This is a genomic window from Micromonospora lupini str. Lupac 08 (genome assembly GCF_000297395.2).
Lineage (GTDB): Bacteria > Actinomycetota > Actinomycetes > Mycobacteriales > Micromonosporaceae > Micromonospora > Micromonospora lupini.
Genome location: NZ_HF570108.1, coordinates 4091164 through 4203791 on the forward strand (window position 1 = coordinate 4091164; position 112628 = coordinate 4203791).

The 112628-nt window shown below is 72.2% G+C and carries 104 protein-coding genes and 1 pseudogene (2 of these 105 only partly in view); 54 read left to right on the forward strand and 51 right to left on the reverse strand.

The window, feature by feature from the left end:
• Window positions 1-3268 carry the 5' portion of an FxSxx-COOH system tetratricopeptide repeat protein gene (gene fxsT, locus MILUP08_RS19910; protein WP_007460886.1) on the reverse strand. The gene continues 644 nt to the left of window position 1, outside the view, so the window shows 3268 of its 3912 coding nt (coding positions 1-3268); it begins with the start codon at window positions 3266-3268; the stop codon falls past the left edge of the window.
• A 12-nt stretch (window positions 3269-3280) separates the two neighbouring features.
• Window positions 3281-4522, reverse strand: a complete 1242-nt coding sequence (locus MILUP08_RS19915) for a TIR-like protein FxsC (RefSeq protein ID WP_007460888.1) — start codon at window positions 4520-4522, stop codon at window positions 3281-3283.
• Between the two features lie 133 nt (window positions 4523-4655).
• Between MILUP08_RS19915 and MILUP08_RS19920 the strand changes: the two genes are divergently transcribed.
• Window positions 4656-5978 carry a flavin monoamine oxidase family protein gene (locus MILUP08_RS19920; protein ID WP_007460890.1) on the forward strand — a complete coding sequence of 441 codons (1323 nt, stop codon included), beginning with the start codon at window positions 4656-4658 and terminating at the stop codon, window positions 5976-5978.
• 112 nt (window positions 5979-6090) lie between these two features.
• Here the strand turns inward: MILUP08_RS19920 and MILUP08_RS19925 are convergent, their stop codons facing one another.
• Window positions 6091-8727, reverse strand: a complete 2637-nt coding sequence (locus tag MILUP08_RS19925; RefSeq protein WP_007460892.1) for a discoidin domain-containing protein — start codon at window positions 8725-8727, stop codon at window positions 6091-6093.
• 228 nt (window positions 8728-8955) lie between these two features.
• Window positions 8956-10155, reverse strand: a complete 1200-nt coding sequence (locus MILUP08_RS19930) for an ROK family transcriptional regulator (protein ID WP_007460894.1) — start codon at window positions 10153-10155, stop codon at window positions 8956-8958.
• Window positions 10156-10389: 234 nt separating this feature from the next.
• Between MILUP08_RS19930 and MILUP08_RS19935 the strand changes: the two genes are divergently transcribed.
• The 10 genes from MILUP08_RS19935 (at window position 10390) to MILUP08_RS19980 (ending at window position 20317) form a co-directional block, all read left to right on the forward strand.
• Window positions 10390-11688 (forward strand): ABC transporter substrate-binding protein, encoded by a 1299-nt coding sequence (locus MILUP08_RS19935; protein WP_007460897.1) that lies wholly within the window; start codon window positions 10390-10392, stop codon window positions 11686-11688.
• A gap of 70 nt (window positions 11689-11758) precedes the next feature.
• Window positions 11759-12751: a carbohydrate ABC transporter permease gene (locus MILUP08_RS19940; protein ID WP_007460898.1), complete on the forward strand. Its 993-nt coding sequence runs from the start codon at window positions 11759-11761 to the stop codon at window positions 12749-12751.
• The gene (locus MILUP08_RS19945; protein WP_007460899.1) at window positions 12744-13583 is read left to right on the forward strand and encodes a carbohydrate ABC transporter permease; all 840 of its coding nucleotides are present in this window, start codon (window positions 12744-12746) and stop codon (window positions 13581-13583) included. The genes MILUP08_RS19940 and MILUP08_RS19945 overlap by 8 nt, the downstream gene beginning before the upstream one ends.
• A gap of 35 nt (window positions 13584-13618) precedes the next feature.
• Window positions 13619-14995, forward strand: a complete 1377-nt coding sequence (locus tag MILUP08_RS19950; RefSeq protein ID WP_007460900.1) for a GH1 family beta-glucosidase — start codon at window positions 13619-13621, stop codon at window positions 14993-14995.
• 167 nt (window positions 14996-15162) lie between these two features.
• On the forward strand, window positions 15163-15660 hold the full coding sequence (locus MILUP08_RS19955; RefSeq protein WP_039908413.1) for a 2Fe-2S iron-sulfur cluster-binding protein: 498 nt from the start codon (window positions 15163-15165) through the stop codon (window positions 15658-15660).
• Window positions 15657-16640, forward strand: a complete 984-nt coding sequence (locus MILUP08_RS19960; protein ID WP_007460902.1) for an FAD binding domain-containing protein — start codon at window positions 15657-15659, stop codon at window positions 16638-16640. The genes MILUP08_RS19955 and MILUP08_RS19960 overlap by 4 nt, the downstream gene beginning before the upstream one ends.
• Window positions 16637-18727 carry a xanthine dehydrogenase family protein molybdopterin-binding subunit gene (locus MILUP08_RS19965; RefSeq protein WP_007460904.1) on the forward strand — a complete coding sequence of 697 codons (2091 nt, stop codon included), beginning with the start codon at window positions 16637-16639 and terminating at the stop codon, window positions 18725-18727. The genes MILUP08_RS19960 and MILUP08_RS19965 overlap by 4 nt, the downstream gene beginning before the upstream one ends.
• A 28-nt stretch (window positions 18728-18755) precedes the next feature.
• Complete coding sequence (locus MILUP08_RS19970; RefSeq protein WP_007460905.1) at window positions 18756-19121, forward strand: ArsR/SmtB family transcription factor; 366 nt, start codon at window positions 18756-18758, stop codon at window positions 19119-19121.
• On the forward strand, window positions 19121-19762 hold the full coding sequence (locus MILUP08_RS19975) for an SRPBCC family protein (protein WP_007460906.1): 642 nt from the start codon (window positions 19121-19123) through the stop codon (window positions 19760-19762). The genes MILUP08_RS19970 and MILUP08_RS19975 overlap by 1 nt, the downstream gene beginning before the upstream one ends.
• 39 nt (window positions 19763-19801) lie before the next feature.
• On the forward strand, window positions 19802-20317 hold the full coding sequence (locus MILUP08_RS19980; RefSeq protein WP_007460907.1) for an NUDIX domain-containing protein: 516 nt from the start codon (window positions 19802-19804) through the stop codon (window positions 20315-20317).
• Between the two features lie 39 nt (window positions 20318-20356).
• On the opposite strand, the gene MILUP08_RS19985 is transcribed toward MILUP08_RS19980, so the two are convergent.
• From MILUP08_RS19985 to MILUP08_RS19995, 3 genes are all read right to left on the reverse strand, one after another.
• On the reverse strand, window positions 20357-22303 hold the full coding sequence (locus tag MILUP08_RS19985) for an ABC transporter ATP-binding protein (protein ID WP_039908414.1): 1947 nt from the start codon (window positions 22301-22303) through the stop codon (window positions 20357-20359).
• A gap of 106 nt (window positions 22304-22409) precedes the next feature.
• Window positions 22410-23849, reverse strand: coding sequence for an ATP-binding protein (locus MILUP08_RS19990; protein WP_007460909.1), 1440 nt, complete (start codon window positions 23847-23849; stop codon window positions 22410-22412).
• Window positions 23850-23963: 114 nt separating this feature from the next.
• The gene (locus tag MILUP08_RS19995; protein WP_007460911.1) at window positions 23964-25622 is read right to left on the reverse strand and encodes an NAD(P)/FAD-dependent oxidoreductase; all 1659 of its coding nucleotides are present in this window, start codon (window positions 25620-25622) and stop codon (window positions 23964-23966) included.
• Between the two features lie 149 nt (window positions 25623-25771).
• Here MILUP08_RS19995 and MILUP08_RS20000 point away from each other — a divergent pair, with 149 nt between their 5' ends.
• From MILUP08_RS20000 to MILUP08_RS20025, 6 genes are all read left to right on the forward strand, one after another.
• Window positions 25772-28027 carry a hypothetical protein gene (locus tag MILUP08_RS20000; protein ID WP_007460913.1) on the forward strand — a complete coding sequence of 752 codons (2256 nt, stop codon included), beginning with the start codon at window positions 25772-25774 and terminating at the stop codon, window positions 28025-28027.
• Between the two features lie 25 nt (window positions 28028-28052).
• Window positions 28053-28544, forward strand: coding sequence for an SsrA-binding protein SmpB (gene smpB, locus MILUP08_RS20005; protein WP_007460914.1), 492 nt, complete (start codon window positions 28053-28055; stop codon window positions 28542-28544).
• Between the two features lie 91 nt (window positions 28545-28635).
• A complete protein-coding gene (locus MILUP08_RS20010; protein WP_007460916.1) occupies window positions 28636-29061 on the forward strand; it encodes a TOBE domain-containing protein in 426 nt (141 codons plus the stop codon).
• The gene (modA, locus tag MILUP08_RS20015; RefSeq protein ID WP_007460918.1) at window positions 29058-29846 is read left to right on the forward strand and encodes a molybdate ABC transporter substrate-binding protein; all 789 of its coding nucleotides are present in this window, start codon (window positions 29058-29060) and stop codon (window positions 29844-29846) included. The genes MILUP08_RS20010 and modA overlap by 4 nt, the downstream gene beginning before the upstream one ends.
• Window positions 29843-30658, forward strand: a complete 816-nt coding sequence (locus tag MILUP08_RS20020; protein ID WP_007460919.1) for an ABC transporter permease — start codon at window positions 29843-29845, stop codon at window positions 30656-30658. The genes modA and MILUP08_RS20020 overlap by 4 nt, the downstream gene beginning before the upstream one ends.
• A 62-nt stretch (window positions 30659-30720) precedes the next feature.
• A complete protein-coding gene (locus tag MILUP08_RS20025) occupies window positions 30721-31776 on the forward strand; it encodes an ABC transporter ATP-binding protein (protein ID WP_039908415.1) in 1056 nt (351 codons plus the stop codon).
• A 52-nt stretch (window positions 31777-31828) separates the two neighbouring features.
• Here MILUP08_RS20025 and MILUP08_RS20030 read toward each other — a convergent pair whose 3' ends face one another.
• The 4 genes from MILUP08_RS20030 to MILUP08_RS20045 form a co-directional block, all read right to left on the reverse strand.
• Complete coding sequence (locus tag MILUP08_RS20030; protein ID WP_007460921.1) at window positions 31829-32242, reverse strand: hypothetical protein; 414 nt, start codon at window positions 32240-32242, stop codon at window positions 31829-31831.
• Between the two features lie 42 nt (window positions 32243-32284).
• Window positions 32285-32842, reverse strand: a complete 558-nt coding sequence (locus tag MILUP08_RS20035) for a GNAT family N-acetyltransferase (protein WP_007460922.1) — start codon at window positions 32840-32842, stop codon at window positions 32285-32287.
• A 78-nt stretch (window positions 32843-32920) separates the two neighbouring features.
• Window positions 32921-33361, reverse strand: coding sequence for an EVE domain-containing protein (locus MILUP08_RS20040; protein ID WP_007460923.1), 441 nt, complete (start codon window positions 33359-33361; stop codon window positions 32921-32923).
• A gap of 33 nt (window positions 33362-33394) precedes the next feature.
• A complete protein-coding gene (locus tag MILUP08_RS20045; protein ID WP_237747131.1) occupies window positions 33395-34624 on the reverse strand; it encodes a hypothetical protein in 1230 nt (409 codons plus the stop codon).
• Between the two features lie 205 nt (window positions 34625-34829).
• Between MILUP08_RS20045 and MILUP08_RS20050 the strand changes: the two genes are divergently transcribed.
• Window positions 34830-36386: an NAD(P)/FAD-dependent oxidoreductase gene (locus tag MILUP08_RS20050; RefSeq protein ID WP_007460925.1), complete on the forward strand. Its 1557-nt coding sequence runs from the start codon at window positions 34830-34832 to the stop codon at window positions 36384-36386.
• Window positions 36387-36454: 68 nt separating this feature from the next.
• Window positions 36455-36982: a GNAT family N-acetyltransferase gene (locus tag MILUP08_RS20055; protein ID WP_007460927.1), complete on the forward strand. Its 528-nt coding sequence runs from the start codon at window positions 36455-36457 to the stop codon at window positions 36980-36982.
• 25 nt (window positions 36983-37007) lie between these two features.
• On the opposite strand, the gene MILUP08_RS20060 is transcribed toward MILUP08_RS20055, so the two are convergent.
• Window positions 37008-37433: a hypothetical protein gene (locus MILUP08_RS20060; RefSeq protein WP_007460930.1), complete on the reverse strand. Its 426-nt coding sequence runs from the start codon at window positions 37431-37433 to the stop codon at window positions 37008-37010.
• A 168-nt stretch (window positions 37434-37601) separates the two neighbouring features.
• Here MILUP08_RS20060 and MILUP08_RS20065 point away from each other — a divergent pair, with 168 nt between their 5' ends.
• Window positions 37602-38555: a hypothetical protein gene (locus MILUP08_RS20065; protein ID WP_007460934.1), complete on the forward strand. Its 954-nt coding sequence runs from the start codon at window positions 37602-37604 to the stop codon at window positions 38553-38555.
• A 22-nt stretch (window positions 38556-38577) separates the two neighbouring features.
• Here the strand turns inward: MILUP08_RS20065 and MILUP08_RS20070 are convergent, their stop codons facing one another.
• Window positions 38578-38988, reverse strand: coding sequence for a hypothetical protein (locus tag MILUP08_RS20070; protein WP_007460936.1), 411 nt, complete (start codon window positions 38986-38988; stop codon window positions 38578-38580).
• A 137-nt stretch (window positions 38989-39125) separates the two neighbouring features.
• Between MILUP08_RS20070 and MILUP08_RS20075 the strand changes: the two genes are divergently transcribed.
• The 3 genes from MILUP08_RS20075 (at window position 39126) to MILUP08_RS20085 (ending at window position 40640) form a co-directional block, all read left to right on the forward strand.
• Complete coding sequence (locus tag MILUP08_RS20075) at window positions 39126-39806, forward strand: hypothetical protein (RefSeq protein ID WP_007460938.1); 681 nt, start codon at window positions 39126-39128, stop codon at window positions 39804-39806.
• 68 nt (window positions 39807-39874) lie between these two features.
• The gene (locus MILUP08_RS20080; protein ID WP_007460940.1) at window positions 39875-40162 is read left to right on the forward strand and encodes a hypothetical protein; all 288 of its coding nucleotides are present in this window, start codon (window positions 39875-39877) and stop codon (window positions 40160-40162) included.
• 43 nt (window positions 40163-40205) lie between these two features.
• Window positions 40206-40640 (forward strand): hypothetical protein, encoded by a 435-nt coding sequence (locus MILUP08_RS20085; protein ID WP_039906330.1) that lies wholly within the window; start codon window positions 40206-40208, stop codon window positions 40638-40640.
• On the opposite strand, the gene MILUP08_RS20090 is transcribed toward MILUP08_RS20085, so the two are convergent.
• Entirely contained in the window at window positions 40607-41209 is a 603-nt protein-coding gene (locus tag MILUP08_RS20090; protein ID WP_007460944.1) for a TetR/AcrR family transcriptional regulator, read from the reverse strand. The genes MILUP08_RS20085 and MILUP08_RS20090 overlap by 34 nt on opposite strands.
• Before the next feature lie 79 nt (window positions 41210-41288).
• Between MILUP08_RS20090 and MILUP08_RS20095 the strand changes: the two genes are divergently transcribed.
• Window positions 41289-42179 (forward strand): alpha/beta fold hydrolase, encoded by an 891-nt coding sequence (locus tag MILUP08_RS20095; RefSeq protein ID WP_007460946.1) that lies wholly within the window; start codon window positions 41289-41291, stop codon window positions 42177-42179.
• Between the two features lie 67 nt (window positions 42180-42246).
• On the opposite strand, the gene MILUP08_RS20100 is transcribed toward MILUP08_RS20095, so the two are convergent.
• Window positions 42247-43494 (reverse strand): MFS transporter, encoded by a 1248-nt coding sequence (locus MILUP08_RS20100; protein WP_007460948.1) that lies wholly within the window; start codon window positions 43492-43494, stop codon window positions 42247-42249.
• A gap of 123 nt (window positions 43495-43617) precedes the next feature.
• Between MILUP08_RS20100 and MILUP08_RS20105 the strand changes: the two genes are divergently transcribed.
• The 4 genes from MILUP08_RS20105 to MILUP08_RS20120 all read left to right on the forward strand — a co-directional run bounded on the left by MILUP08_RS20105 (window position 43618) and on the right by MILUP08_RS20120 (window position 47832).
• Window positions 43618-44550, forward strand: a complete 933-nt coding sequence (locus tag MILUP08_RS20105; protein ID WP_007460950.1) for a LysR family transcriptional regulator — start codon at window positions 43618-43620, stop codon at window positions 44548-44550.
• A 204-nt stretch (window positions 44551-44754) separates the two neighbouring features.
• The gene (locus tag MILUP08_RS20110; RefSeq protein WP_007460952.1) at window positions 44755-45129 is read left to right on the forward strand and encodes a YciI family protein; all 375 of its coding nucleotides are present in this window, start codon (window positions 44755-44757) and stop codon (window positions 45127-45129) included.
• Complete coding sequence (locus MILUP08_RS20115) at window positions 45129-46379, forward strand: RNA polymerase sigma factor (RefSeq protein ID WP_007460954.1); 1251 nt, start codon at window positions 45129-45131, stop codon at window positions 46377-46379. The genes MILUP08_RS20110 and MILUP08_RS20115 overlap by 1 nt, the downstream gene beginning before the upstream one ends.
• Before the next feature lie 202 nt (window positions 46380-46581).
• Entirely contained in the window at window positions 46582-47832 is a 1251-nt protein-coding gene (locus MILUP08_RS20120; RefSeq protein WP_007460956.1) for a cellulose binding domain-containing protein, read from the forward strand.
• A gap of 135 nt (window positions 47833-47967) precedes the next feature.
• Here the strand turns inward: MILUP08_RS20120 and MILUP08_RS20125 are convergent, their stop codons facing one another.
• Both MILUP08_RS20125 and MILUP08_RS20130 read right to left on the reverse strand, forming a co-directional pair.
• Window positions 47968-48450 (reverse strand): hypothetical protein, encoded by a 483-nt coding sequence (locus MILUP08_RS20125; RefSeq protein WP_007460958.1) that lies wholly within the window; start codon window positions 48448-48450, stop codon window positions 47968-47970.
• A gap of 53 nt (window positions 48451-48503) precedes the next feature.
• Window positions 48504-49280 carry a group II truncated hemoglobin gene (locus tag MILUP08_RS20130; RefSeq protein WP_007460960.1) on the reverse strand — a complete coding sequence of 259 codons (777 nt, stop codon included), beginning with the start codon at window positions 49278-49280 and terminating at the stop codon, window positions 48504-48506.
• An 85-nt stretch (window positions 49281-49365) separates the two neighbouring features.
• Between MILUP08_RS20130 and MILUP08_RS20135 the strand changes: the two genes are divergently transcribed.
• Both MILUP08_RS20135 and MILUP08_RS20140 read left to right on the forward strand, forming a co-directional pair.
• Complete coding sequence (locus MILUP08_RS20135) at window positions 49366-49704, forward strand: winged helix-turn-helix transcriptional regulator (RefSeq protein WP_007460962.1); 339 nt, start codon at window positions 49366-49368, stop codon at window positions 49702-49704.
• A gap of 94 nt (window positions 49705-49798) precedes the next feature.
• Window positions 49799-50674, forward strand: a complete 876-nt coding sequence (locus MILUP08_RS20140; protein WP_007460963.1) for a maleylpyruvate isomerase N-terminal domain-containing protein — start codon at window positions 49799-49801, stop codon at window positions 50672-50674.
• Between the two features lie 22 nt (window positions 50675-50696).
• Here the strand turns inward: MILUP08_RS20140 and MILUP08_RS20145 are convergent, their stop codons facing one another.
• Entirely contained in the window at window positions 50697-51044 is a 348-nt protein-coding gene (locus MILUP08_RS20145) for a hypothetical protein (RefSeq protein ID WP_007460965.1), read from the reverse strand.
• A 116-nt stretch (window positions 51045-51160) separates the two neighbouring features.
• Between MILUP08_RS20145 and MILUP08_RS20150 the strand changes: the two genes are divergently transcribed.
• Entirely contained in the window at window positions 51161-51802 is a 642-nt protein-coding gene (locus MILUP08_RS20150) for a DUF7003 family protein (RefSeq protein ID WP_007460967.1), read from the forward strand.
• Between the two features lie 190 nt (window positions 51803-51992).
• On the opposite strand, the gene MILUP08_RS20155 is transcribed toward MILUP08_RS20150, so the two are convergent.
• The gene (locus MILUP08_RS20155; protein ID WP_007460970.1) at window positions 51993-52340 is read right to left on the reverse strand and encodes a DUF6193 family natural product biosynthesis protein; all 348 of its coding nucleotides are present in this window, start codon (window positions 52338-52340) and stop codon (window positions 51993-51995) included.
• 98 nt (window positions 52341-52438) lie between these two features.
• Here MILUP08_RS20155 and MILUP08_RS20160 point away from each other — a divergent pair, with 98 nt between their 5' ends.
• Window positions 52439-52822 carry a hypothetical protein gene (locus MILUP08_RS20160; RefSeq protein ID WP_007460972.1) on the forward strand — a complete coding sequence of 128 codons (384 nt, stop codon included), beginning with the start codon at window positions 52439-52441 and terminating at the stop codon, window positions 52820-52822.
• Between the two features lie 43 nt (window positions 52823-52865).
• Here MILUP08_RS20160 and MILUP08_RS20165 read toward each other — a convergent pair whose 3' ends face one another.
• Genes MILUP08_RS20165 through MILUP08_RS20180 form a run of 4 tightly spaced genes read right to left on the reverse strand, consistent with a single transcriptional unit; the run spans window position 52866 to window position 56583 of the window.
• A complete protein-coding gene (locus MILUP08_RS20165) occupies window positions 52866-53468 on the reverse strand; it encodes a hypothetical protein (protein ID WP_007460974.1) in 603 nt (200 codons plus the stop codon).
• Window positions 53468-54700, reverse strand: a complete 1233-nt coding sequence (locus MILUP08_RS20170) for a hypothetical protein (RefSeq protein WP_007460976.1) — start codon at window positions 54698-54700, stop codon at window positions 53468-53470. The genes MILUP08_RS20165 and MILUP08_RS20170 overlap by 1 nt, the downstream gene beginning before the upstream one ends.
• Window positions 54701-54759: 59 nt before the next feature.
• Window positions 54760-55587 carry a protein phosphatase 2C domain-containing protein gene (locus tag MILUP08_RS20175; RefSeq protein ID WP_007460979.1) on the reverse strand — a complete coding sequence of 276 codons (828 nt, stop codon included), beginning with the start codon at window positions 55585-55587 and terminating at the stop codon, window positions 54760-54762.
• A 15-nt stretch (window positions 55588-55602) separates the two neighbouring features.
• Window positions 55603-56583, reverse strand: coding sequence for an NADPH:quinone oxidoreductase family protein (locus tag MILUP08_RS20180; RefSeq protein WP_202805226.1), 981 nt, complete (start codon window positions 56581-56583; stop codon window positions 55603-55605).
• 123 nt (window positions 56584-56706) lie between these two features.
• On the opposite strand from MILUP08_RS20180, the gene MILUP08_RS20185 reads away from it, so the two are divergent.
• The 6 genes from MILUP08_RS20185 to MILUP08_RS20205 all read left to right on the forward strand — a co-directional run bounded on the left by MILUP08_RS20185 (window position 56707) and on the right by MILUP08_RS20205 (window position 63054).
• Complete coding sequence (locus tag MILUP08_RS20185; protein WP_007460983.1) at window positions 56707-57321, forward strand: TetR/AcrR family transcriptional regulator; 615 nt, start codon at window positions 56707-56709, stop codon at window positions 57319-57321.
• A 190-nt stretch (window positions 57322-57511) separates the two neighbouring features.
• The gene (locus MILUP08_RS20190) at window positions 57512-60976 is read left to right on the forward strand and encodes a ThuA domain-containing protein (protein WP_007460985.1); all 3465 of its coding nucleotides are present in this window, start codon (window positions 57512-57514) and stop codon (window positions 60974-60976) included.
• 201 nt (window positions 60977-61177) lie between these two features.
• Window positions 61178-61714, forward strand: a complete 537-nt coding sequence (locus MILUP08_RS20195; protein WP_007460986.1) for a DUF6817 domain-containing protein — start codon at window positions 61178-61180, stop codon at window positions 61712-61714.
• Window positions 61707-62138, forward strand: coding sequence for a pantetheine-phosphate adenylyltransferase (gene coaD, locus MILUP08_RS34730; protein WP_237747138.1), 432 nt, complete (start codon window positions 61707-61709; stop codon window positions 62136-62138). The genes MILUP08_RS20195 and coaD overlap by 8 nt, the downstream gene beginning before the upstream one ends.
• Window positions 62132-62476 (forward strand): cupin domain-containing protein, encoded by a 345-nt coding sequence (locus MILUP08_RS20200; RefSeq protein WP_007460990.1) that lies wholly within the window; start codon window positions 62132-62134, stop codon window positions 62474-62476. The genes coaD and MILUP08_RS20200 overlap by 7 nt, the downstream gene beginning before the upstream one ends.
• A 71-nt stretch (window positions 62477-62547) precedes the next feature.
• Window positions 62548-63054 (forward strand): GNAT family N-acetyltransferase, encoded by a 507-nt coding sequence (locus MILUP08_RS20205; RefSeq protein ID WP_007460992.1) that lies wholly within the window; start codon window positions 62548-62550, stop codon window positions 63052-63054.
• 22 nt (window positions 63055-63076) lie between these two features.
• Here MILUP08_RS20205 and MILUP08_RS20210 read toward each other — a convergent pair whose 3' ends face one another.
• Entirely contained in the window at window positions 63077-64282 is a 1206-nt protein-coding gene (locus MILUP08_RS20210) for a pyridoxal phosphate-dependent aminotransferase (RefSeq protein WP_007460994.1), read from the reverse strand.
• 122 nt (window positions 64283-64404) lie between these two features.
• Between MILUP08_RS20210 and MILUP08_RS36790 the strand changes: the two are divergent.
• The 4 genes and pseudogenes from MILUP08_RS36790 to MILUP08_RS20225 all read left to right on the forward strand — a co-directional run.
• Window positions 64405-64614 (forward strand): annotated as a pseudogene (locus MILUP08_RS36790) (VOC family protein); the annotation flags it as partial.
• Between the two features lie 132 nt (window positions 64615-64746).
• The gene (locus tag MILUP08_RS36795) at window positions 64747-65028 is read left to right on the forward strand and encodes a VOC family protein (protein WP_237747270.1); all 282 of its coding nucleotides are present in this window, start codon (window positions 64747-64749) and stop codon (window positions 65026-65028) included.
• Between the two features lie 76 nt (window positions 65029-65104).
• The gene (locus MILUP08_RS20220) at window positions 65105-65458 is read left to right on the forward strand and encodes an MFS transporter (RefSeq protein WP_237747140.1); all 354 of its coding nucleotides are present in this window, start codon (window positions 65105-65107) and stop codon (window positions 65456-65458) included.
• 39 nt (window positions 65459-65497) lie between these two features.
• Complete coding sequence (locus MILUP08_RS20225) at window positions 65498-66250, forward strand: hypothetical protein (protein ID WP_051065761.1); 753 nt, start codon at window positions 65498-65500, stop codon at window positions 66248-66250.
• Window positions 66251-66297: 47 nt separating this feature from the next.
• Here MILUP08_RS20225 and MILUP08_RS37160 read toward each other — a convergent pair whose 3' ends face one another.
• The 10 genes from MILUP08_RS37160 to MILUP08_RS20275 form a co-directional block, all read right to left on the reverse strand.
• Window positions 66298-69300, reverse strand: a complete 3003-nt coding sequence (locus MILUP08_RS37160; RefSeq protein WP_193376578.1) for a S8 family serine peptidase — start codon at window positions 69298-69300, stop codon at window positions 66298-66300.
• Between the two features lie 421 nt (window positions 69301-69721).
• Window positions 69722-70666, reverse strand: coding sequence for an acyltransferase domain-containing protein (locus tag MILUP08_RS20235; protein ID WP_007461003.1), 945 nt, complete (start codon window positions 70664-70666; stop codon window positions 69722-69724).
• A 44-nt stretch (window positions 70667-70710) separates the two neighbouring features.
• A complete protein-coding gene (locus MILUP08_RS20240) occupies window positions 70711-71922 on the reverse strand; it encodes an amidohydrolase family protein (RefSeq protein ID WP_007461004.1) in 1212 nt (403 codons plus the stop codon).
• A gap of 133 nt (window positions 71923-72055) precedes the next feature.
• On the reverse strand, window positions 72056-72859 hold the full coding sequence (locus MILUP08_RS20245) for a sugar phosphate isomerase/epimerase family protein (RefSeq protein ID WP_007461006.1): 804 nt from the start codon (window positions 72857-72859) through the stop codon (window positions 72056-72058).
• The gene (locus MILUP08_RS20250) at window positions 72856-74010 is read right to left on the reverse strand and encodes a dihydrodipicolinate synthase family protein (RefSeq protein ID WP_007461008.1); all 1155 of its coding nucleotides are present in this window, start codon (window positions 74008-74010) and stop codon (window positions 72856-72858) included. Before MILUP08_RS20250 ends, MILUP08_RS20245 begins: the two co-directional genes overlap by 4 nt.
• 122 nt (window positions 74011-74132) lie before the next feature.
• Window positions 74133-75284, reverse strand: coding sequence for a Gfo/Idh/MocA family protein (locus tag MILUP08_RS20255; protein WP_007461009.1), 1152 nt, complete (start codon window positions 75282-75284; stop codon window positions 74133-74135).
• Window positions 75285-75322: 38 nt separating this feature from the next.
• The gene (locus tag MILUP08_RS20260) at window positions 75323-76078 is read right to left on the reverse strand and encodes an ABC transporter ATP-binding protein (RefSeq protein ID WP_051066006.1); all 756 of its coding nucleotides are present in this window, start codon (window positions 76076-76078) and stop codon (window positions 75323-75325) included.
• Window positions 76079-76121: 43 nt separating this feature from the next.
• The gene (locus MILUP08_RS20265) at window positions 76122-77126 is read right to left on the reverse strand and encodes an ABC transporter substrate-binding protein (protein ID WP_007461011.1); all 1005 of its coding nucleotides are present in this window, start codon (window positions 77124-77126) and stop codon (window positions 76122-76124) included.
• A gap of 23 nt (window positions 77127-77149) precedes the next feature.
• Window positions 77150-78118, reverse strand: a complete 969-nt coding sequence (locus tag MILUP08_RS20270) for an ABC transporter permease (protein WP_007461012.1) — start codon at window positions 78116-78118, stop codon at window positions 77150-77152.
• Window positions 78119-78281: 163 nt separating this feature from the next.
• Window positions 78282-78998, reverse strand: a complete 717-nt coding sequence (locus MILUP08_RS20275) for a cupin domain-containing protein (RefSeq protein WP_007461013.1) — start codon at window positions 78996-78998, stop codon at window positions 78282-78284.
• Between the two features lie 93 nt (window positions 78999-79091).
• Between MILUP08_RS20275 and MILUP08_RS20280 the strand changes: the two genes are divergently transcribed.
• Entirely contained in the window at window positions 79092-80165 is a 1074-nt protein-coding gene (locus tag MILUP08_RS20280) for a LacI family DNA-binding transcriptional regulator (RefSeq protein WP_007461014.1), read from the forward strand.
• A gap of 138 nt (window positions 80166-80303) precedes the next feature.
• Here MILUP08_RS20280 and MILUP08_RS20285 read toward each other — a convergent pair whose 3' ends face one another.
• On the reverse strand, window positions 80304-80966 hold the full coding sequence (locus MILUP08_RS20285; protein WP_007461015.1) for a fasciclin domain-containing protein: 663 nt from the start codon (window positions 80964-80966) through the stop codon (window positions 80304-80306).
• Window positions 80967-81117: 151 nt separating this feature from the next.
• Here MILUP08_RS20285 and MILUP08_RS20290 point away from each other — a divergent pair, with 151 nt between their 5' ends.
• Window positions 81118-81603, forward strand: coding sequence for a GNAT family N-acetyltransferase (locus MILUP08_RS20290; RefSeq protein ID WP_007461017.1), 486 nt, complete (start codon window positions 81118-81120; stop codon window positions 81601-81603).
• Window positions 81604-81955: 352 nt separating this feature from the next.
• Here the strand turns inward: MILUP08_RS20290 and MILUP08_RS20295 are convergent, their stop codons facing one another.
• Window positions 81956-83245 (reverse strand): MFS transporter, encoded by a 1290-nt coding sequence (locus MILUP08_RS20295; RefSeq protein ID WP_007461019.1) that lies wholly within the window; start codon window positions 83243-83245, stop codon window positions 81956-81958.
• Window positions 83246-83378: 133 nt separating this feature from the next.
• Between MILUP08_RS20295 and MILUP08_RS20300 the strand changes: the two genes are divergently transcribed.
• Both MILUP08_RS20300 and MILUP08_RS20305 read left to right on the forward strand, forming a co-directional pair.
• Window positions 83379-84569, forward strand: a complete 1191-nt coding sequence (locus MILUP08_RS20300; protein ID WP_007461020.1) for an NAD(P)/FAD-dependent oxidoreductase — start codon at window positions 83379-83381, stop codon at window positions 84567-84569.
• Window positions 84566-85486, forward strand: coding sequence for an RNA polymerase sigma-70 factor (locus MILUP08_RS20305; RefSeq protein ID WP_007461022.1), 921 nt, complete (start codon window positions 84566-84568; stop codon window positions 85484-85486). The genes MILUP08_RS20300 and MILUP08_RS20305 overlap by 4 nt, the downstream gene beginning before the upstream one ends.
• 51 nt (window positions 85487-85537) lie before the next feature.
• Here MILUP08_RS20305 and MILUP08_RS20310 read toward each other — a convergent pair whose 3' ends face one another.
• Complete coding sequence (locus MILUP08_RS20310) at window positions 85538-86098, reverse strand: NADPH-dependent FMN reductase (RefSeq protein ID WP_007461025.1); 561 nt, start codon at window positions 86096-86098, stop codon at window positions 85538-85540.
• Window positions 86099-86233: 135 nt separating this feature from the next.
• Here MILUP08_RS20310 and MILUP08_RS20315 point away from each other — a divergent pair, with 135 nt between their 5' ends.
• The gene (locus MILUP08_RS20315) at window positions 86234-86698 is read left to right on the forward strand and encodes a MarR family winged helix-turn-helix transcriptional regulator (protein WP_007461027.1); all 465 of its coding nucleotides are present in this window, start codon (window positions 86234-86236) and stop codon (window positions 86696-86698) included.
• A gap of 35 nt (window positions 86699-86733) precedes the next feature.
• On the opposite strand, the gene MILUP08_RS20320 is transcribed toward MILUP08_RS20315, so the two are convergent.
• From MILUP08_RS20320 to MILUP08_RS20355, 8 genes are all read right to left on the reverse strand, one after another.
• The gene (locus MILUP08_RS20320) at window positions 86734-89070 is read right to left on the reverse strand and encodes a beta-L-arabinofuranosidase domain-containing protein (RefSeq protein ID WP_007461029.1); all 2337 of its coding nucleotides are present in this window, start codon (window positions 89068-89070) and stop codon (window positions 86734-86736) included.
• A gap of 246 nt (window positions 89071-89316) precedes the next feature.
• Entirely contained in the window at window positions 89317-89817 is a 501-nt protein-coding gene (locus tag MILUP08_RS20325) for an anthrone oxygenase family protein (protein ID WP_144056976.1), read from the reverse strand.
• Window positions 89818-89984: 167 nt separating this feature from the next.
• Entirely contained in the window at window positions 89985-91724 is a 1740-nt protein-coding gene (locus tag MILUP08_RS20330) for an IucA/IucC family protein (protein WP_051066011.1), read from the reverse strand.
• Window positions 91725-91849: 125 nt separating this feature from the next.
• The gene (locus MILUP08_RS20335) at window positions 91850-92431 is read right to left on the reverse strand and encodes a GNAT family N-acetyltransferase (protein WP_007461033.1); all 582 of its coding nucleotides are present in this window, start codon (window positions 92429-92431) and stop codon (window positions 91850-91852) included.
• Window positions 92428-93717, reverse strand: coding sequence for a lysine N(6)-hydroxylase/L-ornithine N(5)-oxygenase family protein (locus MILUP08_RS20340; RefSeq protein WP_039908440.1), 1290 nt, complete (start codon window positions 93715-93717; stop codon window positions 92428-92430). The genes MILUP08_RS20335 and MILUP08_RS20340 overlap by 4 nt, the downstream gene beginning before the upstream one ends.
• A 35-nt stretch (window positions 93718-93752) precedes the next feature.
• Window positions 93753-95351, reverse strand: a complete 1599-nt coding sequence (locus MILUP08_RS20345) for a pyridoxal phosphate-dependent decarboxylase family protein (protein ID WP_007461035.1) — start codon at window positions 95349-95351, stop codon at window positions 93753-93755.
• 96 nt (window positions 95352-95447) lie between these two features.
• Window positions 95448-96305: a siderophore-interacting protein gene (locus MILUP08_RS20350; protein WP_007461036.1), complete on the reverse strand. Its 858-nt coding sequence runs from the start codon at window positions 96303-96305 to the stop codon at window positions 95448-95450.
• Window positions 96306-96309: 4 nt separating this feature from the next.
• Window positions 96310-97344, reverse strand: a complete 1035-nt coding sequence (locus tag MILUP08_RS20355; RefSeq protein WP_007461037.1) for an ABC transporter substrate-binding protein — start codon at window positions 97342-97344, stop codon at window positions 96310-96312.
• Window positions 97345-97485: 141 nt separating this feature from the next.
• On the opposite strand from MILUP08_RS20355, the gene MILUP08_RS20360 reads away from it, so the two are divergent.
• The 5 genes from MILUP08_RS20360 to MILUP08_RS20380 are packed head-to-tail and all read left to right on the forward strand — an operon-like array spanning window position 97486 to window position 103009.
• The gene (locus MILUP08_RS20360) at window positions 97486-98523 is read left to right on the forward strand and encodes an iron chelate uptake ABC transporter family permease subunit (protein ID WP_083915883.1); all 1038 of its coding nucleotides are present in this window, start codon (window positions 97486-97488) and stop codon (window positions 98521-98523) included.
• A gap of 26 nt (window positions 98524-98549) precedes the next feature.
• On the forward strand, window positions 98550-99578 hold the full coding sequence (locus tag MILUP08_RS20365) for a FecCD family ABC transporter permease (RefSeq protein WP_039908443.1): 1029 nt from the start codon (window positions 98550-98552) through the stop codon (window positions 99576-99578).
• 29 nt (window positions 99579-99607) lie between these two features.
• Window positions 99608-100411, forward strand: coding sequence for an ABC transporter ATP-binding protein (locus MILUP08_RS20370; protein WP_007461040.1), 804 nt, complete (start codon window positions 99608-99610; stop codon window positions 100409-100411).
• A complete protein-coding gene (locus MILUP08_RS20375) occupies window positions 100408-102462 on the forward strand; it encodes a penicillin acylase family protein (protein ID WP_007461041.1) in 2055 nt (684 codons plus the stop codon). The genes MILUP08_RS20370 and MILUP08_RS20375 overlap by 4 nt, the downstream gene beginning before the upstream one ends.
• Window positions 102452-103009 carry a GNAT family N-acetyltransferase gene (locus MILUP08_RS20380; RefSeq protein ID WP_007461042.1) on the forward strand — a complete coding sequence of 186 codons (558 nt, stop codon included), beginning with the start codon at window positions 102452-102454 and terminating at the stop codon, window positions 103007-103009. Before MILUP08_RS20375 ends, MILUP08_RS20380 begins: the two co-directional genes overlap by 11 nt.
• A gap of 69 nt (window positions 103010-103078) precedes the next feature.
• On the opposite strand, the gene MILUP08_RS20385 is transcribed toward MILUP08_RS20380, so the two are convergent.
• The 5 genes from MILUP08_RS20385 to MILUP08_RS20405 form a co-directional block, all read right to left on the reverse strand.
• Window positions 103079-106786: a S8 family serine peptidase gene (locus MILUP08_RS20385; RefSeq protein WP_007461043.1), complete on the reverse strand. Its 3708-nt coding sequence runs from the start codon at window positions 106784-106786 to the stop codon at window positions 103079-103081.
• A gap of 113 nt (window positions 106787-106899) precedes the next feature.
• Window positions 106900-107508 (reverse strand): bifunctional 4-hydroxy-2-oxoglutarate aldolase/2-dehydro-3-deoxy-phosphogluconate aldolase, encoded by a 609-nt coding sequence (locus MILUP08_RS20390; RefSeq protein ID WP_039906336.1) that lies wholly within the window; start codon window positions 107506-107508, stop codon window positions 106900-106902.
• Window positions 107505-108242: an IclR family transcriptional regulator gene (locus MILUP08_RS20395; RefSeq protein ID WP_007461046.1), complete on the reverse strand. Its 738-nt coding sequence runs from the start codon at window positions 108240-108242 to the stop codon at window positions 107505-107507. The genes MILUP08_RS20390 and MILUP08_RS20395 overlap by 4 nt, the downstream gene beginning before the upstream one ends.
• A 3-nt stretch (window positions 108243-108245) precedes the next feature.
• Window positions 108246-109262 carry a sugar kinase gene (locus tag MILUP08_RS20400; protein ID WP_007461049.1) on the reverse strand — a complete coding sequence of 339 codons (1017 nt, stop codon included), beginning with the start codon at window positions 109260-109262 and terminating at the stop codon, window positions 108246-108248.
• Between the two features lie 93 nt (window positions 109263-109355).
• A complete protein-coding gene (locus tag MILUP08_RS20405; protein ID WP_007461051.1) occupies window positions 109356-110207 on the reverse strand; it encodes a S1 family peptidase in 852 nt (283 codons plus the stop codon).
• A 172-nt stretch (window positions 110208-110379) separates the two neighbouring features.
• On the opposite strand from MILUP08_RS20405, the gene MILUP08_RS20410 reads away from it, so the two are divergent.
• Window positions 110380-111558 (forward strand): low temperature requirement protein A, encoded by a 1179-nt coding sequence (locus MILUP08_RS20410; RefSeq protein ID WP_007461053.1) that lies wholly within the window; start codon window positions 110380-110382, stop codon window positions 111556-111558.
• A 9-nt stretch (window positions 111559-111567) separates the two neighbouring features.
• On the opposite strand, the gene MILUP08_RS20415 is transcribed toward MILUP08_RS20410, so the two are convergent.
• Window positions 111568-112140 (reverse strand): nucleosidase, encoded by a 573-nt coding sequence (locus tag MILUP08_RS20415; RefSeq protein WP_007461055.1) that lies wholly within the window; start codon window positions 112138-112140, stop codon window positions 111568-111570.
• Between the two features lie 189 nt (window positions 112141-112329).
• Between MILUP08_RS20415 and MILUP08_RS20420 the strand changes: the two genes are divergently transcribed.
• Window positions 112330-112628 carry the 5' portion of a Rieske (2Fe-2S) protein gene (locus tag MILUP08_RS20420; protein WP_007461057.1) on the forward strand. 133 nt of this gene lie beyond the right edge of the window, so the window shows 299 of its 432 coding nt (coding positions 1-299); the start codon lies at window positions 112330-112332; its stop codon lies beyond the right edge, outside the window.

Below are 112628 nucleotides of genomic sequence, written 5' to 3' on the forward strand. Positions count from 1 at the left end.
GCCCGAGCTGACGCAGGGTCAGTGCCAGTTCCTTCGCCGTCCGCAGGGTCTCCGGATGGTCCGCGCCGATCACCTTCTGCTGCGTGGTGTACGTGCGTTGCAGCACGCTGTGCGAGCGCCACAGCTCGCCGGTGTCGCGCAGACCGCGTCCGTAGTTGCTGGCCGAGGCGAGGGTGGACGGGTCCTCCTCCCCGAAGCGGTCCCTCCGCCGCTCGTGGATGTGCTGGTCGAGCGCGGCGGCGCCGCGGAAGTCGCCGACCAGGCGCAGCGACACAGCGAGGTTGTTCTCCGCGGTCAGCGTACGGCCGCTGTCGTCGCCGAAGCTGCGCACGCTCAGCTCCAGGGTGCGCCGGTCCTGAGCCTCGGCGTCGTGGTAGAGGCCCTGGGCGCGCAGGTCCGCGCCGAGGCTGCGGGCCGTCATCAGGGTGTAGAGGTGCTCCTCGCCGAAGATCCGCCGCTGCCGGTCGTAGACGTCCCGGTCGATCTCGAACGCACCGTCGAAGTGGCTCTGCGCGCGCAGGACGTTCGCCAGGTGGAAGCGCATCCGCAGCTTGGTGGGGTCGTCCTGGTCGGTGTCGCGCCACGCGGCCAGCGACTCCTCCGCCAGGGCGCGGCTGGTGTCGTAGTCGCCCCGGCGGTAGAGGTAGCGCACGATGTCCACGACCAGTTGCCGCGCCTCGTCGACAGTGGACAGGTGCAGACCGCTGGGGCGCACGTGCGGCCACAGCTCGGCGTAGCGCGGCCAGTTGACCGGCTTGTCGGGGTCGCGTGGGCTGGCGGCGGCGAGCAGCAGCTGGGCCTCCCGGCGGGCCTCCTCGGGGTCGGCCAGCTGGTCCTGGATGACGAGCTGGACCAGCCGGTGGATCCGCACCGAGTTGTTCTCCGCGTCGACCTGGGCCAGGCCGTAGCGGCCCAGCTCGGCGGTGACCAGGCCCTGCAGGATCGGGTCGGTGAGGGTCGGGTCGATCGGGGCCATGAAGCTGGCGAAGCGGTCACCGGTGAGCATCGCGACCGGGATCGGCTCCGGCGCGTAGAACGAGCACAGCTCCAGCAGCCGGGCCGCCGCCGGTTTCTCCTCGCGCAACTGACCGAGGGTGAACAGCCAGGTGGCGGCGAGCGCCTTGGAGTAGCCGGCGGACTGCCGGCCGTCGAGGATGCGCAGCAGGCCGGGAGTGTCCAACGAGCTGAGGTACTTTTCCACCTGCATGGCGCTGGCCCGCAGGTACGCCGCGCCCTGCTCGACGGCGAGCGGCAGGTCGCCGAGCTTCTCGGCCACCTGGGCGGCCTCGTCCTCGGTGAGCCCGCGGACCCGGTCGCGCAGCAGTTGGACGCTCTCGGTGCGGTCGAAGACGGTCAGCTCGGTCGCGGTGGCGTACTCGCTCCAGCTCTGGTCCCGGGTCGTGAGCAGGACGTGGCCGGGGCCCTGCGGCAGCAGCGCCCGGGTGGCGCGGGTGGGTTTGTCGGCGTTGTCCAGGATGATCAGCCAGCGCCGGTCGGGGCCGGCGCGGCGTAGCGTGTCGAGCACCCGGCGGGCCGCCTCGGCGCCGCCGCCCGTGCCCAGCCCCATCGCCTGGCCGAGGTCGCCGAGACCGCCCCGGATGCGGTCCTCGCTGTCCGCCGGGATCCACCAGACCAGGTCGTAGTCGCGGCCGAAGCGCAGCGCGTACTCGGCGGCGAGCTGGGTCTTGCCGACACCGCCGAGGCCGTGCACGACCTGCGTGGCCGAGTCCGGCGAGGTGGTGAGCCGGTCGCGCAGCGCCTCGAGCTGGGCCGCGCGGCCGACGAACGGCGTCCCGTGCTGGCGGACGTTGGAGATCGTCGGGAACGGGCCGGGGAACCGGCCGACCGTGCGCCCGCCGACCGTGACCGTCGCCGTTCCGGCCGCCTCCAGCAGCCGGGTCCGCGCGGTGGACGCGTCGGCGTCGGTGAGGTCCACCGGGCTGTGATCGCTGTACGGGACGGTCAGCCGCGACTCGTCGACCCGCAACGGCACCAGCACTCCCCCGCCGCCGAGCTGGTCGCGGCCGGTGGCCGTCTTCCACACTTCACCCGCGAGCGGGGTGCTCGCGTAGTGGCGCGTGAGCACGGCCAGCACCCGGCTGGCGCCGCCGACGGCCCGGTCGAACTCGGCCCGCCCGCCCGCGTGCAGCGGCACGTCCAGGGCACGGCGATCCACGCGCAGCCCGGCGTCCTCCAACTGATCGGTGATCCACTCGGCCCAGAGCCGGTCGGCCGAGGCGTAGCTGAGCAGTACGGCCTGCTCGGCGGTGAGCCGGCTGCGTTCGAACTCGGCAAGGGAGCGGCGTCGGTCCGGCTCGCGCATCGGGTCGAGCTGGGTGATCCGCCCGTCGGTGATCACCGAGGCGAGCTGCTCGTACGCGGCCAGCAGCGTGCCGACCTGCTCGGGCCGGTCGCCGAACGCGGCGAGGATCTCCTCGTAGGCGTAGAACGTGCGGTATGGCACCTCGATGGTGTTCCAGTAGCGGGCGGCCGCCGCGTCGGAGAGGTGGTCGAGGAACGGGGCGAACTCGGCGCGGACCAGGTCGCGGCCGGTCTCCAGCTTGCGCAGTTCGGCGTCCTCCACGCGCATCGGCACCGGCAGCAGCAGCGGCGGGTCGTCGGGGCGCTGGCTGCGGATGGAGCGGGCCACCGCCGCCGCGCCACGGATGCTCTGGGTGGACATGGTGAAGCAGTTGACGACCAGGTCGGGCAGTTGCACGGTGCAGATGCCGGCGACGTCGCTGAGGCCGGTGCGGCTGTCGATCAGCACGACGTCGTACTCGGCGCGCATCTGCGCCCGGACGGCGTCGATGAACGACGCCCCGCCCTGCCGCTCGTAGAAGTTGGCCCAGTCGAAGGTGCTCACCAGCCGGGAGTACGCCGAGTCCTGCTGACCGGCGGCCACGAAGTCGATCACGCCGCCGTGGCTGAAGTCCCAGTTCAGCGAGACCGCACGGCGTTGGATCTTGGCGTGGCCGCTGAGGAGTTCCTGGGAGTCCTCGTCGCGGTTGCGCTGCATCGTCGCGATCGAGTAATCCCAGATCATCTCGATGACACCGGGGGTGGCCCGCAGCTCCTTGTCGCGCAGGAACGGATGGAAGTAGCGGTGCAGGCCCGGAGACTCCAGGTCCCAGTCGACGACCAGCACCTGCAGACCCTGGCTGGCCAGGATCCAGGCCACGTTGGCCAGCGCCATCGTGCGGCCGGTGCCGCCCTTGTACGAGTAGAAGGTCACGATCTGGCCGCGTGCCGTCTCGTTCACCGCCATGGCGTGCCTCCCCTAGGGACCTTCGAGGATCGGGCGAAGACCTGAGCCGTCGGTGGGCGGCTCCTGGTAGACCGTGCCCGTGCGGTAGATCCGGCCCTGCTCGACCACCAGCACGTCCTCCAGTTCCTCCTGGAAGCGTGCGGAGGTCGCGATCTGGGTGCGCCACACGTCGCGGGTGTTGTGCAGCACGTGATGCGGGAGCACCCGGGCCAGGGTGTCCCACATCTTGCGGTTGCCGCCGGCGGCCGCGTCGTCGGCGGCCGTCCACGGCACCAGCACCGGCGCCCGCGGCGAGTCCACGTCGCGGTCGTGGCGAATCAGGCTGACCTGGTAGCGCGGCAGGTCGGCGGACCAGACGTCGACCACCAGCACGACGATCTGATTGTGCGCCCGCGCCCACTCCCGGACCGCCGCCAGCTCCTCGGCGTCCTCCACCGTCCAGCCGTAGCTCTTGGTGGTGGCGATGGCCCCGGCCCAGCTGCCGATGGGTACCTCCAGCTCGGGCCGGTACGGCCGCCAGTCCCGCGAGACCGCGCCGTAGCGGTCCTCGGCGCCGGGCCGGCTGCCGGCCAGCTCGGCGGAGCTGCCGGCGACCAGCACGATGTGCACGTGCCGGGCACTGGTGGCCCGCTGCACCGCCGTCGACGCGCTCGGGCCGTGGTGCGCCTGCGGCCTCGCCGGCCGGTCGAAGGCACTTGTCACCTTGGACAGCACGGGACGCTGCGCCGGCCGGTGCAGGGTGTGGTCGCGGGCGGTCTGCACGATGTGCCGGGCGAGCGCGTCGACGAAGTCCTTGTAGTCGTCCTCGTGCCGTTTGCGCTGCTTGAGGGTGAGCAGCCCGTCCTGGGCGTAGGCGGTGCCGGTCTGGAAGTTGCGGTACTGGAAGCCGGCGACCGCCTTGGGCAGCCGGTCGCACGGGATCCACTGCACCGGCACGATCGCGGGCGGGCGGACGTTGAACTGCCGCTCGTGCTCGTCGATCCGGTCGGCGAAGACCTGGAACTCCCGACCGCAGTAGTCGCTGACGACGTACCGGGGTGAGGTGAGCGCGATGAGACAGGCGCTTGTGGACAACGCGTCGGACAGCGTGTCCGGCCAGGTGCTGCCGAGCAGGATGTGCCCGTCGATGAATCCCGCCTCGTCCCAGTGCAGGGCGGCCAGCCCGGCCACCGCCTCGCTGAGATCGACGAAGAACTCCTGTATCTGGCTGTTGCGGTTGTCCTCCTGGGCGTAACTCAGGAAAAAGAGTGGCACGCCCGCCTCCGCTCACGGGTTCCACGACCGGTAGGCACAGTATAGGACCGTCGATGCCAGCCCAGCCGAGTCGCGATCATCGCTGCGGGCCCGGGAAGAGTCATATGCCCGACGGTTTCGGGTAGACGGGGCCGTGTCCGACGGAATTCGGGTGGTCGTGATCGGCGCCGGGATGTCCGGTCTCGCCGCAGCGGCAGCGCTGTGTCGGGCCGGCGCGCGGGTGCGGGTGTTGGAGGCCCGCGGCCGCGTCGGGGGGCGGGCGCTGACCCGGTGGCTGCCCGACGGCACCCAGCTCGACCTGGGCGCCCAGTGGATCGGCCCGACCCAGGACCGGATGTACGCGCTGGTCGCCGAGCACGGGCTGGTCACCTTCGCCTCGGCGGCCTTCGGCGCGTCCACTCTGCTCTGGGGCGGCGCGCGGCGGCCCGACCCGCCGGCGCCTGTCGCGCGGGTGCTCGGCGTGCTCGACGAGTACGCCGCCGCGGTGGACCCGGCCGCGCCGTGGGAGGCGCACGAGGCGGCCCGGTGGGACGCGACGACGCTCGGCTGCTGGCTGCGCGCCACGGCCGGCGACACCGACACCGCCGACTACCTGGGACGACTGCTCGCCGGCGGGCTGCTGGCCACCGGCGCGGACGAGGTGTCCCTGCTGCACCTGCTGTTCTACCTTCGCGGCGCGGGCGGCACCGGACCGCTGCTCGGCATGGCCGGGGGCGCGCAGCAGGACCGGATCGTGGGCGGGCCGCCGGCGCTGGCCGAGCGGATGGCGGCCGGACTACCGCCGGGGACGCTACGACTGGGCGCCGCCGTGCACACCATCGCGCAGGACGCCCACGGCGTGACGGTGTGCACCGGCTCCGGACGCGTCGAGGGTGACGCGGTGGTGGTCGCGTTGGCGCCGGCGCTGGCCGGCCGGATCCGGTACGACCCGCCACTGCCGCCGCTGCGCGACGGCCTGACGCAGCGGATGCCGATGGGGTCGGCGTGGAAGGTGCACGCCGTCTACCCCGAGCCGTTCTGGCGAGCCGACGGGCGCTCCGGCGTTTCCACAAGCAGTTCCGGCCCGCTCACCGAGACGGTGGACAACTCCACGCCGACCTCGCCGCGCGGCGTACTGACCGGGTTCAGCTACGCCGGCGACGCCGCCGCGCTGCGGGAGATGTCCCCGGCGCGGCGGCGCGAGTGCGTGCGGGAAGCCTTCGCCGCCGTGGTCGGGCCGCGGGCGGCCGATCCGATCGCGCTCGTCGAGTACGACTGGTCGGCCGACGAGTGGACGCGGGGTTGTTTCGGTGGAGTGCTCACCCCCGGGGCGTGGCGTACGTACGGGCCGCGGCTGCGGACGCCGGTCGGGCGGGTGCACTGGGCGGGCACCGAGACGGCGACCCGCTGGGCCGGCTATCTGGAGGGGGCGGTGCGCGCCGGCGAGCGCGCGGCGGCCGAGGTGCTCGCCTCCTGAGGACGTGACCGTGGCCGGCCCGGTCTTCGGCGGGACCGGGCCGGCCACGGCCCTGGGTGCGACCCGCGCCGGCCGGTCCGATGAGTCGACCGGGCCGGCGCGGGCGCCCCGGTCAGGGGTAGGTGGTCAGGTACACCGTCTGGTTGGCCGCGTTCGCGGTGCCACCAGCGTTGTTGATCACCCGGTTGATGGTGCCGACGCCACCGAGCGAGACGGTGACCATGTTCGTGAAGCGGACGTTCGAGTTGACCGGCACCTCGAAGGACCGTTCCTCGACCACCGCAGGGTTGACGTTGAAGTAGCTGTAGCTGCCCAGCCCGTACGCCTGGTGACTGGTCACCGAGTCGGCGACCTTGTACGCGGCGTAGCCCCGGGTCGACCCGTTCATCCAGGCCGCCTGGTTCGGTACGTCGTAGGGCAGCTCGTTCTGGTAGAAGTACGTCCGGCCGCCGTTGCCGTTCCAGAGGGTCTGGTACTTCTGGTAGTGCTCGACGAAGAGGCCGTACATGGTGACGTTGTCGCCGTTGACGGTGAGCCCGGTGTCGGCGGTGTTCAGCGTCCACCCGGTGGGTACGCCCGAGGCGGCGTGGTCGGCCCGCCACAGCCACATGTGGTCACCGATCACGTTGTCGCTGTTGACGGTGAGCGTGTTGGTGGCCTTGCCGACGTGCGGTCCGCCGATGCGGAAGAACACGTCGTGCAGCGAGGTCGGGTTCGTGGCGTGGCTCGCGGACGAGCCGGACGGCCCGACCTCCATCAGCACCGGCGAGTTGGTCGTGCCGGCCTCGAACATCAGGCCGGCGACCTTGACGCCGTCCACGTCGGCGACCCGCATCCCCACGCTGCCGTTGTCGGCCTGGATGGTGGCCAGGCCGAGGCCGAGGACGACGGTGTCGGCCCGGTTGATCTGGATCGGCTCGGTGACGTGGTGCACGCCCGGCGTGAAGAGCAGGTGCTTCCCCTGGGCGACGGCGGCGTTGATGGTGGCCGCGCTGGTGCCGGGCTGGACGACGTAGAACTGCGACAGCGAGATCGACGAGCCGGCCGGAGTCTTGTTGTACCAGCTCGTGCCGGTCGAGTTGGTGCGCAGGCCGGGCACGAAGACCCGGTACTCACCGGTGCCGTCGACGTACAGGAACGGCTTCTCCCGCACCTGCGGGGTCTGCGCGATGACTGTGTGCGACGGGTTGGGGAAGCTCGGCGCGGGCGCGCCGACGACGCCCTGGAACACCATGTTCCAGACCGAGCCGGTCCAGCCGTTGCCGAACTCGCTGTTGCGGGAGTACCACTGCTGCTGCGAGCCGGAGACGACCAGGCCGTCGACGCGGGTGTCGGCCAGCAGGCCACCGCTGGACCAGCCGTCGCCGCCGTTCCAGAGCTGGATCTGGTTCTGCGCGCCGCGCAGGTGCATCCGCCGGTACGGCGCGGCCTGCGACACCGCCCAGCGCTCCACGGTCTGCCCGGCGGGCAGGGTCACCGAGAGGTTCTCCGCGGCCCGCCAGAAGTTCTGCGTGGCGTTGCCGCCCATCCAGAACGCCTCGGTGCGGACGTGACCGTTGAGGTTGACGTCGTCGGGGCTCAGGCCGAGGCCGGCCACCTGGGTGAAGAAGCCGAGGTTGACGTCGGCGGTGTAGGTGCCCGGCTTGAACAGCACGGCGTAGCGCTGCGGGCCGAACTGGTTGGTCTCCTGCTGGGTGAAGAGGGTGTTCAGTCGACTCTGGATGGTCGACGTGGGCGTGCTGGGGTCGAAGACGTACGTGTTCGGCCCGAGGTTGGGGTTGTACGGGTCGGTGGTGCCGACCGGGGGTTCGGTGGTGCCGCCGCCTGTCGTGTTCACCGCCAGCTCCCAGAGCGAGTAGCCGTAGGCGGTGCCCCGGGCGGTGCCGTACACCCGCAGGTAGCGTCCGCTGCCGGCGACGGTGAGGCTCTGCGTGCCGCCGGTGGCGGTGGTGGTGGAGTAGACGGTGGTCCAGGTGGTGCCGTCGGGCGAGGTCTGGAGCTGGAAGGCCCGGGCGTACGCGGCCTCCCAGGTGAGCGTCACGCGGCAGATCGTGCGGGTGCTGCCGAGGTCGGCGCGCAGCCACTGCGGGTCGCTGGCGGCGCTGGCCCAGCGGGTGCCGGTGTTGCCGTCGACGGCGGCCGACGCCGGGGTGCCGGCGTTCTCGGTGGACGAGGCGGTCACCGGGCTGCCCTGCGCGACGTTGGTGCTGCCGCAGGTGGACGTGCCGCCGCCGGTCTCGCCGTAGACCTGGAACTCCCAGAGCGAGTAGCCGTAGGCGGTGCCCCGGGCGGTGCCGTACATGCGCACGTACCGGCCGGCGCCGGTGACGGTGAGGTTCTGCGTGCCGCCGGTGCCGGTGGTGGTCGAGGAGATGGTCGTCCAGGTCGCTCCGTCGTCGGAGGTCTGGATCTGGAAGGCGCGACCGTAGGCGCCCTCCCAGAGCAGGTTGACCTGGCTGATGGTGGCCCGCGCGCCCAGGTCGACCTGGATCCACTGGGGGTCGCTGAAGGCGCTGGCCCAGCGGGTGCCGGTGTTGCCGTCGACGGCGGCCGACGCGGGGGTGCCGGCGTTCTCGGAGGAGGAGGCGGTCGCCGGACGACCCTGTGACAGCAGGGTGGGGGCGGCCTGCGCCGGGGCGGTGGCGACGGCCGGGGTCAGGGCCGCGACAAGTGTCACGGCGAGCCCGGCGAGGAGGTGCCGGACGGTCCGCCGGGGACGCGGGCGTACGGATGTAGCACGAGATGTCATGACATCGCCTGTCGATAGGGCGTTACGGACGCCACGCGGGTGGAGGATCGGATTTCGCCCGTGGTGCCATGGGTGGTGCCGCCGATGCGGCGCCGCGGGTCGGAGAGCGCTCTCGTAGGAGTGTTGCGGCGAGATTGCGGCGGCGTCAAGACATCGATCTATAACTTCGTTATTTATCCCGAGCTTCGGGTTTTGTGTAATTTGCCGAGGGCGGTGCCGTCGCCCCGCTCAGCGGCGGACGCCACCCTCGGTGAGGAAGCGGGCGATCGGGAGGGTCGCCGCTCCCAGGGCCACCGCGTCCACGCCGAGCCGGCACAGCTCGATCGACGCCTGCTCGTACGGCTGGCGCAGCGCCTGCCGACCGGCGGCCTCGCGCACGGCCGGCAGCAGGTCGCCCAGCACCATCGCCGCCCAGCCGCCGAGGACCACCCGCTCCGGGTTGAACAGGTTGATCAGGTTGGCCACCCCCGCGCCGAGGTAGCCCGCGGTGTCGTCCAGCACCCGGCGGGCGGTGGCCGAGGAGTCGGCGGCGGCGACGAGCGCGGAGAGCTGCGACTCCTCGTCCACGCCCGGCACCTGGCGACCCCGACGCGCCTCGCGGTAGCGGTCGATGATCGCCTCCGCCCCCACGTACGCCTCCAGGCAGCCGCGCGCGCCGCAGCGGCAGGCCCGGCCGCCGTACACCAGGGTGGTGTGCCCCCACTCCCCCGCGCTGCTGGACGCGCCCCGGTAGGTGACGCCGTTGGTGACCACTGCCGCGCCCACGCCGGAGCCGACAAGTGCGAAGACGGCGTGCCGGGCGCCGCGCCCGGCGCCGAACCACATCTCGGCCTGGCCGAGGGTCTTCGCGCCGTTGTCGATGTGCAGCGGCAGGTCGGTGCCCGCGCCGATGAGGCGTTCCAGCGGCACCCGGTCCCAGCCGAGGGCCTGGGCGTGCACGACCGCCTCGACGCCCTGCTCGACCACGCCGGAGACACCGATGCCGACGCCGAGGACGTCGGCGGTGGCCACCCGGGCCTGGCCGGTGACCGCCTCGATGCCGGCCAGCACGTGCCCGGCGACCACGGCGGGCTCGGTGCGCGCCGGGTCGAGCGGGTACTCGATGCTGGCGAGCAGGCTCATCGCGAAGTCGAACAGCTCGACGCGGACCCGGGTCTCGCCGACGTCCACGCCGATCACGAAGGCGTACCGGGGGGCGACCCGCAGCAGCATGCTGGGGCGGCCACCGTCGGACTCGGCGGCGCCGGCCTCGGCCACGACGCCCTCGTCGATCAGGTCGGCCACCACGTTGCTCACCGCCGGCTGACTCAGCCCGGTGCTGCGCACCAGATCCTGCCGGGTGAGCGGAGCGTCGAGGAAGAGCTTCGTCAGCAGGGCGGACCTGTTGCGCAGCCGGACGCTCCGGTTGGTGGCTCGTGCCAGCTCCACTCGTCACCTCGTTCCCGTCGGCCGTTGGTGGCGACTGTAACCGCACCGTGCTTGACGACCCACCGGCCAGCAACTTTAATGACGACATTCATTAAGCCGTGATGTAACTCCCGGGAAACGCCGACGGACCCCCGACGGCGCATCCGGAGAAACCCCGTCCGCAGCCGGCCACGTCGCCGCCCCTATCGACGACGACGGTCGGCGGACCCCCACCACGCACCGGAAGGGCTGACCGTGTCGAGACGACACCTCGGGATATTCACCGCCGCCGTACTGGCCGCCGCATCGCTCACCGCCTGCGGCGGCTCCGGCGACGACTCCGCCGCATCGCCCAAGACCCTCACCTACTGGGCCAGCAACCAGGGCGCCAGCCTGGAGGCCGACAAGACCACCCTCCAGCCGGAGCTGGACAAGTTCGAGAAGCAGACCGGCATCAAGGTCAACCTCGAGGTGGTCCCCTGGTCGGACCTGCTCAACCGGCTGCTCGCCGCCGCCGCCTCGGGCAAGGGCCCGGACGTGGTGAACATCGGCAACACCTGGTCGGCGTCGCTGCAGGCCACCGGCGCTCTCGTCGAGTTCGACGACGCCACCCTGCAGGCCGTCGGCGGCAAGGACCGCATCGTGCCCGCCGCGCTCGCCGCCGCCGGCGCCCCCGGCAAGCCGCCGGCCGCCGTGCCGCTCTACAGCATGGCGTACAGCCTGTACTACAACAAGAAGGCGTTCGCCGACGCCGGCATCACCGCGCCGCCGACCACCTGGGAGCAGCTCGCCGAGGACGGCAAGAAGCTCACCAAGGGCGGCAAGTGGGGCCTCGCGATCGAGGGCGCCAACCCGTCGGAGAACGCGCACCACGCCTTCACCTTCAGCCAGCAGTACGGCGGCGACTGGTTCGACTCGGCCGGCAAGCCGACCTTCGACACCCCGCAGAACGTCTCGGCCATCAAGCGCTACGTCGACTTCATGGCCGCCGACAAGATCACCAACCCGAGCAACGCCGAGTACGCGCAGAACCAGTCGGTCTCCGACTTCGCCAACGGCAAGGCCGCCATGCTGCTGTGGCAGTCCGCCGGCTCGAACCTGAAGACGCAGAACATGGCGGCCGACGCGTACGGGGTGGCCCCGGTGCCGTTCCTGGCCAGCCCTCCGGCCGGTGGCAAGAAGGTCAACAGCATGGTCGCCGGCATCAACATGGCGGTCTTCAAGCACACCAAGAACAAGGACGGCGCGCTGAGCTTCGTCAAGTTCATGACCAGCGACGAGGAGCAGACGCTCCTCAACAAGACGTACGGCTCGCTGCCGGCGGTCAAGACCGCGGGCGCCGACCCGGCGTTCAGCGCCCCGGAGCAGAAGAGCATCCAGGAGACGCTTGTCACCACCGCCGCCCCGCTGCCGCAGGTGCCCGACGAGAGCACCTTCGAGACCCTGGTCGGCACCGCGATGAAGGAGTTGTTCGCCGACGCGGCGAGCGGCAAGCCGGTCACCGAGCAGTCGGTGAAGGCGAAGCTGACCGACGCGCAGCAGAAGATGCGCTGACCCACGCAGCGCCGGTGGCCGTGGTCGGGCGACGAGCCCGGCCACGGCCACCGCCTCCGAGAGGACCCCGATGGCAACCAGCACCACCGCGCCGAACGCCGACCGGCGCGTACCCCGGGCCGGGTCACCCGCCCGGGGGGCCGCCCGCCGGCCGCGCGGCCCCCGCCGCTCGCTCCTGCCGTACCTGCTGCTCGCCCCGGCCATCGTGCTGGAACTCGCCATCCACGTGATCCCGATGGTGGTCGGGGTCTGGATGAGCCTGCTGGAGCTGACCCAGTTCCACATCCGGGACTGGTCCACCGCGCCCTTCGTCGGGCTGGAGAACTACCGCGCCACACTCGACCTGAACAGCGCCGCCGGCAAGGAGCTGCTGCACTCGTTCTGGGTGACGCTGATCTACAGCGTGCTCTCGGTCGGGTTCGCCTGGCTGCTCGGCATCGCGGCGGCCGTCGTGCTGCAGAAGCCGTTTCGCGGCCGGGCCATCCTGCGGGCGCTGTTCCTCACCCCGTACGCGCTGCCGGTCTACACCGCAGTGATCACCTGGAGCTTCCTGCTGCAACGCGACACCGGCCTGGTCAATCACGTGCTCGTGGACCAGCTCGGGCTGCTCAACGAGCGGCCGTTCTGGTTGATCGGCGACAACAGCTTCTGGTCACTGCTCGTGGTGTCGGTCTGGCGCAACTGGCCGTTCGCGTTCCTGTGCCTGATGGCCGGCCTGCAGAACGTGCCCGGCGAGCTGTACGAGGCCGCCGCGATCGACGGCGCCGGGTTCTGGCGCCGACTGCGCTCGGTCACCCTGCCCATGCTGCGGCCGGTGAACCTGGTGCTGCTGCTGGTGCTGTTCCTGTGGACCTTCAACGACTTCAACACCCCGTACGTGCTCTTCGGCGGCTCCGCGCCCGAACAGGCCGACCTCATCTCCATCCACATCTACCGCAGCTCCTTCAAGACCTGGGACTTCGGGTCGGGCTCGGCGATGTCGGTGGCGCTGCTGCTGTTCCTGCTCGTCGTCTCGGCCGCGTATCTGCTGATCACCAACCGCCGGAGGGACGACCATGCGTGAGACCGCAGGTGAGCGCTGGGGCCGGCGCATCGTGCTGACCCTGCTCACCCTCTTCGTCGTCATTCCGCTCTACGTGATGGTCACCTCGGCGGCGAAACCGTTGCGGGACGTGCAGAACGGGTTCACCTGGTGGCCCAGCCGGCCCACCCTGCAACCGTTCGTCGACATGTGGAGCACCGTGCCGCTGGCCCGCTACCTGGTCAACAGCCTGGTGGTGTCGAGCGTCGCGGCGGTCTGCTCGGTGGCCGTGGCGATCTTCGCGGCGTTCGCGGTCAGCCGGTACCGGTTCCGCGGCCGGGGCGTCTTCTCGGTGACGGTGCTGTCCACCCAGATGTTCCCCGGCATCCTGTTCCTGCTGCCGCTGTTCCTCATCTACGTCAACCTGGGCAACGCCACGGGCATCGAGCTGTACGCCAGCCGCACCGGCCTGATCATCACGTACCTGACCTTCTCGCTGCCGTTCTCGATCTGGATGCTCGTCGGCTACTTCGACTCGATCCCCCGCGGGCTGGACGAGGCGGCGCAGGTCGACGGGGCCGGCCCGCTGCGCATCCTGTTCCGGGTCATCCTGCCGGCCGCCGTGCCCGGCGTCGTCGCCGTGACCGTGTACGCGTTCATGACGGCCTGGGGTGAGGTGCTGTTCGCCTCCGTGATGACCGACGAGGGCAGCCGCACCCTGGCCGTCGGCCTGCAGGGCTACTCCACCCAGTTCAACGTCTACTGGAACCAGATCATGGCGGCCTCGCTGGTGGTCAGCATCCCCGTCGTGGCCGGGTTCCTGGCCCTGCAGCGCTACTTCGTCGCCGGCCTCACCGCCGGTGCCGTCAAGTGACTCACCCACACCCACACCCAGAGGAGAACCGACCCGTGCCCGACCTGTCCAAGCTGCCACCCGACTTCCTCTGGGGCGTCGCCACGGCGGCGTACCAGATCGAGGGGGCCGTCGACGTCGACGGCCGGTCGCCGTCCATCTGGGACACCTTCTCGGCGACCCCCGGCAAGGTCGACAACGGCGACACCGGCGCGGTGGCCTGCGACCACTACCACAGGTGGCCGGAGGACCTCGCGCTGCTGCGCCGGCTCGGCGTGGACGCGTACCGGTTCTCGGTGGCCTGGCCCCGGGTGATGCCCGACGGCGTCGGCCGGGTCAACCCCGCCGGGCTGGACTTCTACGACCGGCTCGTCGACACGCTGCTCACCGACGGGATCCGGCCGTTCGTCACGCTCTACCACTGGGATCTGCCGCAGGTGCTCCAGGACGCCGGCGGCTGGCCGGAGCGGGCCACGGCCGAGGCGTTCGCCGAGTACGCGGCGGTGGTCGCCGCCCGCCTCGGCGACCGGGTGGCCGACTGGAACACGGTCAACGAGCCGCTCTGCGTGTGCTGGATCGGGCACCTGGACGGCAACATGGCCCCCGGCGAGCGGGATCTGACCCGCGCCGTGCACGCCTCGCACCACGCGCTGCTCGGGCACGGCCTGGCCACCCAGGCGATCCGGGCCAACGCCGCCCGGGAGGCGTCGGTCGGTCTGGTGCTCAACCTCAGCCCGATCGAGCCGGCGACCGACCGACCCGAGGACGTCGCGGCGGCCCGGCGCGCCGACGGGCACGTCAACCGCTGGTGGCTGGACCCGATCCACGGACGCGGCTACCCGGCCGACATGATCGCCACGTACGGGGTGGAGCCGCCGGTGCGCGGTGACGACCTTGCGGTGATCGCCACGCCCACCGACTTCCTCGGGGTGAACTACTACTTCCGGCAACTGGTGGTCGACGACCCGACCGGCCCGGCGCCGTACGCCAAGCAGGTGCCGGTGCCCGGCTCGGTGGAGACCGCGATGGGCTGGGAGATGTACCCGGCGGGCCTGGAGCGGCTGCTCGTCGACGTGCACGAGGAGTACCGGCCGGGCCGGATCATCGTCACCGAGAGCGGCTCGGCGTGGCCGGACGAGGTCACCGCCGAGGGCACCGTCGAGGACAAGGAGCGCACCGACCACCTGGAGCAGCACCTGGCGGCGTGCGCGTCGGCGGTGGCTCGGGGCGTGCCGCTGGACGGCTACTTCGTGTGGTCGCTGCTGGACAACTTCGAGTGGGCGTACGGCTACGACAAGCGCTTCGGGCTGGTGCACGTCGACTACGCGACCCAGCGACGGACGGTGAAGGCGAGCGGCCTGCGCTACGCGGAGCTGATCCGCGCCCACCAACGCCTCGCCCGAACCACCGACGCGACAGCGCCGGTGGCCTGAGACGGGGGCCGGCGGGGATCCCCGGGCGCCGCATCCGGCGGCGCTCGGGGTACGTCCGGCAGGCTCTATGCGCAATTCGCCCACTTATGTGCCACTGCCGCTAGTCTGGGCCGGTGCGGGGCGGACCGGAGAACGAGACGACGACCGACGAGCGTCACTCGTCCCGGGTGGCGTTCGAGGTCAACGGTGACCGGCGGGAACTGACGCTTGACAACCGCACCACCCTGCTCGACGCGCTGCGCGAGCACCTGGGCCTGACCGGGGCGAAGAAGGGCTGCGACCACGGCCAGTGCGGCTCCTGCACGGTGCTGCTGGACGGCCGCCGGGCGAAGAGCTGCCTCGTCTTCACGGTCACGGTGGACGGCCGGTCGGTGCTTACCGTCGAGGGGCTCGCCGGCCCCGACGACCTGTCCCCGATGCAGGCCGCGTTCGTCGCGCACGACGCGTTCCAGTGCGGCTACTGCACCCCCGGGCAGCTCTGCTCCGCCCGGGGCATGCTCGACGAGGTCGCCCGGGGCTGGCCCAGCGCGGTCACCGAGGACCTCGACTCGCCGCCCGAGCTGACCGACGCCGAGATCCGGGAGCGGATGGCCGGCAACCTCTGCCGCTGCGCCGCGTACCCGCACATCGTCGCGGCCATCCGCGAGACGGCGACCGCGCCGTGAGGCCGTTCCGCTACCACCGGCCGGCCGACGTGGCCGACGCCGTCGCCGTGCTGGCCGGCGAGCCGCACGCGGCGTACCTGGGTGGCGGGACCAACCTGGTCGACCTGATGAAGCTCGGGGTGCAGCGGCCCGAGCTGCTGGTGGACGTCACCCGGCTGCCCCTGGACGCGGTCCAGGAGCTGCCCGACGGCGGGCTGCGGATCGGCGCGACGGTGCGCAACAGCGACCTCGCCGCCCGCCCGGCGGTCCGCCGCGACTACCCGGTGCTGGCCCGCGCGCTGCTCGCCGCCGCGTCCGGCCAGCTGCGCAACCTGGCCACCACCGGCGGCAACCTGTTGCAGCGCACCCGCTGCGTCTACTTCCAGGACACCGGCAAGGCCTGCAACAAGCGCGACCCGGGCAGCGGCTGCGCCGCCCTGCACGGGCAGAACCGCGACCTGGCCGTGCTGGACTGGTCCGAGCAGTGCGTCGCCACCCACCCGTCGGACCTGGCTGTCGCCCTCGCCGCGCTGGACGCCGTGGTGGAGGTGCACGACGCCGACGGCGCCCGGGACGTCCCGCTCGCCGCGCTGTACCGCTCCCCCGGCACGCATCCGGAGCGGGAGACCACCCTGGCGCGTGGCACGTTGATCACCGCCGTACGGCTGCCGGCGCTGCCGGCCGCGCGTCGCTCGGCGTACCTCAAGGTGCGCGACCGGGCCTCGTTCGCCTTCGCGGCCGGCTCGGTGGCCGCGGTCCTCGATCTCGACGGCGACGTGGTCCGCGACGTCCGTCTGGCGTACGGGGCGGTGGCGCACCGGCCGTGGCGGGCGTACCGGGCCGAGGAGGAGTTGCGGGGTCGCCCGTTCAGCCCGGAACTGGCGGCGCGGGCCGCCGACGCCGAGCTGGCCGAGGCGCGACCGTTGCGGCACAACGGCTTCAAGCTGCCGCTGACCCGGGCCATCACGGTGCGGGTGCTCACCGAACTGGCGTCGTCGTGAGCGCCGGCGCGGTGGGCCGGGCGTACCCCCGGCTGGAGGGTCGGGAGAAGGTCACCGGCACGGCCCGGTACGCGGTGGAGTACCCGACCGACGGCGTCACCTACGGCTGGGTGGTGCCGGCGGCAGTGGTCCGGGGCCGGATCACCCGCGTCGACACCGACGAGGCGCTCGCGTCGCCCGGTGTGCTGGCGGTGCTGCACCACGGCAACGCGCCCCGGATCGCGCCCGGCCCGCAGCCGGAGCTGTGGCTGTTGCAGGAGCCGGCGGTGCACTACCGGGGGCAGTTCGTGGCGGTGGTGGTGGCCACCAGCCTGGAGGCGGCCCGCGAGGGCGCCCGACTGGTACGGATCGACTACGACACCGGCTCGCACAGCACCGTGCTCACCGACGACCACCCCGGCCTGTACAAGCCGGAGCACGTCAACCCCAGCTACCCGACGGACACCGTCGAGGGCGACTTCGACGCCGGGTACGCGGCGGCGCCGGTGCGGGTGGACGCCACGTACCGGACGCCTGCCTACCACAACAACCCGATGGAGCCGCACGCGACGACGGCGCGGTGGCACGACGGGCGGCTGCTGGTGCACGACTCCACCCAGGGCGCCGCGCCGGTGCAGGCGACGCTTGCCGAGCTGTTCGAGCTGCCCCGCGAGTCGGTCCGGGTCATCGCCGAGCACGTCGGCGGCGGCTTCGGCAGCAAGGGGTACGCCAAGGCAGCGGTCGTGCTCGCCGCGCTCGCCGCCCGGCACGTGGACCGCCCGGTCAAGCTGGCGTTGACGCGTCAGCAACTGTTCGGGCCGATCGGCTACCGCACCCCCACCATCCAACGGGTCCGCCTCGCCGCCGACGCCGACGGGCGGCTCACCGCGGTCTGCCACGACGCGATCAGCCAGACGTCGACCATCCGGGAGTTCGCCGAGCAGACAGCCGTCTACACCCGCAGCATGTACGCGGCGCCGCACCGGCGCACGACCCACCGACTGGTCCGCCTCGACGTGCCCACGCCGTTCTGGATGCGCGCTCCCGGCGAGTGCCCCGGCGCGTACGCCCTGGAGTCGGCGATGGACGAGCTGGCGATCGCGGCCGGCGTCGACCCGGTGGAGCTGCGGATCCGCAACGACGCGGCGGTGGACCCCGACCAGGGGCAACCGTTCACCAGCCGCAACCTGGTGGCCTGCCTGCGCGAGGGGGCGCAGCGGTTCGGCTGGGCCGGCCGGGATCCGACTCCCCGGGCCCGGCGCGACGGACGGTGGCTCGTCGGCACCGGGGTGGCCGGGTCGAGCTACCCGGCCCGGGCGCGACCGTCCTCGGCGTCGGTGACCGCCCGGCCCGACGGCAGTTTCCTGGCCCGGATCGACGCCACCGACATCGGCACCGGTGCCCGCACGGCGCTCTGGCAGGTGGCCGCCGACGCGCTCGGGGTGCCGCCCGAGCGGGTCGAGATCCGCATCGGCGACACCGACCTGCCGGTGGCCCCGCTGGCCGGTGGCTCGATGGGCACCGCCTCGTGGAGCTGGGCCGTGGTCCGGGCCTGCGAGGCGCTGCGGGGCAAGCTTCGCGCGGGCGCACCGCCGGGCACCGAGGTCAGCGCCGAGGCGGACACCACGGACGAGGTGGGCGGGCAGCCCGAGCGGCCCCGGTACGCGTACGGGGCCCAGTTCGTCGAGGTGCGGGTGGACGCGGACACCGGCGAGGTGCGGGTGAACCGCACGCTCGGAGTGTTCGCGGCCGGCCGGGTGGTGAACCCGACGACGGCGCGCAGTCAGCTCATCGGCGGCATGACGATGGGGCTGTCGATGGCGCTGCACGAGGAGGGTCTGCTCGACGAGCGCTACGGCGACTGGGTGAACCACGACCTGGCGACCTACCACATCACCGGCTGCGCGGACGTCGAGTCCATCGAGGCGTACTGGCTGGACGAGCGGGACGACGAGCTGAACCCGGCCGGCGTGAAGGGGCTCGGCGAGATCGGCATCGTCGGCACCGCGGCCGCGGTCGCCAACGCGGTGCACCACGCCACCGGCGTACGCGTGCGGGACCTGCCGATCCGCCTGGACAAGCTGGTCGGCTTATCAGGCTTGGCTTAAATAAGCGAGCGGTGATATAACTGTCGCCGTGCACGCCTTCGACGTGCTGGGCGATCCGGTCCGGCGCCGCATCCTGGAGCTGCTCGCCGACGGCGAGCAGACCGCGGGCGCGGTCAGCGCGGTCATCCGCGACGAGTTCGGCATCTCCCAGCCCGCCGTGTCACAGCACCTCAAAGTGTTGCGGGACAACGGCTTCGCCACCGTGCGACCGGAGGGCGCCCGGCGGCTGTACGCGGTCGACCCGCGCCCGTTGCGCGAGGTCGACGGCTGGTTGGAGCACTTCCGCCGGTTCTGGGCGCCACCACTGGCGGCACTCGCCACCGAGCTGGCCCGGGGCCGACGCGAGCGTCGCCTACGCGGGCCCGCCGACCCACCCGACGAGAGGAACACCTGATGTTCGACGCGACCGAGCAGATCAACGCCGTTCAGCGGCAGGTCGGCAGCCGCACCCTGGAGGCCGGCGAGGCCCGGGTGACCACGATCAGCCAGACCTACCAGGCGACGGCCGAGGATCTGTGGGACGCCTGCACCAACGCCGAGCGCATCCCGCGCTGGTTCCTGCCGATCAGCGGCGACCTGCGGTTGGGCGGCACGTACCAGCTCCAGGGCAACGCCGGCGGCACCATCGAGAGCTGCGAGCCTCCGCACCGCTTCACCGCCACCTGGGAGATGGGCGGCGAGGTGAGCTGGATCGAGGTGCGGGTCACCCCGGTCGGCGACGAGCGGGCCCGCCTCGACCTGGACCACATCGCGCACGTCGACCAGGACCGGTGGGCGCAGTTCGGGCCGGGCGCCGTCGGCGTCGGCTGGGACCTGGGCCTGCTCGGTCTGGCCACGTACCTCTCCGGCGACGGCAGCGGTGTCCGGCCGGAGGACAGCGCCGAGTGGGTCGCCTCCGCCGAGGGTCGACGCGCCATGGAGCTGAGCAGCCAGCTCTGGTGCGAGGCGAGCATCGCCGCCGGCACCGACGCCGACGAGGCCAAGGCCGCCGCGGAGCGCACCACCGCCTTCTACACGGGCGTCCCGCAAGCCTGAGCAGCTCCGCCGACGGCGGTCCGGGTAACGTGCTGCGCCATGACCGGTACGCCGTACTCGCACTGCTCCTACTGCGGCGCCGCCTATCCGGCGGCGGCCGGGTGGCCGCGGGTCTGCGCGGTCTGCGGCGAGACCGTCTGGCGTAACCCGCTGCCCGTCGCGGTGGCGGTGCTCCCGGTCCACACCGCCGACGGGCTGGGTGTGGTGGTCGTCCGCCGGGACATCGAACCGGCCCGCGGGCTGCTCGCGCTGCCCGGCGGCTTCATCGAGTACGGCGAGGAGTGGTCCGACGCGCTCGTGCGTGAGCTGCGGGAGGAGACCGGACTGGTCGCGGCGGCCGAGGACGCCCGGCTCCTCGCCGTGCGCGGCGCCCCGGCGGGCGGCACCATGATGGTGTTCGGGGTGCTGCCCGAGCGGGCTGTCGAGGACCTGCCGCCGTCGGCGCCCACCGAGGAGGCGACCGAGTGGCTGGTGCTCACCGACCCGGTCGAGCTGGCCTTCTCCACCCACACCCGCGTCCTGGCGGATTTCCTCAACGGCGCCCATCCCGCCTGACGCAAGCCCGAACCCGACCGCCGTCGCAGGGCGTCCGTGTCAGTGGCTCGCGGCGTCGGTGGTGCCGGCCCGGTAGCCGCTGGCCTGCAACTCGAACAGCTCGCGGTAGAGGCCGCCGGCCGCCATCAACTCGTCGTGGTTGCCCTCCTGGACGAGGCGACCCCGGTCCATGACGAAGATCCGGTCGGCGTGCCGGACGTTTGCCAGACGGTGGGTGATCAGGACGACCGCCCGGTCGGGTCGACGGCGCAGGTGCTGGAACAGGGCGTGTTCGGCGCGGGCGTCCAGGGCGGCCGACGGCTCGTCGCAGATCAGCAGGGCGGCATCGCGGTAGAGGCCGCGGGCGGCTACCAGCCGCTGCCACTGCCCGCCGGACAGCTCATGACCGTTCTTGAACTCCCGGTCGAGCAGGGTGTCGTAGCCGTGCGGCAGACCGACGATCATGTCGTGGGCGGCGGCCGCCGCGGCGGCCTCCTGCACGTCGGGGCCGGGATGGTCGGGCGTACGGTCGTGCCGGCCGACGCGGATGTTCTGCCCGGCGGTGAACGGGAACTTCCAGTACTCCTGGGTCATCACGGCCACCTGCGCGCCGAGCGTGCGCGGATCCAGCTCGGCGGCGTCGACGTCGTCCCAGCGGATCGTCCCACCGGTCGGCTGGTAGAGCCCGGCGATCAACTTGGCCAGGGTGGTCTTGCCGGAGCCGTTCTCGCCGACCAGCGCGATCACCTCACCGCGCCGGATCGTCAGGCTGACCCGGTCCACCGCCGGCGCGTCGGTGTCGGGGTAGCGCAGGCTCACCTCGTCGAGGTCGATCGTCTCGACGCCGTCGACCGTCCGGTCACCGCCGACGGGCACCCGGCCCTGCGCCCGCGTCAGGAAGTCCCGGTAGTCCTGGTAGTAGAGGGCGTCCTCGTACAGCGAGTTGGTGGCGACGACCGCGACGCCCAGGCTGCTCCGGGCGGACTGCAGGGCGAGCAGGGCGGTGGCCGCGGCGGCGAGGGCGACCATGCCGGCCAGGAGCAGCCCGCCGAGCACGGCGTACACCCCGAAGGTGGCCAGGCCCGCCACGGTGGCGCCGGCCACGCGGGTGCCGGTCTGCGAACGGACCAGCCGCAGTTGGGCGCGGGTCTCGACGGCCATCACGGCCCGGTACTCGGCGAGCAGGAAGTCGCGCATCTGGTAGGCGCGCACCTCGGCGGCGGTGTGCCGGTTGGCCATCAGGTGGGCGAGCATCCACATCCGCCGCCGACGGGTGATCCGCGCCAGCATCGCCAGGTACTCCCGGCGGGCCATCCGCACCGCCGTGATCGCCTGGGGCACGGCAGCGAGCAGCAGGCACGGCAGCAGCAGAGGCTGGATGACTGTCACCGCCACGGCGGTGGCGAGCATCCCGACCACGCCGGTGACCAGGTTGACGGTGTGGTCGACGATCCACGCCGCCTCGCCCATCCCCCGGTCGCGGACCCGGTCCATCTCCTCGGCGAACCCGGCGTCGTCGAACGCGGCCAGGTCCACGGCGGTGGTGGCCTCGAACAACCGCAGCTCCACCTGGTAGTTGATCTGCGGGGTGAGCCGCGCCTGGGCCCAGCCGGCCGCGATCGTCAGACCGCCGCGCGCCGAGACCGCCGCGGCGGCCACGACAAGCGCCGGCAGGGCGGAGCGCACCCGGTCCGGGGTGGGCCCGGCGGCGAAGAGCTCGCGCAGCACGGTGGTCGTGGCGAGCAGGCCGAAGGTGGTCATCACCCCGGCGGCGACGTTCAGGCCGATGGAGGCGACGGTGTCCATGCGGTTGGTGGCCCAGGCCAGCGCCACCGCCTCACGCACGAGCCGGGGCAGCCGTCGGGCCACGGCCCAGAAGCTGGTGTGCGCGAACGTGGTCGCGTGGTGCATCCAGGCGGCGTCCTCCAGCTCCGGCAGCACGGAGGCGTCGTCGGGCGGGTCGATCGGCTGGTCGTCGTCGTGGGGCGCGGTGCGCGGGCGGGCCATCGAGTCCACGGACGCTCCTCGGGGGGCGGGAAGCACGAACGCCGCCCGAGACTACTGCCCGCAACTACTCGATGTCTCTAGGTAGTCGGCGCGTCGTACGGGTGTTTCACAGAGTGGGCGCCGCCTCCTCGGTGAGAGGCAGCAGCACCTGGAACGTGGTGTTCCCGGGCTCGGTCTCCACCCGGATGTCGCCGTGGTGCTTGTTGACCACGATCCGGTACGAGATGTCCAGCCCCAGACCCGTGCCCGCACCGACCGGCTTGGTGGTGAAGAACGGCTCGAAGATGCGCGGGCGCACCTCGGGCGGGATGCCGGGACCGGTATCGGTGATCTCCACCGACAGCAGGTCGCCGACCTGGCCGGTGCGGACGGTCAGCACGCCCTTCTCCCCCATCGCGCCCAGCGCGTTGTCGATCAGGTTCGTCCACACCTGGTTCAGCTCCGCCGCGTACGCCGGGATCGGCGGGAGCGACCGGTCGTACTCGCGGACGAGCTTGACCTCGGCGGGGATCTTGCCCTTGAACATGACAAGCGTGGCGTCGAGCAGGTCGTGCACGTCCACCACCAGGTGCGGGGCGCGGTCCAGCTGGGAGTACTGCTTGGCGGCGCCGACGAGGCCGGAGATCCGGGTGACCGAGTCGCCGATCTCGCGCATCAGCAGCTCGGTGTCGACGGTGTAGGTGAGCCACCGCACCGCGGCCTCCAGGTCCGCCGGCCCGACGGCCGCCTTCACCTGGCCGAGCCAGGCCGTGTCCAGACCGCCACCCACCAGGATCGGCGCCAGGTCCCAGGCGCCGCCCACCCCGTGCTCCTCCAGCCAGTCGGTGAGGGTGTCCTCGGCGTCGGCGGTGTCCATCGGGGTCAGCTTCGGCGCGGTGGCCACGCGGGCCACCGCCTCCTCCTGCAACGAGACAAGGCCGTGCAGGGCGGTACCGTCGAGCCGGCCGTCGGCGATCATGGCGAGCTTGTGCCGCATGCCGGCGACCCGGTCGCGCAGCACCGAGGTGGCCCGCACGGCCGCCGCGGCCGGGTTGTTCAGCTCGTGGGTCAGTCCCGCCGACAGCGAACCGAGCGCCAACAGCCGCTCCCGTTCGCCGACGATGGTCTGGCTGTTCCGCAGGCCGAGGAACAGCCCCTCCAACAGGTGCATGGGCATCGGGAACCAGGACCGCAGGGCGTACGCGAAGTCCTCCGCCGGCAGCACGAAGAAGTCCGAGTCGACAAGCGCCCGCATGCTGTTGCGGTAGATCTGGTCGACCTGGTCGCCCAGGTACGCCTGGACCGCGCCGCCGTACACCCCGCGCTGGTCGGTCCGACTGACCTCGATCTCGTCGCCGCGCACCTGCCGGCTCAGCGCCACCGCCCCACGCAGCAATACGAAGAAGCACGTGCCGGGCTCACCCTCGGCGTACACCAGGGTGCCACCCGCACGTTGCTCGACGCGCCCGCGTTCCGCCAGCCAGGCACGCTGGGAGTCGTCGAGGGACTCGAACAGGAACAGGTCACGCAGCTGCGCGGGCGTCAACCGCTCCGACGGGGTGGTCATGAGGACTCCTTTGTTCGCGACTGCGGGGCTCGCAAAACCGGCTCACTCCTCGCGCTCACTGCGCCACCTCTGTTCGCGACTGCGGGGCTCGCAAAACCGGCTCACTCCTCGCGCTCACTGGGCCTCCAGGTAGCGGTGCACGAGCGAGACGGCCATCGCGCCCTCGCCGACGGCCGAGGCGACCCGCTTGACCGACTCGGCGCGGACGTCCCCGGCGGCGAAGACCCCCGGCACGCTGGTCTCCAGGTGGTACGGGTCGCGCGACAGCGACCACCCGGCCGGACGCCGGCCACCTGTCAACAGGTCCGGGCCGGTGACGATGAAGCCGCGTCCGTCGCGGACGAGCACCCCGTCCAGCCAGTCCGTGCGGGGCTCGGCGCCGATGAAGATAAACAGCCAGGACGTGTCGACCGAGCGGGCCTGCCCGGTACGGGTGTCGCAGAGGGTGAGCTGTTGCAGGTGGTCCTGCCCGGTGCCGCCGACCACCGCCGTGTGCGGGTGCACGGTGATCCGGTCGATGCGTTCCAGCTGGTCGATCAGGTAACGCGACATCGACGCCGTGAGGTCCGCGCCGCGGATCAGCAGGTGGACGCGGGCGGCGTACCGGGAGAAGTGCACGGCGGCCTGGCCTGCCGAGTTGGCCCCGCCCACGATGTAGACGTCCTGGTCGACACAACTGGGCGCCTCGGTGGCGGCGGCGCCGTAGAACACCCCCCGGCCGGTGAAGTCGGCCAGCCCTGGCGCGTCGAGCACCCGGTAGGAGACCCCGGTGGCCAGCACCACTGTGTGCGCGGCGATCTCGCTGCCGTCGCCGAAGCGCAGCAGCCGGGCCCCACCGGCCTCGCTCAGGCCGACCACCTCCCGGGCGCTGAGCAGCTCGGCCCCGAACTTCACCGCCTGCCGTCGGGCCCGGTCGGTCAGCTGGGCGCCGGAGACGCCGTCGGGAAAGCCCAGGTAGTTCTCGATCCGGCTGCTCTGCCCGGCCTGCCCGCCGGTCGCCCGCCGCTCCACGAGGACGGTGCGCAGCCCCTCCGACGCGCCGTACACGGCCGAGCCCAGGCCCGCCGGACCGCCGCCGATCACCACGAGGTCGTAGAAGTCGGACGCCGGCACCACCGTCAACCCGGCCAGCGCCGCCAGCTCCGTCTCGTTGGGGGCCACCAGGGCCTTGCCCTCGGCGGTCACCACCAGGGGTACGTCCGCCTCGGTGGCCCCGGCCGCGTCGAGCAGCCGGGCGCCCTCCGGGTCGTCGGACAACAACCAGCGGTACGGCACGAGGTTGCGGGCCAGGAAGTCACGGACCTTGAACGACGGCGCCGACCAGCGGTGCCCCACGACCCGGATCTCGATGCTCGCCGCGTCCGGGGTGACCGACCACGCCTCCAGCAGGCCGTCGACCACCGGGTACAGCTTCTCCTCCGGCGGGTGCCAGGGCTTGAGCAGGTAGTGGTCCAGGTCGACCACGTTGATCGCCTCGATCGCCGCGTCGGTGTCGGCGTACGCGGTGAGCAGCACCCGGCGGGCGGCGGGGAAGATGTCCATGGCGGCCTCGAGGAACTCGACGCCTGTCATCTCCGGCATCCGATGGTCGGCCAGCAGCAACGCGACCTGCTCACCGCGCAGCTTGACCTCCCGCAGCGCGTCCAGCGCCTCCGGCCCCGAGGAGGCGCGCAGCACCCGGTAGCGGTCGCCGTAGCGGCGCCGGATGTCCCGGGCCACCGCCCGGGACACCGCGGGATCGTCGTCGACGGTCAGGATCACCGGGTTTGCCATGGCGCCAATAGAACCACCCTCCGGGGCACGGTCGCACCACCACCTGGGCGCCGCCGCATGGTTGACAGGGCCCGGGACGGGTAAGCCGCACCGCCGCGCGGGCGGCCAGCACCGCCGACCGGCCGGCGGTCGCACACCTCGGGGGGCCCATGGCGGACGCGTCGCCGACCGAACCCACGACGTCGGATCGGGTCGTGGAGCTGCGGGTGCACGGCGTCTCCGGGGCGAGCGCCGACCAGGTGCTCAACCGGCCGCACGTGCACCAGGTCGCCGGGGACCGCAGCGGCGGGTTCTTCCGCCCGCGTCCGGGCTACCCGGACTCGACAGGCACGGACGGGATCACGCTGGAGGCGTACCGCTGGAGCGATCTGCCGTCCGGCACGGCCGTGCGGACGCTGTCGCTGGTGTTCCTGCTGCCGTTCATGCTCTGCAACGTGGCGCTCTGGATGCGCCCGGCGAACCTCTCGGGAAAGCACCTCATCGTCGCGCTGTGCCGGGTCCTCGCGCTCACCCTCACGATGCTCTACGTGCTCTCCATCGTCGGGATGGCGGTGGACCTCATCGCCTGGCGCTGCATGGGCGCCCCGACGTGCACGGCCGGACGGAGCTGGCTCTCCTGGCTCGGCGGCCGCCCGCCCGGGATGCGGCTGGGCGTGGCGGCCCTGATTCCGGTAGCCGCCATCGGGATCGTGTGGTGGCTCGGCGCGCGGCCGAGCCACTCGTTCGACGCCTTTCGCACCGGGGCGATCCAGGAGACCTCCGTCCAGCAGTTGAGCGCGGTCGGTCAGTGGGACGGGACCCCGGTGGTGGGACGCCTGCGCTCGGTGCACGTCGCGGCCGCGTTCGCCACGCTGGACGGCAGCCTGCTGGCCGCCTGGGACAGCCAGAACGAGTCGGTGGTGCGGGCGGCGCTGGCGGTGGCGACCGGGGCCGTGCTGCTCGCCTGCGTGGTCCTGCTGACGAGGGTGCGGGGCATGGACCAGCCCAGCCCGGTTCCCCGGCTGGAGGCGGTCACGCGAGGGCTGCGCACGATCGCCTGCGGCCTGACGATCCTGGTGATCGCGTACACCCTGACCAGCCACGAGCCGTGGCCGCGAAGCAGGATGCTGCCCGGGTACAGCGCCACCGTGGCCTGGCTGTTCGTCAGCCAGACCGTACTGCTGGTGATCCTCGCGGCGGTGGTGATCTGGAAGCGCGGCAGCGGGCGACGCGCCGGCGGACAGCGGCTCCCCCGACTGCGCGCGATGGGCGCCCCGGTCTTCGTCACGATCGCCGCCGGGCTCGCGGTGGCGTTCTCCGCCGAGTTGGTCTACCGGGTGGCGGACGTGTTGGACCGCGACGGCGGGCACGCCGCGCAGGAGGCGTTCGGCCCGCCGCTGGCGTACAAGTGGGCGATCTTCGGGTTCTTTCTGGCGGTGCTGGCCGCGCTGCTGGTGGGCGCGCTGGTCACCGTCGCGACCCGCCGCAGCCGGTGGCGGGCCGCGCGGGCGATCGTGGCCGCCGACTTCCCGCACGCCCCGCCGAAGGCGTCGGCGCGGCTGCGCCGGGTCGAGCAGGCGGTGGCGCGGGCCCGGTTCACCGAACGGCTGGAACCCCTCACCGTGGTCTACGCCGCATCCGCCGCGCTCGGACTGGCCACCAGCCTGCTCGGCCTGCTCCAGCTCTATCCCGGGGACGTGTTCCAGCGGTACGTCGGCGTGCCCGAGAGCCTCGTCAACTTCATCATCGGGGCGGGCAGCTACGCGATCGGCGCGATCCTGGTCGGGCTCGTGATCGGCGGCATATTCGCGTACCGGACGGCCGGGTTCCGCCGGTACGTGGGCGTCCTGTGGGACCTGGGCACCTTCTGGCCCCGGGGGGCACATCCCTTCGCCCCGCCCTGCTACGCCGAACGGGCCGTGCCGGAGCTGGCCAAGCGGATCACCTACCTCGTGGACCAGGGCGCGGGGGTGCTGCTGGCGGGGCACAGCCACGGCTCGGTGCTGCTCGCGGCAACGCTGCTGCAACTGCCGGCCCGGGTCACCGACCGGGTCGCCCTGCTCACCTACGGGTCGCCGCTGAGCCGGCTGTACGCGCGGCTGTTCCCCGCCTACGTCGACGAGTCGTCGCTGCGGGAGATCGGCGAGCGGGTCGGCTGGCGCTGGGTGAACCTGTGGCGCGACACCGACCCCATCGGTGGGTGGATGTTCGCCGGACGCCGGCCCGGGGACCCCGAGACGCTGACCGGGCCGGAGGCGGCGGTGGACCGCCGGTTGACCGACCCGCAGGGCGTTCTGCCGCCGCCAAGCGACAGTGTGCCGCCACCGATCCTGGGCCACTGGCCGTGCGAGGGGCAGGACGAGTTCACGCAGGCGGTGCGGGACCTCACCGCGCGGCTGCGCGCCCAGCGCAGGACGACCGGCTGACGCCGCGGCCGGATATCGTCGCCGGGTGAGCCCGTCCAAACAGCCCGAGCGTCGACTGATCGCCTCGAACAAGAAGGCCCGGCACGAGTACACCGTGCTGCGCACGTACGAGGCGGGCATCGTGCTGGTCGGAACCGAGGTGAAGTCGCTGCGCGAGGGACGAGCGTCGCTGGTGGACGCGTTCGCCCACGAGCGCGACGGCGAGATCGTGCTGTACGGACTGCACATCGCCGAGTACAGCTACGGCACGTGGACCAACCACGCGCCACGCCGCAACCGCAAGCTGCTGCTGCACCGCTCCGAGATCGGCCGGATCCTGGAGAAGGTCCGCGAGGGCGGGGTGACGCTGGTGCCATTGTCGATGTACTTCGACAACGGCTGGGCCAAGGTCGAGCTGGCCCTGGCCAAGGGCAAGCGCGCGTACGACAAGCGCCAGACCCTCGCCGAGCGCGACGCCAACCGGGAGATCGCCCGGGAGCTGGGCCGACACCTCAAGGGCCACCCCCGCCGCCCCTGACCGCAGCTGCGGCCGCTTGACGGCTAAGGCGACGCAGAAGCTACCCCTGACACCCTTCCCTGCCCGCAGATGCGAGGGCTAGGGTGGCCCGGTGACGATGTTCCGCATCGGCGAGGCCGCCGACCTGCTCGGCGTCAGCGCCGACACCATCCGCCGCTGGGTGGACGCCGGGCGGTTGCCCGCCGGGCGCGACGAGCACGGCCACCGCGTCATCGACGGCGTCGACCTCGCCGCGTTCGCCCGCGCGCAGGCCGCCGACCCGGACGCGGGCGCGGAGTTCTCCTCCGCCCGCAACCGGCTGCGCGGCATCGTCGTCGACGTCCGTAAGGACACGGTGATGGCCCAGGTCGACATCCAGGCCGGCCCGTTCCGGGTGGTGTCGCTGATGAGCCGCGAGGCGGTGGACGACCTCGACCTGCGGGTCGGTTCGATGGCCGTCGCGGTGATCAAGTCGACGACCGTGGTGGTGGAGCGGGCCGCACCCACCGCGCCCACCCGGGCAAGGATCGGCGGATGAGCCGCCGGAGCAGGCGCGCGACCCTGGCCGCCGCCGTCGCGACCGTCATGCTGGCGCTGGCGGGCTGCGGCGGGGGCGACGACCCGGCGCCGGCCGCCGACGGCCGGGTCACCGGCACGGTGACCGTGTTCGCCGCCGCCTCACTCACCGAGTCGTTCACCCGGATCGCCAGGGACTTCGAGGCCGCCAACCCGGGCGTCACCGTCGCCCTCAACCTCGCCGGCAGCTCGGCCCTGGCCAACCAGATCAACCAGGGCGCGCCTGCGGACGTCTTCGCCTCGGCGGCGCCGAAGAACATGGCCACGGTGACCGAGTCCGGCAACGCCGAGGGCACGCCGAGCGTCTTCGCCCGCAACCAACTGGTGATCGCGGTGCCGCGCGGCAATCCGGCGGGCGTGCGAGGGCTGGCCGACCTGGCCCGGCCGGGGGTGCAGGTGGCGCTCTGCGCCGACCAGGTGCCCTGCGGAGCGGCGGCGCGTACCGCCCTGACCGCGGCCGGGGTCGCGTTGACCCCGGTCACCCTGGAGCAGGACGTCAAGGGCGCGCTCGCCAAGGTGAAGCTCGGCGAGGTCGACGCGGCCCTCGTCTATCGCACGGACGCCCGGGCGGCGAGCGCCGACGTGGCAGGTATCGAGTTTCCCGAGTCGGCGCGGGCGGTCAACGACTACCCGATCGTCGCGCTGAGGGACGCGCCGAACCCGGCCGGGGCGCGGGCCTTCGTCGCGTACGTCCACTCGGCGCCGGCACAGGCGGTCCTCGCCGGGGCCGGCTTCCAGTCGCCGTGAGCGGGGCCCTTCCCGCTGTCGCGCCGCGCCGACGGGGACGGGTGCCCGCGGCTCTGCTGATCCCGGCCGGGCTGGGCCTGCTGTTTCTCGTCCTGCCGCTGGCCGGGCTGGTGGTCCGGGCGCCGTGGACGACGCTGCCGCAGCGGCTCACCGCGCCGGGGGCGCTGACCGCGCTGCGGCTGTCCGTGCAGACCGCGACCCTGGCCACCCTGTTCTGCCTGCTGCTCGGCGTGCCGCTGGCCTGGCTGCTGGCCCGGGTCGAGTTTCCCGGCCGCCGGTTGGTCCGCGCCCTGGTCACCGTGCCGCTGGTGCTGCCACCGGTCGTCGGCGGCGTGGCGCTGCTGCTGGTCTTCGGCCGGCGCGGGCTGCTCGGCGGCTGGCTCGACGCCACGTTCGGCGTCACCCTGCCGTTCACGACCGCGGGCGTGGTGCTGGCCGAGGCGTTCGTCGCCATGCCGTTCCTCGTCATCGCCGTGGAGGGTGCGCTACGTGCCGCCGACCACCGCTACGAGGAGGCCGCCGCGACGCTCGGCGCCGGGCGCTGGACCACCTTCACCCACGTCACGCTGCCCCTGGTGGCACCGGGGCTGGCCGCCGGCGCGGTGCTGTGCTGGGCGCGGGCGCTTGGCGAGTTCGGCGCCACCATCACCTTCGCCGGCAACTATCCCGGGCGTACGCAGACGATGCCGCTGGCCGTCTACCTGGCGTTGGAGACCGACCTGGAGTCCGCGATCGTGCTCAGCCTGGTGCTGCTGATCGTCTCGGTGGGCATCCTGGCCGCGCTGCGGGACCGCTGGATGGCCGCCCCGTGACCCCGCCGCCTGACGACGAGTCCGGAAACGCGCCGCCGGACGGCGAGGCCGGAAACGCGCCGCTGCTCGACGCCCGACTCGTCGTCGACCGGGGCGCCTTCCGGTTGGACGTGCCGCTGCGGGTCGCGTCCGGCGAGGTCGTCGCGCTGCTCGGGCCGAACGGCGCCGGCAAGACCACCGCGTTGCGCGCGCTGGCCGGGCTGCACCCGCTCACCGCCGGACACGTCACCCTCGGCGGCGTCGACCTGGATCGGCCGGCGGGCCGGGGCTGGGTGCCCACCGAGCGCCGGCCGATCGGCGTGGTCTTCCAGGACTACCTGCTCTTTCCGCACCTCGACGCGCTGGACAACGTGGCCTTCGGGCCGCGCCGCCACGGCGTCGACAGGCGGGCGGCGCGGGCCACGGCCCGCGACTGGCTCGACCGGGTGGGCCTGGCCGGCCAGGCCCACCGACGGCCCCGACAGCTCTCCGGCGGGCAGGCGCAGCGGGTGGCGCTGGCCCGCGCGCTGGCGGTCGGGCCGTCGCTGCTGCTGCTCGACGAGCCACTCGCCGCCCTGGACGCCCGCACCCGCCTGGACACCCGCGCGGAGCTGCACCGCCACCTGGCCGCCCACCCGGGCGCCACGGTGCTTGTCACCCACGATCCGCTGGACGCGTTGGCGCTGGCCGACCGCCTGGTCATCGTCGAGGGTGGGAGGGTGGTGCAGGAGGGCGACGGTCCGAGTGTCACGGCCCGCCCGCGCACCGACTACGTGGCCCGGCTGGTCGGGTTGAACCTCTATCGGGGCCGGGCCGAGGGCCACGGGGTACGCGTCGCGCCGGAGCTGACCCTCAGCGTGGCCGACCGGCTCGACGGGGACGCGTTCGTCGCGTTCCGCCCGGCGGCGGTGGCCCTGCACCCGTCCCGGCCGGACGGCAGCCCGCGCAACACCTGGGCGGGCACCGTGGCCGGCGTGCAGCGCCACGGCGACAACGTGCGCGTGCAGGTGGACGGGCCGATCGGCGTGGCCGCCGACGTCACGCCGGCCGCTGCGGCGCACCTGCGGCTGATCCCCGGCCAGCGGGTCTGGGTGGCGGTCAAGGCGACCGAGACCCACGCCTACCCGGCCGCGACCTGACGCCTGCGCCGCGCGAATGCCCGGGCCGGCCACGGCAGTCGGCGGGCGGCGGTCAGTCGGTGAGCAGGTCGGCGTGTGCGGCGCGCAGCCGGGACAGCGCCGGGTCGCTGCCCGGGACGACGCGGCGGTCCAGCTCGGCCCACACCTCGGCCAGCGCCGCACGGACCGCGCCCAGCTCGGCGGCGTGCCGCTGGCTGCTGCGCCGGTGCTGCTCGTCGAGGCGGCGGGCCCAACCGGCGGTGACCGCGGAGAGCCGGTCGGCGTCGGCGCGGGCCTGCGCGCCACTGCGGGCGGCGGCGGCGGGAACGATCGCGGCGACCGGGCGGGGGTCGCCGTCGCGGGTGACGACTGTGACGGCGTCGGTCAGCTCGGCCAGCGCGACGAGCTGACTGAACCGCGTGCGCGCCTCACGCAGCGGCACGGAACGTGGCGGGTCGGAATGCGGGGTGAGCGCGGGGACGGCCATGAATGCATGGTGCCGCCCGGGTACGACAGAAATCCGCAGTCGTCAGTGGACGGAGGGCCGGGCCGGCCACTCGTCGGCCAGCACGGACCAGACCTCCAGGTCGATGCGCCCGCGCGGGCTCGGGTAGAGCTGACGCAGGGTGCCGTCGTGTTGCAGGCCGAGCCTGCGGGCCAGGGCGATGCTGCGGGTGTTTGCCGCGTTGGTGCGCCACTCGACGCGCTGGATGCCGCGTTCGCGGACCGCCCAGTCGACGATCCGGCGGATCGCGGGGGCGATCATGCCCCGACCCTGCGCCGCCGGTTCCAGCCAGCAGCCGACCTCGCAGACGCCGATCGTCACGTCGAACGAGACGAACATGACCCCGCCCACCAGGGTGCCGCGCCACCACAGCCCCCAGATGCCGCCGGAGTCGGTGGCCCAGCGGTCGGCGTAGCGCTGCAACACCGCCCGGGCCGACGGCAGGTCGGTGGCGACGAAGGACGGCGACACCCAGGGACGGATGTGCTCGCGGGCCCGGTCCAGGTGGGCGAGGAACTCCTCGGCCCGCCACGGGTCCAGCGGGCGCAGCTCGACGTCCTCGGTCAGCGGCAGGGCGAACACCGGGCCTCCCCCGACAGTTGGGTCCACGACGACGGGTAGCAGGCTCGCACAGGCCCGCCGGCTCGCACAGCCCGGGTCTCAGACCGGCAGGTGCGTCCGCAGGGCGGCGAACTGGGCCACGGTCAGGTACGACGGGTTCGCCGCCTGCGGCTGACGGAACACCTCCAGAGCGGCGAGCCGGTCGTCGGCGCGCAACGCCAGCCGGGGAACCCGCTCCGGCTCGGGGAGGATGGGCAGCTCCAGGGGCACCGACCAGGGCTGTCCCGGTGGCCCCGGCTCGGCCACCCCGGTGACCCGCCCGACGCCCCACACCCCGTACGGCAGGCGTGCGCGGCTGCCGCTGGCCCAGAAGACCACCGGCTGCCCGGCGCGCATCAACCGGGCCCGGTAGCCGGGGCGTACGCACCAGCTCGTCACCAGCGGCTCGCGGGCGAACCGGGCGGTGAGGTCGACCGTGTCCGCGTTGCCCTTGATCAGCCAGGCGCCGAGGTCGTCGAGGCGCACCCGTGGCTCGGTCATCGCCCCATCCTGCCCCGACCTGCGGCCGCCCAATCAGATGATCATGTGGGTCCAGTAGGTGAGCCAGAGCACGAACAGCGCTCCCTGCACCACGGCGAGCGCCGCCGTCAGCCACACGTCGACACCGGCGCGACGGGCCCAGCGGGCCAGTACCAGCGCCACCGGGAATGCGGCGAGCAGGTAGCGCAGCAGGCTCTTGTAGACCGCCGGGCCCATCGACAGCGGCACCACCACCATGAGCACGCCGTAGACCAGGTACGGCAGTTCCCGGCGACGGAACCCGGCGACCAGCACGGCCAGCACGGCCAGCGCGAAGAGGACCCGTCCGGCGTCGCGCGGCTCGCCGGCCAGAGCGTCCAGCACCACCGGCACCGGGTTCTGCACCTCGATCCCCCAGCCGACCTTCTGGGCGTGCTGGTAGGCGAACCAGTCCCCGCCCCGCCACCGGCAGAACGCCATGAAGGTGAACCATCCGGCGGGCAGCAGCAGCAACGGCCAGCCGATCCGCAGGTAGCCGAGCAGGGCGCGTGGGCCGAGCCGCCAGTCGTGCTGGCGCAGCAGCACCAGGGCCAGCGGCACCGCGACGAGCAGCCCGACCGACCGGCTCATCGCCAGGAAGTAGCCGAGCACGCCGACCAGCAGCCACCGACGCCGCTCGGCGTAGTAGAACGCGGCCAGCGCGAGGCAGACGAACAGCGACTCGGTAAGCGCGGCCTGGAACAGGAAGGCCGTCGGCAGCAGCACCAGGTAGCGGGTGAAGCGGCGGGCCGCGTCGGCGTCGCCGAGCAACAGCTCGGCCAGCCGGTAGCCGTACGCGAGGGCACCCAGGAACGCGACGTTGCTGATCACCAGCAGGGCGAGGGCGTTGTCGCCGCCGAGCAGCGCGCCGACCGGCCGGGCCAGGAACGGGTAGAGCAGTGGGAAGCCGAAGTCCCCCCACGGCCGCCCGGTCAGCGGCAGCTCGCTCAGCCGCAGGTAGAGCAGCGCGTCCCAGGCGAACCAGAAGGAGATCCACCGGTGGCCGGAGACCTCCCGCTGCTGCGCCCACATCATCGCCTCGTCCGGCGGCGGCGCACCCGGGATGCCGTCCCAGGCGTGCAGGACCAGCAGGCCGAGCAGGGTCAGCAACAGCTTCGCGCCGAGAAAGAGCCCGATGAGGTACGGCCAGGGCGCCGGCACGCGGCGGGCCAGCCGCGCGCCGGCGCCGGCCACCCCGGCGAGCCGGGCCGCCACCGCCACCCCGGCGAGCCGGGCAGCCGGCATCGCTGGGTGCCGCTGGCCGCTTCGCCACCGGTGCATCCGCCCCGCTCCCCCGGTCCGCCGACCCACCCGCCGCGTGAGGGTGCCGCCCCTCTCGTTGTACGCCCCGACGCGCCCCGTCGGAGCGAAACGACCACGACCAGCAGGTGACATCCCGGGCATAACGGGTACGCGCCGCGCCTCACCCATCGGCAGAAGGTACGGCGGCATGAGCGAGCAGCACGGCACGGTGGTCATCGGCGCGGGGCCGGCGGGCCTCACGGCGGCATACGAGCTGCTCCGGCATGGGCGGCCGGTCCGGGTCTTCGAGGCCGACGAGGTGGTCGGCGGCATCAGCCGGACCGTGGAGCGCGACGGGTGGCGCTTCGACATCGGCGGGCACCGGTTCTTCACCAAGGTGCCCCGGGTGGAGGCGTTCTGGCACGAGATCCTGCCGGACGAGGACTTCCTGACCCGACCCCGGATGAGCCGGATCTTCTACCGGGGCGCCCTGTTCAACTACCCGTTGAGCGCGACGAACGCGCTGCGCAACCTGGGACTGCCGGAGGCGGTGCGCTGCCTGGGCTCGTACGCCCGGGCCCGCCTGCGCCCGCCGAAGGACCAGTCGCACTTCGAGGGCTGGGTGTCGGCCCGCTTCGGCTGGCGGCTGTACTCGATCTTCTTCAAGACGTACACCGAGAAGGTCTGGGGCATGCCGGCGGACCGCCTGCAGGCCGACTGGGCCGCCCAGCGGATCAAGAACCTGTCGCTTGCCACGGCGATCCGCAACGCGGTGCTGCCCCGACGCCGTCGCACCGACGTGACAAGCCTGATCGAGGAGTTCCAGTACCCGAAGTACGGGCCGGGGATGATGTGGGAACGCTGCGCCGAGCAGGTGCGCCAGCGCGGCGGCGAGGTGTCGACAGGCACCTGGGTGACCGCCGTGCACCGCGACCCGAAGCGGCGGCGGGCGATAAGCGTGACGCTCAACGGCGCGGGCGGGCAGCGCACCGAGCCGGCCGACGACGTGATCTCCTCGATGCCGATCTCGGAGCTGGTCGCCGCGCTGCGCCCGCCGGCGCCTCCGGAGGTGCTGGCCTGCGCCGCCGACCTGCGCTACCGCGACTTCCTGACGGTGGCCCTGGTGGTGCCGGCCGAGTTCTCGTTCCCCGACAACTGGATCTACGTGCACGACCCGGCGGTGCGGGTGGGCCGGATCCAGAACTTCGGCTCCTGGTCGCCCTACCTCGTCAAGGACGGGCGCACCTGCCTGGGCCTGGAGTACTTCGTGTTCGAGGACGACGAGATGTGGCGTACCCCGGATGCCGGCCTCGTGGCCCTCGCCACCGCGGAGCTGGAGCGGTTGGGCCTGGTCCGCCCCGGCGTGGTGGAGGCCGGCCACGTCGTGCGCATGCCCAAGGCCTACCCGGTGTACGACGAGCGTTACCAGCACAACGTGGATGTGATCCGGGCCTGGCTGGCCGAGGCCGTGCCGAACGTGCACCCGGTGGGTCGCAACGGCATGCACCGCTACAACAACCAGGACCACTCGATGCTGACCGCGATGCTCACCGTCGAGAACATCGCCACCGGCAGTACGCACGACGTCTGGTCGGTGAACGTGGAGCAGGACTACCACGAGCAGTCGACCGGAGGCAGTCGACGGGGCACGGGCCGCGACGCGCCGGTCGTGCCCCGCCGGATCATCGCCGCACCGATCGCCGCTCCGGAGGGCACCCGCGCAGCCGGCGACGGCGGCCGATCCGCGCAGGCGCCGCTGGTCTGACGCCATGGCGTACCGCCAGAATCGCGGCCGACGAGCCTCCCGCCCTGCGGATCGGGCAGGATGACGGCGTGCTGAAGCCTGTCACCCTCCGGTCGATCCTGCCCGATGACCAGTCCCTCGTGGAGCGGCTGTGGCAGCTGTACCGGCACGACCTGTCCGAGTTCCGCGGCTCACTGCCGGACGACGCGGGCCTGTTCACCCCTGGGCGCCTGCCGACCTACCGCACCGACCCGAACAGCTCCGGCTACCTCATCTGCCAGGACGGGCGACCCGTGGGCTTCGCCTTCGTCTCCGGCGTGGAGATCCAGCCGCTGCGCGTCGCCGAGTTCTTCGTCGTGCGAGCCGTGCGCCGCTCGGGTGTGGGCCGTCTCGCCGCCCGGCAACTCCTCAGCAGGCACCCGGGCGCCTGGGAGATTCCCTTCCAGGAGGAGAACCCGGGCGCCGCCCGCTTCTGGCGCCGGCTCGCCGTCGAGGTCTGCCCGACGGGCCACCGCGAGGAACGGCGTGCCGTACCCGGCAAGCCGCACATCCCCGCGGACACGTGGCTCCTGCTGGACGACGTCGAGGTGCCTGATCAGGACGAGTCCGAGGCGTGACCGCCCACACGCCCGAGCGCAGGCGTCAGATCGGGCCGCTGGTGTAGATCTCCGTGCTGCTCTCGTTGCCGATGAACGGGTTGTTGACGGCCCACAACAGGCCCTCGTCGTACTCCGGCACGTCGAAGTTGCACAGGACCCAGCCGGCGTCCGCTCCGCTGGTGTTGATGCACTGCCGACTCCAGTCGGGTCCCTGGATCGTCCCGGCGGCGGACGCGCCGTTCGCCTTGGTGTCCTTCACCCAGACCCGGTCCCCGTACGCGGCGAAGCATGCCTTCGCGCCGGTCGTCGACACGCACCACACGTCGACGCCGTTGGCGGCCGGTGGCGCACCGCTCGGCGTGCCCGTGGCCGCCGACGCCGCCGAGGCGGTTCCGACCAGAACGAGAGCCACTGTCGTCGGCACCATGACCAGCGCACCGACCCTCCGTGCATCCGGCTTCCTACGCATCCGCGTCAGCTCCCCCAGCGTTCACGATGATCGTCATTCCGGTGCAGGACGGTAGCAGCCGGGTAACCGCCTCACGAAGCCGATGTGGACGTTGACTCATCATGGGCCTGCCACCAGCCGGCGTTGCATCGGCACGACGCCAGTCAGCGACACGGCTACCATCCCCTCGTGATCGAGGAGTTGGTCAGACGTGCTGGCGCCGAGGACGACGACGCGATCGAGGAGTTGTCCGCGATCGCCGACACCGATCCGGGAAGGCTGACTCCGCATCTGGGTCTCCTGCTCGACCTCGACGTGCTGTGTCCGGCAAAGTTGTACCGCGCGGCGGACGCCGACCTGGTCCGCCGGGTCGTCGAGCAGGTCGACGGCGGCCGGACGCCCGGTCTGTTGAACGACCTGTTCATGATCCTGGCGCACAGCGCCCACCCGTCCGCCGAGAGCGCCCTGCGTCGCTGGTCGACGCAACCTCCGGCGGGCTCGGACGAGCTGTACGTCAACGCGCTCGGCTACGCCCACGAGGGCGGCTGGGCGGTCGGCTCGGACGGCCGGCGACGCGACCTGTGCGGCGACACCGCGTACCGGTGGGTCATGCGCGAAACAGCGCCGGGCGCCGATCGGCCCGGCTGCCCGTGGTGCGCCTCGCCGCTCTGGGTCGCCGCGGACCTGGACACCACGGATGCCGACGTCGCTGCCGCGCTTGCCCATACGGGGTGGTCCGGGCGGTTGGTGATCGAGACCTGCCACTTCTGCGCCTGCTTCACGACGCTGTACAGCCAGGTCACGTCGACCGGTGGCACCACCTGGTGGGCCGGCAACACCCGCCCGGACTACCTGCCGGACGATGACGAACCGGAGGACCCCCCGACGCTGGCACCGGTCGTCGGGCAGGCCCTGGCGAGCCCCTATCAGGTCAGCGCCTGGAACCAGGGTGGATCGACGCTTGGCGGCTGGCCCGAGTGGATCCAGGACGCCGAGCACGCCGACTGCCCCGGTTGCGGCGAACCGATGGACTACGTGGGTCTGATCGCCGGCGCGGACCTGGACGACTACGGCGAGGGCGCCTACTACCTGCACCTGCACCAGCCGTGCGGGTTCGCCGCGGTGAACTACCAGCAGAGCTGATCCGCCGAGAAGGCCCTACGACTCAGAACCACGTCCAGGGGCGGATCGCGCTCCACACACGTCCGCGCATCCGCGCCCGCCGCGGGTGGAGGAAGAGCTCGATGTCCTCCAGCGCGTTGCCGGCGTTACCCCTGATGTGTGGCAGCGCCCGGGCTCGGCGCAGGGCGGCGACCACCCGGCGTTCGTCCAGTTGTCGGTAGACCCTCGCGAGATGCCCCAGGCACGTCGCGGCGAGCGCGCTGACCTGGCGATCGTCGTGTTCGAGCAACCGGAGGTGCAGTTCCTGCGACTCTCGCCAGTCCCCGTCTCCGTACAGGGCGGTGCCGACCATGGCGTTCAGCGCGGCCGGCAGATCGCCGCGGTCCAGCGCGGCGCGTACCTCGTCCGGTGTCGACGGCGGCGGGTTGTGGAAGACGTGATGCTCGTGACGCACCGGCGCATCCTTTCTCATCCCGCGCTGCGGCGTGTGGTCCGGGTCGTCGCCTCGGTCGGCAGCGAAGAACTTCGCCGGCGCCGGAGCAGTTGAAGGTAGGGAACGGCACCGGTGTTGGCTGGGCGTAGGTTCACCGAGTGACCGTGTACGACATCGCCGCCACACTGCCTTCCATCGAGGTGCTGCGGGACCGCTGCAAGGCACTCGCCGTGCTGGAGCGCATCGTCGACAGTGGCGAGCCCTACTACGCCTACACCCGGGCCTGGGGTGACGACGAGGCGGCGCTGATGGACAACGGCAGCGGCGATGAGTGGACCGTGGTGTTCACCGCCGCAGGCGCATTCATCCGCGCGTTCGACCACGAGTCGGCGATGAGTCCCTACCGCGATCCGGACCACGAGTTGTGGGCCGGACTGCTCGCCGGCCTGCCGGCGGTGTTCCGTCCGCTGATCGACGAGCCGGCGTTCGGCGACGAGGAGGGCCGGTTCGTCGCCACCGCCGTCCTGTGGCGGCTCTCCAGTGATGATCGCTGGCACGCCGGCGAGGGCATCACGTTCCCCCCGCTCCGCGGACCGCACGGCGACAACGCCCCGGACGGCTCCGACCTGCTTGAGATCATGCTCGACGACATCGCCGACCGGTACGTCGAGTTCGCCGAGGACTACTACGAGATCGAGGTGGATCGGGGGGTGGTCGAGCACGTCGTCGCGCACCGTCCGCTCACTGACGTCGTCGTGCAGGCTCTGAACCCGGAAGTGACAGTTGGCCGGCTGCGCAGGGACATCGCCGCGATTGGATATCCGATCGCGGCGACGTGACGTCAGGCCCGAAGGCGACGGGTTGGTTACCTTGACTCGGCAGCAGACCTGGTCCGAGGGAGCTATCCGTGGCACTTGGCAGCGAGCAACGTCGTCGAGAACGCAGGCCGCGCATCGAAGGGCTGTTCGCCGGTCGGCAGGTTGACGCCGCGCTCGACCTCCTGCACCTCATGGACATGGCATGGCACGACTGCTACGGCCCCCGGGAGCTGGAGGTGCCGGCTGCCGTGCTCGACGATGTCCTGCTGCTGGCGGAAGGTGACCTCGCCGCCCTGATCACCGTTGCTCGCGAGGCGGTCATCGACTTCCGTGATGTCCGGGTCGCCGCCGACGCACGACGTACGAGGAGCGAGTAGCGGTACGAGTGGATGCGCCGGCCACCCCGCTAACGTCGGTGTAGTGGCAGCAGTGGCAGCGGGAGCCTTTCGTCGGACGGCCATCGAGCGATCTGACCAGCGGGTCGCCTGGGAACGGGCGGACCAGGCCTTCTTCGCCGCCGGAGCGTGTCACATCCTCGCCTGGGTCTGTCGAGAGTCGTACCCGGAGCGGTCGATCGAGGTGGCGGCGGTGCGGGTGGCAGGCGACCGACAGATCTTCCACGTCTACGCCGTCTGGGACGGTTGGACGTTCGACCATTCGGGCTGGAACCGGGAGGTGGACCTGCTGACCGTCAACGCGGAGTTCGAGGGCCGCCCGCTGGAGCGGGTCGGAATCACTGTCGACCTCGCCGGGTTCTGTGCGGAGCACCACCACCGTTTGCCGGACCGGTACTGGGCTGACCCGCTCCCCCGTGCTCGCGGTTACGTGGACCGACACACCCCGCCCTGGGCCTGAGGGGAGGGGCCACGGGCGGCGGCTGCGGCGACGGTTGCCAGGTCTTCGCTCGAGAAGCCGGTGCGGCTCAGCACGGCCAGGGACTTGTTCGTTGCCAGCGTGCACAACGCCAGCTCTGCCGCCTCCTGCTCGCCGGCCCCCGCCGCCAGCAACGCCTGCCGCAGCATCGCCCGCAACCCGTCGATCATCGCGCGGACCATCGCCTGACCCTCCGCGTCGAGGGCGGGGAACTGCGTTGCCGACACCGTGAGCAGGCAGCCATCCGGGACCGTCGGGTCGGCGATGCGGTTCAGGGTGACCTGCAGGTAGGCGGCCACGACGGCGCTCGGGCTCGGGTGGGGGCCGGACAGGGCCTGCTCGTACAGCGGATGGTAGGTCTGCGCGTACCGCTCAAGACTTTTGCGGAAGAGGGTGCTCTTGTCGCCGAAGGTGCCGTAGAGCGAGCCCCGGCCCAGGCCCGTGCCCTCGGTCAGGCGGTCGATGGAGGCCTCCGAATAGCCCCAACGCCAGAAGACGTGCATCGCACGTCGTAGCGCCTCGTCCACGTCGAATTGCTTGCGGCCCGCCATGGTCCGTCAGTCTACACATCTTGTAACGATCGTTCCAACGGTCTTGTATCGATCGTTCCAAGATGCGTATGGTGCCGCCATGACAAACCTGAGTTCGCTACGGCTGCCCGACGGGTTCACCGACATCTTCACCAGCCGGATCGTGGAAGTGAACGGGCTGCGGCTGCACGCCGTCACCGGCGGGGACAGCCCGCCGCTGCTGCTTGTCGGCGGGTGGCCGCAGACCTGGTACGCCTGGCGGGAAGTGATGCCCGCGCTCGCCCGCGAGCACACAGTCGTCGCCGTCGACTCGCGCGGAGCCGGGCTCTCCGACAAGCCCGACGGCGGTTACGACGCCGGCACCCTCGCAGCCGACCTGGTCGCGCTGATGGCCGCGCTCGGGCACGACCGGTTCGACGTGGTCGGCCACGACATCGGCACGTGGACCGGATACGCGCTGGCTGCCGACCACCCCGATCGGGTGGGCCGACTCGCCGTCCTCGAAGCGATGATCCCCGGTCTCTCGCCGTCCCCGCCGGCCTTCAGCCCGGCGGCGGTCAATCAGAAACTCTGGCAGTTCGGCTTCAATCGGCTGACCGACCTCAACGAGGAGCTGGTCCGGGGGCGGGAGCGGCTCTTCTTCGGCTGGCAGTTCGCCACCAAGGCCGCCACCCCCACGGCGATCCCCGCGTACGCCGTCGACGTCTACGTCGACGCGATCGCCGCGGACCCTCGCGCGCTGCGGGCGAGCTTCGAGTACTACCGGGCGCTGGACGAGACGATCGCGCAGAACGAGCAACGCAGCAAGACCCGGCTGACGCTGCCGGTGCTCGCCGTCGGCGGCGCGCTGTGGAGCGGGGCGAGCGCCGAGAAGACGATGCGGCTGGCCGCCGACGACGTCACAGGGGTTGTTCTCGACGGCTGCGGCCATTACCCCGCCGAGGAGCAGCCGGCGCGGTTCACCGAGATCCTGGAGGACTTCCTGCGGTGATCGCGGCGTTTCTCCGCGCCGGTGCCGCCCTGGCCGGGTCACCCCCGACCAGGGCGCGGCGACCGTGTCATCCGACCCGAACGTCCCGGTCCGACGCGGCCGGCTCGGCGGCCGGCGACGGCGCCCGCCCGGGCAGCAGGAGCGGGGTGGCGAGCAGGAGAACGCCGGAGATGGCGATCGCCGCGAGAGGGCCGGTGACTGTCGCGAGGACGCCCCAGATCACCACCAGGGCGGCCTGGACGAGCCTGCTGACGGCACTCCACGTGCTGAGGACGCGGGCGGTGTGGCCCAGCGGGGTGCGGTGCAGTCGTTCGGTCGCGTAGATCGGGTTGAAGACACCCATGCAGGTGATCAGCAGGCCCTCGACGACGATCACGGTGACGAGCCCGGGGATGCCGGGCTGGACGAACGCGAGACCGACGGGGAAGAGCGAGCGCAGCCACCCGGAGACCAGCATGACCCGGCGCCGGCCGTGGCGGGCCACGAGGCGCGCGGACACGCGGGCGCCCACCAGGCCGCCGAGCGCGGGGACGCCGAAGGCGAGGCCGTACTGCCAGGCCGGGAAGTGGTACTGGCCCAGCAGCAGGACCGTCAGCAACGGCGCGGGGGCCATGATGAGGCCGCCGACCAGGATCGAGTTGAGGAACAGCCCGCGCAGGACACGGTCGTGGAGGATGAACCGCCAGCCGACCAGGAGATCCGCGGCGCGCAGCCGGCCGGCCCGGTCCCGGGGCGTCGCGACGTCGCCGCCGCGGATGCGCAGGACCGCGAGCGCCGACAGCAGGTAGCTGAGGGCGTCGGCAGCGACGGTGACGACCGGGCCGAGCAGCCCGACGAGCGCGCCGCCGAGGGGTGGGCCCACCGCCGTCGCCGTCCAGTTCGTGGCCTCGAACCGCCCGTTCGCCACCAGCAGATGGTCGCCGTGGACGAGATACTTGAGGTACGCGCCGGTCGCGGCGGTGAAGGCGATGCTCGCGGTCCCGGTGATGACGGAGACGACAAGCAACTGGCCGTAGGACAGCAGACCGAGGGCGTACGCGAGTGGGACACTCGCCATGGCCACGAACCGGATCAGGTCCATGGCGACCAGCACTGGCCGCTTCGCCCGGTGCTCGACCCAGGGCCCGAGGGAGAACGCCACGATCGCCGCGACGGCCGGCCCGACCGCCGCCAGGACCGACACGGCGAACGCCGGCGAGTGCAGCACGCGAACCGCGATAAGCGGGAACGCGCCGAAGGCGAACCACGTGCCGTACGTGCTGACGGCGTAGGCCGACCACAGCCAACCGAAGCTGGCCCCCAACCGCGCGCGCATCCGCCCCCCTCGTGGCACCCGACGTTCGGGTCCGGGCAGCACACCAGCGCCGGCGACGTCGGCGCAAACAACCGGCGCTCGGGCGTGTCACAACCATCGGTTGTACGGGTGGATGATGATCGGGTGGATACCGAGGCGCTGCGATCGTTCGTCCGGGCGGCCGAGTTCGGGCAGTTGCAGCACGCTGCCGAAGAGCTGGGCGTGACGCAGCAGGCGGTGTCGAAGCGGATCGCGGCTCTGGAGCGCGCGCTCGACGTGCGGTTGTTCACGCGTACTCCCCGAGGGGTCGAGCTGACGCTCGACGGCCAGGCGTTCCTCCCGCACGCCCGGGGCGTCGTGGCCAGGGTGGACCGCGCCCTCGCGGCGATCAGACCGGGCTCGCGGGCCCTGCGGATCGACGTCCTCGGCCTGCGGTCCGCGCAGGCCGTCGTCCTGCACGACTACTGGCGGTCACATCCGGAGACCACGCTCGACGTGGTGACCCTGCGGGTCGACGACCCGCGCGCGGCGGTCGCCGCCGTGCAGGCGGGCGACGTCGACGCCTCGTTCCGGTCGGCCACCGACCCGGCCACGTTGCCGCGCGACGTGCGGATGATCCATGCGTTCGACTCGCCGCTGGAACTCCTCGTCGGCCCGCGACACCCGCTCGCCTCCGCGCGCACACTGACACCGGCCCAGCTGCGCGGGCACCGGATCTGGATCCCGGGCATCGCGCCGCGCAGCGAGTGGTCCGACTTCTACGACCAGCTCGCCACCGACTTCGACCTGCGCATCGACGCCGCGGGGCCGCACTTCGGCGACGAGGTGCTCCTCGACGTCCTCGCGGACTCCGCCGACGTGGCGACAGTCGTCGGCGCGCGCGACAGGTACGTCTGGCCGACGAACCACGACCTGCGCCGCATCCCGATCGGGAAGCCCACGCTCGCGTACCCGCTCTCGCTCATCCTGCCGCGAGCGAACCCGCACCCGGGGTTGCGGGCGGTCGTCGACCACTGCGCGAGCCTGGCACCGCCGCCCTCCCCGACCTGGCGGCCGTCCTGGGCGCTGACGCGGTGAACCGGCGCGCTGGCAGATCCGGTGCCGGTCAGCGTGGACTCCGCCCACTGCCGAGCTGCGACAATGCGCGTTCGGGCCCACGCAGCGGGGCTCGCCTCGGTGGCGGCGACTAAAGATTTTCCGGGGCCGTGTCGATGCGCCGGCCGCCCGTTCGACGTGGGGGTGCGCGGGTCGAGAGGCGGCCCGCCGGAGGAGGAGAACGCGATGTCGACGTACATGCTGATCTTGCGAGGCACCGACGAGTCGAACGCGGCCCTGATGGCCTCGATCGGCGAGGCGATGGCCGCGACCCGGACGTTCATCGAGGAGATGGTCACGGCCGGCGTCCTCCTCGCGGCCGAGGGGCTTGACGATCCGGCCCAGGGTGTCGTGGTCGACTTCGGCGGCGAGGCCCCGGTGGTCACGGACGGGCCGTACGGCGAGACGAAGGAACTGTTCGGGGGCTACTTCCTGCTCGATGTCGCGTCGAAGGAGGAAGCGGTGGAGTGGGCCAGGAGGTTCCCGGCGGTCCGCGGCTCCAAGATCGAGGTCCGGCGGGTGGCCGGGGCCGACGAGGTCCCGGGCGACGGCCGGCCCTGATGGGTACGGCCGACGTCGAGGCCGTCTGGCGGATCGAGTCGGCGCGGATCGTCGCCGCGCTGACCCGGTTCACCGGCGACTTCGGGCTGGCCGAGGACGCCGCCCAGGAGGCGGTGGCCGAGGCGCTGGTGTCGTGGCGGCGTGCCTCCCCGGCCAATCCGGCCGGTTGGCTGATGGCCACGGCCCGTCGGCGGGCCATCGACGCGATCCGCCGCCGAAGCGCGCTCCGGGAGCGGTACGCCCTGCTGGCGGCCGACGCGGCAGTCGACTCGGCAGTCGACCCGGTGGCCGGCTCGGCAGTCGACGAGGACATCGACCCCGACCGGATCGACGACGACGTGCTGGCGCTGATGTTCGTCAGCTGCCACCCCGTGCTCTCCCCCGAGGCCCGGGTGGCGCTGACCCTGCGCGTCGTCGCCGGTCTGTCCAGCGAGGAGATCGCCCGCGCGTTCCTCGTGCCCGTGCCGACCGTGCAGGCCCGCATCACCCGCGCCAAGAAGACCATCGCGGCGGCCCGGGTGCCGTTCGAGCTGCCGCCTGCTGCCGAGCGTCGGGAGCGACTGGGAGGCGTGCTCAGCGTCCTGTACGTGATCTTCACCGAGGGGTCGACCGCCACGTCGGGCGACCGGTTGCTGCGCCCCGACGTCGCGTACGAGGCGATCCGGCTGGCCCGTACGCTTGCCGCGCTCGTGCCGGACGAGCCGGAGGCGCACGGTCTGCTCGCGTTGTGCGAGCTGACGGCTGCGCGCTTCCCGGCCCGGACCGGCCCGGACGGCTCGCCGGTCCTGCTGGAGGACCAGGACCGGCGGCGGTGGGACGGCTCCGCGATCCGTCGCGGGCTGGCCGCGCTGGCCAGGGCGTCGACGCGCGGGCTCGGCCCGTACGGCCTGCAGGCCGCGATCGCCGCCACCCACGCGTCGGCGTCCTCGGTCGAGGCGACCGACTGGGACCGGATCGTCGTGCTCTACGAGGCGCTCGGCCGGGTCGCGCCCTCACCGGTGGTCGACCTCAACCGGGCCGTCGCCGTAGCCATGGCCTCGGGCCCGGCGCGGGCTCTGGCCATCGTGGACGAGCTGATCGCCGCGAACCGGCTCCCCGGATCGCACCTGGTCCCGACCGTACGTGGCGAGTTGCTGACCCGGCTCGGACGGCGACCGGAGGCGCGCGCCGAGCTGGAGCTGGCCGCCGGGCTGTGCGCCAACCAGCGCGAACGCTCGGTGCTGCTGCGCAAGGCGGCCACGCTGGGTTGACGTTATATTGACACTTGTCGTTACAGCAGTGATAGTAACTGCGTACCGCTCCCATCGGATCGCCTGTGGGGACCCCGCCGGGTGGTCGACGTGTTCGCCTCGACCTGGCCCGTGGCCTGCGCTGACCACTGCTGTCGCAGCGCGAACGACAAGCCGCCACCGTCGCCGCAGGGAGCCCACCGTGACATCCGTTGGAGGGTGCATGAGAAGGAGATCGACGATCTACGCGGGGCTGGTGACAGTCGTCGTCCCGGTCGCCTCGGTGATCATGGCGCTCGGCGCGACACCGGCCGGCGCCGCCGTCGGCGGTTCCGGGCCGTATCCCGCGGACTACGAGACCTCGGCAAGCCTGGCCAACCACACCATCTTCCGACCCCAGACGCTCCCCTCCGAACGCCTGCCCATCCTCGTCTGGGGCAACGGCGGGTGCTCGGCCAACGGCCTGTCCCAGGGCAACTTCCTGCGCGAGATCGCCTCGCACGGCTTCCTGGCCATCGCCAACGGCGCCCCGAACGGATCCGGCTCCACCACCTCCCAGATGCTCACCCAGTCGATCGACTGGGCCGTCGCGGAGAACTCCCGACAGGGCAGCAAGTACTTCAACAAGCTCGACACGACAAAGGTCGCCGTCGCGGGCTTCTCCTGCGGAGGGCTTGAGGCGTACGCCGTCTCCGGCGACCCGCGCGTCACCACGACCGGCATCTTCAGCAGCGGCCTGCTCAACGACGCCGACGACTACCAGCTCAGGAGGCTGACCAAGCCGATCGCGTACTTCGTCGGCGGGCCCAGCGACATCGCCTACCCCAATGCCATGGACGACTGGGGCAAGCTGCCGGCCGGGCTCCCCGCCTTCATGGGCAACCTCAACGTCGGTCACGGCGGCACCTACGACCAGCCCAACGGCGGCGAGTTCGGCCGGGTGGCGGTGCTCTATCTCAAGTGGCGTCTGAAGGGTGACACCACGGCCGGCGCCAACTTCGTCGGCGCGGACTGCGGCCTGTGCCACAGCCAGTGGACCGTCCAACAGAAGAACCTGACGCTCGACGGCGGCACGCCGCCCACCACGCCCCCACCGACCACTCCCCCGCCGACCACGCCCCCGCCCACCACGCCGCCACCGACCACGCCACCGCCCACCACGCCCCCGCCGACCGGCGCCCCGGGCTGCACCGCCGTCTACTCCGTGCAGGACCAGTGGAACGGCGGATTCGTCGCCACCGTGACCGTCACCGCGGGGACCTCGGCGCTCACCGGCTGGCGGGTCACCCTCACCCTGCCGAGCGGGGCGTCGGTCAGCTCGCTGTGGAACGGCGTCGCCAGCGGCACCAGCGGCACCGTCACCGTCGCCAACCAGAGCTACAACGGACGACTGGCGGCGGGTCAGGCCACGAGTTTCGGGTTCCAGGGCACCGGAAACGGCAGCGGCACCACCGCCGCCTGCACCGGCAGCTGACGCTTGTCGGCTCGGCGGGCCGGTGCCTCCGCGCCGGCCCGCCGAGATCCACTCGGCTTCCAGGAAGTCGGGGTGTTCGCTGACCGGGGATGGACCGGTTTCACGGAAGCCGAGTGGATCACGCGGCGGGACAGGTCAGGCCTGTCGCCACACCTGGAACGTCTGCTGAACGTGCCACGTGCCGTCGGGCTGCCGTGCCTCGTTGCGCCAGCGGAACTCGTTTGCGCCGATGTCGGAGAAGGTCCACCGCAGATCCCCGCCGTCGAGCACGATCTGCTCGCCGACGCGAGCCGCCCGGAAGGTGTGCGTCCGATGCCGGCCCGGCCCCACCCACGTCGAGCGCCAGATCCCCGGACCGGCGCCGGGATCGGGGAACCGCACGCTCACGCCGTGTTCGACCCCGGGCAGGATCCAGACATCGGTCGTCGCCCGACCGGCCAACGCGTACCCGAAGTGCCACTCGCCGCGGCGGACGGACGAGGACCCGTCGGGGTCGTACTCGGTGCAGTCCAGCGCCCAGGAGCCCGTGAACTGGCCGAACAGGCTGAGGTCGACGCCGTCGGCCGGGCCGTCCGCGAGGAAGGCGGCACCGACGGCGAGGGATGAGGGGCGCGGCATGCCGCAACGATAGCCAGCGTGACGGCCACCCGCCCGCCGTCGCGGGCACGCACTCAGGAGGGCTGCGGGGCCTGGTAGGGCGGGGCAACACCCCAACCCCAGCGTGGTACGGGCGCCTGCCGGACCGGGTCCGCGGCCGGCTGCGAATTGTGTACGGCCAGCCGCGTGCCCCACTCGAGGTAGCTCGTGAAGGCGGCCCGGAACTCCGGATCATCGGGCAGGCCGACCTCGTCGGCGGCGTCCGTCATGAGGTTTACCCACCGTCGACGCTGCGCCTCGCTGATCGCCCTGCCCAGGTGCTTGCCGACCATGTGGCGGTAGCCGCCGCGCTGGCCGGTGTAGGCAGCCGGCCCACCGAAGACCTCGGCGAGCCAGACCGCCACGTACCGGGCGTGGTCGGGGTCCATGTTCGCGAACATCGGCGCGAGAAGGTCGTCCGACCGGACCAGGCGATAGAACGCGTCGCAGAGCTTCGTGAACGCGTCGGTGCCTCCGGCCCACTCGTACAGGCTCGGCGGCGCGGCGCCACCGGGACCGGCGACCGAGGTTCGGGCGTAGTGCCGCATCTCCTCGATGTCCTCGACGTACGGCTTGACCGCGGCGAAGAACCGCCCGAACACCGGGCCGCCCCGGAACCCGTTCAGGTGCTCGTCGACTGACGTCCAGGTGATGCGCAGCACGTGACAGGCGGGGTCGTCCAGACAGCGGCTCAGCTCGTAGTCCACGCACTCCGGCGCCGCCCTCAGCTCGCCGGCGGCCCGCTCGTACGCCGCCTCGAAGCCCTCCAGCCGCTCCGGCGGCACGCGGTACCTGATGTACTCGATGACCATGGGTACAGCCCAACACCCACGGCGACGATGATCAAGTACGCACCATCTGGTGCGTACCATTCGGTGTGTACCGGAGGGGGCCACGATGGCCAAGCGTTACCACTGCCCGGTGGAGTTCGCCGTCGACGTCATCGGCGGCAAGTGGCGGCCGGTGATCCTGGCCCACCTCAAGGAGGGCGTCCACCGCTATGGCGAACTGCGCCGCCGGATGCCCGGGGTCAGCGAGAAGATGCTGACCCAGCGGCTGCGTGAGCTGGAGGCCGACGGGCTGATCCTGCGACACGACCACGAGACCTCGCCACCGCACGTGGAGTACCGACTCACCGAGGAGGGACGCAGTCTGGCCCCGGTGTTGCAGGCCCTCTACGACTGGGGCGCCGCGCGGGCGGCGCGTACCGGCACCACCATCGAGGAGACCGGTTGAGCGGTTCCACCGGCTCTGCTGCCGTGGCGAATGACCGCACGTTGGAAGAAGTCCCCGTCCGAGCGAATGGCCGATACTGCTCGACGTGAGTGAAATGGCAGGTCCGGACCGCTGGAGTGTGGCCAACACGGCACTGCGGGCGGCTGCCGACCGGTTCACCGGCATGGTGGCCACCGCACTCTCGCCCACGGTCAAGGTCACCGCCGACTGGACCCTCGCCGACACCGTCGCACACGTGGTGTCGATCGCGGTGCTGTACGTGTCCAGGATGGAGGGCACCGAGGTCGCCATCCGGGTGCCGGGCCTGGAGGACATGCTCGCCGTCACGAACGTCGACACGGTGGCCGACGTCAACGACCACGTGCTCGCCCACTTCACCGAGCGGGACCCGCGAGTCCTGCTGTCGCAGCTCGACACCGCTGTCGCCCACCTCCTGGCCACGACCGCCGATCCGCGCTCGACGGTGAGTTGGCTGGGCAACGCGCGGGTGACGGTCGGCGGCCTGTTCGCCCACCTGACCAACGAGCTGCTCGTGCACGGCTGGGACATCGCACGGGCACTGCGCCGACCGTGGCCGATGCCTGACGAACACGCCGCGCTCTACTGGGAGCTGTTCATGTTCGACATGCTGCGGGACTCGTACGGGGTGCTGCTCAACACCGCACTGCCGATGCCTCGCCACCACGTGTCGGTGCAGTTCCGCTCGCGGTTCACGCCGACCACGACGCTGACGCTTGGCGACCGCAGAGTGTGGATCGCACCGCCCGACGATCCGTTCGACGTGCGCGTGCGGTTTCGGCCCGCCCGGTTCAACCTGATGATGTTCGGCCGGATCGGCATCGCTCAGGCGGTGCTGCGGCGCGACGTCGTCATCGGCGGGCCGAGGCCGTGGCGGCTGCCCGCCTTCCTCCGGGTCGTGCACATGCCCAACGGTCGGCTCGCGCCGGCGCCGGGGCGACCGAGGGCATGATCGCCGCGCGGCCGGTCGGCTGTCAGCTGGCCCGGTAGGTGAGGTAGCGGCCCTCCGGCCAGCTGTGGACGTTGTTGAGCTCGGTTGCCGGGCCGCTGCAGTCGGGGGTCCGGTAGCCGGGCACCGAGCCGAAGCCACCGCTCCAGGTGAGCATCCAGGCGGCATCGGCCGGGACCTGGTGGCAGATGCCGTCCGGGGCGGCCAGCCTGCCGGCCACCTCGGTCGGGTAGCTCGAGTAGAAGACCAGGCCCTGGTCGGGGCTCTGGAACGGCTCGCCGGCCGCTGCGGGCGACCCCGGCAGCGTCACGGCCAGCGTGGTGAGCAGAGCGGCGGTGAGACCCGCGGCGAGCCGGTGGGCGGATGTGCGCATGAGCGTCCTTCCGGGACGGCGTTCAGGGAGCGGACCGAGACCTGACTCAGCCCAGAGTTAGAGTGACACACATCAATGCGGTAGGCCATCCAGGCGAGTCGTTACACTGCACGGCCATGCGCTCCGGCGAGATCCTCGACCAGCTCGACACCGCAGCCGGAGACTTCAGGTTCCCGGACCTGGGCCACGGCTACTACTACGCGGTCGATGCGCGGCTGCACGCGTACCGCGACGCGCACCGGTGGGCGCTCATCGTCGAGACGGTGGGTTACTCGCCCAGGGCCGGAAACCTCATCGACGTCCTGCACGTCTTCGGCAACTGCCTCACCGAGGGGCAGCCGGGCTACGGCAACGAGGACTTCCTCGGTCGCGTCGACAACCCCGACGAGATCGAGGACATGGACGAGCCCGAGATCTACTGCGGAAACCCGATCGTCGTACGCGGCCGGCGGATCCCGGTGGCAGCCGAACCGGGCGAGGAACTTGTCGACGTGCTTCGCCGGCTCGTTCCGGAGCACCGGGAGCTGCTCCTGGCCGACGAGGTCGAGCTGCGGCGGCGGATCCCGGCCGACCTCCCGGAGATCCTGCGGTTGGATCAGTGGCACCACCCGGACCCCGCCCGGGACACCCTTCCCAGTCAGTCAACGACCTTCCGTCAGCTCGCCGACGTGCTGGCGACAGGGGACGCGGGTCGGTACGCACCAGACCTGCCTCCCAACACCCACTGGTCCCACTGGCCGGAGTCCGGGAACCTGTAGCGCCCACCTCGGCCGGCGGACGCTCTGGTCGGAAGCCAGGGCTGGTACGCCGACGTCCGCGTCGCCGGTGATCACGTCGTGATCTTCCCCGGGCGGATCTTCCGGTACGTCATTGCTGATGACGCGGCGCGCGCCGAGGCTGAGAGGTGCGGGAGGCGCGCTGGCGTTCCCCCCGCACCAGCGCGGCAGATCAGTGCTCCGACTCACCCGGTGCCGGATCGGGAAGGCTCGCGACGACGAGCTCCACCGCTTCCACTGCTGTCGTGGCCTCACCGACAAGCTGTTCATAGCCTGGGGTGAAAACCCGGTAGGGAGGGCCGCCACAGACGATGAAGGGCAACTCTTCCCTCGGGACAGCAGGGTACGGTTGCCGCGCGTACCTGAAGAACTTCAGCGTCCCGTGCGTGGGAAACGGGAAGAGCGTTCGCAGCGTCGGGTCTTCGTAGGCGGCCTTCACGACCGGATCGCCCGACCACCAGCCAGATGTGCCGTGAACGAGCTCGCGCCAGGATTGGGCGGCCTCGATCTTTTCGTCCATCGTGGCATCCTCCCACCGCACCGACGCGCCGATCGCAGCAGATTACGCTTCTGGTCACCGCGAACGATGGCGTGCTGCAGACCTGGGGAGAGTGTGGGGTGAGCCTCGACATCTCGGTGTGGACACCGGACGACGACGCCTACGCCGGTCGGAGTGTCCTCGCGGACCCGCCCGGCACCAGCACTGCCGTAGGAGCTGAGAACTTTCGTCACACGTTGTGGGGCTCCGCGGCCGCTCGGCATCTCGGCGCGACGTTCCTGCCGCAGCTCGCCGACATCACTGTCGAGAACCGTGGGAATCTCCAGATCGCTCCGAGCCAGCTCGACGCCTTCGAGCGAGAGTGCGGGCTCCTGGCAGACAACGTCGAGCACCTTTCCGCCGCGACGGGATACGACGCGAGACGCATCCTCCACCACCTGACCAACATGCGACACGCCGTGGAGCGCGCCAGGGCGGTGGGCGGTGGCGTCATCATCTGGTAGGTGGCATGCGGGCGCGCCGGCTGGGTGGCGAACCTCAGGGTGTTCAGAGGTAGTCGAAGAACCGCGTGAACCACGTCGCATCGGCCGTTGGACCGAAGACCCATCCGTTGGGCCCGTCGTAAGGCGTGGCGAGGATGTGCTCGGGCACGACGAGGTAACCGAGACCGGAAAGTGCGTACTCGATTCGTTGCCGGTCGTCGGGGTGCACGTAAGGCTTCTGGTCGCTTGGACTGGACGCCCCGTAGGTGGCGAGGCCACCGAACTTGCTGACGTTCACGATCAACGACAGCGGGATCCGTGTGCGCTTCTGGCGACTGCGGCTGGCCTCGGCGGGAATCCAGATGCTCCCGAGGCTGGCAGAGTCCTGAGCCATCTCCGAGTCGCACGGGTAACCATAGGTCTCGCTCAACCGCTCTGCGAGCCGGGCGAACCGGCCCTGGGCCGGGGCGGGGTCGAAGTCCCGTGGCACCTCCAGACCGTAGCCCTCACCTCGCGACAGCCGCTCGTTCAACGCTGCGGACACGGCTGGCGGCATGACCCCCTCCACCATGGCTCGCAGGATCGACTCGCGCCCGATGCCGTCTTTCACTGGTGCGACCGGTTCGTCCAGTGCCCGGAGTATCGACCACCAGTCCTCGTCCACCATTAGAGCCGCTCCTCGACGATCGGAAAGGCCCGGCGCACGTCCGTCAGGAGCTCGTTCCGCCGCGCGGCGTACGTGCTGACCGCCGCCCAGAGCGCCTCCAACGCGGCCTGGAGCGGGTCCGCCTCGCCGGCGGCCACGAGTGCCGGCAGCGCCATCGCGACCGGGTTCACCGGGGCGTCGAGAGCCTCGCCCAGCGGATCAGCCGGGCCGAAACCCGCCGGACGCAGCGAGACGATCGAGAACGTGACGGGCGGCTCGCCGAGGATCCGCGTCCACAGTGCTCTGGAATCGGCGAACTCGGCGGGTAGCGGCAGCCCTCGATCCAGGGCCGTCCATGCCGGTGCCATCCAGTCGAGGTCCGCGATACCGGCGACGGTGAACGCCTGCCGTGCCGCCCAGATCGCGATCTGCCGCTGGATGCCGGCGTCGACGGCGGCCACCCCGTCGACCAGGTCCCGGTCCAGCAGGACGATGCCGTGAACATTGCCGCGAACCTGTCGGAGCCGCTCAGTCGGTAGACGGCCGCCCCAGCGCCGCAGCTCATCCCGCCTGCGGTACTCCTCGTCGCGACGTTCTCGCTCCAACCGCCTGCGCTGCTCGGCTTCGACCTGCTCCCACAGGCTGCGTGCGGGGGGCAAACCGGCCGCCCAGCCGTGCCAGTAGGCGGCGGCCCGGCTGGTCTGGCGCAGGATCGCGTCGGTACGCGTCGCGGCGTCACTCGGGTCGCCGCCCGTCGCGCCCTCCGGCCAGAAGCACAGCAGGTAGCGGTCCGGTCGCCGATCCATGTAGGTGTAGTCGCCGTCGTCCATCTCCTCGGGGTCGAGTCCGCCGAACGGGTCGCTCCCCGCGTCCATGCCCGTGGCGCAGTACCGCACGCGGTAGGCCGGCAGCCGGCCGGTGTCCTGCCCTTCGGGGATCAGCCGCAGCTGGGCGAGTGGCCCGTCGCCCCAGGGAACCAGGTCGACCACCGCGTCCCTCGGCCGAAGCGACACCTCCACCACCTCTTCCCACGCGTCAGTCGCGGCCGGCGGCTCACCGTCGTACGCCTCGATCCGGAAGTCGACCCGCCCGGAGTGCGTGCCGGTCATCAGGAACAGCGCGCCGGGGCAGCCGGCCCCGCAGAGGCCGTTCGCCTGCCCGGCGAACGCCCCCTCCATGTTCGGCAGCTCACGACTCGTCACGTAGATCTGCCCGTAGTCGACCGGAGCCTTGCCGTCGAAGAGAACGCGCATCGGCCGATCCTGTCATCGACCGGCGGGCGCCCGCTGTCCCCTCGCCCCTCTGAGCTGGTTCACAGTCGGTACCGTGGCAACGCCGTCCAGTGGGCCACCGTCGCATCGTCCGGGGCCTGAGCGTCGGGGCCACCGGCCATCCGAGCTTCGGCCTGCCGGACGCGGTCGATGACACCGGACGGGCCGTAAGCGGTGAGCAGTTGCAGTACGCCGGGCCAGTCGGTCAACCCGTACGGGCTGACGATCCGGCTGGCGCCGTTGCTGAGCATCGCAATGCCGTTCAGGTCGTCCACGGCACGGCTGCCGGTGACCGCCTCCCGTGCGGCGCGCGGGTCGTCCTTGGCGATCCAGTAGCCGCCCGGCCGGTTGCGGCGGGCACGCAGCGCCGTGGCGCAGGAGGCGCGGATGCGGTCGTACTCGGGAGTTCCGGGTGTGACGCCGCTCAGCGGCCGTGAACACTCCCGCCTGGCGATCACCTCGCGCTCGTCGGTGACCACCTGCGGGCCACCGCCGACATGGTCGAGGACGAGGAACGAGTCCGCGAGCAGGAGATGGTCCAGGCGTCCCCGGTGGGCGCGGACCATCAGGACGGTGGCCTGCGGACTGCGGGGGTCCGCGATGTCGCAGGTGGCGCTGTGCGCGGCGGCGACCTCACCGATGGCGCCGGCGAGGATGTCCGGGAGGTCCCGTCCGTCGTTTCGCGACAGGCCACCGAGCAGCGTGCCGCCGAGACGGTGGGTGTACCAGGCGACTCCGTGCGCGCAGAGCTCTTCGGCTCCCGGAATGCCGGCACCGTCCAGCAGCACGACGGCGCCCGGAACGGCACCGACGAAGTCCTCGTTCGGCCGGCCGGCCCTACCGGCGCTCGTGGTCAGGCTGACGCGCATTCGCGGGCACCTCGCTCAGAGCCGTAGCGCGAGCTTGCCCACGGTAGCCCGTGCCTCCAGTTCCGCGAGCGCCTTCGGCCCCTCGGCGAGCTCGTAGGTGGTGGGCTGGCCGGGGCCGAGCACCCCGGCGGCGATGAGCCCGAACAGCTCACCCATGAGCTCACCGAAGATGTGCGGTGCGGCCTGAATGAGGATGCCGATATTGAGGCCGATGACGTGAACCTGGTGCTTGTAGACCAGGTCCCAGTTGGTGATCGCGGCTTCTCCGCCGGCCAGGCCATAGACGACGACCCGACCGGTGACCCGCTTGGCGACGGTCAAACTGGCCTCAAGGGTGGCTCCACCAACCGACTCCAGCACCACGTCGACGCCCGCGCCCCCGGTCAGTCGCAGGACGTCGACGGCCAGATCGGTGCTGCGGGAGTCGACGACGTGGTCGGCGCCCAGGGCTCGTACCGCCTCGTGTTTGCCGGGTGAGGCAGTGGCAATCACCGTCGCGCCGTAGTGCTTGGCGATGGTCACCGCGGCTTGGCCCGTTCCGCCGGCAGCAGCGTGGATCAGCACGGTCTGTCCCGCGACGACCCCGCCCAAGGGCTTGAGCGCCGCCAGTGCGGTCGGCCAGTTCACGAGCAGGCCGAGCGCCTGCTCGTCGGTCCAGCCCGGCGGGACGGGGACCGCCGCAGCCGCGGGCAGCAGCAGGTACTCGGCGAATGCGCCACCTCCGATCGAGACGCCGACGACGTGAGTGCCGAGTTCCAGACCGGTCACTCCCTCGCCGATGGCGGTGACCTCACCGGCGCCTTCGATACCGGCCAGATACGGCGGCTGCGGGCCGCCCGCGAACGTGCCGTGCGCCTGCGAAATGTCGACGAAGTTGACGCCGGCGGCGAGGACCCGGATCAGCACCTCGCCGGGGCCTGGCTTCGGTACGGGCGCGTCGGTGATCAGGCGCAGGTCTCCTGGGCCCGTCAGAGATCTCTGCTGCAGGGCGCGCATGGTCGAGGCAGTACTCATGGCAACCGTCTCCTTATTGGTCGGACGACCAACAAATCCTGCATGGCTCAGTGACGGGGGTCAAGGTAATCTTGGTCGGTCGACAAAGAAATATGGAGAACCGTCATGGCAGCACGCGGCAGGCCGCGCACCTTCGACCCGGACACGGCCCTGCACCGGGCGCTGGAGGTGTTCTGGGACCGGGGTTACGAGGGAACCTCACTGAGCGACCTGGCGCAGGCCATGGGCATCGCCTCGGGCAGCATCTACGCCTGCTTCGGCAGCAAGGAAGACCTGTTCCGCAAGGTCATGGCGCTCTACGGCACGACCTCGGGCGAGCCACCCCGACGCGCGCTGCGCGAGCAGGCGACCGCCCGGGCCGCGATCCACGCCATGCTGCGCGCCACCGCTGATGAGATCACCCGCTCGGCGAAGCCGCACTACTGCATGCTCGTCCTGGCCGCGCCCACCGGAGCGGCGGAGAACCATGCGGTCCGGGAGTTCCTCGCCGACGGACGGCGTGGCCAGCACAGTGCCATCAAGGACCGGCTTGCGCGCGGGGTCACCGACGGCGAGTTCACCACGTCGTCCGTCGAGCTCGACGCTCTCGCCCGCTACTACGCCACTGTGGTGCAGGGCATGTCCGTGCAGGCGCGCGACGGCGCCACCCGCGCGGAGTTGGAAGCGGTCATCACCTGCGCGATGGCGGCGTGGGACGTACTGACCTCCACCCACCCGTAGCACGCCCAGGAATCCCCGACCGAGATCCGGATCCCCCGCCCATCAGCAGTAGGCGGTGCCGTCACGTGATCACTGCGCCAGGAAACCGCTTACCAGAGGGCTATTGACGGTCATCGTTGGGTCTCAGTAGCGTGATGCGGGCAGCGAGAAAGCGCTTTCCGACCCTCACCGTCCGACAGGGAGCGCCCCCATGCCCAAACACCTGCGCGCGTTCTGCCTCATCCTGCTCACCGTCGCCACCGTGCTGAGCACCACCACCGCCCTGCCCGCCGAGGCCGCACCCCGCTTCCGGGTGCTGGTCTTCTCCAAGATCACCAACTTCTACCACGACTCGATCCCGGCCGGCGTCGCCGCGATCCAGCAGCTCGGCGCCACCCACAACTTCGAGGTCGTCGCCACCACCGACGCGGCCGCGTTCACCGACGCCAACCTCGCCACCTTCGACGCCCTGGTCTTCAACAACACCAACTCCACGCCCGCCTCGGGGGACCTGCTCAACGCCAGTCAGCGCGCGGCGTTGCAGACGTTCATCCGCATCGGCGGCGGGTGGGCCGGCCTGCACGCCGCCTCGGCAAGCGAACGCGACTGGCCGTGGTACGAGGGCCTGGTCGGCACCATCTTCGACTACCACCCCGACTTCTCGGCCACCGGCGGCACGTACCCGGGTCGGGTCAAGGTCCTCGACCGCGCCCACCCCTCCACCCGCAACCTCCCGGAGCTGTGGGAGCAGAGCGAGGAGTGGTACAACTGGCGGACCAACCCGACCGGCAACGTGCACACCCTCGCGCAGATCAAGGTGCGCGACGGGATCAGCGGGATGGACGAGGGCGTCGACCACGCGTACTCCTGGTGCCAGCGCTACGACGGCGGCCGGTCCTGGTTCACCGCCGGCGGGCACGCCAGCTCCCGGTTCAGCGAGCCGGCGTTCCTGGAGCATCTGCGCTACGGCATCGAGTGGGCCGCCGGCGCGGTCGCCGGCGACTGCTCCGCCACCGAGACCGGGAACTTCGAACGGGTGGGTCTGGTCACCGAGAACCTGGCCGACCCCTTCGAACTGGCAGTCGCCCCGGACCGGAAGGTCTACTACATCCAGCGCACCGGCGCGCTGAAGGTGGTCGACTCCGACACGCTCCAGGTCACCACACTGCTGGACCTCGCCTACACCTCGGCGATGACCGACCAGTCCGACGGGCTGCTCGGGATGACCCTGGACCGCAACTTCGCCAGCAACGGCTGGGTCTACCTGCTCTGGTCGGACAAGACCCTCAAACAGCTCAACCTCTCCCGGTTCACGGTCGCCAACAACAGCGTCGCACTCTCCTCGGAGAAGCGGCTGCTGACCGTTCCGACGTACCGCGGTGTGGGTCGGGCCAACTCGCACATGGGCGGCTCGCTGGCCATGGACGCGGCCGGGCGCCTGTACGCCGCGATCGGGGACAACACCGACCCGTTCGCCTCCAGCGGCTATACCCCCATCGACGAGCATGCCGGGCGGGCCGCGTGGGACGCGCAGGGCACCGCCGGCAACACCAACGACCTGCGCGGCAAGATCCTGCGGATCACCCCGCAGGCCGACGGTACGTACACCGTGCCGAGCGGCAACCTCTTCCCCGCCGGCACCGCGAAGACCCGGCCGGAGATCTACGCGATGGGCATGCGCAACCCGTTCCGGATCACCATCGAGCCGCAGACGAACGCCGTGCTGGTCGGTGACTACGGCCCGGACGCCCGCGCGGCCGACCCCAACCGAGGTCCGGAGGGGACTGTCGAGTTCAACCGGATCACCGCCGCCGGCAACTACGGTTGGCCGTACTGCGTGGGCAACAACATCCCGTTCACCGACTACAACTTCGCCACCAGCACGTCCGGGGCGAAGTTCACCTGCGCGGCGCCGACGAACAACTCCCCCAACAACACCGGCCTGACCACCCTGCCGGCGGCGAAGTCGGCGCTGGTCTGGTACGCGTACTCCGCCTCCGCCCAGTTCCCGGAGGTGGGCACCGGGGGTGGCGGCCCGATGAGCGGGCCGGTGTACGACTACGACCCGGCCAACACACGCACCACGAAGTTCCCGGAGTACTTCGACGGCAAGTGGATCACGTACGAGTTCACCCGCAAATGGTTCAAGACACTCTCGATCCACAAGACCGCGCAGACCTTCACCAACTCGCGCTTCGGTCCGACCGCCGTGGGCGACCTCCAGTCGATCAACGGAATCTTCGACACCATGAGCTGGATCCAACCCTTCGAGGCGGAGTTCGGCCCGGACGGCTCGCTCTACGTCATCGACTTCGGTGAGGGCACCGGCAGCGGTCGCGGCGGCAGCAACGCCGGCGCCGGCATCTACCGCATCGACTACGTGGCCAACGGCCGGCCGCCGACCGCGAAGGTCGCCACCACCCCGGACAGCGGGCGTACGCCGCTGGCGGTGTCGTTCTCCTCGGCCGGCACGGCGGCCGGGGACGGCTCGGCACTCAGCTACGCCTGGGACTTCACCAACGACGGCACCACCGACTCCACCGCGGCCAACCCGAGCCACACCTACGCGACGGCCGGGAAGTTCACCGCCCGGCTGACCGTGCGCAACAGCGGCAACGGGCTGACCGCCAGCGCCGTCACCGACGTGGTGGTCGGCAACACCCGGCCCACGGTGACCATCACCGTGCCCGACGGCGGGTTCTTCGACTTCGGCGACAAGATCCCGTACACGGTGACCGTCACCGACCCGGAGGACACCACCATCGACTGCGCCAAGGTGACAGTCCAGACCCAGCTCGGCCACGACACGCACGCCCACCCGCTGGACGTCTACACCGGCTGCTCGGGGCTCCTCGCCACCGAGGCGGACGCCGGTGACGGCCACGGGCCGGGGCAGAACCTCTACACGGTCGTCACCGCGCAGTACACCGACGGCGGCGCGGCCGGCGGCGTACCGGCCCTGACCGGCTCGACCCGGGCGCAACTGCAACCCAAGAGCAAGGAGGCCGAGCACTTCAGCGCCCAGTCCGGCCTCACCGTGAACGACCGGGCCACCGCCCGCGCCGGCAAGCGGCTCGGCGACGTCGACCACAACGACTGGGCATCGTACGGGCCGGTGGATTTGCGCAACGTCGGCTCGGTGACGCTCGGGGTCACGAACGGCGGGCTCGGCGGCGCCATCGAGCTGCGCACCGGCTCACCGACCGGCACCCTGATCGGCACGGCCACCATCACCCCGACCGGCGGGTGGGACAACCTGGTCTCGCCCACCGTCACGCTTACCAACAAACCCGCCGGCACGACAGTCCTGTACGCCCGGTTCGTCAACGCCGCCCAGGTCGGCGGCACCCCGGACCTGCTCTCACTGGACTGGCTGCGGTTCAACGGCGCCGGCGTCAAGCAGGAACCGGGCGGGACGCTGTCGCTGGCGGCCAACCCGGCCAGTGGCGCCGCGCCGCTGACCACCACGCTGACGGCCACCGCGACGGCACCCGCCGGGCAGAGCATCACCGACTACGCGTGGGACTTCGGCGACAACAGCGCCGTCACGCACGGAGCGACGCTGCGGTCGACGAGTCACAGCTACGCGCGCAAGGGGACCTTCACCGCCCGGGTGACGACCACCTACACCAGCGGAGAGACCCGCTCGCTCAACCTGACCGTCACGGTCACCTGACCGCGGATCGGTGGCGGGCGGGGTCCCAACCGCCCGCCACCAAGCTGGCAGCCTCAATCTTGGACACTTTCCGTCATCGGCTGACGGAAAGTGTCCAAGATTGCAGATACCTGAGCGAACCGCCGGACGAAGCCCAGTGCTGTGACATAGCGCCCACACTGAGGGCCAACGAGACCGACAGCCAATCCCTACAGTCGGGCCATGAGCACCGACGAAGGCGTGCGGGCCTGGCTCCGCCGGCAGGGCGCGGAGGAGATCGCGCATCCCGGCGGGAACCTGTACGCCCACCTGTGTCGTGTCAGCGAACGACTTGCCCTGCTCGGCTGCGACAGTGACGTGCAGGCGGCGGGCCTCACCCACGCCGCCTACGGCACCGACGGTTTCGATCTCGCTCTGCTTGATCCGGCCGATCGTGCAGTGTTGCGGGATCTGATTGGCGCCGATGCCGAGGAACTGGTCTATCTGTACGGCGCCTGCGACCGTCGGCGTAGCTGGCGGGAGCTGGCCAGGACCGGCCAGGTGTTCGACCGATTCACAGATCAGGTGCGAACGCCGAACACGGCTCAGCTTCGGTCTCTCGTGGACCTGAGCATCGTCAACGAACTGGACGTCATCGAGCAGGATCCGGCCGTGGCGACCCGGCACGGCGCCTACTTCCGCGAACTGTTCGCCTCCTGGGCACCACTGGCCGGTGAGCAGGTCATCCGCGATGCGCAGCGGGTACTGCGCCGTGACTGACGGTCGCACCCGCATACGTGCCGTCTACCCCGGCAGCTTCGATCCCTTCACTCCTGGGCATGCGAACGTGGTGAACCGAGCACGCAGGATCTTCGACGAAGTGGTCGTGCTCGTCGCCGTCAACAGCTCCAAACATCCGGGACTCGGCGAAGAGGATCGAGCAGTCGCGGTCCGGGCAATTCTGCCTGCCGACTGGACCTCCGTCACTGTTGCGGCATGGAGTGGGTTGACCTCCACCTACTGCCGTCACCATGACATCGGAGTAATCGTCCGCGGCGTGCGGAACACGACCGACCTTCGGGCCGAGTATCAGCTTGCCGCAATGAACCAGTCGTTGGGGGTTCCCACCGTGTTTCTGCCCGCGCAGCCCGAACTGGCCGCACTGTCGTCGACAGTGGTTCGCACCAGGCTTTCGCCATGCTGATCATCGAAGGCGCGGGGCGGTGGACCGCGCCCGCCGGAGCCGCCAACGACTGGGTCGAACAGCTGAGAACGCCGGACCTGTCGGTGGGGACGTACTGCATCCCGGCGGGCGGTCTCGACGATCAGAGCCCGCACACCGAGGATGAGATCTACGTGGTCACCGCGGGACGGGCCCGGATCGTGACCCCGGACGGCGGGGCCGAGGTGGGGCCCGGTTCGGTGATCTTCGTACCGGCCGGCGAGGAGCACCGGTTCGTCGAGGTGACCGAGGACCTGGCGCTGCTGGTGGTGTTCGGCCCGGCGTACGGCTCGCGCGCTCCGGGTCGGCGAACCGAGTAGGACGGCCGAGGTCGCCGAGCCATGGAACTGCTCGTGTTGGGCCTGCTCGAAACGATGGGTAGCCTGCCGGGATGGCAAAGGTTGTCACCTACCTGGAGATGAACAACGCCGACGACCTGCGACCCGGCAAGGTCGTGCCGGAACTTCTCCTCCGGCGCGTGGACGGTGGTCTGCCGCTCGTGCGTACCACCGTTGCTCAGGTCGGATCCCCGTACGGGTGGCGGAGTGCGTCTCGCACGACCGACGAGTGGCGGGAGATGCTGCGGTGTCATCCGCTGCGCCAGTACTGGTTCATCACCCTGAGGGACGAGACCGTGGGCATCGCCGCGGTGGAGCCCCAGCCTGGCGGAGATGTGGAGATCACCGCTTTCGGGCTGCTGCCGGCACATGTCGGGAGGGGTCTCGGTGGCCATGCGCTGACGCTCACCATCCGCCAGGCCTGGGACAGTGCGGCAGTGGAGTCCCCGGCTGTCCGCAGGGTTTGGCTGCACACCTGCTCGTTCGACCACCCGAACGCACTACGCAACTATCAGCGACGCGGCTTGACTGTCTACCGCACCGAGGTCGAAGCCGAGTGATGCCGGGTGCCGCGCCGCCGCGCTACTGACGGTAGGTGGCCAGGAAGGTACGGATCCGGGAGACGGCGTCGTCAAGGACGTCCGTGGCGGCGAGGAAGACCAGGCGGAGGTGGTCTGGTGTGTCGAGGTTGAAGCCGGTGCCGTGGGAGATCAGGAGGTGCTGCTGTTCCAGGAGGTCGATCACCAGGCGCTCGTCATCGTGGATCTTGTGCACCTCGGGGTCGAGACGGGCGAAGAGGTAGAGGGCGCCGGCCGGCTTGACGCACTCGACGCCGGGGATGTCGACGAGGGACTTCCAGGCGTGGTCGCGTTGCTCCAGCAGGCGGCCTCCGGGGCGGGTCAGCTCCTCGATGCTCTGGTAGCCGCCGAGCGCGGTCTGGATGGCGTGCTGGGCCGGCACGTTCGGGCAGACACGCATGTTGGCGAGCAGCTGCAGCCCATCCAGGTAGTCCGAGTCGCTGCCGCTGAAGCCGCTGGTGGCGAGCCAGCCGGAGCGGAAGCCCGCAGCCCGGTAGGCCTTGGACAGGCCGCCCATGCTGACCACCGGCACGTCCGGCGCGAGGGCGGCGAGCGTGTGGTGCGTTGCTCCGTCGTACACGATCTTGTCGTAGATCTCGTCGGCGAAGATCAGCAGATCATGCTTGCGGGCAAGCTCGATCATGCCGAGCAGCACCTCACGGGAGTATACCGCGCCGGTCGGGTTGTTCGGGTTGATCACCACGAGCGCGCGGGTGCGGTCGGTGATCCGGGACGCCAGGTGCTCCAGGTCCGGCGCCCAGCCCGCGCTCTCGTCACAGCGGTAGTGCACCGCGCGACCACTGCACAGGTTCACCGCGCCGGTCCAGAGCGGATAGTCCGGGCTCGGCACCAGCACCTCGTCGTCGGTGTCCAGCAGCGCCTGGAGCACCATCACGATCAGCTCGGAGACCCCGTTGCCGAGCAGTACGTCGTCCGGCTGCACGCCGGGCACGCCGAGAGTCTGGTAGTGCTGGGCCACCGCGACGCGGGCGGAGTAGATGCCTCGCGCGTCGCTGTATCCCTGAGCGGCCACGATGTTCTGCACGACGTCGGCGACGATCGGCTCCGGCGTGGCCAGCCCCCACGGCGCCGGGTTGCCCAGATTCAGCTTGAGGATCCGGTGCCCGGCGGCCTCCAGCTCCTGCGCCCGGCGCAACACCGGGCCGCGGATGTCGTACCGGACACTCTTCAGCCGCTGCGCCTGCCGCATCGGACCCCCTCCGCGAAACGTCGTGTCTCCGATGACCGATGCTAGGGCGTTGCCCAGAAATGTTCACCGGGTGTGAGCAGTCAGGCGGCCGTGGCATTACGGGCGCGTGTGAGGATGCCTCCATGGAACGGCCACTGAGTCGGCGCGCGGCCTCGGACGCGACAAGCGACCAGGGATGGCGGTACTTGCTGGGCGCGTTGCGTACGTCCGTTCCGGTCGGCTCACTGGTCCAGGCAACCGAGGTCGCGGCGCGCATGGTGGCGGCGTGCGGTAGCGACGCCGATGGGCACCTCCGCGTTGACATCCGGCCGGACCGGGTCGTCCTGACCCTGCAGTCGTTGGATCAGGCGGCGCTCACCGCTTGCGACATCGACCTCGCGCATCGGCTCTCCGCCGCCCTGCGGACCGTCGGGCTACGAACGGAGCCTGAGATTGGTACGGGAGCGCCCCGGTCGGTCCAGGTCGTGGAGATCGCCATCGACGCGCTCGACATCGCGGCGGTCCGGCCGTTCTGGAAGGCCGTGCTGGGCTATACCGACGAGGCCGGCGCCGACGGCCCCACGGATCCGATCGTCGACCCGGTCGGGCAGGGTCCGGCGATGTGGTTTCAGCAGATGGATCAGCCACGTCCGGACCGGAATCGCATCCACTTCGACATCTGTGTCCCGCACGACGAGGCACCACGGCGGATCCAAGCCGCGCTGACGGCTGGTGGCCGACTCGTATCCGCGGGCACTGTCTGGTGAGCGGTTGTCGAGGCGCCTCGGCTGCGGCCGCTCGATCCTGGCGATCGGACTGGCCGTCGCCCCGGCCTCGCTCGTGGTGCCGCTCGTCGGCCAGCCGATACCCGGGCTTGTCGCCGCGCTCGCGTGGGCGATGGTGATCTTCAAGGTCGGCTTCGACGGCGTGGTGCTGATGTCGTTCCGCCAGCACGTCACACCGCCACGGCTTCTGGGACGGGTCAACGGGACCCTGCGCGTGATGTTCAGCGGCGCGCTCACGCTGGGCGCGGCGACGGCGGCGTTCGTCGGCGCTCACGCCGGTCCGCGCGCGGCCACCTGGGTCGCCTGTGCCGCGCTCGCGCTGGTGTGGGTGCCGATCCTGCGCTCACCGATGCGCCGACAAACCCTCGGCGCCGACATCGGTCGGCCCGGTGGCATTGATCGTTTCCGCTGACACGTGACGGGGAACTGCGTGGGTAACGAGGGGGAGAACATGAGCCGACACGCACTGCCACCAACCGCCCGAGCGCTGATCCTGCCGTTGCTCGGCACTGTCGCGTTGACCACGGCCTGCACGTCGGGCGGGGACGAGTCCGATCCCGTGTCGTCGGCCGCGGCGCCGACGACCGCCTCGGCCGGCACGAGCCCGGCCGACCCGCCGTCCGCCAGCGCCAGCGCCCCGACGACCATTCCGACGTCGGCGTTCGTCGAGCTGCCGGCCGAGCTGAGGAAATCGCCCCGACGGACGACGCCCGTCGAGGAGGCCCTGCCGAAGCTGTGCGGCAACGAGTTCGGCACCGGAGGCCGACAGGTCACCGCGAGCGCGGCGATGACCGTCACTTACCAGAAGCCCGGTGATTCGGCCGGCAACACGCCCCAGGGGTTGATCCATCAGACGATCTTCACCTTCGAGGGTGCCGGCGCCGCCGACTACATGCGGCGTCTGCGCAGCGCCGTCGAGGCGTGCCCCTCGTACGATCGGGGCGGCAACCCGGTCAAGGTCGCGAGCAAGCCGTTGTCCGGCGTCGGGGACGAGGCGGTGCTGGTGTCGCTCACCCGGGCGGCGACGGACCTGAACGGCGACCGCAACGGCGGCACCACGTCCACCCAGATCGCCGTGGCACGTGTCGACGGCGCGGTGACCGTGTTCAACGACCAGGGCTGGGAGGGCAGCAGCGGCAACCCCGCCGTCCTGGACCAGACCGTGCGAGACGGTGTAAAGACCATCGACGCCTGGCAGCGCTGACGGGATGCGGGGCGGTGCCCGACGGCACCGCCCCGCTCCGTCACGACCTACTGCCAGGCACTCTGCTGGGTGGAGACGAGATTGCCGGGAATGACAGTGCCGTTGGTGCTCCACTCGGTGTACGCCCAGAAGTCGCCCTCGGCCAGCGGCCCGTTCGGCTTCAACGTGAAGTTGACGCTCTGACCGCGCTCCGTCGTGGACGGCAGCGTCAGCGTGGCAGGCGAATATGTGGCGTTGCGACCGATGATGGCGTGCCGCAGCTCGAAGTCGACGACCGGACCACCGGGCACCTGAGCGAACACGTACGCCGTGTAGCGCCCCGGCTCGGGCAGGAACTTGTACGCCTGCTCCAGGCTGGTCCAGTACCTGTCACTGCTGTAGACCAGCTTGTCCCCCTTGTACAGGTACAGGTCGAGGTTCGTGTTCGGGTCCTCGGTGTTGGCCTCGACGACGATGCCCGCGGTGTTCGCCGGGACGGTGAAGTCGACCTTCTTCACGCCGGAGGCGCTCGGGTCGAACACGCCGCCGTAGACGCCTGCCGGCATCGAGTAGGACGTGCGCTGCACAGGTGTGTAACCGGTGCTGCGACCCGCGAGCGGCCCGGTGAAGCCCGGCTGGATCATGCCGAAGGAGCCGCTGGTCATCCGGCCGAACTCCTCGCCGTCGTCACCGTACGGCCGAGGGCTGATCCCCCACGGGCGGGCGGCGACCGGGATCCGGACGCTGTGCGCCTTGGCCTTCCAGGTGATCGATCCGGTCACGTACCGGTCCCAGGGGGCGCTGCCCCGGCGCAGCGTGATGGTCACCGTCGCGGACTTCCCCGGCGCCAGCGTCACCGACGCCGGCGTGACGGTGGCCTTCATGCCGGGCAGGCCGGACACCGACGACCGGTAGGTCTCCCGCGCCTTACCCACGTTGGTGAGCGTGCGGGTGACTGTCACCGGGCGGGTGCCGTCGTACTCGCGCAGCGAGATGGCCGGCAGGTTGAGTTCCTTGCCGTCGGGCTGGGCCGTCTGGCTGAAGGCGACCAGTTCCGCCGCCGTCGGCTCGATGACCAGTCCCGGATCGCTGGCCCGGGCCAGGTTGATGAAGCCGCTGCCCTGGTCCAGGGGGCTGCTGGTGCCGACGGTGTCGGTCGCGGTGGTCCGCAGCGCCGAGGCGACCCGGCCCGGCGTCCAGTCCGGGTGTGCGGCACGCAGGACCGCTGCCGCGCCGGCCACGTACGGCGACGCCATCGAGGTGCCCGAGTACGCGTCGTACTGCCGACCGAAGTTGCCGGCCGGAGACACCGCGGCGATGATGTCCGACCCCGGGGCGACCAGGTCCGGCTTGAAGACGCCGTAGGTCACCTTGTCCGGGCCGGTGGAGGAGAAGTCCGCGACGCTGGGGACGCCCGGAACGCTGGAGCCGTCACCGCCGGAGCGCAGGGACACCTTCGCGTCGGTCGGGTGCCGCATCAGGTAGTTGAACAACACGCCGGCCTGCTTCTCGGTCGGCAGGTACACCACGGGGAAGTTGTAGATGGAGTTGACGCGGTAGTTGCCGACCGGGTCGAACAGCACCATCGCCGCCCCGCCCTTGTCCTTGACCTCGGCGGCCGAGCCGAACGTGTCGGACAGCGCGCAGGCGACCACCTTGCCCTTGATCTTGGCAGGGTCCAGGCTGCCCGGTTCGCAGTAGACGGCGCCGAGCTCGGGCGATCCGGCCTGGTCGCCGAAGACCATCGTCCGCGCGGTGCCGCCGGGCAGCGCGTCCAGCGACCCGCCGACCAGCTTCGTGCCGTCGCCCAGCTTGAGCGTCGCCTCGTCGAGGTTCGTCACCGCCGCGCCGACAGTGGTCACCCAGGGCGCCGCGTTGCTGATGGCGCCGCTTACGATGCCGGTGTTTCCCGCCGACGCCGCCACGAAGACCCCGGACAGGGTGGCGTTGAGAAAGGCGACGCCGATCGGGGTGTTCGCCTCCCAGTCACCGAGCTGCGAGCCGATCGAGAAGTTCAGGACCTGCACGCCGTCGGCGACGGCGGCGTCGATGCCGGCGATGATGTCGGCGTCGAAGCCCATCCCCGCCCAGAGCACCTTGTAGACGGCGATCTGGGCGTCCGGCGCGACTCCGGAGATCGGGTCGAAACGCCTACCGTCGATCGTGACGTCCGAGACCGGCAGACCGGCCGCCGTGGAGGCGGTGTGCGTGCCGTGGCCCTCCATGTCGCGGGGAGACAGCAGCTCACCCTCGGGCACCGAGCCACCGTCGGCGAGCCACGTGTCGGCGAAGTACCGGGCACCGACGATCTTGCCGTTGCAGTGCTCGGCCACGAAGCCCACGCCGGTCTGGCACGTGCCGTGCCAGGTCGAGGGCGCGGGCATCTTCTTGGCGAACGACGCGCTCTCCGGCCAGATGCCGGTGTCCAGGACGCCGATCACCATGCCCTTGCCGGTGGCGGGACCGGGCTTGACCGGCTTGGTGGTGCGCTCGGTCGTGGACGCGACCGGCCCACCCGCGGTGGTGGCGGTCGGGGTGGCGGCCGTGGTGGTGGTGGTCGCGAGCGGCGACGCCGACCGGGAGCCGAGTGCGCGTGCGGCGGTGACCGAGCGAACGCGCTTGTCCGCCCGCAGCGCGGTCGCCTGCTGGGCGGTCAGCTTCGCCGAGAAGCCGTTGAAGGCCGCGGTGTAGGCCGCCTTGACCTGGACGCCGGCCGCGGAGGCGACGGCGGCCCGCTGCGTGTCGAGGTGCCGGCGGTACGCCTGCGACGGCGCCGTCGTCACGTCCAGCCGGCCGCCCGGGGTCGGGCGGGTCCGCGCCAGCCCCGACGTCCCGCCGACGTACGTGGTCAGCGGGGCCTCGGCCAGCTCGACGATGTAGATGCCGGAGCCGGTCGCGTCAACGGCCGCCTTCGGGCTGGTCTCGTTGTCGCCGGCGCGTCGGTCGGCACCGTCGGTCAGGGTGGTGCGCCGGTCCGACCCGGTCGAGAAGTAACCCGGACCGCTGGTGGCAGGCCGGTCCCCCGGGGCCGCCGACGCCGATCCCGCAGCACCGGTTGTGCCGGTGATCATCGCGAGGACCAACGTCGGTAGCGCCAGTCTTCGCAGCCTGTTCCCGCTCGTGCGTGAAGACACGAGACTCCTCTCCATCGCTCCCTTGTGGAGCTGTCTCATCGTTCGCGATCCGCTCATGGGAGCGCTCCCCCACCTAAGCCCGCGACGGTTAATCGAGGGTTTGCGCGGTGTTACGGATCGCCGGTGCACATAAGATCACGATGGGTCGGGCTTGCCTAGATCATGTTTTCGGAGCGGGCCCGCCCGCTACGGCCGGAACCGCACCACGGCGACGACACCGGCGATGACGATCGCGGGCAGCACCACGTAGATCACCAGCAGGATCCACGGCAGCAGCCGGAACGCCCTGGCCATCGGGCTTTCCGGTGGGGTGTCACGGACTGGTGACCGCAGGCCCGACCGCTCCCGGACCAGCCCCTCAGATCGAGAAGCGCCCCTGCCGCCACTGCCAGTGGCGGCCGGCCGCCAGGTGGTCGACGATCGCCCGTTGCAGGGCGGTGCGGCGCGGCAGTTGGTCGAGCGGTGTGCTCAGGGTGCGGAACACGAACCGGCGCACCTCGACGTCGGCGTCCGGCCCGTCCGACTCCACGTAGGGCTCCAGCTCGAACCGTCGCTGGAAACGGATGATGTTGGAATCGTCGGGCAGGTACTCCCGCAACTGCGGGTCGAGCAGCCACGAGCCGCAGGAGAACGCCGTGTAGGACTCGTCGGGGAAGTGCCGCGCGAAGAAGGCGCGGGCCTCGTCGAGCGACGCCGAGACCGCGTCCGCGGTCAGCGGCCCCGAGTCGGGGACGTGCAGACCGATGGCGCCGTCGCCCCGGTGGTGCTGCAACCGGCCCAACTCGTAGACAGCACCCCGCACGTGCAGCGTCAACCAGCTCTGCATGACGGGCCAGCCCTCGCCGCGCATCCGCCGGTCGATGGCGAGATTGCGACCCAGGTCCGCGAGGGTCACCCAGGACACCGCATCGGGGACGTCGTGGTCGCGGTGGTACGCCCGGACGACGTCGACGAGGGCGAGGTACGCGTACACGTAGAGATGCCGCCAGGCCGGCCCCCTGTCGCGCGGCAGCTCCGGGCCGGGCGGCAGCCAGACGTAGCCGCCGAGATCGGCACGGACCAGGGCGATAGTGCGGTCGAGGAGCCAGCGCAGCTCCGAAGTCCACAGCGGAGAGTCGGGGTCGGGCCAGCCGGCCATGATCTCGTCGGCGTCGTCCGGGCGGACCGCGAGCCGGTCGAGGAGCGCGGGCGCGTCGGCCCGGGCGGGCAGCGGAGCCGACGGCGAGTCCCCCGCGAGCCGGTGCACACGCTCGACGTCCTCGACGGGCACCCCGAGCCGGGCGGCGATGTCGTGCAGATCCACGCGAACGAACCTACCGCCGGAAGCCGCCTTCCCGAAGCCCGCGACTAGATCGTGTTCCCCGGCAGCGTCCCCGCAGGGATCGCGCCATTGACGTACACCGCGAGCGGTCGGCGCAACACCGTCATGTCGCTGGTGGGGTCGCCGTGCACGACCAGCAGGTCGGCGTCGAACCCGGCCCTGACGCGGCCCTTGCTCCGCCCCAGGCCACACACCTCGGCGCCGACCGAGGTCGCCGCGGCGAGGGCTGCGGTGGCGGGGATGCCACTCGCGACGTACTCGACGAGCGTCTCCGGCAGGATCCCGTGCGGCTTCGCGGGGCCGAGGCCCGCGTCCGAACCAGCGACCAGGCGGACCCCGGCCCGGTGCAGGGTGGCGGCGGCGGCACGCAGCGCCGCCTCGCTGAGCCCGGCGCGCGCCGCCATCTCCACCACCTCCGGTGGCGTGATCACGGCGGGGTCGGTGCCGAGCGTGGCACAGACCGCCACCCCGGACGTGGCCAGTCGATCCGCGAGTTCCTCCGGGACCTGGGCGCCGGTCGCGGTCACGCACGTGCAGTGCTCGATGCCGTCGACACCGACGCGCAGCGCCTGCTCGACGGCGCTGAGCGCGTGGGCGTGCGCGGTCACCGGCAGGCCGAAATCGTGCGCCTGGGTCACCGCGGCGGTCAGTTCCTGGTCGGTGAACTGCGGCCGGGTGGTATCGGTGCCGGGGGTGAACACTCCGCCGCTGGCCATGACCTTCAGCAGGTCGGCACCGGCCGCCGCCTGACGGCGCACGGCCTCGCGGATCCCGTCGACGCCACTCGCCTCGCCCCCCAACCACCAGCAGTGCCCGCCGACGCTGGTGATCGGCGCGCCCGACCCGACCACCGTCGGGAGGTCGTCGCGCACCTCCCGGGCCCGCCATCGCAGCACGGCGCCACGCCGGTCGCCCAGGTCACGGACGGTGGTGACGCCGGCCGCCAGGTGCGCGCGCAGTGACGCCTCCACGACCGTGTCGAGGTCCGCATCCGGACGTTCGGCGAGCCGGCCGAGCGCGTCCGGCCCGGCATCGGCGCACAGGTGCACGTGCGCGTCGATCAAGCCGGGAAGCAGGGTGCCGTCCGGATGCTCGCGCACCGGCCAACCCTCCGGCGCCTGCGCCCAACCCCTGCGCACGTCGGTGATGCGGCAGCCGTCCAGCAGGACCAGCACCCCGCCGTCCACGAGCCGCTCGCCGTCGAACAACCGTGCCGCCCGGACGGCATGCCCCGTCATCGGTCGTTACCACCAGCAAACAACATCGATGCGGTCGATGACCGGAAAGTCCTCATGGGACCCACTCTCCGCGTCGTCGAACCCGGTCACCTCCCCGCAGGAGACGAGCCCTCTCCCTCACGAGAGGGAGTCCTCAGACAACGTGGCGCAGGTAGCCGGCGATCGCCGCGTCCAGCACCTGCGAGCCCGGCCGCGCCCACACCTCGGCGGAGAAGACCTCCACCTCGATCGGGCCGCCGTAGCCGGCGGCGTCGACCGCCTCACGCAGCCGGCGCAGCTCGATGCACCCCTCACCGGGCAACGCCCGGCCGAGCAGCACCCCCTCCGGCAGCGGGGTCACCCAGTCGCAGACCTGGAACGCGGCGATCCGCGCGCCGGCACGCGCGATCTGCGCGTACACCGTGTCGTCCCACCACACGTGGTACGCGTCGACGACCACGCCGACCACCGTCGGGTCGAACCGTTCGGCGATGTCCAGCGCCTGGCCGAGTGTGGCGATCACGCACCGGTCGGCGGCGAACATCGGGTGCAGCGGCTCGATGGCCAGCCGGACGCCAGCCGCCGCCGCGTGCGGCGCCAGCTCGCCTATCGCGTCGGCGACCCGACGACGGGCGCCGTCGACGTCCCGACTGCCGGGCGGTAGACCGCCGGAGACCAGCACCAGCTCGGGCGCGCCGAGCGTGGCGGCCTCCTCGATGGCCCGCAGGTTCTCCGCCCGCCAGTCGTCGGCCGAGAAGAAGCCGCCCCGGCACAGGGACGTGACGGCGAGGCCCGCGTCGCGGACCAGTTTCGCCGAGCGGGCCAGCCCGTAGCCGGCCACCGGCTCCCGCCACAGCCCGATGCCCGGCACACCGGCCGCCACACAGCCGGTGACCACGTCGGGCAGCGGCCAGTGCTGAGCCGTGGCCTGGTTGAACGAGAAGCGCGCGAGGCTCATTGCGCCACGCCCGCGACGGTGAAGAACGCCCGCGCGCGGGCGGCGGCCAGGTCCGCGTCGGGCAGCAGCCCGGCCGCGTCGGCAAGGGTGAGCAGGGTCGCCAGGTGCGCCGGAGACCGCCCGGACTGCGCGCCGCCGACCATCGTGAAGTGGTCCTGGTGACCGGCCAGCCAGGCCAGGAACACGATCCCCGTCTTGTAGTGCCAGGTCGGCGCCGCGAACAGGTGCCGGGCCAGCGGCACGGTCGGCGCGAAGATCTCGTCGTACGCCGCCAGGTCGCCCCGGTCCAGGGCTGCCAGCGCGGCGGCGGCGGCCGGCGCGATGGCCGCGAACACCCCGAGCAGCGCGTCCGAGTGGCCCACCTCGTCGCCCCGGATCAGCTCCGGGTAGTGAAAGTCGTCGCCGGTGTAGAGGCGTACGCCCGCCGGTAGTCGACGGCGTAGCGCCACCTCCCGGCCGGCATCGAGCAGTGACACCTTGATCCCGTCCACCGTGGACTGGTGCGCCTTGATCAGCTCGATGACCGTGTCGGCAGCGAGATCCAGGTCCGGCGACCCCCAGTAACCGGTCAGCGCCGGGTCGAACATCGGGCCGAGCCAGTGCAGCACCACCGGCTCCCCGGCCGCGCTCAGCAGCTCGTCGTACACCCGTAGGTAGTCCTCGGGGCCACGGGCGGCGGCGGCCAGGTGCCGGCTGCACATCAACACCGGCCGGGCACCGGCCGCGCGGACGTCGTCGAGCTGTTCGCGGTACGCGGCGGTGACCGCCGCCAGGGTGGCCGGGCCGGCCGGCAGCTGGTCGGTGCCGACACCCGCGACGATCCGGCCGCCCACGGCGCGGGCCTCGGCGGCGCTGCGCCGGATCAGCTCCCGGGTCGCCGGATAGTCCAGGCCCATCCCCCGCTGCGCGGTGTCCATCGCCTCGGCTACCCCCAGCCCGTACGACCACAGGTGCCGCCGGAACGCGAGGGTGGTGTCCCAGTCCACCGCCGCCGGGGCGCCCGGCACGTTCTCCGCGCCCGGGTCGGCGACCACGTGCGCGGCGGCGTACGCGATCCGACCGGTCGCCGGGGCGGCCGGGCGGGCGAACCCCCTCCCCCCGGCCAACCGGTGTCGCCGCCCGCCCGGCAGCACCACGTCGACAGCGCTCATGCCCGAGCCACCTTCCGTTCGCGACTGCGGGGCTCGCAAACCCGGCTCACTCCTCGCGCTCACCGCTGAGCCACCTTCCGTTCGCGACTGCGGGGCTCGCAAACCCGGCTCACTCCTCGCGCTCACCGCTGCAGCTCCGGGACCTGGACGCGGACGCCCTCGCGGGCCGCGCGCAGCCCCAGCTCGGCGAGCTGTACGCCGCGCGCGCCGGCCAGGAAGTCCCACTGGAACGGCTCGCCGGCCACGACGTGCCGGAGGAACGCCTCCCACTGCACCTTGAAGCCGTTGTCGAACTCCTCGTTGTCGGGCACCTCGGCCCACTGGGCGCGGAAGTCCTCGGTCGCCGGCAGGTCCGGGTTCCACACCGGTTTCGGGGTGACCGCCCGATGCTGCACCCGACAGTTGCGCAACCCGGCGACGGCGCTGCCCTCGGTGCCGTCGACCTGGAATTCCACCAGCTCGTCGCGGTACACCCGCACGCCCCAGGACGAGTTGATCTGCGCGATGACCCCGCCGTCGAGTTCGAAGATGGCGTACGCCGCGTCGTCGGCGGTCGCCGCGTAGGCGCGGCCGTCCTCGTCGACCCGCTCGGGCACGTGGGTGGCGGTCACGCAGGAGACGGCGTTGACCCGGCCGAACAGCTCCTCCAGCACGTAGTGCCAGTGCGGGAACATGTCGGAGGTGATGCCACCGCCGTCCTCGGCGCGGTAGTTCCACGACGGGCGCTGGGCCGGCTGCCAGTCGCCCTCGAAGACCCAGTAGCCGAACTCGCCCCGCACCGAGAGGATCCGGCCGAAGAACCCACCGTCGACGAGCCGCTTGAGCTTGCGCAGCCCGGGCAGGAACAGCTTGTCCTGTACGACGCCGGTGCGGACCCCGGCGGCGTCGGCGGCCCGGGCCAGGTCGAGCGCGCCTGCGGTGTCCTCCGCGAGGGGTTTCTCGGTGTAGATGTGCTTGCCGGCCTCGATGGCCTGCCGGATCGCCTTCTCCCGCTGCTGCGTGACCAGGGCGTCGAAGTAGATCTCGACGTCGTCGCGGGCCAGCGCCGAGGTCAGGTCGGTGGTCCAGTCGGTGAGGCCGTGTCGTTCGGCGAGCTCGCGGAGCTTCGTCTCGTTGCGCCCGACCAGGACGGGTTCCGGCCAGATGGTCGTGCCGTCGGCCAATGGCACACCACCGGACTCGCGGATGGCCAGCAGGGACCGGACGAGGTGCTGGCGGTAGCCCATCCGTCCGGTCACGCCGTTGACGATGATGCCGATGGACCTGCGGGTCATGGTGTTCCTTCCGTCGTGCTGGTCGTGCCGATCCGCGTTCAGTGGTTGGCGGCCGCGCTGCCGAGCAACCCGCGCAGTTCGGTGGCGAGCCGGTCGAAGCGGGGGTCCGACATCACCTGCGCGTAGTCGCGGTGCGCCGGCAGCTCGACCGGGAAGGTGCGGATGATCCGGCCGGGCCGGGGACTCATCACCACGACCCGGGTGCCGAGGAAGACCGCCTCGGCGATGGAGTGGGTGACGAGCACCACGGTGGTGCCGGTCTCCCGCCAGATGCGGTGCAGCTCGGCGTTCATCTGCTCCCGGGTCAGCGCGTCCAGGGCGCCGAACGGCTCGTCCATGAGCAGCACCGGCGGGGCGTGCAGCAGCGCGCGGCAGAGCGCCACCCGCTGCTGCATGCCGCCGGACAGCTCGTGCGGCAGAGCCTTCTCGAAGCCGGTCAGGCCGGTCATCTCGATCAGCTCGTCGGCGCGGCGGGCCGCCCGTGCCCGGTCCATGCCGCGCATCTCGGCCTGGAGCAGGATGTTGGCCCGCGCGCCGCGCCACTCGAGCAGCGCGGCCTTCTGGAAGACGAAGCCGATCTCCTTCTGCGGGCCGCGTACCGGGCGTCGCAGCAGCGACACCTCGCCGCTCGTCGGCGTGACCAGCCCGGCGACGATCTTCAGGAGGGTGGACTTGCCGCAGCCGGACGGGCCGACGATGGTGACGAACTCCCCCGGCTCGATGTCGAGCGACACGTCGTCGAGGGCGGTGGTCTGCGACCGCCGGGTGGTGAACCGGACGGTCACCCCGGACATCCCGATGGCGGTGCCGGTGGCTGCCGGCGCGGTGCTCACCTGGTCACCCCTGCGCCGCGTACGAGGAGTCCCAGTACGCGTTGGGCGCCCCCGGGTCCTTCAGCTCCGCGTAGCGGGACATCAGGTCGATGGTCTCGGACCACTGGGCCTCGGTGTTCACCCCGGGCGGGCCGTCGGCGCCGAGCAGCGGCAGGTTGAGGGTGAGCTGCTTGGTGAGCACCTCGGGGGCGGGCTCGTTCTCGGCCAGTGCGGCCATGGCGCTCACCGCGCCGGCGGGGTCGCGGGCGGCGTCCGCCCAGGACTTCTGGGTCGCGCGGACGAACTTGCGGACCAGCTCCGGGTCCTTCTGCAGCGTCTGCGTGTTGGCGATCAAGCCGGTGCCGAGCAGGTTCATGCCGTAGTCGGCGAAGAGCAGCACGTCGACCTTCTTGCCGGTCTTGCTCTCGATGGTCGGGGCCTGGTCGTGGAAGAAGCCCATGATGGCGTCGACCCTGCCCTCGGCCAGGGCGGCGATCTTGCCGGCGGCGTCCACGTTCACCACCTTGACGTCGTTCTTGTTGACGCCGTTCTTCTCCAGCCAGGCCGGGAAGGTCGCGTAGAGGGCGTCGCCGGGGGTGCCACCGACGGTCTTGCCCTTCAGGTCGGCCGGGGTCTTGATGTTCTTCTCGGTGAAGAACTCGACCGAGGAGGGGCCCTTCTCCAGGTACGCGCCGAGGCTGCGCACCGGCATCCCGCTGGCCACGGACTTGAGCAGCACCGGGCTGTCGGCCCAGCCGAAGTCGGTCTGCTTCTGGGCGACCTGCTTGACCGTGTTGCCGGAGCCGTTGCCGGGCAGGATCTTCAGGTCGATGCCCTCGGCGGAGTAGTAGCCCTTCTGCAGGCCGTAGTAGAAGGGGGCGTGCTCGCCGTAGGGCACCCAGTTGAGGGTGAGGGTGACCTGTTTGCTGCCGTCGGCGCCGGTCTTGCCCGTGGAGTCGTCCGCGCCGCAGCCGGTGGCGGCGAGGAGCAGGGCGACGGTGGCCAGGATGGTGGTGGCGGTGCGTTTCATCGGTGCCTCCGTGATGGGGTCGGTCAGGAGGTGGTGAGGGACACGCCGACGCGGCGGCTGGCGTGCCACGGGATGAGCAGTGCCTCGGCGATCTCGACCAGCACGAACAGGACGATGCCGATGGCGGACATCAGGATCAGGTCGGCGAACAGCAGCGCGGAGTCGAGGTTGCCGTTGGCCAGCAACAGGACGTAGCCGAGCCCCTCGCTGGCGCCGACGAACTCGCCGACCACCGCGCCGACCACCGCGAGGGTGACGGCCACCTTGAGGCCGGCCATGAGGTGCGGCAACGCATTGGGGAAGCGGATCTTGCGGAAGGTACGCCACGGCCCGGCGCCCATGGTGGCGGAGAGGTCGAGCAGCTCCGGGTCGGTGGAGCGCAGGCCGGCCACCCCGGAGATGACCACCGGGAAGAACGCGATGAGCACGGCCAGGATGATCTTCGGGGTGAGGCCGAGACCGAACCAGACCACCAGCAGTGGGGCGATGGCGATCTTCGGGATGACCTGTGCGAACAGGACGATCGGGTAGAGCGCCTTGTCCAGGGTGCGCGAGTAGGCGATGGCGACCGCGGTGGCCAGCCCCAGCGCGGCGGCCAGCACGAAGCCGAGCACCGTCTCGTAGAGGGTGACCATGGTGTGCCGGGCCAACTCGGACCACTGGTTGGTCATCGTGGTCCAGACCTGACCGGGCGTGGGCACCAGGTAGTTCGGCACGTACTCCCGGGCGGCGACGAACCACCAGGCGACGAAGAAGGCGACAAGCACCAGCGCCGGCCGCCACAGCGAGTCGGCGAGAGCCGCCGCGCGCCGACCGAGCGTCGGGCGTGGTGGACGGCCGCCGGGTGGCGGTGACGCCACTCTGGACGAATGCGCGTCGTCGACGGCTCCCGGCGCGCCCTCGGAAGCGAGCGTTGGAGCGGCTGCCCCCTCGCCGCTCGCCTTGTCGACGGCGGCCCTCCGGCCCGCCGTGTCCAGAGAGTTCTCGGTCACGCGGAACCTCCTCGGGGCCCGGCACACACTCGTGGAGCGGGCCGGTCGGCGGATCAGGCAAACGCTTTCCTGGGAGCGTAGGTGGCTTCCCGCATGTCGGGCAAGGCCTTTCCTCGATCTATTCGCCGCGGTCCAACCTGGACCGGCCGCGCGCTGCGCGCCGTCAGCCACCCGCCGGGTAGGTGTCGAGGAGACCGCACATGCCGAGCCGGCCCCGCTCGACCGGCTCGGCCACCGCGTACACCCCGGCGTCGCCCAGGTGCCCCGGATCCCCGCGCTCCAGGGCGTCGAGCTGCCCGGCGGTGTCGGCGGCGGCACGGCCGGCGCCGGACTCCCACCGCTGCCGCCACCGCGCCAGCTTCGGCTGGCGCAGCGCGACCGCCGCGGCGTGGAACGCGGCCAGCGCCGCCGGCCCGCCGGACCGCAGCGCCGAGAAGCCGGTCACCGCCAGATCCCTGCGGCGGTACGCGGCGCACACGTCCGCGCCCGGCGCTCCCCCGTCGGGCAGCGCCGCCGCCGCGTCGTACGCCGCGGGGTCGGCCAGCACCTCGGGTGGGAAGGTCAGCACCGCGTCGCCGGCTTCGGGCAGGCCGCTGTTCTGCATGAGCACCACGATGCTCAGCCCGCCGGTGTTCACCAGGCGGTGCACGGTGCCCGGCTCGAACCAGACCACCACACCCGGGCGCAGCGGCGTCTCCCGGAAGCCGGCCGTGGTCAGGGTCTGCACCGCGCCCTCGCCGTCGGTCACCACGTACCCCTCGGTGCAGCACAGGTGCACGTGCGGAGTGCCACCGACCACACCGTCCGGTGCGACGGTGTCGTAGACGCGCAGCCGGGAGACGCCGATCCCTCCGGGAAGCGCCGCGAAGCGTTCGGACATGGCCGGGCCTCCCTGCGGGAAAGGGCTTTCTCTGCGGTACGGTGACGCTAGCCGGCGCGGCGAAACGCCGTCAACAGACCGAGGGGGCGGGCCATGGCGACCCTGTCCGACGTGGCGCGGCGCGCGGGCGTCTCACCCGCCACCGCCTCCCGCGTCATCAACGGCAGCAGCAAACCGGTCACCGACGAGTTGCGCGAGCGGGTGCTCGCCGCCGTCGCCGAGTTGCAGTACGTGCCGAACGCGCACGCCCAACTGCTGGCCCGCTCGCACCGCAGCGCGGTCGGCGTGATCGTGCACGACGTCTCCGACCCGTACTTCGCCGAGATCACCCGAGGGCTGCAACGGGTCGCCACGGACCAGGGCCGGCTGCTGATGATCTGCAACAGCTACCGCGACCCGGACCGCGAACTGGAGTATGTGGAGCTGCTGCGCGGCCACCAGGTGGCGGCGCTGATCCTGGCCGGCTCCGGCTACCACGACGACGCGTTCACGCGGCAGCTCAACGAGAAGCTCGCCGCGTACGAGGCCACCGGCGGGCGGGTCGCGGTCATCGGTCGCCATGAGCACTCCGGCGACGCCGTCATGCCGGACAACCGGGCCGGCGGTCACCTCGCCGGCCGCGAACTGTGCGAGCTGGGCCACCGGGCGATAGGCGTGGTCGCGGGCCCCCGCATCCTCACCACCACCACCGATCGGCTGGCCGGGCTCCGACAGGCCCTCACCGAGCAGGGCCGCGAGCTGCCCGAACGCCGCATCCGGTACGCCGAGTTCGACCGTGACGGCGGCGCCGAGGCCACCGCCCGGCTGCTCGACGCCGACCCCGGGCTGACCGCGATCGTGGCCCTCAACGACTCGATGGCCATCGGCGCCCTCGCCACCCTGCGGGCCCGCTCGCTGGCGGTGCCGCAGCAGGTCTCCGTGGTTGGCTTCGACGACATGCCGATCGCCCGGGACGTGACACCCGCGCTGACCACCGTGCGGCTGCCGCTCGTCGACATGGGAGTCCGGGCGATGTCTCTGGTGCTGGGCGCCGGGACGCCGGCGCCCCGGGTCGAGGTGCTCCCCGCCGAGCTGATCCGCCGGGACACTGCCGGCCCGGTGCCGGCCCAGCGGCGCGAGACGGCCGACACGGTGCCCCGCGCCCGGCGAGCCGACGCCGCCTCGTAACCGGGTTCGGCCCCGCGGCAGCACGCCCGCCCGGCGCGCTGCTCGACGAGGAAAGCACCCCGCTGGGCCGGGACTGACCGCCACAGCGCGCCCCGTGCGGGTGGCGACCGACGCGGGATCGGCCGCCACCCGGATGGGTCAGGGCAGGTCGATCGGGCGCAGCACCCGGTCCACGGTGTGCGCGATCTGCCGGTTGCCCTTGTTGACGTCGAACGCGACCACGCGTGCGTCACGGTCGTCGGTGTCGGCGTCGACCAGCCGCACCTGGCGGAAGATGTACCAGTAGGTGCGTACGTCGACCCCGACGGTCGGGCCGAGAGCGGTGGTCAGCTCTGCGCCGTCGGCCTTGAGAGCCGCCCTGCGGTCGACGGTCGCACCCGGCACGACGTGGTAGAGCAGCACCGTCTCCACGGTGTCGATACCCAGTCCGGCGACCGCCGCGAACGCGGCGCTCTCACCGGGCAGTTTCCGGGCGTGGGTCAGCTCACGCACCAGTTGCTGGAACGCGGCGTCGTTGGGCAGGAACGCGGTCAGTGCGACGCTGCCGTCCGTGAGCACCTTCACCGGCGAGTCCGGCTTGGCCTCGAGCACCGCCAGCACGGCCGCCGTCAGCACGTCGAAGTCCCGCGAGTTGCGGTCGAAACCGCTCGTGTCCTTCGTGAGCACCTGGGCGAGCGACGTCGTGCCGAGCGGCTTGGCCTTACCGGTCGCCTGGGCGGCCGGCACGGCCACGGCGGTGGTGGCCAGCGCGGTGGCCACGGCGCCCACCGCCATCCGGGCGGCGATTCGTGCGATCTTCATCAGCGGGCCTTTCGTCGAAGCGACGGATCCGTGACGTCTCGTCACGACACATGCTTCGCGGCCGGCACACCGCCCGGATGCAGCCCCCGTCGGAAAGCCCGACAGTCAAAATCCGCTGTCCCCACCGGAGCGCCCCACGTAGCCTGCGCCGGTGCTGATCCGTGAGTTCGACAACCAGGACTGGTCGCAGCTGTGGCCGATCATCGAGGACGTGGTCCGGGCCGAGGAGACCTTCCCCTACGACCCGGAGATGACCGCGGACGCGGCGTACACCATCTGGGTGGAGGCCCCGCCCGGGCGGACCGTCGTCGCGGTCGACGGCGACCGGGTCCTCGGCAGCGCGAAGATGGGCACCAACCGGCCCGGCCCGGGCGCGCACGTGTCCACCGCCAGTTTCCTGGTCGCCGCCGATGCGCGGGGCCGGGGCGTGGGCACCGCGCTGTGTCGCGACGCCCTGGCCTGGGCACGGCGGCGGGGGTACGCCGGCATGCAGTTCAACGCCGTGGTGGAGGTCAACCGGTCGGCGGTCGAGCTGTACCGGCGGGAGGGCTTCGAGGTGGTCGGCACCGTGCCGGGCGCGTTCCGCCACCCCACCCTCGGCCGCGTCGGCCTGCACGTCATGTACCAGGAGTTCTGACCGCCGCCCGCCGTTCCCGCCGAAGCTGCCGAACCGACGACGAATAGCCCCGGTAGTGCCGAGCGCCTGTCGAGCTGCCCCGTTCCTGGGGCGGCCCGTCCGCCAACGTGCGCGGTGCCCCATTTCCGGGGCAGCTCGACAGGGACGACAGAGACCTTCGCCGGGATGCGCCGTGGGATGCCGTGGTGCGACTCGGGACCTTTGGAGCTGATGTCGAGAACGAATCGACCGTGCACGACGCCGGCGATCAGCGCGCCGCCTGGCGATCACCGTGCCCGCCTGGCGATCACCGTGCCTGCTTGGCGATCACCGTGCCTGCCTGATTCGTTGACGACATCAGCTCCACAGCGTCTCAGCCACTGATGGTGCCCCCGGCCGGGGCCGGTTGGAGTCCCGGCGGCCGGAGAGCCGGCTCCGCGCCGGCCCGGCGGATCGGGGTGAACAGCCCGCCGACCGCGACCAGCAGGCAGCCCGCTCCGGCCACCAGCGCGACGGCCGACACGCCGTACCGGGCGGCGGTCCAGGTCAGGATGACGGCGCCGGCCGGCCCGAGGGCGTAGTGCGTGCTCCAGAACGCCGAGGTGACCCGGCCGAGCAGATGGTCGGGGGTGATCTGCTGACGCAGCGACATCGAGCAGATCCCGCCGATGCTGAGACAGCACAGGTACACGGCGGTGAGCGCGGTGACCGCGGGCACGGACGTCACCAGGCCGACGCCCGCCACCGCGAACCCGCAGACCGCGTGCGCGCCGATCCAGGTGGCGCCGAAGCCGCGCCGGCGACGCAGCGGCGCCACCAGCAGCGCCCCGGCGACCGTGCCCAGCGCCGCCAGGCCGAGCACCGTGCCGACAGTGCCCTCGGTGCCGCCGAGGTCGTGCGTGACGCGGTAGATCAGCACGTCGGTGAAGCCGTAGGTCAGGAAGATGAACACCGAGAGCAGGACGGTCAGCGCGCGGAGCACGGGCTGTCGCCACAGGAACCGCGCCCCGGCCAGGAACTCGGCCACCGGACGCTGCCGGGTCACCGGCGCGGCGTCGGCGGCCTGGGCGGGGCGCAGCCGGATCAGCCGCAGGCCGGCCGCCGAGAGCGCGAAGCTCGCCGCGTTGACGGCGATGGCGACCGACGGGCCGAAGCGGGCCGACACCACACCGGCGAGCAGCGGCCCGAGAACGGCGGCCGCGGCGAACGTCGCCTGGAGCCGACCGTTGGCCTCGGTGAGCCGATCGGAGTCGACGAGGTTGCGCACCGCGGTCACCGCCGCGACCTGGAACAGCATGCCGGCCGCCTCGCAGATCGGCAGCACGACGAAGAGCAGCCAGACCTGCGGGCCCGCGAGCCAGGCCAGCGGCACCAGCGCGTAGAGGACCAGCCGGGCGAGGTCCGCGACGATCATCAGCGTGCGGCGGTCGTACCTGTCGACAAGCACTCCGCCGAAGACCCCGGCGAGCACGGATGCCGCGCCCGCGACGGCGGTGAGCAGGCCCATCTGCGCCACCGACCCGGTCGCCTGCAACACCAGCAGTGGCACCGCCAGGTAGGCGAACGCGTCGCCGGCCGCGGAGAGCGACTGCGCGATCCAGTACGTGCCGAAGGCGCGGTCCCGCCACAGCGGTGCCCGATGAGGGCTGGCAGCTCGGCTCATCCCGCCGAGGGTAGCGGCCCTCGGAGCGCAGTGCTGACCGTCACACCGGGCCGATGTCACGAACCGGCGCGCGTCCCGCATCTCCTGGTCGTCACCTCGATCGGCGAGGAACGACGAGCGGAGAGGCACCCCGATGAGCACAGCACAGACCCCGCACCGAGTCCTGATCCTGGGCGCGGGCTACGCGGGCATGGCCACGGCGATCCAACTCGCGGCGCGCACCCGGCGGCGCTCGGACGTGCAGGTGACAGTGGTGAACGCGCAGGAACGGTTCACCGAGCGGCTGCGGCTGCACATGGCGGCGACCGGGCAGGACCTCGCCGAGCTGACCATCCCCACCCTGCTGGCGGGCACGGACGCGCGGTTCGTCCGGGGGTGGGTGACGGCGGTGGACGCGCAGACGAGGACCGTCCGGGTCGACGACAGCCGGGAACTGCCCTACGACACGCTCGTCTACGGGCTGGGCAGCGTCGCCGACACGGCAGCGGTGCCGGGCGCCCAGGAGCACGCGTACACCCTGGACAGCCCGGGGGACGCGGCGGCGCTGGCCGACCGGCTGGCGCGGCTCGGCGGCGGCACCGTCGTCGTCGCCGGCAGCGGACTGACCGGCGTCGAGGCGGCCGCCGAGATCGCCGAGCGGCACCCGGAGCTGGCCGTCGTGCTCGTCGGCCGGCGGGAGCCCGGGGCGGACATGAACGCGAAGGCACGGGCGTACCTGGGCAACGCCCTCACGCGCCTGGGCGTCCAGGTGCGCGGCGGGTCGGCGGTGACGAGGGTCCTGCCGGACGGGGTCGAGCTGGCCGACGGACGGACGGTGGGCGCCGAGGTCGTCGTCTGGACCGGCGGCACGCGGGTGTCCCCGCTGGCGGCCGCGGCGGGGTTGACAGTGGACGACCGCGGTCGCGTCGTCACCGACGCGACGCTGCGGTCGGTCTCCCACCCGGACGTGTACGCGATCGGCGACGCCGCGGCGATCCCGCAGGGCCACGGAGTCCTGCACGGCACCTGCCAGAGCGGTATGCCGACCGGGGTGCACGTCGGGGTGTCGATCGCCCGGGCCATCCGGGGCCGGCGGCCCCGGCCGTTCCGGTTCGGCTACTACCACACGCCGGTGAGCCTGGGACGGCGTGACGCGGTGGTGCAGTTCACCCACCCCGACGACAGCCCGCGCCGGGTGTGTCTGACCGGTCGCGCCGCGGTCTGGTACAAGGAGACGGTGAGCGCTTCCCCCTGGCCGACGTACCGCCGCATGTCGAGAATGCCGGCCTCCGGCGCGTTCTGGCCGCGCGGCGGCCGCTTCACCCGGCTGCGGGACGCGCGGTGACCCCATCCGTCGAGAGCGCCGACCAGCAGGTGTTCCATCGCCACCGCAACCTGCTGTTCGCCGTGGCGTACCGCATCCTCGGCAGTGCGGCCGACGCGGAGGACGCGGTGCAGGACGCGTGGATCGCCTGGTCGGCGGCCGACCGTTCCCAGGTCGCCGACCCCAGGGCGTACCTGGCGCGGATCGCGTCGAACCTCGCGTTGCAGCGTCTGCGCTCCGCCCAGCGTCAACGCGAGACCTACGTGGGACCGTGGTTGCCGGAGCCCATCCTCACCGTCGGCGACACGGCCGACGCCGTCACCGACGCCGAGTCGGTGTCGATGGCGATGCTTGTCGTGCTGGAGACGCTCAGCCCGCTGGAGCGAGCGGTGTTCGTCCTGCGGGAGGTCTTCGACTTCAGTCACGCCGAGATCGCGGAGGCGGTGGAACGCTCCGAGGCCGCGGTGCGCCAGGCCGCGCACCGTGCCCGCGAGCACGTGCGGGCCCGGCGTCCGCGCTTCCCGGCGGACCGGGCGCGGCAGCGCGGGGTCACCGAACGGTTCGTCGCGGCCGCGACGGGTGGGGACCTCAACACCCTCCTGGAGTTGCTGTCCCCGGACGTCACGCTGTGGACCGACGGTGGGGGCAAGGTCCGTCAGGCGCTGCGGCCGATCGTGGGCGCCCGGACGGTGGCCGCCTGGTTCGCCGCCATCGGCACCGTCACCTACCAGGGTGTCCCGCCCGGCGACATGACAGTTGCCCGAGCCGAGATCAACGGCGGGCCGGGCGTGGTGTTCAGCGGCGCGGGTCGGGTGATCGCCACCGTCACCCTGGACATCGACGCGGACGGCCGCATCACCGCCATCCACAACGTCGCCAATCCCGACAAGCTGCACGCCGTTGCCACCGGCAGCGCCCACGACGTCCGGTCGAGCTGAGACGGCCCCGGGATGGACTCCCGGGGCCGTCTCAGGGCGTACGCGAAGGGGTCAGCCCTTGCGCAGCGGCGCGAGCGCGGCGCTCCAGGCCACGACCTGGTCGAGGGTCGCGTTGAGCGCGTCCCGCTGGTGGTCGTTGGGCTTGAAGACGCTGAAGTTCTCGAAGTCGGTGAAGAGCGACAGGGCGACCTGCGAGCGCACGTCGGCCATCTGCAGCTCACCGGCGATGAGGCGCAGGTGCTCGACGGCCCGGGTTCCGCCGACCGAGCCGTAGCTGACGAAGCCGACGGCCTTGTTGTTCCACTCGCCGTAGAGGAAGTCGATGGCGTTCTTCAGGGCGCCCGAGGTCGAGTGGTTGTATTCGGGCGTTACCATCACGAACCCGTCAAACGACGCGATGGTCTCGGCCCAGCGCACCGTGTGCGGCTGGCTGTACTGACCCATCGAGGGCGGGTACGCCTCGTCGAGGTGCGGCAGCTTGTAGTCGAGCAGGTCGATCAGCTCGAACTGCGCGTCGGAGCGCTGCTGGGCGATCTCGTGGACCCAACGGGCGACGGCTTCGCCGTTACGCCCCGGGCGGGTGCTTCCGAGGATGATCCCGATCCTGGTCATGGCTGCGCCTTTCAGTAGTCCGAACCTGACGTCGGAACGCTAGCCACTTCTTGCTTCGTCAAGCAAATGACGGTCCTATGGCTGTTGTCACACGCTGGGTGAGCAATTGCTCAATCAAGCAACTATGCTGAGAGCATGCCCGACGTCAGTTCCGAGCCGCTGCGACCCCTCGATTCCGACGAGGAGGCGCTGGTCCGCGCCCTGGGCCGGGTGATGTACGTGGTGCCGCGCACCATCGACGCCGACATGGTCAGCGACCGGCAGGTGCCGCTCACCGAGTACACGGCCCTGATGAATCTCTCCGAGGCGCCGGACCGGCGGATGCGCATGCACGAGCTAGCGGCGGCCTGCTACCTCTCGCTCAGCGGCATGACCCGGACGATCATCCGGCTGGAGACGCAGGGCCTGGTCAAGCGGGAACGGTGCGAGGAGGATGCCCGCGGCTGGAACGCGGTGCTCACCGACGCGGGCTTCGCCCGGTTGGAGGAGTCCTGGCCCAGCCATCTCGCGGCCGTACGTAGGCGGTTCCTGGACCACTTCGAAGGGCTCGACCTGGCCCAGCTGGCCCGCGCGTTCGGGCGCGCGGGAACGGCCGACTGAGCGAGGTCGAGCCCCTCGACGTGGTGGCGTGAGCGCTAGGCGTTTGCCACGAGCCGCCAGCGGTTGTCCGCGCTGCCGTTGTCCGGGTCCTGCACGGCCTGCGCGCCGTACGCGGTGTTCCCGTTGAGGATGCCGAGCAGCTTGCCGCTGTTGACGTTGCGGATCTTGTAGGTGCCGTCGCCGTTGTCCACCAGGGTCCACCGGTGGTCGGCGGTGCCGTTGTCGGACCACTGCAGCACGCGGGCGTTGTCGGCGGTGGACATGTTCTCCACGCCGAGGACCTTGCCGCTGTTGACGTTGCGGAACCGGACCGCGTTGCCGTCGGTCACCACGACCCAGTTGTGGTCGGCGGTGCCGGTGTCACCCCACTGCACGGCGAGCCCGCCGTCGGCGGTGGACATGTTCTGGATGCCGAGCACCAGGCCGGTGCCCACGTTGACCAGCCGGTGGCTGCTGCCGCCGCCGCTGCTGCCGCTGGTGTTCCAGTAGACGGTGTAGTTGAAGCCGTGGGCGTCCTGGAACGGCCCGAGGTTGACCGTCGACCCGTTCGCGGTGGCGGTGAACGCCAGCGCGCTGGTGCTGGTCCGGGCGATGGACGAGACGTTGAGCGCCGGCGGCGCGCTCAGCGTGCTGTTGCCGTAGTTGCCGGCGAGCACGCTCGGACCGTAGGTGACGGCGGCGATGCTGGAGTTGTCGTTGGTCGGCTGTACGACGACACGCATCGGCAGACGCACGGTGATGGTGTCCCCGGCGGCCCAGGTACGCGTGACAGTGGCGTAGCTGCCGGGCGTCGTGGCGACGGACTGCTCCACACCGTTGACGCTTACCGTCGCGCCGTTGGTCCACGCCGGAATGCGGACGCGGACGCTCCACGACCCGCTCATCGTGCCGCCCAGGGTGAGCGTAGTGGTGTCACTCACCGGGTACGTGGTGCTCTGGGTGACCGTGATGCCCCGCTGGGACCAGTTCAGCTCCGAGGGCACGAACAGGTTCACGGTAAGCGTGGTGCCGCTGTAGAAGTAGATGGAGTCCATCAACTTCGTGTTGATCTCCACGCCGGTGCCCTGGCAGCACCAGAACGAGTTGTAGTCGGTGCTCCAGGTGCCGCCACCCCACGCCGGGCCCACGCCCCGCCGGCCACCCGGCTTGAGCGGGGTGAAGTAGGTGATGTGGCCCTTGCTGTCGGCCGGGTTCTGCGCGCCGATCAGGTGGTTGATCGTGGCGCGCTCGTAGTAGTCGAAGTAGTCGGTCCGGCTCGGGTCGAGCAGCCAGAGCTCCCGCGTCAGCTTGAGCATGTTGTAGGTGTTGCACTGCTCGCAGGTGTCGTTGCTGAGGTATCCGGCGATCGCGTTGGGCGCCCGGAAGTGCTCGGCCTGGCTGTTGCCGCCGATGACGTAGGTGTGCGCGCGCACGGTGATGTTCCACGCGTTGCTGGCGATGTCCCGGTAGCGGGTCGTCCCGGTGGCCTTGAACTCGCGGGCGGCGCCGACCCACTTGGGCACCTGCGTGTTGGCGTGCAGGCCATTGAGCTGGTCCTGGTTGTTGGCCAGGGGGTTGAACACGGAGGCGTGGTCGAACCGCTGGGCGGTGGTGAGCCACCGGGAGTCGCCGGTCATCTGGTAGATCTCGGTCAGCACGTCGTTCATGCCGCCGAACTCGGTGCCGAGCATCGACTGCATCTGGCTGCTGCTCAGGCGGGACGTGCGGGTGTCGACCCAGCCGGCGAGGGCCAGCAGCACCGTGCGGGCCTGCGTGTTGCCGGTGTAGCGCCACACGTCGAGCAGCCCGGCGAGCGTCTTGTGGATGCAGTAGTAGGGCACGTTGCCGTTGGACAGCGTGCGCGCCTCGAGGGCGGAGAAGTCGGACTCCGGGAAACCGGAGAGGTAACCCGCCCCGAAGCCGGCCGCGCCGTTGTTGGCCTGGCACTTGGCCAGCTCGGCGACCATGTAGTTCGCCTTGTCCCGGCAGGTGGTGTCGCCCAGCACCGCGTAGGCCTGGGCCCAAGCGGTCAGGAAGTGCCCCTGCATGTGGGTCCGGAACGGGAAGTTCGGCGCGTCCCAGCCACCGTTGGTGGCGGCGCCGTTGGTGGACAGCCGGTGGTTGGCGCGGAAGTTGTAGAGCATGCGGTCGACGTCGACGAAGCGCAGGTAGTTCAGGGTGCGGTTCTGGTTGTCCAGCCAGCGACCGGCGGTCAGTCGCACCTGGCCGAGGTCGAAGGCATAGGCGCCGACGCCGATGTCCGGCCGCGCCGGCGGGACCACGGCAGCGGCGGCGGGGCCCGCGCCGAGCGTCGTGGCTCCGGTCGCGGAGATCACGGCGGTGGCGCCGGCGGCTTGCAGCACGCGGCGTCGGCTGAGGGGCAGGGACGACATGGGACCTCCAGGTGAGCGCTACCGGCGACGGGACGACAACCGGGCGGGACGGGCTCGGCGGGGATGCAGGGGTCCGAACGTTAGCGTTCACATCCGTGTCCGGCATGTTACGGCCCCAGGCCCCATCAATTCAAGATGGTAACTGTCGACGCTGGTCCCGCGCCTGTGGAAGACCGGTGTGCCGCCGTGCCACTCACCGTCTGGGGTAAGGCGGGCCCGCTCGTGTTATCGATAACACGAACGGGTTCAGCCGAGCGGCCGGCCGGCGACGGCCAGAGCCCACGCGAGCAGCCCGAACGCGCCGGTCGAGGCGACGGCCCGGACGACGTTGCCGCGCACCCAGGCCACCTCGAAGCGTTCCCGCAGGGCGGCGAGGTCGGTGATCCGGTCGACGTCGCCGGCCTGGGCCAGCACGGTGTTGAGAGGGACGTTGACGGCAGCGGTCACGCCGAGCACCACCAGGTAGAGCAGCAGCGCGGCGACGATCCAGGGCAGCACCGCGCGGTGCCCGGCGCCCAGGTGCAGCGCCGCCGCCAGCAGCGTGCACACCAGCGCGCCACCGAAGCAGACGGCGAACCATCCGTTGAGAATGGACTCGTTGATCCGCTGCATGGCCAGCACCAGCGTCCGGTCGTCGGTCCGGCTCAGGCCCGGCATGACCGCGTAGGCGAACGCGGCGAACAGGCCGGCGGTCAGGCCGGTGGTCACGGTGGCGGCGAGCAGACTCGCGCTGCGCAGGAAACCCATGCCCTCCATTGCACCGGCCGTCGGCCGCCCCGGCCATGCGCGACAGCGTCCGGCGCATACGCGTGCGTCTCAGCCCCGCCCGCGCCCCGCCCGCGCCCCGCCCGCGCCCCGCCGGCGCTCCACAGGCGCCGGCCGGGCGCGACTGGCGGTACCCGCGGGGGGCCGTGTCAGCGGGCCGGGGCGTGGGCCGCGAGGGGGTTGGCGAGGGTGCCGACGAACTGCAGGGCCGCCGACGGATCGGCCAGATCGACCATCTGCTGGTTGTCGCGCAGCTGGAGCCGGTTGAGGCAGGACAGCGCGAACTCCGGGGCGAACAGGTCGTAGTGGCGTACCCGCTCGGCCAGGTGCGGCACCCGGTCGAAGTAGTCGGCCGCGCAGGCCGCGACCGTGCCCCAGAAGGCGTCCTCGGTGAGCACCCCGGCCTCGACCAGCACCGCGCTGAGGTGGCGCAGGAAGCAGTCCACCACGTCGGTGAAGATGCTCAGCAGCTTGGTGTCGTCGGGCACCTCCACCTGGATCCGCCGCACCTGCTCCGGCAGCTCGGCGTCGGTGTTCAGCACCGCGATCTCCTCGGCGATGTCCTTGAAGATCACCCGCTCGACGGTGTGGTGCTCGTCGAGGACCAGGATGACGTTCTCGCCGTGTGGCATGAAGGCCAGGTCGTGGGCGTAGAAGCTGTGCAGCAGCGGGGTCAGGTAGGCGTCCAGGTAGCGGCGCAGCCACACCTCGGGCGTCAGGCCGGACCTGTCGATCAGGGCCGCCGCCAGCGAGCCGCCGTCGTCGTCGGTGTGCAGCAGCGCGGCCATCGTGGACAGCCGCCGCCCCGGGGCCAGGCCGGGCACCGGGCTCTCCCGCCACAACGCGGCGAACATCTTGCGGTACGGGGAGGTGCGCTCGGTGGCCGCCTCGTACTGCCGGTGCCGGTAACCGACCGCGGCCCGCTCCCGGATGATCGTCAACCCGGTGCCGGCGAGCACCTCGTCGCCGGCGATCAGGTCCGCCAGCCAGTCGTTGATGGCCGGGGTGGCCGCCATGTACGCGGCGGACAGTCCGCGCATGAAGCCCATGTTCAGCACCGACAGCGCGGTCTTGACGTAGTGCCGGCGCGGCTCGGTGACGTTGAAGAAGGTCCGGATCGATTGCTGCGCGAGGTACGAGTCCGGCCCGGGGCCGAGGTGCACCAGCCGACGCTCGGCCAACTCCCCCGCGAACGTGACGGCCAGCTTGTTCCACCACTGCCACGGATGCGCCGGGATGAGGTGGTAGTCGGCGAGGTCCAGCCCGAGCTCGGCCATCGTGGCGGCGAACCGGGCCCGGGTCTCCGCGTCCAGCTCGCCGGAGATCAGGGCGTCGTAGTCCAGGTCGGCGGCGCTGCTGAACGTCGAGTGGTCGCGGTGCGCGGCCAGCCACTCCAGGCGTACGGGCGTGGCGGCCTCCGGGGCGTAGCGGTGGTACTCGTCGACGCCGAAGCCGAGCCGGCCGTTGTTGGCCACGAAGCAGGGGTGCCCCTCGGTCATCGACGTCTCGATGGTCTGGAAGTCCGACCCGGCCAGCTCGGCGGCGCTCGGCAGGGACTGGGCCAGCTTGTACGCCGTACCGGCCAGGGTGGAGGTGATCTCCTCCAGGTAGACCGGGAGCACCCGCGCGGACAGCCCGAGGGCGCCGCGCAGCTCGACGATCAGGTCCACGGCGTCGGGCGGCACCTCGACGCCGTCCCGGTGCCGAGTGATGCTGTCGGCGTCGATCTGCCAGTGCGCAAGAGCGAGCACCCGGGCGACGAAGCGGTAGGTGACCGTGCCGTCGTCGCTGCGAACCTCGTACCACTGCCTGTCGTCCGGGCCCGGCACGGGCTGCGGGGTGAGCAGCCGTTCGTGGGTGAACTCGGCAAGCGCCTTGCGGACCAGCATCCGGTTGGCGCGGGCCCAGCGCTGCGGGGTGAGATGCGCGACGGCGTCGCCGGCAGCGGTGTGCGCGCCGGGGGCGGTCAGGGCGGCGTGCGCCGCTGTCGTCTGGGCGGGGACGGCGGTGGAGGTCACGCCGGGGCTCCTTCGGTTCGGGTGGCGGTCGCGGCCTGGAACTGGGCTCGGGTGCAGACGCTGAGCAGCGCGTCCTTCTCCGGCTTGGCGATCGGGCCGACGACCTCGAAACCGACGGCCGCGTTCAGCGCGTGCACTGCGGTGTTGCGCACGTCCGGCTCGACCACCACCCGCTCGGTCGCCGGGTCGGCGAAGAGCCAGGCCATGACGGTGGTGATCACCGCCCGGGTGAAGCCGTGCACGGGGTCGCCGGCGGGCGCGCACAGGAAGTGCATGCCCACGTCGCCGGGCTGGACGTCGTACAGGCCGACCAGCTCGACACGGGCCGGGTCGTAGCGCTCGGCCAGGAAGGCGGGCTCCCCCCGCCACAGCCCGAGGTACGCGTCGTGGTGCGGGTGCGCGGCGATGCGCCGGTACTCCTCGGTCACCCGGGCCTCGTCGGCGTCCTGCATCAGCCAGAACGCCGCCTTCGGGTGGGTCACCCAGCCGTGCAGCAGCGGGGCGTCGGCCTCCGGTTCGAGGGTACGCAGGGCGAACGCGCCGAGCCGGTCGTCGACGCGGGTGAAGACGACGCTCACGACGTCACCCCGGCCGGCGCGCCGAACTCCTGGAAGGTGATGCCCTTCTCGATCGGGTAGTGCTCCCGGCCGAGCAGTTCGCGGATGATCCAGGAGTTTCGGTACGCGCCCATGCCCAGGTCGGGTGAGGTGATGCTGTGCGTGTGGGTGCCCGCGTTCTGCAGGAAGATGCCCCGCCCGCTGTGGTCGATGCTGTAGTTGCGGGCCACGTCGAACCGCCCGTGCGCGTCCCAGCGGATCCGCTCCCGAACCGGGGCGAGGAACTCCGGCACCCGGTAGTGGTAGCCGGTGGCCAGCACCAGCCCCTCGGTACGCAGGGCGAAGTCCCGCTCCTGCTCCACGTGTCGCAACCCGAGCCGGTACTCCCCGTCGTGGTGGGCGGCGTCGACCAGCTCGGTGTTGGTCAGCAGCCGGGTACGCACCGGCCCGTCGACACTGTGCGCGTAGAGCAGGTCGAAGATGTCGTTGATCAGGTCGGCGTTGATCCCCTTGAACAGGCCCTTCTGCTCGGCCTCCAGTCGGTAGCGGGTTGCCTCGGGCAGCGCGTGGAAGTAGTCCACGTAGTCCGGTGAGGTCATCTCCAGCGTCAGCTTGGTGTATTCGAGGGGGAAGAACCGGGGCGAGCGGGTGACCCAGTTGAGCTGGTAGCCGTACCGGTCGAGGTCACCGAGCAGGTCGTGGTAGATCTCGGCGGCGCTCTGCCCGCTGCCCACCACTGTGATGCTGCGCTTGGCCCGCAGCGCGTCCCGGTGCTCCAGGTACCGCGAGTTGTGCACGGCGTCGCCGGGCAGCCCGGCCACGGCGGCGGGCAGGTGCGGCGGGGTGCCGGTGCCGAGCACCAGGTGCCGGCCCCGGTACTCGACGCTCTCCCCCTCGCCCGTGGTGGCCCGCACCACGTACCGCTCGTCGGCGCTGTCGTACTCGACCGTGGTCACCGTCTGACCGAAGCGCAGGTTCGGCAGCTTGGCCGCCGCCCACCGGCAGTACGCGTCGTACTCGCTGCGCAGGGGGTAGAAGCTCTCCCGGATGTAGAACGGGTAGAGCCGGCCGATCTCCTTGAGGTAGTTGAGGAAGGAGTACGGCGACGTCGGGTCGGCGAGGCTGACCAGGTCGGCGATGAACGGGGTCTGCAGGCGGGCCGACTCCAGCAGCATGCCGGGGTGCCAGGCGAGGCTCGGTCGGGCCTCCAGGAACACCCCGTCCAGCTCGTCGATCGGCGCGGTGAGGCAGGCCAGGCCCAGGTTGTACGGGCCGAGCCCGATGGCGATGAAGTCGTGGGTGGACATCGGGGTCTCCAGGCGCGGGTTCGGGGTCACCGGCATCAGCCGACGGGGCAGATCAGGTCGGCGGCGGCGCGCTCGCGCACGTACCGACCGGCGTGGCCGGCGATCAGTTCGAGCACGTGGCCGACGTCGTCGACTGTGGTGGCCGGGTTGAGCAGCGTGAACTTGAGGAAGTGCCGACCGTCCACCCGGGTCCCGGCGACCACGGCGAGGCCGGAGGCGGCAAGCGCCTCCCGGGCGTGCAGGTTGGCCGCGTCGACGAACTCCCGGCCCGCGCCGGTGGGCAGGTAGCGGAAGACCACAGTGCTCAGCTGCGAGCGGGTCACCACCTCGAAGCGGGGGTCCTCGCTGACGAGCTGCCAGGCGTCGGCGGCTCGGTCGACCACCTCGTCGAAGAGTGCGCCGAGCGCGTCCGGGCCCATCACCCGCAGGGTCAGCCAGAGCTTCAGCGCGTCGAACCGGCGGGTGGTCTGCAGGCTCTTGTCGACCTGGTTGGGGATCTGCTGCTCCACCATGCGCGCCGGGTTGAGATAGTCGGCGTGGTACGTGGCGTGCCGCAGGACCCGCCGGTCGCGGACCAGCAGCGCGCTGGAGCTGACCGGCTGGAAGAACGACTTGTGGTAGTCGACGGTCACCGAGTCGGCCCGTTCGATGCCGTCGAGCAGGTGCCGGCGCGTCGGCGAGACGAGCAGCCCGCAGCCGTACGCGGCGTCCACGTGCAGCCAGACGCCGGCCGCCGCGCAGATCCCGGCCAGGTCGGTGAGCGGGTCGATGGAGCCGAAGTCAGTGGTGCCGGCGGTGCCGACGACAGCCATCACGACCTGCCCGGCCTGCCGGCACCGGGTGATCTCCTCGCGGACGGCTGCGGGCCGGATCCGCCGCTGCGCGTCGGTGGGTACCGCGATCACCGCGTCCGGGGCGAGCCCGAGCAGCTTGGCGGACTTCTGCACGCTGAAGTGCCCGGCGGCGGAGGTGAGCACCCGCAGCCGGGGCAGCAGCTCGGCGCGGGCCGCCGGGGTGGTCGCGTCGGCGCACGCCTCCTCCCGGGCCAGCAGCAACGCCTGGAGGTTGGACTGACTGCCCCCGCTGGTGAACACGCCGTCCGCGTCCGGGCCGAAACCGATCCGCCGGGCGGTCCAGTCGATCAGTCGCCGCTCGATGAGGGTCGCCCCGGCGCTCTGGTCCCAGGTGTCCAGGGAGGAGTTGACCGCGCTGAGGACCGCCTCGCCGAGCAGCGCCGGGATGACCACCGGGCAGTTGAGGTGGGCCAGGTAGCGGGGGTGGTGGAACCAGACGGCGTCGCGCAGGTAGACGTCCTCCAGCTCGTCCAGGGCCGCGCCGGCGTCGCCCAGGGGCCGGTCCAGGTCGACCCGGTCCACCAGCGGGGCCAACTCGGCCGGGGTGACGCCGGTGGCGGGCCGGTCCACCGCGGCGACCCGGCGGGCGACCCGGTCGACGCCGGCGGCGATCGCCCGCCGGTACTGCTCGACCGAGCCGTCGTGCAACAGGTGGGCCCGCGCGGCGGCCTTGCCGTCGACCAATTTCGGCAGCGCGGCGGTCGACGCCGGCGCAGGGGCGGCCAGCGCGCCGGCGGGCGCGGGCGGGTCGGGCTCAACGGGGTACGTCGGCACGGTCACGGGATGTCCTCCACGTTCTCGACGATGGGCAGCCGGAACCGTCCCCCGACCCGGCGGCGCGTCGGGGGCCGTGCTGCGTTTCTGGTGGGTCGCTGGTCAGGCGGTGGCGCCGGCCAGCGCCTCGGCGCGCAGGTCCTCCTCGGAGAGCCCGCGCCGCCAGTAGCCGGCGAAGGTCACCCGGCGGCGGTCGATGCCACGCTCGCCGACCAGGTGGCGGCGCAGCGCCCGCACCGCGCCGGACTCGCCGGCGATCCAGGCGTACGGCTTGCCGGCGGGCAGGCGGGCGGCGCGCAGGGCGCTGACCAGCAGGTCACTGCCGGGCGGGGTGCTGCCGCGCACGATCCAGCGGATCTCCGCGGCGGCCTCGGTGGGCAGCTCGGTGATGTCCGCGGCGTCCGGGACCTCGATCCAGGCGCGGACCCGGGCGCCGGCGGGCAGCCAGGCCAGGATGCCGGCGGTGGCCGGCAGCGCGGTCTCGTCGGCGACAAGCACGACGAGGTCGGTGTCGTCCGGCGGGCGGAAGCAGACGCTGCGGTTGTCGTGCACCGCCGGGCCGAGCAGCAGCACCCGGTCGCCGAACCCCGCCAGGCTGGCCCAGCGCGAGGCGGGACCGGTGCCGCCGTGACCGACGAAGTCGATGTCCACCTCGCCGGCCTCCGGACGGTGCTCCCGGATGGTGTACGAGCGCATGACCGCGCGGACCTCCGGCGGGAGTGCCCGCCAGGCGCCGAACCAGTCGTCGCCCCGCTCGACCGGGACGACCGGGGTGTCCTGCCCGGGGTGCGGCAGGAACAGCGAGACGCTCTGGTCCCGGCCGCCGCCGGCGAAGTCGACGAGCTCCGCGCCACCGAGGGTGACCCGGATCAGCGAGGCGCCGACCTGGCGGGCCCGTACGACGTGCGCGGCGAAGAAGCGGTACTGCAGGGCGACGGGTTCGACGGTGCTCGTGCTCATGGCGTCAGCTGACCTTCTTCGCGTTCCGGATGGCGGTCGCGAGGTTCTCCAGCAGCGGCGCGGAGCCGGCGTACGAGAAGCGAGGCACCGCGTCCCACGGGGTCACCTGGTTGGCCTTGACCGCCGGGAGTTGCTGCCAGGTCGGCTTGGCGGCGAGGTCCTTGGGCTGCAGGGCGGTGCTGCGGTTGTCCAGCAGGATCAGGTCGGCGGGGAACTTGCCGGTGTTCTCCCAGCTGAGCGCCTCGAAGTAGTCGCCGGCCTCGAGCTTGGTGGGCACCACGATGTCGACGCCCAGCTCGGCGAAGTACATGAGGTCGGTGCTGACCTTGGGGTTGGACACGTAGAACAGGTCGGGGCTGCCGGAGCAGGCCATCACCTTGATGCCGGGGTTGGCCTTGACGGCCTGCCGGACGGCGTCCGCTGCGGCGTCGAAGCGGGCCTTCGCGTCGGTGACCACCTTGGCGGAGAGGTCGGCGCCGAGCGATTCGGCAAGCGCCGCGTACCGCTCGATGGGCTTGGTCATCGGCACCCGGGCCGTGGTGATCGCCACGCTGGGCGCGAGCGGCAGGATCTTGTCCTTGCTCTCGTCCGGCACGTACCAGAGGGCGTCGGGGTCGTACATGTGGGTGACCAGCAGCTCGGGGCGCAGGGCCGCGTACTTCTCCAGGCTGAACTCGCCCCACACATTGCCGAGGATCTCGACGGTCTCGACGTTCAGGGCGCCGGCCTGCGGGTCGGCCGTGCCGTCGGCGCGCTTGGTCTCGCCGAACACGCCGACGAGCTGCTTGTCGAGACCGAAATCGACCAGTGCTGCCGCCACTCCGGTGAAGGCCACCACGCGCGCCGGACGACTCGCCGCCTCGATCTTCTTGTTGCGGTCGTCGGTGAACGACCAGGGGCCACCGGCATTACCACTGCCAGCGGGCTTGGCCGCATCGTCCTTGCCGCAGCCGGCGAGGAGCGCGGCCAGCGTGGCGGCGCCGCCGGCGGCCAGCAGGCCACGACGAGAGAGGCGACGGGCGGACAGTGCATCGGGCATGGTGTCGTCTTTCGATCAAGGGAAGGTCGGGGCGACCGGGACAGCGGGGTTAGGTTAGCCTAACCTCGGTAGTTGTCAACAGCGGTTCGCCGTGTCGCCACACCCCCGGAGCCCACACTGGACGCCACACCCACCGTCGCCATGTCAGCACCGAACGTGCCGGACGTGTCGACGGCCCCTCCCCCGAAGCGACGCCGGGCGGCCCGCGCCGTCGGCCTGCTCGGCGCCGTGGTGCTGCTCGTCGTGATCCTGGTGCTCAGCATCGCGGTCGGCGCGAAGTCGTTGCCGCTCGCCGACGTCTGGTCCGGGTTGCTGCACCGCGACGCGACCGAGTACGCGGTGGTGCACCGCATGCGTCTCCCCCGCACCCTGCTCGGACTGCTCGCCGGCACGGCGCTCGGCGTGGCCGGCGCCGTGATGCAGGCCCTCACCCGCAACCCCCTCGCCGATCCCGGGCTGCTCGGCATCAACGCCGGCGCGTCCGCAGCCGTGGCCGTCGCCGCCACCTTCCTGGGCGTCACCGCCATCGGCGGGTACGTCTGGTTCGCGCTGCTCGGCGCCGCGCTCGTCACCGCGCTCGTGTACGCCGTGGGCGGCGGGCGCGGCGCGACCCCCGCCCGCCTCGCACTGGCCGGGGCGGCCCTCAACGCCACCCTCTACTCGTTCGTGAGCGCGATCATGCTGCTGGACACCGCCTCGCTGGACCGGCTGCGGTTCTGGACGGTCGGCTCGCTGGCCAGCGCGGACTCCGCGACCGTGACCCGGGTGGCGCCGTTCATCCTGGTCGGCCTGCTGGTCGCCCTCGGTGCCGCCCGTCCGCTGAACGCCCTCGCGCTCGGCGACGACGCGGCCCGCGCCCTGGGCGCCCGACCGGCAGTGATCCGGGCCGCCGTGATCGTCGCGGTCACCCTGCTCTGCGGCGCGGCGACCGCCGCCTGCGGCCCGATCGTCTTCGTCGGCCTGCTGGTGCCGCACCTGGTGCGCGCGATCACCGGGCCCGACCTGCGCTGGCTGCTGCCGTACTGCGCGGTGCTCGCGCCGGTGCTGCTGCTCGGCGCCGACGTGCTGGGGCGGGTGCTCGGCCGGCCCGGTGAACTCCAGGTCGGCATGGTCACCGCCGTGCTGGGCGGCCCGCTCTTCCTCTGGCTGGTCACCCGCTCACGGGTGGCACACCCGTGAGCGCGCGCACCAACGGGCTCAGCACGATGACAGTTCTCCGTACCCCCGGGGGGTTGTCGGTGCGGTTCCGCCCCCGCGCCCTGGCCGTCGGCCTCGGCGCGGCGGTGCTCGCCGCCGGGCTCGGCCTTGTCGCGTTGGGCAGCGGCGACTACCCGATGGGCCCGACCGACGTGCTGCGCGCCCTGACCGGCGGCGGCAGCGTGGCCGAGCAGTTCATCGTGACCGAGCTGCGCCTGCCCCGGCTGGTCACCGCCCTGCTGGTCGGCGCGGCGCTGGCGCTGGGCGGCGCGGTGTTCCAGTCCCTGGTCCGCAACCCGCTGGGCAGCCCGGACATTCTCGGCTTCACCCAGGGCGCGTCGACCGGCGCGCTCGTGGTGGTCGTCCTGGGCGGCGGCAGCCTGGCCCTGGCCGGCGCCGCGGTCGTCGGCGGGCTCGCCACCGGCCTGCTGATCTACGCGCTCGCGTGGCGGCGGGGCGTGCACGGCTACCGACTCGTCCTGGTCGGCATCGGCGTCGCCGCGATCCTCACCGGCGTCAACGGCTACCTGCTGACCCGGGCGCCGCTGATGGACGCCGCCCGCGCGGTGCTCTGGCTCACCGGCAGCCTGGACGGGCGGGGCTGGGCCAACGCCGGGCCGCTGCTCGCCGTCACCGCCGTGCTCGCGCCGCTGGTGCTCGTCGGCTGCGCCCCGGCGCTGCGGATGATGGAGCTGGGCGACGACACCGCAAGCGCGCTCGGCGTGCCGCTACGCCGGCTGCGCCTGGTGCTGCTCGCCTCGGCGGTGCTGCTGGTCTCGTTCGCGGCGGCGGCCGCCGGCCCGGTGTCGTTCGTGGCGCTCGTCGCGCCGCACGTCGCCAAGCGGCTGACCCGGGCCCCCGGCCCGAACCTGCTGCCGTCGATGGCCCTCGGCGCGGCGCTGCTGGTCGGCGCCGACCTGCTGGCCCAGCGCGCGTTTCCCGGGCACCAGCTCCCGGTCGGCGTGGTGACCGGAGTGCTCGGCGGCGGCTACCTGGTCTGGCTGCTGGCCGTCGAACGCCGGGCGGGTCGGCTGTGAACACCCGCGAGACGATTCAAGGAGCATCAATGACATCCCGCCTCGGCGGCACCGCGCTGACCCTCGCCTACGACCGGCGCACCATCTCCGAGGACCTGACGGTGGCGGTGCCCGACCGGTCGTTCACGGTGATCATCGGGCCGAACGCGTGCGGCAAGTCGACGCTGCTGCGCGCGCTGTCCCGGATGCTGCGCCCCAGCGCCGGCGCGGTGCTGCTCGACGGTCGGGACATCCACGACCTGCCCGCCCGCACGGTGGCCCGCACCCTCGGCCTGCTGCCGCAGTCGTCGATCGCCCCGGACGGGATCGGCGTCGCCGAGCTGGTCGCCCGGGGCCGCTACCCGCACCAGGGTCTGCTGCGGCAGTGGTCGCGCGAGGACGAGAGGATCGTCGACGAGTCGATGGCCGCCACCGGGGTCGCCGACCTCGCCGACCGGCCGGTGGACGAGTTGTCCGGCGGCCAGCGGCAGCGCGTCTGGATCGCCATGGCGCTGGCCCAGCAGACCCCGCTGCTGCTGCTCGACGAGCCGACGACGTACCTCGACATCGCCCACCAGATCGAGATCCTCGACCTGTGCGCACGGCTGCACGAGGAGCAGGGGCGCACGCTCGTCGCGGTGCTGCACGACCTCAACCACGCCGCCCGGTACGCCACCCACCTCATCGCGATGCGCGACGGGCGGGTGGTGGCCGCCGGCGACCCCCGCGAGGTGGTCACCGCCGACCTGGTCGCCGAGGTGTTCGGGCTGCCCTGCCGGGTGATCGACGACCCGGAGACCGGCACCCCGCTCGTCGTCCCGGCCGCCCGCCGTCGCGCGCCCGAGCCGTCATGAGGCCGGGGGTCTACCGGGACCCGTGGGGCGTCCCGCACGTACGCGCCGCCGACCCGCTCGCCCTCGCGGCGGCGCAGGGCCGGGTGACCGCGTACGACCGGGCGTGGCAGATCGAGGTGGAACGGCACCGGTCGGCGGGCACCAGCGCGGCAGTCCTCGGTGTCGACGCGCTCGCCTGGGACCGCTTCGCACGCCAGGTCCGGCTCGACGACACCGCCCGCCGTTGCCACGCCAACCTCGACGAGGCGACAGCCGAGTGGGTGGGCGCGTACGTCGACGGGGTGAACGCCGGCCTCGCCGCCGGGGCGGCCCGGTCACCGGAGTTCGCCGCCACCGGGCTGGCCCCGGGCCGGTGGGAGCCGTGGACTCCCCTCGCGGTGTGGCTGGGGCACCACATCCTGTTCGCGGGGTTTCCCGGCAAGCTGTGGCGCGAGCACGTCGCGCAGCGCCTCGGCCCGGCGGCGGTCGAGGCGTTCGCCACCGACGGGCCGGCCGTGGCCGGCAGCAACGGGTGGCTGCTGGCCGCCGAGCGGACCGGCACGGGCGGTGCGCTGCTCGCCGGCGACCCGCACCGGTTTCTCGAGGATCCGGGCGTCTACCAGCAGATCCGGCTGGCCTGCCCGGAGTACGACGTGGTCGGACTGGCCGTGCCCGGCGTGCCGGGCATCGCCCACTTCGGCCACACCGGCGCGGTGGCGTGGGCGATCACCAACGCGATGGCCGACTACCAGGACGTCTACGCCGAGCGGTTACGCCGGCACGGCACGCGGGTGCAGGCGCTCGGCCCGGACGGCTGGCGGGAGGCGCACGTCCACGTCGAGACGATCGAGGTGGCCGGCGCGGACCCGGTCCCTGTGGAGGTGGTGGAGACCGACCGGGGGCCGGTGATCGCCGGTGGACCGGACGACGAGACGGCGGTGAGCCTGCGCTACCCGCCCCGGGTCCGCGGCGAGTTGGGCTTCGCGGCGTTACCGGAACTGCTGCGCGCCCGTAGGGTGTCCGATGTGGACGAGGCGTTGCGGCACTGGGTGGAGCCGGTGAACGTCGTGCAGGCGGCGGACACCGCCGGCGGGCTGCTGAACCGGGTCGCCGGGGCGGTGCCGAAGCGGCACCCCGACAACGGCCGACGGGTGGTCCCCGCCTGGGAGGCCGCGTACGCCTGGCGCGGTTGGCACGCGCCGCTGCCCCGCGCCCAGGTGACCGGCCGGGCGGTGATGGCGAACGAGCGGGGGCTGGCGGCGCCGCTCGGCGTCGAGTTCGCCCCACCGCACCGGGCGCGGCGGATCGCCGAGCTGCTCGACGCCGGCCGGGGCTGGACGGCCGAGGCGATGGCGGTCGTGCACACCGACACGCACCTCGGCTCGGCCGGGGCGCTGGTGGCGGTGCTGGGCGGGCTGACCGGGCTCGGCCCGGCCGCCGCCGCGCTGCGTGACCGGCTGCTGCGCTGGGACCGGCGGATGACCGCCGACAGCGCCGACGCGGCGGACTTCGCCCTCCTGCGGGCCGCCGTCGTGCGCCGGATCGCCGCCCACCCGGCCCTCGCCGCACTGGCCGAGCCGCCCGCGTACCCCGAGGTGTTCGCGCCCTGGTTGGCGCTGACGCCGCGGGTCGGCTACGCGCTGGAGCACCTGCTCGGCGGCACGTCGCTGCCCGGCCTCGACGCGGCGGCGGCGGTCCGCGCGGCGGCCGAGGAGGTCGCGGACGCGGCGGACGGCCCGGTGCGCTGGGGTGACCTGCACCGGCTGGCGCCGTGGCAAGCGCTGCCCGACCCGGACGCCGCACCCGGTCCCCGCCTCGACGGCGACCACGACTGCGTGCTGGCCACCTCAAGCGTGCCCGGCGTCACCCACGCGTGCTTCCGGGGGCCGGCCGCGCGGTTCGTCTGGGACCTGGCCCGACGCCAGGACAGCCGCTGGGTGGTCCCGCTGGGCGCCTGCGGGGTGCCCGGCGACCCGCACCACGACGACCAGCAGGCCGCGTGGCTGGCCGGCGAACTGCTGCCGGTGACCACCGACTGGGACCGCCTCACCGAGGAGTCGGATGAGCACTGACGAACCGCACCACCGGCGCGACGTGACCGGTTTCGGGGTGGTCACCGTCCGCCCGGTGCGCCCGGACGAGGACGCCGACCTGTTGCACGGCTGGGTCACTGCCGAACGCGCCCGGTTCTGGGGGATGCGCGAGGCCAGCCGCGAGCGCGTACGCGAGATCTACGCGTACCTGGACTCGCTTGCCACCCACCACGCGTACCTGGCACACCGCGACGGCGTGCCGGTGGCGCTTGTGCAGACGTACGAGCCCGGGGCCGATCCGGTCGGCGGGTGCTACGAGGTGCTCCCCGGCGACGTGGGCGTCCACCTGCTCGTCGGACCGCCGGTGACCGCCGAGCGGGGTTTCACCGGCGCGTTGTTCGGCGCGATCCTGGAGTTCGTCTTCGCCGACCCGGGCCGGCTGCGGATCGTCATGGAACCGGACGTCCGCAACGACCGGATGCTCCGCCGGCTGCGGCGCAGCGGGTTCCGGGCCGGCCCGGTGATCGACCTGCCGGAGAAGCGCGCGCTGCTGCACTTCCTCGACCGGCCGGCGGCTGCCGGCTGACGCCGCTACGGCACCGGCCGCCGGCCGGGGTGCGTGGGGCACCCGGGCCGGCGGCCGGCCGTCAGCGCGTCACCGCAGGCCGAAGGCCCGGGTGAGGCTCTGGCTCACGGTGTTGCCCGCCGCGTCCCGCGCGGTGGTGCGCAGGCTCACGAAGCCGGCCTTCGCCGGCGCGTCCAGCGCGGTACGCCAGCCGTCGCCATGCCGGGTCAGCCGCTGCCTCTGCCAGATCTTTCCGTCGTCGTAGGAGACCTCCACGGTGACCGCGCCGATCGTGCCCGTGACACCCGGCAGGTGGGAGGCGACCACTGTCAGCGGCGCCCGCCGCGACGCCCGGCCGGCGGGGTCGATGGCCACCTGGTAGTCCAGCTGGATCATCGGCAGCACCGCCGACGACTCCGCGCCGGTGACCGCCGAGCTGAAGCCCCACTCGGTGTGGGTGTGCCGGGAGTACGGGTTGGTCCAGGCCCCCCGGTCGTTCTCCACCACCAGCCGGTACGGCAGCCGCTGCGCGGCCAGGCCGGAGACCTGGAGGTACTCGGCGTTGCCCCAGTTCAACTCCGTGTCGCCCTGGTAGAGGGTGGTCCGGTTGACCATGTCGTAGTTCGCGTACGCGTCACCGATGTGGCCACCCCCGTCGCCCCAGCCCGGGGCGGGCAGGTAGACGGTGTCCAGGTAGCGCACCGGCACGTAGCCACCGCCCATCCGGGGCCGCTGGATCGGCCCGAACCACTGCACGCTGCTCGGCCGGTCGGCCGGGTAGGTGGCCACCTCCATCAGGTGCTGGCCCGTCTCGCCGACGATGTGCGCGTCGTCGATCCACCGCTCGCCGGCGGTCACCCAGTCGGTGCGCCGGCCCTGGGCCGGGGCGGTCTCCTGGTTGCCCGAGGCCATGCCCTTCCAGACGTCGGTGCGGAACTCCAACGCCTTGCCCTGCCGGTAGTTGCGGAACTCCACGTCGACCCGGGCCAGTTGCCGCTTCGTCGGCCGGTAGGTGGGGTCGGCGGGCGTCGCCCCGGTCCAGTGGTGCGCCACGTCGTACAGGTAGGTGGTCTCCGGGTGCGAGTCGACTGTCAGCCGCACCGGGCCGCGCCCGAGCGCCGCGACGAGCTGGTCGCCCTCGTCGGCGCCGAGCGTCGCCACGGTCACCGGGGCCGGGCTCTCCGGGCTCCACGGCGACTCGTCCCACGGCTGGAGCCGGCCGACGCCGTCGTTGACCACCAGCAGCAGCTTCGCCCCGGCCGCCGCGGCGGCCTGCGCCTGGGTGGCGATGTCCACTGTGTCGCTGCGCCGGACCACCACCGCCCGGTCGCGGACCGGCCGCCTGGCCAGCCCGGCCGCCGACGCGTCGGCGACATAGACCGCGTCCAGTTGGCGACGACCCGCCGGCAGCGCCGGGGTCGCCCGCTTCACCAGCAGGTCGTACGACCGGCCGCCGGCCGCCACGGTCAGCGCCGGCTGTTCCAGACGCCACCGGGCTCCGAACTCGAACTCGCCGTCGGTGACGGCGCGGCCCGTCGGCAGCGTCCACATGCTGTCGTACGAGTCGTCGGGCAGCACCTGGCTCTCGGTGAGCCCGTTCGCCGTGGCCCGGTGGATGTCCATCCGCAGCGAGGTGGCGGTGGCCTCCTGCGGCACCTCGGCGCGTACCTGCCGGGCAGCCCGCGCGTCCAGGGTGACGGTGCGGTCGGCGGTCAGGTCGACGTCGGTGAAGCCGAGCAGGGCCATGCCCTTGGAGTGTGGCCCGTGCGCGCCGCGCACGTCGGCGGAGAGCCAGCCGGTCCAGCTCGCCACCGGCAGCCGCAGCGTGGCGGTGCCGGTCTCGGGCAGGTCCACGGCCGTGAACAGGCCGTCGGTGGTGAGGATGACCTTGCCGGCGAGCGGCTTGCCGTCCCGGTCCCTGGCGACGAGCGTCAGGTTCTGCCGCTGCCCCTCCTTGGCCGCCCCGATCAGGGTGCGACCGCGAACCGTACCGGCCTCGTCGGTGGCGATGATCGCGCCACTGACCTGCTTCTCGGCCGGCAACCTGTCGTACGCGGCGGTGAGCGTCACCGTCGCGGTGCCGGCGGCGGGCACGGTGACCGTGCCGGCGGACAGGGCGAAGAGGCCGGCGGGCGCGGTCGGCGCGTCGAGGGCCAGCCGCAGGGTGACCGGGGCGCTGCCGACGTTGGTGTAGGTGACGGTCCGGTCGACCGTCGCGCCGGGCTGCTGCGGCCACGCCCGGAAGCCGGAGTAGGCGCTCGGGGTGGCGAAGACGGTGGCGTGCACGGCGGCGACCGCGTCCACCCGGCCGGCGCCGGCCTGGTACGGGGTGTACCCCGGGGTGGCCTTGACGGTGCTGACCAGCGCCTCCTTGATGCGCTGACCGGTCCAGTCAGGATGCGCGGCGGCGACCAGCGCGGCAGTGCCGGCCACGTGCGGCGTCGCCATCGACGTGCCGCTCATCACCGTGTAGTCCCCGGAGCCGCGCACCTGGTGGGAGCGGGCGGCGAGGATGTCCACGCCGGGCGCGGTGATCTCGGGCTTCAGCCCACCGTCACCGGCGCGCGGGCCCTGGCTGGAGAAGTCGGCGAGGTGATCGGCGGAGTCGACGGCCCCCACGGTGAGCGCGGAGTTCGCCGCCCCCGGGCTGCCGATGCTGTTCGGCCCGCCGTTGCCGGCGGCGATCACGAAGAGCGCGCCGGTCTCGGCGCTGAGCCGGTCGACGGCCTGGCTCATCGGGTCGCTGCCGTCGGTGGCCTCGCCACCCAGGCTCATGCTGACGACCCGGGCCTTCTGCTCGCGGGCGGCCCACTCCATGCCGGCGATGATCCACGAGTCCTGCCCGCTGCCCTCGCTGTTGAGCACCTTGCCGACGTGCAGCCGGGCGCCGGGGGCGACGCCCCGCTCGACACCACCGGACGCGGCGCCGGTCCCGGCGATCGTCGAGGCGACGTGCGTGCCGTGTCCCTTGTAGTCGAGGATGTCGGGCTCCTCGGGCACGAAGCTGCTCGACTCCGCGATCTGCCCGGCGAGGTCCGGGTGCTCGGCGTCCGCGCCGGAGTCGAGCACCGCGACGTCGACACCGGCGGCCGTGTTGCCCTCGGCCCACACGGCCGGGGCGCCGATCTGCGCGGTGGACTCGGCGAGGTCGGCGTGCACCCGGCCGTCCAGCCACACCTTGGCGATGCCGTTCGCGAGCGTCGGCGCGGCGCCGGCGCGGCGGGCAGTGCCAGCGGTGAGCGCGCCCCAGAACCGGTCGGCGGTGCCGCGCGGGCGGGTCAGCGCGGCGCCCCGCACGCTGTCCAGCGACCGGACCACCTCTGCGCCGTCCACTGTGGGACGGGTGCGGGCGCGGGCCGCGGCGTCGGTGAGCGTGACGATCAGCGGCAGCGCGTCGGTGTGCGCGTCGTCGTACCCGTCGGCGATGAGGTCGGTGACGTTGAACAGTTGCCGGTCCAGCAGGCCGCCGGTGACGTACGGCAGCGCCGCGTCCGGGTAGACGTACGTGTCGCCGTCGAGAACCGTACGGTGGAAGGTCGGCGTGCTGCCGTCCGGCCGGCGGACGGTCGAGACGGTGCTGCCGTCGGCAGCGGTGGTGACGGTGACCGTGTCCCCGGTGACGAGGGTGACGGTCGACGCGCGGCCCGGGACCGCCGGCGGCTGGCCGGTGGGGTGACCCGGATTGCCCGGCGGGGCGGCGGACGCCCCCGTGCCGGGTGGGGTGAGCCCGGCGGCCAGAGTGAGGGCGGTGCCGAGGGCGATCAGCCCGGATCGGCGGCGCCTGGAAGACAGAGCCACGATGACCTCTTTGTGTCGAGGAGCGGTACGCAGCACAGCATCACGGCAACGCCCATCCCTCCCACCCGCCGCCCCGGGGCGCACATACGCCATGGCGCAATCGCGCCACCCGGTCAGCGTTTGTGGGTCGCCAACTTGGCGAGCTGGTCCAGCTGGGTCGGATCGGAGAGAGCCGAGCCGACGGCTGCCACCCGGACGCCCGCGTCGAGGAACGCCGCGGCGTTGCCCGCGTCCAGGCCGCCCGTGGCGACGAAGCGCAGCTGCGGCAGGGGGCCGGCCATGGCCCGGAACCAGGCCGGCCCGAGGGAGATCGCGGGGAACGCCTTGAGCCAGGTCAGGCCGTGCCGCAGCGCCTGCTGCGCCTCGGTGGGGGTGGCCACGCCGGGCAGGTGCGGCAGGCCGCGCGCGGCGGCGGCGTCGGCGACCGCGAGGTCCAGACCGGGCGCGACGGTGAACGCGGCGCCCGCGTCGGCCGCCGCCGTGACCTGCTCGGCGTCGAGCACGGTGCCCGCGCCCACGATCCGGTCGCGCGCGGCGCCCGCCTCGACGGCGGCGCGCAGGGCGGGCACCGCGTCGGGGGTGGCCACCGGCACCTCCACCACGTCGATGCCCAGGTCCCAGGCGCGCTCGGCGAGGCGGACGGTCTCGGCGACCGGCAGGCCGCGCAGGATCGCCATCACGCGGGCGCCGCCGAAGATGTGCTCGAAGTCCGCTGTGGTCATGGTCCACTCCATCCGAGGTCGCGGGAGATCTGCTGGGTGGTGGCCAGCAGTTGGGGCAGCAGGTGGCGCAGGTCGGCGAGGGTGGCCACCACCGTCGGCGCCGTCACCGACACCGCCGCGGTGACCGACCCGTCGGCGTGGCGCACCGGCGCGGCCACACAGGTGATCAGCGGCTCGAACTCGCCGTCGTCGGCGGCCCAGCCCTGCTCGGCGACGGTCGCCAGCTCCGCGCGCAGCGCGGCCGGGTCGGAGATGGTGGCCGGGGTGTACGCCGGCAGCGCGCCGCCCTCGACCAGCCGGGTCAACTGCGGGCGGTACGCGAGGACCGCCTTGCCGACCCCGCTGGCGTGCAGCGGCGCGGTGCGGCCGATCCGGGAGTACATCCGCACCTGGCCACGGGCCTCGATCTTGTCCACATAGACGAGGTCGTCGTCGACGAGCTGTGCCAGGTGGATGGTGTGCCCGCAGTCGCGGCCGAGTGCCGCCAGGTGGGGGCGGGCCACGGCGCGTACGTCCAGGGAGTCCAGTGCCTGCTGCGCGAGGTCGATCAGCCGCAGGCCCACCGTCCAGCCGCCGTCGGTGCGGCGGGCGAAGCCACCCGACTCGAGGGTCTGCAGCAGCCGCAGCGCGGTGGACTTGTGCACGCCCAGGTCGGCGGCCACACCACCGAGCTGCGCGGGCTCGCGGGCCAGCAGTTCGAGCACGCGCATCGCCCGGTCGACGCCCTCGGACACCCCTCAGCCCTCCGCTCGCGCGCCGGTCAGGTCGGGTGGTGACCAGGGTCCGTCGAGCAGCCGCTGAAACCACGACCACGGCGGCAGCGGCGCGTTGTCGCCGGCGCTGCCCAGCGCCTGCGCGGCGACGAGGTGACCGAGGCGCAGCCGCCGCGTCGGGTCCAGGTCGCGCAGCAGCCCGGCCAGGTAGCCGGCGGCGAACGCGTCTCCGGCGCCGACCGGCTCCACCACCGACACCCGGGGCGCCGCAACGACGACCGGTGCGGCGTCCCGGCTCAGGGCGGTGGCGCACACCGCGCCGTCCTTGACGACCACCGTCTGCGGGCCGGGCAGCAGCCGGCGGACCGCCGCCGCGTCGACGGCGCCCCAGAGGGCGTACGCCTCGTCCTGGCCGACGAAGACCAGGTCGCTGCGGTCGGCGAGGTCCCGCAGCACCGGCGCGGCCCGCTCGGCGGACCAGAGCCGGGCCCGGTGGTTGACGTCGAAGCTGATCAGCGCGCCCGGCAGCGGCCGGTCGGTCACCGCGTGCTCGACAAGCGCCCGGCAGGAGGCGGAGAGCGCCGGGGTGATCCCGGACAGGTGCAGCACCCGCGCGCCGGCCAGCCGTGGGTCGGCCAATGCGCCGGGGTCCATCCGGGACGCGGCGGAGCCCGCCCGGTAGTAGTGCACGGCGGTGGCCGTCGGGCCCGGATCCTTGAGGTAGAGGCCGGTGGGGGCGGCCGGGTCCACGCCCACCAGGTCGACGTGGACACCGGCGTCGGCGACGTGCCGGACGACGGCCCGGCCGAAGGGATCGTCGCCGACCCGGCTCACCCAGGTGGACAAGTGGTCGAGGCGGGCCAGGTAGCCGGCCACGTTGGACTCCGCGCCGCCGACCGAGACGGCGACCCGCTCGGCGTGCTCCAGCGGCTCGCCCGGCGGTGGGCACAGCACGACCATGGTCTCCCCCACCGTGACCACCTCGACCGGCGGGGAGCCGGCCGGGGCGGCAGCGTGGTCGGGTCGGGGCTTGCTCGACATGGCGGCACACGTCCTCGGGGAGGGGTCCGGGCGCCGCCGAGCCTAGGCGCGTTGTGCCAGACGAGCAACCCGTTGCGCTCAGCGCAACGGGTGTCAGGGCAGGCTCAGCCCGTACGCGGCCAGCACCTCCCCGATCGGCTGGTAGTAGGTCGTGCCACCGGCGGTGCAGTTGCCGGTACCGCCGGAGAGGATGCCGAGGATGGTGCCGGTGGACGCCACGTACAGAGGCCCGCCGCTGTCCCCCGCCTCGGCGCAGATGTTGGTGCGGATCAGGCCGTAGATCACGCCGGTGGCGTAGTTGACGGTCTGGTTCAGGCCGGTGACGCTGCCGCAGCGCACCCCGGTGGTGGTACCGCTGCGACAGACCGCCTGACCCACGTACGCGGTGCCGGCGCCGTAGATGGTGAGCAGCCCGGGATACGTGTAGACGGCGCTCGGGTGGGCGATCCGGCCGGTGTAGCGGATCAGCCCGTAGTCGTTGCCGGGATAACTGGTGGCGGTGCGGGTCCCCAGCACGGTGGTCTGCGCGCTGTCGGCGTACCAGGCGCTGACGGCCGCGGTGCAGTGGCCGGCGGTGACCACGTAGTAGGTGCTGCCACTGCGCACGTTCGCGCCCAGCGAGCAGCGGCTGCCGCCGCCGTAGATGCCCTGCCCGGCGGCGATGAGGGGGCGCAGCATGCCGGGCTCGCGACGCAGCAGCGCACCGGCCCGGTCGGCCGCCGCCCGCAACCTCGCCAGGTCGGCGGCGGTCACGGTGTCGTCGACGGTGACCGTCATCCGGCCGGTGGCCGGGTCGAGCCCCCAGGCGGCGCCGGGTGTGCGTACCTCGGACAGCACGGCGGCCGGGTCGGCGGCGGCTCGGTCGGGGACGGCGGCCTGCGCGGCGCCCGGCGCGACGAGCAGCAGGGCGGTCAGGACGAGGGCGACGTGTGGGGAGCGGCGCATCCGAACCTCCGGTAGAGATCGAGACCGATGGATGCCGACAAGCGTCGCCCGGGGTGGAACGTCCTGACAACCTCCGGTCGCCCTCTTCCCCGATCGGCGGGAATCGCCGATCCAGGGACGGCCCGCGGCGGCGCCGCCGATAATCCTCGGGAGACACGGCGGGAGGCCGGGCATGACCACCGGAGGCACCGCGGCACTCCTACGCCGGCCGGACGGGTCGACCCGGGCCACGCTGCTGGAGCTGCTCTACGACGTGGTCTTCGTGGCCGCGCTCGCGCAGACCTCGAAGCTGCTCGCCGACCAGGAGTCCTGGGCCGACAGCGCCAAGGTGCTCCTCATGCTGACGGCGATCTGGTGGACGTGGTCGGTCACCTCGACCACCACCGAGTTCTACGACCCGCAGCAGCGCCCGATCCAGGCCATCCTCATGGTCGCCATGGTCGGGTCGGTCGGGATGGCGGCCGCGCTGCCGATGGTCACCGGCGGGCAGGCCACCGCCTTCGCGCTCGCCTACGTCGGCACGCACGTCATACGCGGCATCGTCCTGCTCGCCGCGCTGTTTCGGCAGCAGCACCGCCTGGCCCTGGCACGAGCCAGCCGGTTCCTGTTCTGGTTCCTGGTGTCCGGCGTCCTCTGGATCAGCGGCGCGCTTGCCGACTCGGCACGATGGGGGCTCTGGACCCTCGCGATCGCGATCGATCTGGCCTCCGCGGCGGCCCGCTACCCCACCCCCTGGCTGGGTCGGGTGCCCCTCAACCAGTACGCGCGGACCACCGAGCACCTCGGCGAGCGGTACCAGCAGTTCGTCATCCTGGCCCTCGGCGACATCATCCTGGTGCCCACCCTGGAGATCAGCCGCAGCGAATTCGACCGCCTTCGGCTCGCCGCCCTGCTCTGCGCGTTCGCCATCATGCTGCTGCTCTGGCAGATCTACGTCTTCCGGGCCGGCGAGCTGCTCGGGGCGAGGGGGGACCGCCCGGCCCGCGTGGCTCCGTACACCCATCTGGTGATGCTGGCCGGCGTGGCCGTCACGGCGGCCTCCTTCGACCTGGTGGTCGACCGGCCGACCGGAACGACGCCGGTGCGGTGGTTGATGCTGATCATCGGCGGGCCGGCGCTGTTCGTGGCCGGCCGGGCCCTGTTCACCGTGCTGCTGTCCGCCCGCGTGCCGTGGCGGCGCGTGGCGTGGCAGCTGCTGCCCCTGCTGACCCTGCCGTGGGCCGGCGACTGGCCACCGGTGCTGGTCACCGCGATCGCGGCCCTCGGACTGGCCGGCCACGCGCTGATCCCCTCCCCCGCCCACTACCGGGCGACCGAGCCGGGGCTGCACGCCCGGCGGCTCGACGAGTGACCGGCCCGCTCAGGCGAGGTGTCGAGCGGTCCAGTCCGCGAGGTCGCGGGCGCAGTCGTCGACCGACTCACGCCAGGTCCGGGCCGCGCCCTCCCCCGCCTCGTCGCTCACCTGCTTGACCAGCCGACACGGCACGCCGGCCTGCGCGGCGGCCCACGCCACCGCGTACCCCTCCATGTCGACCAGGTCGGCGCGCTGCGCCAGGCGCTCCCGGGCGTCGTCGTCGGCCACGAACGTGTCGCCGGTGGCCAGCACCGCGCCCTCGCCGGCCAGCGCGAGCGGCGCGCCGTAGGTCTGGCCGGTGAGCGTACGCAGCAGGTCGGTGTCCAGGTCGTGCTGGAGCACGGTGGCGACCTCGTGGATGCCCGTCCAGCCGGGGCGCAACGCGCCGGCCGTACCCAGGTTGAGCAGCAGGCTGGGGCGTGGGTTGGCGGCCAGCACGGCGGCGACGGCGCTGGCGGCGTTCACCTTGCCCATGCCGGTGAGCAGCACCGGCAGCTCGGCGGGCAGGTAGCGGGCCTCCTCCCCGACGGCGAGCACCACAAGCGGACGATCGGCGCGGACCGTACCCCGAAGAATCACCGGAGCATTTTAAGGGCCGTCGTCGGCGGGCGGTTGCGGCGCCCAGCCGCCATCCAGGCTCGTCTCAACGGGCGTTCAGCCGGGTGCGGCAGGCTGGGCCCCGCGACCGTCGGCCCCACCCGCCCACGCCGCCGAGCACCGGCGGCGACGCCAGGGGGCGCGGTCCGGCGACGGAAAGAGGAGACGACGGTGTACGACGGACAGGAGTTCCTCCGCGACAAGCGCTGGTGCCTGAGCAGGCGAGCGCTGCTGGCCGGAGCCGGCGCGGTGGGCGCGGCCGGGCTGCTGAGCGCGTGCGGTGGCGGCGACAGCTCCGCGGGCGCGGCGGCCGCCGCCCCCGGCACCGTGCTGGCGCACACCGGCGACGTGCCGGTCGGCGGCGGCACGGTGGTCGACGGCGTGTTGGTCGTCCAGCCCGTGGAGGGCACCTTCAGGGCGTACGACGCGACCTGCCCGCACCAGGGCGTACGGGTCGGCGCACCGCGCGA

What these genes read in the sequence shown, in the direction of transcription:
- MILUP08_RS20115 (WP_007460954.1), top strand. Translation starts at nt 45,129, where the DNA reads ATGGGTACGGCCGACGTCGAGGCCGTCTGGCGGATCGAGTCGGCGCGG.
- MILUP08_RS19985 (WP_039908414.1), bottom strand. Translation starts at nt 22,303, where the DNA reads ATGGCCCGCCCGCGCACCGCGCCCCACGACGACGACCAGCCGATCGAC.
- MILUP08_RS19995 (WP_007460911.1), bottom strand. Translation starts at nt 25,622, where the DNA reads ATGGCAAACCCGGTGATCCTGACCGTCGACGACGATCCCGCGGTGTCC.
- MILUP08_RS19945 (WP_007460899.1), top strand. Translation starts at nt 12,744, where the DNA reads ATGCGTGAGACCGCAGGTGAGCGCTGGGGCCGGCGCATCGTGCTGACC.
- MILUP08_RS20370 (WP_007461040.1), top strand. Translation starts at nt 99,608, where the DNA reads ATGACATCCCGCCTCGGCGGCACCGCGCTGACCCTCGCCTACGACCGG.
- MILUP08_RS20285 (WP_007461015.1), bottom strand. Translation starts at nt 80,966, where the DNA reads ATGAAGATCGCACGAATCGCCGCCCGGATGGCGGTGGGCGCCGTGGCC.
- MILUP08_RS20040 (WP_007460923.1), bottom strand. Translation starts at nt 33,361, where the DNA reads ATGACCGAGCCACGGGTGCGCCTCGACGACCTCGGCGCCTGGCTGATC.
- MILUP08_RS20095 (WP_007460946.1), top strand. Translation starts at nt 41,289, where the DNA reads ATGACAAACCTGAGTTCGCTACGGCTGCCCGACGGGTTCACCGACATC.
- MILUP08_RS20175 (WP_007460979.1), bottom strand. Translation starts at nt 55,587, where the DNA reads ATGCGCGTCAGCCTGACCACGAGCGCCGGTAGGGCCGGCCGGCCGAAC.
- MILUP08_RS20200 (WP_007460990.1), top strand. Translation starts at nt 62,132, where the DNA reads ATGCTGATCATCGAAGGCGCGGGGCGGTGGACCGCGCCCGCCGGAGCC.
- MILUP08_RS20365 (WP_039908443.1), top strand. Translation starts at nt 98,550, where the DNA reads ATGACAGTTCTCCGTACCCCCGGGGGGTTGTCGGTGCGGTTCCGCCCC.
- MILUP08_RS20050 (WP_007460925.1), top strand. Translation starts at nt 34,830, where the DNA reads ATGAGCGAGCAGCACGGCACGGTGGTCATCGGCGCGGGGCCGGCGGGC.
- MILUP08_RS20030 (WP_007460921.1), bottom strand. Translation starts at nt 32,242, where the DNA reads ATGGCCGTCCCCGCGCTCACCCCGCATTCCGACCCGCCACGTTCCGTG.
- MILUP08_RS20315 (WP_007461027.1), top strand. Translation starts at nt 86,234, where the DNA reads ATGCCCGACGTCAGTTCCGAGCCGCTGCGACCCCTCGATTCCGACGAG.
- MILUP08_RS20210 (WP_007460994.1), bottom strand. Translation starts at nt 64,282, where the DNA reads ATGCGGCAGGCGCAGCGGCTGAAGAGTGTCCGGTACGACATCCGCGGC.
- MILUP08_RS20205 (WP_007460992.1), top strand. Translation starts at nt 62,548, where the DNA reads ATGGCAAAGGTTGTCACCTACCTGGAGATGAACAACGCCGACGACCTG.
- MILUP08_RS19980 (WP_007460907.1), top strand. Translation starts at nt 19,802, where the DNA reads ATGACCGGTACGCCGTACTCGCACTGCTCCTACTGCGGCGCCGCCTAT.
- MILUP08_RS20240 (WP_007461004.1), bottom strand. Translation starts at nt 71,922, where the DNA reads ATGACGGGGCATGCCGTCCGGGCGGCACGGTTGTTCGACGGCGAGCGG.
- MILUP08_RS20255 (WP_007461009.1), bottom strand. Translation starts at nt 75,284, where the DNA reads ATGACCCGCAGGTCCATCGGCATCATCGTCAACGGCGTGACCGGACGG.
- MILUP08_RS20295 (WP_007461019.1), bottom strand. Translation starts at nt 83,245, where the DNA reads ATGAGCCGAGCTGCCAGCCCTCATCGGGCACCGCTGTGGCGGGACCGC.
- MILUP08_RS20360 (WP_083915883.1), top strand. Translation starts at nt 97,486, where the DNA reads ATGTCAGCACCGAACGTGCCGGACGTGTCGACGGCCCCTCCCCCGAAG.
- modA (WP_007460918.1), top strand. Translation starts at nt 29,058, where the DNA reads ATGAGCCGCCGGAGCAGGCGCGCGACCCTGGCCGCCGCCGTCGCGACC.
- MILUP08_RS20390 (WP_039906336.1), bottom strand. Translation starts at nt 107,508, where the DNA reads ATGACCACAGCGGACTTCGAGCACATCTTCGGCGGCGCCCGCGTGATG.
- MILUP08_RS20380 (WP_007461042.1), top strand. Translation starts at nt 102,452, where the DNA reads ATGAGCACTGACGAACCGCACCACCGGCGCGACGTGACCGGTTTCGGG.
- MILUP08_RS20330 (WP_051066011.1), bottom strand. Translation starts at nt 91,724, where the DNA reads ATGCTGGTCCGCAAGGCGCTTGCCGAGTTCACCCACGAACGGCTGCTC.
- MILUP08_RS19925 (WP_007460892.1), bottom strand. Translation starts at nt 8,727, where the DNA reads ATGACATCTCGTGCTACATCCGTACGCCCGCGTCCCCGGCGGACCGTC.
- MILUP08_RS20060 (WP_007460930.1), bottom strand. Translation starts at nt 37,433, where the DNA reads ATGCGTAGGAAGCCGGATGCACGGAGGGTCGGTGCGCTGGTCATGGTG.
- MILUP08_RS20100 (WP_007460948.1), bottom strand. Translation starts at nt 43,494, where the DNA reads ATGCGCGCGCGGTTGGGGGCCAGCTTCGGTTGGCTGTGGTCGGCCTAC.
- MILUP08_RS20275 (WP_007461013.1), bottom strand. Translation starts at nt 78,998, where the DNA reads ATGTCCGAACGCTTCGCGGCGCTTCCCGGAGGGATCGGCGTCTCCCGG.
- MILUP08_RS19990 (WP_007460909.1), bottom strand. Translation starts at nt 23,849, where the DNA reads ATGACCACCCCGTCGGAGCGGTTGACGCCCGCGCAGCTGCGTGACCTG.
- MILUP08_RS20355 (WP_007461037.1), bottom strand. Translation starts at nt 97,344, where the DNA reads ATGCCCGATGCACTGTCCGCCCGTCGCCTCTCTCGTCGTGGCCTGCTG.
- MILUP08_RS37160 (WP_193376578.1), bottom strand. Translation starts at nt 69,300, where the DNA reads ATGATCACCGGCACAACCGGTGCTGCGGGATCGGCGTCGGCGGCCCCG.
- MILUP08_RS20155 (WP_007460970.1), bottom strand. Translation starts at nt 52,340, where the DNA reads ATGGACGAAAAGATCGAGGCCGCCCAATCCTGGCGCGAGCTCGTTCAC.
- MILUP08_RS20310 (WP_007461025.1), bottom strand. Translation starts at nt 86,098, where the DNA reads ATGACCAGGATCGGGATCATCCTCGGAAGCACCCGCCCGGGGCGTAAC.
- MILUP08_RS20405 (WP_007461051.1), bottom strand. Translation starts at nt 110,207, where the DNA reads ATGCGCCGCTCCCCACACGTCGCCCTCGTCCTGACCGCCCTGCTGCTC.
- MILUP08_RS20165 (WP_007460974.1), bottom strand. Translation starts at nt 53,468, where the DNA reads ATGGTGGACGAGGACTGGTGGTCGATACTCCGGGCACTGGACGAACCG.
- MILUP08_RS20140 (WP_007460963.1), top strand. Translation starts at nt 49,799, where the DNA reads ATGGCAGGTCCGGACCGCTGGAGTGTGGCCAACACGGCACTGCGGGCG.
- MILUP08_RS20130 (WP_007460960.1), bottom strand. Translation starts at nt 49,280, where the DNA reads ATGGTCATCGAGTACATCAGGTACCGCGTGCCGCCGGAGCGGCTGGAG.
- MILUP08_RS20110 (WP_007460952.1), top strand. Translation starts at nt 44,755, where the DNA reads ATGTCGACGTACATGCTGATCTTGCGAGGCACCGACGAGTCGAACGCG.
- MILUP08_RS20125 (WP_007460958.1), bottom strand. Translation starts at nt 48,450, where the DNA reads ATGCCGCGCCCCTCATCCCTCGCCGTCGGTGCCGCCTTCCTCGCGGAC.
- MILUP08_RS20250 (WP_007461008.1), bottom strand. Translation starts at nt 74,010, where the DNA reads ATGAGCGCTGTCGACGTGGTGCTGCCGGGCGGGCGGCGACACCGGTTG.
- MILUP08_RS20225 (WP_051065761.1), top strand. Translation starts at nt 65,498, where the DNA reads ATGAGCCGACACGCACTGCCACCAACCGCCCGAGCGCTGATCCTGCCG.
- MILUP08_RS20185 (WP_007460983.1), top strand. Translation starts at nt 56,707, where the DNA reads ATGGCAGCACGCGGCAGGCCGCGCACCTTCGACCCGGACACGGCCCTG.
- MILUP08_RS20265 (WP_007461011.1), bottom strand. Translation starts at nt 77,126, where the DNA reads ATGAAACGCACCGCCACCACCATCCTGGCCACCGTCGCCCTGCTCCTC.
- MILUP08_RS19975 (WP_007460906.1), top strand. Translation starts at nt 19,121, where the DNA reads ATGTTCGACGCGACCGAGCAGATCAACGCCGTTCAGCGGCAGGTCGGC.
- MILUP08_RS20000 (WP_007460913.1), top strand. Translation starts at nt 25,772, where the DNA reads ATGGCGGACGCGTCGCCGACCGAACCCACGACGTCGGATCGGGTCGTG.
- MILUP08_RS20410 (WP_007461053.1), top strand. Translation starts at nt 110,380, where the DNA reads ATGACCACCGGAGGCACCGCGGCACTCCTACGCCGGCCGGACGGGTCG.
- MILUP08_RS20260 (WP_051066006.1), bottom strand. Translation starts at nt 76,078, where the DNA reads ATGTCCGGGGTGACCGTCCGGTTCACCACCCGGCGGTCGCAGACCACC.
- MILUP08_RS20090 (WP_007460944.1), bottom strand. Translation starts at nt 41,209, where the DNA reads ATGGCGGGCCGCAAGCAATTCGACGTGGACGAGGCGCTACGACGTGCG.
- MILUP08_RS20400 (WP_007461049.1), bottom strand. Translation starts at nt 109,262, where the DNA reads ATGTCGAGCAAGCCCCGACCCGACCACGCTGCCGCCCCGGCCGGCTCC.
- MILUP08_RS20375 (WP_007461041.1), top strand. Translation starts at nt 100,408, where the DNA reads ATGAGGCCGGGGGTCTACCGGGACCCGTGGGGCGTCCCGCACGTACGC.
- MILUP08_RS20135 (WP_007460962.1), top strand. Translation starts at nt 49,366, where the DNA reads ATGGCCAAGCGTTACCACTGCCCGGTGGAGTTCGCCGTCGACGTCATC.
- MILUP08_RS20245 (WP_007461006.1), bottom strand. Translation starts at nt 72,859, where the DNA reads ATGAGCCTCGCGCGCTTCTCGTTCAACCAGGCCACGGCTCAGCACTGG.
- MILUP08_RS20325 (WP_144056976.1), bottom strand. Translation starts at nt 89,817, where the DNA reads ATGGGTTTCCTGCGCAGCGCGAGTCTGCTCGCCGCCACCGTGACCACC.
- MILUP08_RS20300 (WP_007461020.1), top strand. Translation starts at nt 83,379, where the DNA reads ATGAGCACAGCACAGACCCCGCACCGAGTCCTGATCCTGGGCGCGGGC.
- MILUP08_RS20150 (WP_007460967.1), top strand. Translation starts at nt 51,161, where the DNA reads ATGCGCTCCGGCGAGATCCTCGACCAGCTCGACACCGCAGCCGGAGAC.
- MILUP08_RS20170 (WP_007460976.1), bottom strand. Translation starts at nt 54,700, where the DNA reads ATGCGCGTTCTCTTCGACGGCAAGGCTCCGGTCGACTACGGGCAGATC.
- MILUP08_RS20120 (WP_007460956.1), top strand. Translation starts at nt 46,582, where the DNA reads ATGAGAAGGAGATCGACGATCTACGCGGGGCTGGTGACAGTCGTCGTC.
- MILUP08_RS20320 (WP_007461029.1), bottom strand. Translation starts at nt 89,070, where the DNA reads ATGTCGTCCCTGCCCCTCAGCCGACGCCGCGTGCTGCAAGCCGCCGGC.
- MILUP08_RS20190 (WP_007460985.1), top strand. Translation starts at nt 57,512, where the DNA reads ATGCCCAAACACCTGCGCGCGTTCTGCCTCATCCTGCTCACCGTCGCC.
- MILUP08_RS20350 (WP_007461036.1), bottom strand. Translation starts at nt 96,305, where the DNA reads ATGAGCACGAGCACCGTCGAACCCGTCGCCCTGCAGTACCGCTTCTTC.
- MILUP08_RS20280 (WP_007461014.1), top strand. Translation starts at nt 79,092, where the DNA reads ATGGCGACCCTGTCCGACGTGGCGCGGCGCGCGGGCGTCTCACCCGCC.
- MILUP08_RS19940 (WP_007460898.1), top strand. Translation starts at nt 11,759, where the DNA reads ATGGCAACCAGCACCACCGCGCCGAACGCCGACCGGCGCGTACCCCGG.
- MILUP08_RS20180 (WP_202805226.1), bottom strand. Translation starts at nt 56,583, where the DNA reads ATGCGCGCCCTGCAGCAGAGATCTCTGACGGGCCCAGGAGACCTGCGC.
- MILUP08_RS20195 (WP_007460986.1), top strand. Translation starts at nt 61,178, where the DNA reads ATGAGCACCGACGAAGGCGTGCGGGCCTGGCTCCGCCGGCAGGGCGCG.
- MILUP08_RS20340 (WP_039908440.1), bottom strand. Translation starts at nt 93,717, where the DNA reads ATGTCCACCCACGACTTCATCGCCATCGGGCTCGGCCCGTACAACCTG.
- MILUP08_RS20045 (WP_237747131.1), bottom strand. Translation starts at nt 34,624, where the DNA reads ATGCCGGCTGCCCGGCTCGCCGGGGTGGCGGTGGCGGCCCGGCTCGCC.
- MILUP08_RS20145 (WP_007460965.1), bottom strand. Translation starts at nt 51,044, where the DNA reads ATGCGCACATCCGCCCACCGGCTCGCCGCGGGTCTCACCGCCGCTCTG.